Origin of the sequence: Bacteroides helcogenes P 36-108, from assembly GCF_000186225.1 — a bacterium.
In the GTDB taxonomy this organism is placed as follows: domain Bacteria; phylum Bacteroidota; class Bacteroidia; order Bacteroidales; family Bacteroidaceae; genus Bacteroides; species Bacteroides helcogenes.
Genome location: NC_014933.1, coordinates 2,998,913 through 3,114,255, shown reverse-complemented (window position 1 = coordinate 3,114,255; position 115,343 = coordinate 2,998,913). Strand labels below are relative to the sequence as shown.

The 115,343-nt window shown below is 43.7% G+C and carries 101 protein-coding genes, 7 tRNA genes and 4 pseudogenes (2 of these 112 running past the window's edge); 67 read left to right on the top strand and 45 right to left on the bottom strand.

Annotated elements, in window-relative coordinates:
• The 16 genes and pseudogenes from BACHE_RS12820 to nhaA form a co-directional block, all read left to right on the top strand.
• On the top strand, positions 1 to 935 hold the 3' portion of the coding sequence (locus BACHE_RS12820; RefSeq protein ID WP_013548131.1) for a B12-binding domain-containing radical SAM protein. 529 nt of this gene lie to the left of the window's left edge; only the last 935 of its 1,464 coding nucleotides appear in the window; the start codon falls outside the window, past its left edge; it ends in the stop codon at positions 933 to 935.
• Between the two features lie 12 nt (positions 936 to 947).
• Positions 948 to 1,700 carry a glycosyltransferase family 2 protein gene (locus BACHE_RS12815; protein ID WP_013548130.1) on the top strand — a complete coding sequence of 251 codons (753 nt, stop codon included), beginning with the start codon at positions 948 to 950 and terminating at the stop codon, positions 1,698 to 1,700.
• 6 nt (positions 1,701 to 1,706) lie between these two features.
• On the top strand, positions 1,707 to 1,931 hold the full coding sequence (locus BACHE_RS12810) for a hypothetical protein (RefSeq protein ID WP_013548129.1): 225 nt from the start codon (positions 1,707 to 1,709) through the stop codon (positions 1,929 to 1,931).
• A gap of 134 nt (positions 1,932 to 2,065) precedes the next feature.
• Positions 2,066 to 2,899, top strand: coding sequence for a putative polyvalent protein kinase domain-containing protein (locus tag BACHE_RS12805; RefSeq protein ID WP_013548128.1), 834 nt, complete (start codon positions 2,066 to 2,068; stop codon positions 2,897 to 2,899).
• A gap of 210 nt (positions 2,900 to 3,109) precedes the next feature.
• Positions 3,110 to 3,316 (top strand): hypothetical protein, encoded by a 207-nt coding sequence (locus tag BACHE_RS12800; RefSeq protein ID WP_013548127.1) that lies wholly within the window; start codon positions 3,110 to 3,112, stop codon positions 3,314 to 3,316.
• Positions 3,317 to 3,472: 156 nt separating this feature from the next.
• Positions 3,473 to 4,135, top strand: coding sequence for a lipoyl(octanoyl) transferase LipB (gene lipB / locus BACHE_RS12795; protein ID WP_013548126.1), 663 nt, complete (start codon positions 3,473 to 3,475; stop codon positions 4,133 to 4,135).
• A gap of 68 nt (positions 4,136 to 4,203) precedes the next feature.
• Entirely contained in the window at positions 4,204 to 6,666 is a 2,463-nt protein-coding gene (pheT, locus tag BACHE_RS12790; RefSeq protein WP_013548125.1) for a phenylalanine--tRNA ligase subunit beta, read from the top strand.
• Positions 6,667 to 6,710: 44 nt separating this feature from the next.
• A complete protein-coding gene (locus BACHE_RS12785; protein WP_013548124.1) occupies positions 6,711 to 7,448 on the top strand; it encodes a YebC/PmpR family DNA-binding transcriptional regulator in 738 nt (245 codons plus the stop codon).
• Positions 7,448 to 7,693, top strand: a complete 246-nt coding sequence (locus BACHE_RS12780) for a TIGR03905 family TSCPD domain-containing protein (RefSeq protein WP_013548123.1) — start codon at positions 7,448 to 7,450, stop codon at positions 7,691 to 7,693. Before BACHE_RS12785 ends, BACHE_RS12780 begins: the two co-directional genes overlap by 1 nt.
• 130 nt (positions 7,694 to 7,823) lie before the next feature.
• A complete protein-coding gene (locus BACHE_RS12775; protein ID WP_013548122.1) occupies positions 7,824 to 9,086 on the top strand; it encodes an Nramp family divalent metal transporter in 1,263 nt (420 codons plus the stop codon).
• A gap of 35 nt (positions 9,087 to 9,121) precedes the next feature.
• Positions 9,122 to 9,886 (top strand): exodeoxyribonuclease III, encoded by a 765-nt coding sequence (locus BACHE_RS12770; protein WP_041579837.1) that lies wholly within the window; start codon positions 9,122 to 9,124, stop codon positions 9,884 to 9,886.
• A 24-nt stretch (positions 9,887 to 9,910) separates the two neighbouring features.
• Positions 9,911 to 10,378 (top strand): C-GCAxxG-C-C family protein, encoded by a 468-nt coding sequence (locus BACHE_RS12765; protein WP_013548120.1) that lies wholly within the window; start codon positions 9,911 to 9,913, stop codon positions 10,376 to 10,378.
• A gap of 157 nt (positions 10,379 to 10,535) precedes the next feature.
• Positions 10,536 to 10,736 carry a winged helix-turn-helix domain-containing protein gene (locus BACHE_RS12760; protein WP_013548119.1) on the top strand — a complete coding sequence of 67 codons (201 nt, stop codon included), beginning with the start codon at positions 10,536 to 10,538 and terminating at the stop codon, positions 10,734 to 10,736.
• Between the two features lie 136 nt (positions 10,737 to 10,872).
• A pseudogene (locus BACHE_RS12755) lies at positions 10,873 to 11,084 on the top strand (glycoside hydrolase family 16 protein); the annotation flags it as partial.
• Between the two features lie 210 nt (positions 11,085 to 11,294).
• Entirely contained in the window at positions 11,295 to 13,076 is a 1,782-nt protein-coding gene (gene lepA / locus BACHE_RS12750; protein ID WP_013548118.1) for a translation elongation factor 4, read from the top strand.
• Between the two features lie 40 nt (positions 13,077 to 13,116).
• On the top strand, positions 13,117 to 14,433 hold the full coding sequence (gene nhaA / locus BACHE_RS12745) for a Na+/H+ antiporter NhaA (RefSeq protein WP_013548117.1): 1,317 nt from the start codon (positions 13,117 to 13,119) through the stop codon (positions 14,431 to 14,433).
• Between the two features lie 134 nt (positions 14,434 to 14,567).
• On the opposite strand, the gene BACHE_RS12740 is transcribed toward nhaA, so the two are convergent.
• The 18 genes from BACHE_RS12740 to BACHE_RS12660 form a co-directional block, all read right to left on the bottom strand.
• On the bottom strand, positions 14,568 to 15,902 hold the full coding sequence (locus tag BACHE_RS12740) for a nucleobase:cation symporter-2 family protein (RefSeq protein WP_013548116.1): 1,335 nt from the start codon (positions 15,900 to 15,902) through the stop codon (positions 14,568 to 14,570).
• Between the two features lie 10 nt (positions 15,903 to 15,912).
• The gene (gene xpt, locus BACHE_RS12735) at positions 15,913 to 16,479 is read right to left on the bottom strand and encodes a xanthine phosphoribosyltransferase (RefSeq protein WP_013548115.1); all 567 of its coding nucleotides are present in this window, start codon (positions 16,477 to 16,479) and stop codon (positions 15,913 to 15,915) included.
• Positions 16,480 to 16,513: 34 nt separating this feature from the next.
• Positions 16,514 to 17,725 (bottom strand): DNA recombination protein RmuC, encoded by a 1,212-nt coding sequence (locus tag BACHE_RS12730; protein ID WP_013548114.1) that lies wholly within the window; start codon positions 17,723 to 17,725, stop codon positions 16,514 to 16,516.
• A gap of 9 nt (positions 17,726 to 17,734) precedes the next feature.
• Positions 17,735 to 18,589 carry a type I methionyl aminopeptidase gene (gene map, locus BACHE_RS12725; RefSeq protein WP_013548113.1) on the bottom strand — a complete coding sequence of 285 codons (855 nt, stop codon included), beginning with the start codon at positions 18,587 to 18,589 and terminating at the stop codon, positions 17,735 to 17,737.
• A 45-nt stretch (positions 18,590 to 18,634) separates the two neighbouring features.
• Entirely contained in the window at positions 18,635 to 22,054 is a 3,420-nt protein-coding gene (locus tag BACHE_RS12720; protein ID WP_013548112.1) for an AAA family ATPase, read from the bottom strand.
• 16 nt (positions 22,055 to 22,070) lie between these two features.
• Complete coding sequence (locus BACHE_RS12715) at positions 22,071 to 23,288, bottom strand: exonuclease SbcCD subunit D (protein WP_013548111.1); 1,218 nt, start codon at positions 23,286 to 23,288, stop codon at positions 22,071 to 22,073.
• Positions 23,285 to 23,923: an HU family DNA-binding protein gene (locus BACHE_RS12710; protein ID WP_013548110.1), complete on the bottom strand. Its 639-nt coding sequence runs from the start codon at positions 23,921 to 23,923 to the stop codon at positions 23,285 to 23,287. Before BACHE_RS12710 ends, BACHE_RS12715 begins: the two co-directional genes overlap by 4 nt.
• A 310-nt stretch (positions 23,924 to 24,233) precedes the next feature.
• A complete protein-coding gene (locus tag BACHE_RS12705) occupies positions 24,234 to 24,776 on the bottom strand; it encodes an outer membrane beta-barrel protein (RefSeq protein ID WP_013548109.1) in 543 nt (180 codons plus the stop codon).
• Positions 24,777 to 24,889: 113 nt separating this feature from the next.
• Positions 24,890 to 25,738 (bottom strand): bifunctional transcriptional activator/DNA repair enzyme AdaA, encoded by an 849-nt coding sequence (locus BACHE_RS12700; protein ID WP_013548108.1) that lies wholly within the window; start codon positions 25,736 to 25,738, stop codon positions 24,890 to 24,892.
• Positions 25,735 to 26,283, bottom strand: a complete 549-nt coding sequence (locus tag BACHE_RS12695; RefSeq protein ID WP_013548107.1) for a methylated-DNA--[protein]-cysteine S-methyltransferase — start codon at positions 26,281 to 26,283, stop codon at positions 25,735 to 25,737. Before BACHE_RS12695 ends, BACHE_RS12700 begins: the two co-directional genes overlap by 4 nt.
• Positions 26,280 to 26,429 carry an Ada metal-binding domain-containing protein gene (locus tag BACHE_RS17820; protein ID WP_148229850.1) on the bottom strand — a complete coding sequence of 50 codons (150 nt, stop codon included), beginning with the start codon at positions 26,427 to 26,429 and terminating at the stop codon, positions 26,280 to 26,282. Before BACHE_RS17820 ends, BACHE_RS12695 begins: the two co-directional genes overlap by 4 nt.
• Positions 26,389 to 26,655, bottom strand: coding sequence for a hypothetical protein (locus BACHE_RS12690; protein ID WP_041579400.1), 267 nt, complete (start codon positions 26,653 to 26,655; stop codon positions 26,389 to 26,391). Before BACHE_RS12690 ends, BACHE_RS17820 begins: the two co-directional genes overlap by 41 nt.
• Positions 26,656 to 26,840: 185 nt before the next feature.
• Positions 26,841 to 29,948 (bottom strand): type I restriction endonuclease subunit R, encoded by a 3,108-nt coding sequence (locus BACHE_RS12685; RefSeq protein WP_041579399.1) that lies wholly within the window; start codon positions 29,946 to 29,948, stop codon positions 26,841 to 26,843.
• The gene (locus tag BACHE_RS12680; protein WP_013548105.1) at positions 29,945 to 31,048 is read right to left on the bottom strand and encodes an AAA family ATPase; all 1,104 of its coding nucleotides are present in this window, start codon (positions 31,046 to 31,048) and stop codon (positions 29,945 to 29,947) included. The genes BACHE_RS12685 and BACHE_RS12680 overlap by 4 nt, the downstream gene beginning before the upstream one ends.
• A gap of 1 nt (position 31,049) precedes the next feature.
• A complete protein-coding gene (locus BACHE_RS12675) occupies positions 31,050 to 31,790 on the bottom strand; it encodes a restriction endonuclease subunit S (protein ID WP_083808264.1) in 741 nt (246 codons plus the stop codon).
• A gap of 212 nt (positions 31,791 to 32,002) precedes the next feature.
• Positions 32,003 to 32,224 (bottom strand): restriction endonuclease subunit S, encoded by a 222-nt coding sequence (locus BACHE_RS17685; protein ID WP_222836625.1) that lies wholly within the window; start codon positions 32,222 to 32,224, stop codon positions 32,003 to 32,005.
• Complete coding sequence (locus BACHE_RS12665; protein WP_013548104.1) at positions 32,217 to 33,239, bottom strand: PDDEXK nuclease domain-containing protein; 1,023 nt, start codon at positions 33,237 to 33,239, stop codon at positions 32,217 to 32,219. Before BACHE_RS12665 ends, BACHE_RS17685 begins: the two co-directional genes overlap by 8 nt.
• A gap of 3 nt (positions 33,240 to 33,242) precedes the next feature.
• A complete protein-coding gene (locus tag BACHE_RS12660) occupies positions 33,243 to 34,790 on the bottom strand; it encodes a type I restriction-modification system subunit M (protein ID WP_013548103.1) in 1,548 nt (515 codons plus the stop codon).
• Positions 34,791 to 35,228: 438 nt separating this feature from the next.
• Here BACHE_RS12660 and BACHE_RS12655 point away from each other — a divergent pair, with 438 nt between their 5' ends.
• Positions 35,229 to 35,633: a hypothetical protein gene (locus BACHE_RS12655; RefSeq protein WP_013548102.1), complete on the top strand. Its 405-nt coding sequence runs from the start codon at positions 35,229 to 35,231 to the stop codon at positions 35,631 to 35,633.
• A 136-nt stretch (positions 35,634 to 35,769) separates the two neighbouring features.
• Here BACHE_RS12655 and BACHE_RS12650 read toward each other — a convergent pair whose 3' ends face one another.
• Together BACHE_RS12650 and rlmD are read right to left on the bottom strand one after the other, a co-directional pair.
• Entirely contained in the window at positions 35,770 to 36,699 is a 930-nt protein-coding gene (locus BACHE_RS12650) for an RluA family pseudouridine synthase (RefSeq protein WP_013548101.1), read from the bottom strand.
• Positions 36,700 to 36,724: 25 nt separating this feature from the next.
• On the bottom strand, positions 36,725 to 38,152 hold the full coding sequence (gene rlmD, locus BACHE_RS12645) for a 23S rRNA (uracil(1939)-C(5))-methyltransferase RlmD (protein WP_013548100.1): 1,428 nt from the start codon (positions 38,150 to 38,152) through the stop codon (positions 36,725 to 36,727).
• Positions 38,153 to 38,358: 206 nt separating this feature from the next.
• On the opposite strand from rlmD, the gene ppdK reads away from it, so the two are divergent.
• Positions 38,359 to 41,082 carry a pyruvate, phosphate dikinase gene (ppdK, locus tag BACHE_RS12640; RefSeq protein ID WP_013548099.1) on the top strand — a complete coding sequence of 908 codons (2,724 nt, stop codon included), beginning with the start codon at positions 38,359 to 38,361 and terminating at the stop codon, positions 41,080 to 41,082.
• Between the two features lie 271 nt (positions 41,083 to 41,353).
• Positions 41,354 to 42,238, top strand: a complete 885-nt coding sequence (locus tag BACHE_RS12635; RefSeq protein ID WP_013548098.1) for a sensor histidine kinase — start codon at positions 41,354 to 41,356, stop codon at positions 42,236 to 42,238.
• On the opposite strand, the gene BACHE_RS12630 is transcribed toward BACHE_RS12635, so the two are convergent.
• Entirely contained in the window at positions 42,235 to 42,843 is a 609-nt protein-coding gene (locus tag BACHE_RS12630) for a thiamine phosphate synthase (protein ID WP_013548097.1), read from the bottom strand. The genes BACHE_RS12635 and BACHE_RS12630 overlap by 4 nt on opposite strands.
• A 166-nt stretch (positions 42,844 to 43,009) precedes the next feature.
• Entirely contained in the window at positions 43,010 to 43,630 is a 621-nt protein-coding gene (locus BACHE_RS12625) for a superoxide dismutase (protein WP_013548096.1), read from the bottom strand.
• A gap of 238 nt (positions 43,631 to 43,868) precedes the next feature.
• On the opposite strand from BACHE_RS12625, the gene BACHE_RS12620 reads away from it, so the two are divergent.
• The 8 genes from BACHE_RS12620 (at position 43,869) to BACHE_RS12585 (ending at position 48,219) form a co-directional block, all read left to right on the top strand.
• On the top strand, positions 43,869 to 46,160 hold the full coding sequence (locus BACHE_RS12620) for an ATP-dependent helicase (RefSeq protein ID WP_013548095.1): 2,292 nt from the start codon (positions 43,869 to 43,871) through the stop codon (positions 46,158 to 46,160).
• A gap of 201 nt (positions 46,161 to 46,361) precedes the next feature.
• Positions 46,362 to 47,507: a carboxynorspermidine decarboxylase gene (gene nspC, locus BACHE_RS12615; RefSeq protein ID WP_013548094.1), complete on the top strand. Its 1,146-nt coding sequence runs from the start codon at positions 46,362 to 46,364 to the stop codon at positions 47,505 to 47,507.
• Between the two features lie 110 nt (positions 47,508 to 47,617).
• Positions 47,618 to 47,690, top strand: a tRNA-Gly gene (locus tag BACHE_RS12610).
• Between the two features lie 25 nt (positions 47,691 to 47,715).
• A tRNA-Leu gene (locus BACHE_RS12605) sits at positions 47,716 to 47,797 on the top strand.
• Between the two features lie 46 nt (positions 47,798 to 47,843).
• Positions 47,844 to 47,927, top strand: a tRNA-Leu gene (locus BACHE_RS12600).
• Between the two features lie 12 nt (positions 47,928 to 47,939).
• Positions 47,940 to 48,012 (top strand) — tRNA-Gly (locus tag BACHE_RS12595).
• Positions 48,013 to 48,033: 21 nt separating this feature from the next.
• Positions 48,034 to 48,115, top strand: a tRNA-Leu gene (locus BACHE_RS12590).
• Positions 48,116 to 48,146: 31 nt separating this feature from the next.
• Positions 48,147 to 48,219: transfer RNA gene (locus BACHE_RS12585), tRNA-Gly, on the top strand.
• Between the two features lie 72 nt (positions 48,220 to 48,291).
• On the opposite strand, the gene BACHE_RS12580 is transcribed toward BACHE_RS12585, so the two are convergent.
• Positions 48,292 to 48,891 carry a DUF4923 family protein gene (locus tag BACHE_RS12580; RefSeq protein WP_013548093.1) on the bottom strand — a complete coding sequence of 200 codons (600 nt, stop codon included), beginning with the start codon at positions 48,889 to 48,891 and terminating at the stop codon, positions 48,292 to 48,294.
• Positions 48,892 to 48,903: 12 nt separating this feature from the next.
• Entirely contained in the window at positions 48,904 to 49,509 is a 606-nt protein-coding gene (yihA, locus tag BACHE_RS12575) for a ribosome biogenesis GTP-binding protein YihA/YsxC (RefSeq protein WP_013548092.1), read from the bottom strand.
• A gap of 150 nt (positions 49,510 to 49,659) precedes the next feature.
• On the opposite strand from yihA, the gene recR reads away from it, so the two are divergent.
• The 3 genes from recR to BACHE_RS12560 are packed head-to-tail and all read left to right on the top strand — an operon-like array spanning position 49,660 to position 51,315.
• A complete protein-coding gene (gene recR, locus BACHE_RS12570; RefSeq protein ID WP_013548091.1) occupies positions 49,660 to 50,277 on the top strand; it encodes a recombination mediator RecR in 618 nt (205 codons plus the stop codon).
• Positions 50,278 to 50,298: 21 nt separating this feature from the next.
• The gene (locus BACHE_RS12565) at positions 50,299 to 50,754 is read left to right on the top strand and encodes a hypothetical protein (RefSeq protein ID WP_013548090.1); all 456 of its coding nucleotides are present in this window, start codon (positions 50,299 to 50,301) and stop codon (positions 50,752 to 50,754) included.
• A 30-nt stretch (positions 50,755 to 50,784) separates the two neighbouring features.
• On the top strand, positions 50,785 to 51,315 hold the full coding sequence (locus BACHE_RS12560) for a GNAT family N-acetyltransferase (protein WP_041579398.1): 531 nt from the start codon (positions 50,785 to 50,787) through the stop codon (positions 51,313 to 51,315).
• Between the two features lie 459 nt (positions 51,316 to 51,774).
• Here the strand turns inward: BACHE_RS12560 and BACHE_RS18000 are convergent.
• The 3 genes and pseudogenes from BACHE_RS18000 to BACHE_RS12540 all read right to left on the bottom strand — a co-directional run.
• Positions 51,775 to 51,960: pseudogene (locus BACHE_RS18000) on the bottom strand (hypothetical protein); the annotation flags it as partial.
• Positions 51,961 to 52,316: 356 nt separating this feature from the next.
• Positions 52,317 to 52,727, bottom strand: a complete 411-nt coding sequence (locus tag BACHE_RS12545; RefSeq protein WP_013548087.1) for a hypothetical protein — start codon at positions 52,725 to 52,727, stop codon at positions 52,317 to 52,319.
• A 7-nt stretch (positions 52,728 to 52,734) separates the two neighbouring features.
• Positions 52,735 to 53,130 carry a hypothetical protein gene (locus BACHE_RS12540; RefSeq protein ID WP_013548086.1) on the bottom strand — a complete coding sequence of 132 codons (396 nt, stop codon included), beginning with the start codon at positions 53,128 to 53,130 and terminating at the stop codon, positions 52,735 to 52,737.
• Positions 53,131 to 54,365: 1,235 nt separating this feature from the next.
• On the opposite strand from BACHE_RS12540, the gene BACHE_RS12535 reads away from it, so the two are divergent.
• Complete coding sequence (locus BACHE_RS12535; protein WP_013548084.1) at positions 54,366 to 55,568, top strand: site-specific integrase; 1,203 nt, start codon at positions 54,366 to 54,368, stop codon at positions 55,566 to 55,568.
• Between the two features lie 215 nt (positions 55,569 to 55,783).
• Here BACHE_RS12535 and BACHE_RS12530 read toward each other — a convergent pair whose 3' ends face one another.
• Complete coding sequence (locus tag BACHE_RS12530; RefSeq protein WP_013548083.1) at positions 55,784 to 56,662, bottom strand: helix-turn-helix domain-containing protein; 879 nt, start codon at positions 56,660 to 56,662, stop codon at positions 55,784 to 55,786.
• A 260-nt stretch (positions 56,663 to 56,922) separates the two neighbouring features.
• On the opposite strand from BACHE_RS12530, the gene BACHE_RS12525 reads away from it, so the two are divergent.
• The 4 genes and pseudogenes from BACHE_RS12525 to BACHE_RS12510 all read left to right on the top strand — a co-directional run.
• Positions 56,923 to 58,287 carry a DUF3575 domain-containing protein gene (locus BACHE_RS12525; protein ID WP_013547324.1) on the top strand — a complete coding sequence of 455 codons (1,365 nt, stop codon included), beginning with the start codon at positions 56,923 to 56,925 and terminating at the stop codon, positions 58,285 to 58,287.
• A gap of 23 nt (positions 58,288 to 58,310) precedes the next feature.
• Positions 58,311 to 59,243 carry a DUF5119 domain-containing protein gene (locus BACHE_RS12520; protein WP_013548082.1) on the top strand — a complete coding sequence of 311 codons (933 nt, stop codon included), beginning with the start codon at positions 58,311 to 58,313 and terminating at the stop codon, positions 59,241 to 59,243.
• 72 nt (positions 59,244 to 59,315) lie between these two features.
• The gene (locus BACHE_RS12515) at positions 59,316 to 60,503 is read left to right on the top strand and encodes a fimbrillin family protein (RefSeq protein WP_013548081.1); all 1,188 of its coding nucleotides are present in this window, start codon (positions 59,316 to 59,318) and stop codon (positions 60,501 to 60,503) included.
• A gap of 183 nt (positions 60,504 to 60,686) precedes the next feature.
• Positions 60,687 to 62,177: pseudogene (locus tag BACHE_RS12510) on the top strand (fimbrillin family protein); the annotation flags it as partial.
• 124 nt (positions 62,178 to 62,301) lie between these two features.
• On the opposite strand, the gene istB reads toward BACHE_RS12510, so the two are convergent.
• Together istB and istA are read right to left on the bottom strand one after the other, a co-directional pair.
• The gene (gene istB / locus BACHE_RS12505) at positions 62,302 to 63,081 is read right to left on the bottom strand and encodes an IS21-like element helper ATPase IstB (protein WP_013548079.1); all 780 of its coding nucleotides are present in this window, start codon (positions 63,079 to 63,081) and stop codon (positions 62,302 to 62,304) included.
• A 10-nt stretch (positions 63,082 to 63,091) separates the two neighbouring features.
• Positions 63,092 to 64,663, bottom strand: a complete 1,572-nt coding sequence (gene istA, locus BACHE_RS17605) for an IS21 family transposase (RefSeq protein WP_013548078.1) — start codon at positions 64,661 to 64,663, stop codon at positions 63,092 to 63,094.
• Between the two features lie 162 nt (positions 64,664 to 64,825).
• Between istA and BACHE_RS12495 the strand changes: the two are divergent.
• The 7 genes and pseudogenes from BACHE_RS12495 to BACHE_RS12465 all read left to right on the top strand — a co-directional run.
• Positions 64,826 to 65,290, top strand: a pseudogene (locus BACHE_RS12495) (helix-turn-helix domain-containing protein); the annotation flags it as partial.
• 198 nt (positions 65,291 to 65,488) lie between these two features.
• Positions 65,489 to 66,205 carry a fimbrillin family protein gene (locus BACHE_RS12490; protein WP_013548076.1) on the top strand — a complete coding sequence of 239 codons (717 nt, stop codon included), beginning with the start codon at positions 65,489 to 65,491 and terminating at the stop codon, positions 66,203 to 66,205.
• 147 nt (positions 66,206 to 66,352) lie between these two features.
• Complete coding sequence (locus tag BACHE_RS12485; RefSeq protein WP_013548075.1) at positions 66,353 to 69,019, top strand: fimbrillin family protein; 2,667 nt, start codon at positions 66,353 to 66,355, stop codon at positions 69,017 to 69,019.
• A 113-nt stretch (positions 69,020 to 69,132) separates the two neighbouring features.
• Positions 69,133 to 69,615 carry a hypothetical protein gene (locus tag BACHE_RS12480; RefSeq protein ID WP_013548074.1) on the top strand — a complete coding sequence of 161 codons (483 nt, stop codon included), beginning with the start codon at positions 69,133 to 69,135 and terminating at the stop codon, positions 69,613 to 69,615.
• A gap of 589 nt (positions 69,616 to 70,204) precedes the next feature.
• Positions 70,205 to 70,399 (top strand): hypothetical protein, encoded by a 195-nt coding sequence (locus tag BACHE_RS17815; RefSeq protein WP_245530880.1) that lies wholly within the window; start codon positions 70,205 to 70,207, stop codon positions 70,397 to 70,399.
• A 4-nt stretch (positions 70,400 to 70,403) separates the two neighbouring features.
• Positions 70,404 to 70,916 (top strand): IbrB-like domain-containing protein, encoded by a 513-nt coding sequence (locus BACHE_RS12470; protein WP_013548073.1) that lies wholly within the window; start codon positions 70,404 to 70,406, stop codon positions 70,914 to 70,916.
• A gap of 69 nt (positions 70,917 to 70,985) precedes the next feature.
• Positions 70,986 to 71,258 (top strand): hypothetical protein, encoded by a 273-nt coding sequence (locus tag BACHE_RS12465; RefSeq protein WP_013548072.1) that lies wholly within the window; start codon positions 70,986 to 70,988, stop codon positions 71,256 to 71,258.
• Positions 71,259 to 71,632: 374 nt separating this feature from the next.
• On the opposite strand, the gene BACHE_RS17375 is transcribed toward BACHE_RS12465, so the two are convergent.
• The 5 genes from BACHE_RS17375 to BACHE_RS12445 all read right to left on the bottom strand — a co-directional run bounded on the left by BACHE_RS17375 (position 71,633) and on the right by BACHE_RS12445 (position 75,772).
• Positions 71,633 to 72,082 (bottom strand): fimbrillin family protein, encoded by a 450-nt coding sequence (locus BACHE_RS17375; RefSeq protein WP_049778933.1) that lies wholly within the window; start codon positions 72,080 to 72,082, stop codon positions 71,633 to 71,635.
• The gene (locus BACHE_RS17810; RefSeq protein ID WP_245530879.1) at positions 72,057 to 72,536 is read right to left on the bottom strand and encodes a fimbrillin family protein; all 480 of its coding nucleotides are present in this window, start codon (positions 72,534 to 72,536) and stop codon (positions 72,057 to 72,059) included. The genes BACHE_RS17375 and BACHE_RS17810 overlap by 26 nt, the downstream gene beginning before the upstream one ends.
• A gap of 126 nt (positions 72,537 to 72,662) precedes the next feature.
• On the bottom strand, positions 72,663 to 73,121 hold the full coding sequence (locus tag BACHE_RS17805; RefSeq protein WP_245530878.1) for a hypothetical protein: 459 nt from the start codon (positions 73,119 to 73,121) through the stop codon (positions 72,663 to 72,665).
• Between the two features lie 259 nt (positions 73,122 to 73,380).
• Complete coding sequence (locus BACHE_RS12450; protein WP_013548071.1) at positions 73,381 to 74,271, bottom strand: hypothetical protein; 891 nt, start codon at positions 74,269 to 74,271, stop codon at positions 73,381 to 73,383.
• 184 nt (positions 74,272 to 74,455) lie between these two features.
• A complete protein-coding gene (locus BACHE_RS12445; RefSeq protein ID WP_013548070.1) occupies positions 74,456 to 75,772 on the bottom strand; it encodes an aminotransferase class I/II-fold pyridoxal phosphate-dependent enzyme in 1,317 nt (438 codons plus the stop codon).
• Positions 75,773 to 75,934: 162 nt separating this feature from the next.
• On the opposite strand from BACHE_RS12445, the gene BACHE_RS12440 reads away from it, so the two are divergent.
• The 7 genes from BACHE_RS12440 to BACHE_RS12410 all read left to right on the top strand — a co-directional run bounded on the left by BACHE_RS12440 (position 75,935) and on the right by BACHE_RS12410 (position 81,939).
• Positions 75,935 to 76,008, top strand: a tRNA-Asp gene (locus BACHE_RS12440).
• 86 nt (positions 76,009 to 76,094) lie between these two features.
• Entirely contained in the window at positions 76,095 to 77,300 is a 1,206-nt protein-coding gene (locus tag BACHE_RS12435) for a sugar MFS transporter (protein ID WP_041579826.1), read from the top strand.
• Positions 77,301 to 77,452: 152 nt separating this feature from the next.
• Positions 77,453 to 77,848 carry a hypothetical protein gene (locus BACHE_RS12430; RefSeq protein ID WP_013548068.1) on the top strand — a complete coding sequence of 132 codons (396 nt, stop codon included), beginning with the start codon at positions 77,453 to 77,455 and terminating at the stop codon, positions 77,846 to 77,848.
• 2 nt (positions 77,849 to 77,850) lie between these two features.
• A complete protein-coding gene (locus tag BACHE_RS12425; RefSeq protein ID WP_013548067.1) occupies positions 77,851 to 79,140 on the top strand; it encodes a DUF3440 domain-containing protein in 1,290 nt (429 codons plus the stop codon).
• Positions 79,137 to 79,673, top strand: coding sequence for an IbrB-like domain-containing protein (locus BACHE_RS12420; RefSeq protein ID WP_013548066.1), 537 nt, complete (start codon positions 79,137 to 79,139; stop codon positions 79,671 to 79,673). The genes BACHE_RS12425 and BACHE_RS12420 overlap by 4 nt, the downstream gene beginning before the upstream one ends.
• A gap of 164 nt (positions 79,674 to 79,837) precedes the next feature.
• Positions 79,838 to 80,773: a UDP-glucuronic acid decarboxylase family protein gene (locus BACHE_RS12415; RefSeq protein WP_013548065.1), complete on the top strand. Its 936-nt coding sequence runs from the start codon at positions 79,838 to 79,840 to the stop codon at positions 80,771 to 80,773.
• A gap of 38 nt (positions 80,774 to 80,811) precedes the next feature.
• A complete protein-coding gene (locus BACHE_RS12410; protein ID WP_013548064.1) occupies positions 80,812 to 81,939 on the top strand; it encodes a hybrid sensor histidine kinase/response regulator in 1,128 nt (375 codons plus the stop codon).
• Positions 81,940 to 82,086: 147 nt separating this feature from the next.
• Here BACHE_RS12410 and BACHE_RS12405 read toward each other — a convergent pair whose 3' ends face one another.
• The 7 genes from BACHE_RS12405 to BACHE_RS12375 form a co-directional block, all read right to left on the bottom strand.
• Entirely contained in the window at positions 82,087 to 85,056 is a 2,970-nt protein-coding gene (locus tag BACHE_RS12405; protein WP_013548063.1) for a PD-(D/E)XK nuclease family protein, read from the bottom strand.
• Positions 85,057 to 85,082: 26 nt separating this feature from the next.
• A complete protein-coding gene (locus tag BACHE_RS12400) occupies positions 85,083 to 85,337 on the bottom strand; it encodes a hypothetical protein (protein WP_013548062.1) in 255 nt (84 codons plus the stop codon).
• 149 nt (positions 85,338 to 85,486) lie between these two features.
• Positions 85,487 to 88,801 (bottom strand): UvrD-helicase domain-containing protein, encoded by a 3,315-nt coding sequence (locus tag BACHE_RS12395; protein ID WP_013548061.1) that lies wholly within the window; start codon positions 88,799 to 88,801, stop codon positions 85,487 to 85,489.
• Positions 88,802 to 89,029: 228 nt separating this feature from the next.
• The gene (gene dpp5 / locus BACHE_RS12390) at positions 89,030 to 91,180 is read right to left on the bottom strand and encodes a dipeptidyl-peptidase Dpp5 (protein ID WP_013548060.1); all 2,151 of its coding nucleotides are present in this window, start codon (positions 91,178 to 91,180) and stop codon (positions 89,030 to 89,032) included.
• 41 nt (positions 91,181 to 91,221) lie between these two features.
• Positions 91,222 to 92,553: an MATE family efflux transporter gene (locus BACHE_RS12385; RefSeq protein WP_013548059.1), complete on the bottom strand. Its 1,332-nt coding sequence runs from the start codon at positions 92,551 to 92,553 to the stop codon at positions 91,222 to 91,224.
• A gap of 150 nt (positions 92,554 to 92,703) precedes the next feature.
• Positions 92,704 to 94,551: a membrane protein insertase YidC gene (yidC, locus tag BACHE_RS12380; RefSeq protein WP_013548058.1), complete on the bottom strand. Its 1,848-nt coding sequence runs from the start codon at positions 94,549 to 94,551 to the stop codon at positions 92,704 to 92,706.
• Between the two features lie 30 nt (positions 94,552 to 94,581).
• Positions 94,582 to 96,195: a CTP synthase gene (locus tag BACHE_RS12375; RefSeq protein ID WP_013548057.1), complete on the bottom strand. Its 1,614-nt coding sequence runs from the start codon at positions 96,193 to 96,195 to the stop codon at positions 94,582 to 94,584.
• 320 nt (positions 96,196 to 96,515) lie between these two features.
• On the opposite strand from BACHE_RS12375, the gene BACHE_RS12370 reads away from it, so the two are divergent.
• From BACHE_RS12370 to galE, 9 genes are all read left to right on the top strand, one after another.
• On the top strand, positions 96,516 to 97,955 hold the full coding sequence (locus BACHE_RS12370; protein WP_013548056.1) for a DUF3078 domain-containing protein: 1,440 nt from the start codon (positions 96,516 to 96,518) through the stop codon (positions 97,953 to 97,955).
• Positions 97,956 to 98,158: 203 nt separating this feature from the next.
• Positions 98,159 to 98,578, top strand: a complete 420-nt coding sequence (locus BACHE_RS12365; protein WP_013548055.1) for a SoxR reducing system RseC family protein — start codon at positions 98,159 to 98,161, stop codon at positions 98,576 to 98,578.
• A 39-nt stretch (positions 98,579 to 98,617) separates the two neighbouring features.
• Positions 98,618 to 99,580, top strand: a complete 963-nt coding sequence (locus tag BACHE_RS12360) for a Fe-S cluster domain-containing protein (RefSeq protein WP_013548054.1) — start codon at positions 98,618 to 98,620, stop codon at positions 99,578 to 99,580.
• 37 nt (positions 99,581 to 99,617) lie between these two features.
• Positions 99,618 to 100,955, top strand: coding sequence for an electron transport complex subunit RsxC (rsxC, locus tag BACHE_RS12355; RefSeq protein WP_013548053.1), 1,338 nt, complete (start codon positions 99,618 to 99,620; stop codon positions 100,953 to 100,955).
• Between the two features lie 6 nt (positions 100,956 to 100,961).
• A complete protein-coding gene (locus BACHE_RS12350) occupies positions 100,962 to 101,954 on the top strand; it encodes an RnfABCDGE type electron transport complex subunit D (RefSeq protein ID WP_013548052.1) in 993 nt (330 codons plus the stop codon).
• A complete protein-coding gene (locus tag BACHE_RS12345; RefSeq protein WP_013548051.1) occupies positions 101,951 to 102,622 on the top strand; it encodes an RnfABCDGE type electron transport complex subunit G in 672 nt (223 codons plus the stop codon). The genes BACHE_RS12350 and BACHE_RS12345 overlap by 4 nt, the downstream gene beginning before the upstream one ends.
• Before the next feature lie 6 nt (positions 102,623 to 102,628).
• Complete coding sequence (gene rsxE / locus BACHE_RS12340) at positions 102,629 to 103,213, top strand: electron transport complex subunit RsxE (protein ID WP_013548050.1); 585 nt, start codon at positions 102,629 to 102,631, stop codon at positions 103,211 to 103,213.
• A gap of 76 nt (positions 103,214 to 103,289) precedes the next feature.
• The gene (rsxA, locus tag BACHE_RS12335; protein WP_013548049.1) at positions 103,290 to 103,868 is read left to right on the top strand and encodes an electron transport complex subunit RsxA; all 579 of its coding nucleotides are present in this window, start codon (positions 103,290 to 103,292) and stop codon (positions 103,866 to 103,868) included.
• 125 nt (positions 103,869 to 103,993) lie between these two features.
• Positions 103,994 to 105,028, top strand: coding sequence for a UDP-glucose 4-epimerase GalE (gene galE / locus BACHE_RS12330; protein ID WP_013548048.1), 1,035 nt, complete (start codon positions 103,994 to 103,996; stop codon positions 105,026 to 105,028).
• A 256-nt stretch (positions 105,029 to 105,284) separates the two neighbouring features.
• On the opposite strand, the gene BACHE_RS12325 is transcribed toward galE, so the two are convergent.
• On the bottom strand, positions 105,285 to 106,214 hold the full coding sequence (locus tag BACHE_RS12325; RefSeq protein ID WP_041579825.1) for a DUF5106 domain-containing protein: 930 nt from the start codon (positions 106,212 to 106,214) through the stop codon (positions 105,285 to 105,287).
• A 363-nt stretch (positions 106,215 to 106,577) separates the two neighbouring features.
• On the opposite strand from BACHE_RS12325, the gene atpD reads away from it, so the two are divergent.
• From atpD to BACHE_RS12280, 9 genes are all read left to right on the top strand, one after another.
• Entirely contained in the window at positions 106,578 to 108,098 is a 1,521-nt protein-coding gene (atpD, locus tag BACHE_RS12320) for a F0F1 ATP synthase subunit beta (RefSeq protein WP_013548046.1), read from the top strand.
• A 23-nt stretch (positions 108,099 to 108,121) separates the two neighbouring features.
• The gene (gene atpC / locus BACHE_RS12315) at positions 108,122 to 108,394 is read left to right on the top strand and encodes an ATP synthase F1 subunit epsilon (RefSeq protein WP_013548045.1); all 273 of its coding nucleotides are present in this window, start codon (positions 108,122 to 108,124) and stop codon (positions 108,392 to 108,394) included.
• Positions 108,395 to 108,405: 11 nt separating this feature from the next.
• Positions 108,406 to 108,825 carry a hypothetical protein gene (locus BACHE_RS12310; RefSeq protein ID WP_013548044.1) on the top strand — a complete coding sequence of 140 codons (420 nt, stop codon included), beginning with the start codon at positions 108,406 to 108,408 and terminating at the stop codon, positions 108,823 to 108,825.
• A complete protein-coding gene (gene atpB / locus BACHE_RS12305; protein ID WP_013548043.1) occupies positions 108,809 to 110,005 on the top strand; it encodes a F0F1 ATP synthase subunit A in 1,197 nt (398 codons plus the stop codon). The genes BACHE_RS12310 and atpB overlap by 17 nt, the downstream gene beginning before the upstream one ends.
• Positions 110,006 to 110,045: 40 nt before the next feature.
• Positions 110,046 to 110,303 carry an ATP synthase F0 subunit C gene (gene atpE, locus BACHE_RS12300; RefSeq protein ID WP_013548042.1) on the top strand — a complete coding sequence of 86 codons (258 nt, stop codon included), beginning with the start codon at positions 110,046 to 110,048 and terminating at the stop codon, positions 110,301 to 110,303.
• Positions 110,304 to 110,312: 9 nt separating this feature from the next.
• Positions 110,313 to 110,819, top strand: coding sequence for a F0F1 ATP synthase subunit B (atpF, locus tag BACHE_RS12295; protein WP_013548041.1), 507 nt, complete (start codon positions 110,313 to 110,315; stop codon positions 110,817 to 110,819).
• Between the two features lie 14 nt (positions 110,820 to 110,833).
• Positions 110,834 to 111,394 (top strand): F0F1 ATP synthase subunit delta, encoded by a 561-nt coding sequence (locus BACHE_RS12290; protein WP_013548040.1) that lies wholly within the window; start codon positions 110,834 to 110,836, stop codon positions 111,392 to 111,394.
• Between the two features lie 81 nt (positions 111,395 to 111,475).
• Positions 111,476 to 113,059: a F0F1 ATP synthase subunit alpha gene (atpA, locus tag BACHE_RS12285; RefSeq protein ID WP_148229904.1), complete on the top strand. Its 1,584-nt coding sequence runs from the start codon at positions 111,476 to 111,478 to the stop codon at positions 113,057 to 113,059.
• Positions 113,060 to 113,127: 68 nt separating this feature from the next.
• Positions 113,128 to 114,018 (top strand): F0F1 ATP synthase subunit gamma, encoded by an 891-nt coding sequence (locus BACHE_RS12280; protein WP_041579824.1) that lies wholly within the window; start codon positions 113,128 to 113,130, stop codon positions 114,016 to 114,018.
• A gap of 30 nt (positions 114,019 to 114,048) precedes the next feature.
• Here BACHE_RS12280 and BACHE_RS12275 read toward each other — a convergent pair whose 3' ends face one another.
• Both BACHE_RS12275 and BACHE_RS12270 read right to left on the bottom strand, forming a co-directional pair.
• Entirely contained in the window at positions 114,049 to 114,948 is a 900-nt protein-coding gene (locus BACHE_RS12275; RefSeq protein WP_041579823.1) for an SDR family oxidoreductase, read from the bottom strand.
• A 22-nt stretch (positions 114,949 to 114,970) separates the two neighbouring features.
• On the bottom strand, positions 114,971 to 115,343 hold the 3' portion of the coding sequence (locus BACHE_RS12270; RefSeq protein WP_013548036.1) for a hypothetical protein. 173 nt of this gene lie beyond the right edge of the window; the window shows 373 of its 546 coding nt (coding positions 174-546); its start codon lies beyond the right edge, outside the window — the gene reads right to left on this strand; the stop codon is at positions 114,971 to 114,973.

Here is a 115,343-nt window from a genome sequence, read left to right as displayed (position 1 = left end):
CTCTGAAGGATTTGGACGAGTTGCCATTTGCCTCACAATTCATTAAAGAACATTTGGATGAAAAAGATTATTTTTTTGCAGCGGCTACTTATCCGTCTATTCAGATATTCACAGGGCGTGGATGTCCGTTCCGTTGTAACTTTTGTGTGTACCCACAGACCATGCACGGACATGCTTTTCGTGCCCGCTCTGCCGAAAATGTGGTTGCCGAGTTTGAATATATTGCGGCAAACTTTCCCGATGTGAAGGAGGTGGTGATAGAAGACGATACCTTTACAGCCAACAAGAAGCGTGTGCTGGATATTTGTAGGCTATTGATGGAAAGAAAACTTCAAAAGCGATTAAAATGGTTATGTAATGCACGTGTGGATTTGGATTTGGAAACTATGTGCATCATGAAAAAGGCAGGATGTCGCTTGATTATTCCAGGTATAGAAAGTGGCAATCAGCAAATTCTTGATAATATAAAGAAAGGGACGAAAGTAGAACAGTTCTATGAATATGTGGCAAATGCCAAGAAGGCTGGTTTATTGATTCATGCCTGTTATATGATAGGCAATAATGGAGAAACAAAAGAGACGATGGCTGAAACTTTGAGGTTGGCATTGAAACTGAACACAGATACCGCTCAATTCTTTCCATTAATACCATATCCGGGTACGGAGGCGTATCAATGGGCTCGTACAAATGGTTATATTGTTACAGATTATGATAAATATTGCTTGCCTGATGGTACGCATAACACAGTACTTTCCACTCCTGAACTTACAGCCGAAGATATGGTAGCATTTTGTAACATGGCCCGTAAGAGATATTATCTACGCATCAGTTATATTTTTCATCGCCTGCGTGTAGGCTTGGCTAATCCTTCTGACTTGAAACGCTCTATCAAAGCTTTTGGAAAATTAAAGCATTATCTATTTAGCAGTAAATAATCCGTTTGTTTTATGAATGAAATGGTTTCTGTCATTATGCCTGTTTATAATGCAGAAAAGTATGTGGAATTTGCTATTGATTCTGTCTTGGCGCAAAGTTATTCAAATTGGGAACTGCTGATTGTGGATGATTGTTCTACGGATTTATCCGTTGGTCTTATTGCTGATTACGTAGAAAAGGATAGTAGAATTCGTCTATTTCACACAGATAAACCTTCCGGGTCTCCTTGTGAGCCTCGCAATGTCGGTATAAGAAATGCGCAAGGGCGTTATATTGCTTTTTTGGATAGCGATGATGTATGGTTGCCCGATAAATTGGAAGAACAGTTAAGACTGTTTGATGATGTGAGCACCGCCATCGTGTATTCCAATTATGAGAAAATCAGTGAAGAAGGAGAACGGGGACAAAGAATTGTGACAGCTCCATCGCAAGTTTCTTATAAAGAGCTGTTGAAAGGGAATGTGATAGGTAATCTCACGGGGATATACGATACGGAGAAAGTTGGCAAGATTTATTGTCGAAATATGCACCATGAAGACTATATATTATGGTTGTCTATATTGAAGAAAGGGTATGTAGCGAGGAATACAAATGCTGTTCATGCACTGTATAGAGTGAGAAAGCAGTCTGTGTCTGCCAATAAGCTATCTGTTATTTTATGGCAATGGAATATATACAGGAATATTGAAAAAATCGGATGTTTGAGGGCGTGCTATTATTTTATCCATTACGCTTATCGTGCCTTGTTGAAAAATAAAAAATAAAAGGATATGAATTACAAGATTATTGATACACAAAAAATCGTTGATTACATCAACTCATTCTCCGGTTCGACTATTCCGGTAGACGATATTCTGCAACACTCCGGTGCGGAGAAGCTCCGTGTATATCCCGCCCTCTTTGAACTGGAGCAAAGCGGTTGGCTGGAAGTGGTGGAGCGTGAAGAACTGGGTGCGCCTGCGGTGGTGCGTAGGAGCGAGGCAAACGACAGGTAACAGCGGTTACTATGTTTTTAGGCGGCAGCCGGGACAGTTCCTTAGGGAATGGTTCCGGCTGCTTTTTTATTAATAAATTGGGAAAGTTTGTGTATTTGGTTTTAATTTTCTACCTTTGTATAATTGATAGGAATATGAGAATGAATAATTCGGATTTTTGGGCATCAATAAAGGCAATCATAAATAAAGGCTTTACGCCTGAAAGTCTGACAAAATTAGACTGTTATGCGGAACAATTCATCAGTGGCCAACTTATATATAAACGATTTTCACCGGCTGAACAGCATGGCTGCGCAAAGGGAGGTTTGTGTCATGTCATTGCATCCATACTCGCGGGAGCAAAAACTGAAGCAGATTATGACACTGAAGGAATCACGGACTTCAAAAGAGAGCTCCAATGCGGAGCGGAGCAAGCTCTGATAATAGAAAAATGGGCAAGAATTGTAGGCGTTTGGACAGACGATGTAGAACGAAATCTGCAAAGTTCTTTGGGTGATGAAATCGCAGAAGGTGGTGAAGCAAAGGTTTACGATAATGGTTCTAAATTGGTTAAATCTATAGGTCTTGATTATTTTGTACAGCCCATACTTGCTCTTGATAGAATATCTCTTCATAACGCTTATTTTCCGGAAACAGCTATCACAGTCATTGGCTTTGGAAGAAATGAGGACGGTGACTTCAAAATTATTGTAGAACAGCCTTTTATTGCAGGAAAACGGGCTTCTGATGAAGAAATAGCTTGTTATATGAGGAATATGGGTTTTGAATTGCGCAATCCTCGAAACTGGACGTATAGTACTCCTGAGATATATTTGAGTGATATGCATGATGAAAATGTAATAAAGTCTGAGGCTGGTACATTTTTTGTGGTGGATTGTGATATCCGCATTAATACTCCACAACTTAATCAAGGTGGTATTCGGAGCTTGGTTACAGAAATGGTATTTGCTGACACTCAGGCAAAATAATGTCATGTCTGCTCCGTGAAGAACTGGGCGCACCTGCGGTGGTACTCAGGAACAAGGCAAACGATAGGTAACTGCGGTTATTATGCTTTTAGGCGGCGGCCGGGACGGTTCTTTAGGGAATGGTTCCGGCTGCTTTTTATTAATAAGTTGGGAAAGTTTGTGTATTTGGTTTTAGTTTTCTACCTTTGTATTCCAAAGGAGACTATGAATATGGATTCTACATTGTCAACAAAATATAAGACCATAACGGTTACTATACCGGAAGTTGATTTCAATATGCTGAAAACTTTAGCAAAAAAGCTGGGGTGGAGCATTGAAAAAAAGTCCGGCATAGAGCTTGCTATGGATGACATCAAGGCGGGACGGGTCTATAAATCCGCAAATACGGAGGAATTGTTTAAAGATATATTGGGCTGATGTATTCAATAGAATATACCGGCACACACTCTGACTTATTCTGAAACTTGTAATTTATACTTGTATCTGGTTTTAGCTTCCTATTCTCTGAAAATGCGTATCTTTGCATATATCTCTTAAAACAGACAAGATTGATGAATATATCTCCTTATAATTATGAAATTGGAAATATCAGATTGGGAAATAATGCCATACGCCGAAGCATGGAATCGGCAGACAGAGTGGTTTGACGTCCTTGTGTGTGCCAAACAGGCAGGAGAGGAGTATGTAAATCATATCGTGCTTTGTGAACACCCGCACGTATATACTTTGGGACGTAGCGGAAAGGAAGGAAATATGTTGCTGAGTGACGAACAGCTTGGCAGGATAGGAGCGACCCTGTACCACATTGACAGGGGAGGAGATATAACTTATCATGGACCGGGACAGTTGGTTTGTTATCCTATTCTCAATCTTGAAGAATTTTCTTTGGGATTGAAAGAATATGTGCATCTGCTGGAGGAAGCTGTGATTCGTGTCTGTGCTTCGTATGGCATTGCTGCGGGACGCTTGGAAAAGGCAACCGGGGTGTGGCTGGAAGGAGATACCGCCCGTGCCCGCAAGATTTGCGCGATCGGTGTGCGTAGCAGCCATTATGTCACGATGCACGGACTGGCCCTGAATGTGAATACGGATTTACGCTATTTCAGCTATATTCATCCTTGCGGATTTATAGACAAGGGTGTCACTTCCCTGCAGAAGGAGTTGGGACGTGAGGTTCCTATGGAAGAGGTGAAGGAAAGGCTTTGTAAAGAGCTTAGGGATTTTTTGTTGTCATAATTCCCCACCAACCGAAAAATCTTATTAACTTTGCGGGTCACTTTTGGAAACAATAAAAAAATAATGATATGAATATCTCTTATAATTGGTTGAAAGAGTATGTCGATTTCGATTTGACACCGGATGAAGTTGCTGCGGCACTAACGTCTATCGGACTGGAAACCGGAGGCGTAGAAGAAGTGCAAACCATTAAAGGCGGACTGGAAGGACTGGTTATCGGCGAAGTGCTGACATGCGAAGCTCATCCTAATTCAGACCACATGCACATCACGACCGTTAATTTGGGACAAGGTGAACCTGTGCAGATTGTGTGTGGAGCTCCGAATGTAGCTGCCGGACAAAAAGTGGTGGTCGCCACGTTAGGTGCAAAACTGTATGATGGTGATGAATGTTTTACTATCAAAAAATCAAAACTCCGTGGTGTGGAATCCAACGGTATGATTTGTGCCGAAGACGAAATTGGTATCGGTACGGATCATGCAGGAATCATTGTATTGCCTGAGACTGCTGTTCCGGGCATGCTTGCCAAGGATTATTATAACATCAAGAGCGATTACGTGCTGGAGGTGGATATCACTCCGAACCGCGCAGATGCCTGTTCACATTATGGTGTAGCCCGTGACCTGTATGCCTATTTGGTACAAAACGGAAAGCAGACTTCGCTGAAGAAACCGGCGGTGGATGCTTTTGCCGTAGAAAACCATGACTTGGATATCAAGGTGACGGTAGAGAATAACGAGGCTTGTCCCCGGTATGCAGGTGTTACCGTTAAGGGAGTAACGGTAAAGGAAAGCCCCGAATGGTTGCAGAATAAACTCCGTATCATCGGTCTGCGTCCTATTAACAATGTGGTAGATATCACGAACTATATTGTTCATGCATTTGGCCAGCCGTTGCACTGCTTTGATGCAGATAAGATTAAAGGCGGTGAGGTGATTGTGAAGACCATGCCTGAAGGTACTCCGTTTGTAACGTTGGATGGAGTGGAACGTAAGCTGAACGAACGCGACCTGATGATCTGCAACAAGGAAGAAGCCATGTGCATTGCGGGTGTATTCGGAGGGCTGGATTCGGGATCTACCGAAACAACCCGGGACGTGTTTCTTGAAAGTGCTTATTTTCATCCGACATGGGTACGTAAAACCGCCCGCCGTCACGGTCTGAATACGGATGCTTCTTTCCGCTTTGAAAGAGGTATTGATCCCAATATCACGATCTATTGTCTGAAATTGGCTGCATTGATGGTGAAAGAGCTTGCAGGAGGTACTGTGGCTTCTGAAATAAAAGATGTTTGTGCTGCTCCTGTCAAGAATTTCAGAGTGGAGCTTTCGTACCAAAAGGTGCGTTCGCTGATAGGCAAGGAAATTCCGGAAGATACAATCAAGAGCATTGTAACAAGCTTGGAAATGAAGATTGTAGATGAGACTGCCGAAGGTCTGACTTTGGACGTGCCTCCTTACCGTGTGGATGTACAGCGTGATTGTGACGTTATAGAAGACATCCTGCGTATCTATGGGTATAATAATGTGGAGATTCCAAATACGTTGAAGTCCAGTCTGACTATAAAAGGGGATTGCGATAGATCCAATAAATTGCAGAATCTGGTGGCGGAGCAGTTGGTAGGATGCGGCTTTAATGAGATACTGAACAACTCGTTGACCCGTGCCGCGTACTACGATGGATTGGAATCTTATCCTCCAAAGAATCTTGTAATGCTGATGAATCCGCTGAGTGCTGACTTGAATGCCATGCGCCAGACCTTGCTTTTCGGTGGATTGGAAAGCATCTCTCATAATGCCAACCGCAAGAATGCGGATCTGAAGTTCTTTGAGTTCGGCAACTGTTATCACTTCAGTGCAGAGAATAAAAATCCGGAGAAAGTGCTTGCTGCTTACTCTGAAGAATACCACCTCAGCTTGTGGGTGACCGGGAAAAGAGTTTCTAACTCATGGGCGCATCCCGATGAAAACAGCTCGGTGTATGAACTGAAGGCATACGTTGAAAATATCTTTGCCCGTCTGGGATTGTGTATGCATGACTTGGTTGTAGGTAATTTGACCGATGATATTTATGCTACCGCACTTTCTGTACAGACAAGAGGTGGTAAGCGACTGGCTACTTTCGGTGTAGTGACGAAGAAATTACTGAAAGCATTTGATGTTGACAATGAAGTATATTATGCTGACTTGAACTGGAAAGAGTTGATGAAAGCCATCAAGAGCGTGAAAGTAAGTTATTCGGAAATATCCAAGTTCCCGGCTGTAAAACGTGATTTGGCCTTGTTGCTTGACAAGAAGGTACAATTTTCTGAAATAGAAAAGATTGCATACGAAACGGAGAAGAAGCTGTTGAAGGAGGTATCATTGTTCGACGTTTATGAAGGCAAGAATCTTGAGGCGGGAAAAAAGAGTTATGCTGTAAGTTTCTTGTTGCAAGACGAAAATGCTACATTGAATGACAAGCAGATTGACAAGATCATGTCGAAACTGGTTGCCAACCTGGAAAACAAGCTGAATGCCAAGTTGCGCTGATACAAATTCAAGATTTATAATTCATAATTTAAAATATAGTTCCAATGGGAAGAGCATTTGAATATAGAAAAGCTGCCAAATTGAAAAGATGGGGTCACATGGCAAAGACCTTTACGAGACTGGGTAAACAAATAGCTATTGCTGTAAAGGCCGGTGGTCCGGAGCCGGAGAACAATCCGACCTTACGTTCGGTTATCGCTACATGTAAGCGTGAGAATATGCCGAAGGATAACATTGAACGCGCCATCAAGAATGCAATGGGTAAGGATCAGAGTGATTACAAGAGTATGACATACGAGGGATATGGACCTCATGGTGTGGCTGTTTTTGTAGATACTCTGACAGATAATACCACCCGCACGGTGGCTGATGTACGTTCCGTTTTCAATAAGTTTGGCGGAAACCTGGGTACTATGGGTTCATTGGCTTTCTTGTTCGATCATAAGTGTGTATTCACTTTCAAGAAGAAAGAAGGTATCGATATGGAAGAACTTATCCTTGACTTGATAGATTATGATGTAGAGGAAGATTTTGAGGAGGATGAGGAAGAAGGGACAATCACCATCTACGGTGATCCGAAGAGTTATGCCGCTATCCAGAAGCATTTGGAAGAATGTGGCTTTGAAGATGTGGGAGGTGAATTTACTTACATCCCGAATGATACGAAGGATGTAACTCGCGAACAACGTGAAACTATCGACAAGATGGTGGAACGTCTGGAAGAGTTTGATGATGTACAGACGGTTTATACGAATATGAAGCCGGAAGAAAGTGAAGACTAATGACATATACATATAAGACTAAAGGCACATGCAGTTCGAACATCGAGCTTGATGTAGAAAACGGTATCGTGAAAGAGGTCGCATTTTGGGGTGGATGTAACGGAAACCTGCAGGGGTTGTCCCGACTGGTGAAGGGAATGCCTGTAGAGGCGGTGATTACCCGTCTGGAAGGGATCTGTTGCGGAGGACGCCCGACTTCTTGTCCCGACCAGTTGTGCAAAGCACTGCATGAAATGGGATATTGAAACTCTCCTGCTTTACAAAGATGAGATTGAAGCCCCTGGTATCGGAAGATGCCGGGGGCTTTTTTTTGAACTTAAATGTAGTGTATTTGTTATTAATTGAGTATTTTTACGCTTTTAATTGACAAATATAATGAAGAATATTCTGAAAGATTTGAAACGGAGAGACCATAAACGTTATTTGGGTGGTCTGGATGTTTTTAAATATATAGGTCCCGGATTGTTGGTGACGGTGGGGTTTATAGATCCTGGAAACTGGGCATCTAATTTTGCGGCAGGTTCTGAGTTCGGCTATTCATTACTGTGGGTGGTCACTTTATCGACAATCATGCTGATCGTATTGCAACATAATGTGGCGCATCTGGGGATTGTGACCGGTTTGTGCTTGTCTGAAGCTGCCACGCAATATACTCCTAAGTGGGTATCTCGTCCTATTCTGGGTACTGCCGTGCTGGCCTCCATTTCTACCTCGCTGGCGGAAATATTGGGAGGAGCCATTGCCTTGCAGATGTTGTTTGACATTCCGATAATATGGGGATCTGTGTTGACGACAGCTTTTGTGCTTGTAATGCTTTTCACCAATTCATACAAGAAGATAGAGCGCTCCATCATTGCATTCGTATCTGTTATCGGCCTTTCCTTTATCTACGAATTGTTTCTGGTGAAAATTGACTGGCCGATGGCTGCGCAAGGATGGGTGACTCCATCGTTTCCTCAGGGAAGTATGCTGATTATTATGAGTGTGCTTGGAGCAGTGGTTATGCCGCATAATTTGTTCCTTCATTCGGAGGTGATACAGAGTCATGAATACAACAAGCAGGATGATGCTTCCATCCGTAAAGTGCTGAAATATGAACTTTTTGATACTCTGTTTTCCATGATTGTGGGGTGGGCCATCAACAGTGCGATGATTCTGCTGGCGGCAGCAACCTTTTTCAGCGGGGGAATTCAGGTGGAAGAATTGCAGCAAGCCAAGTCATTGCTGGAGCCTTTGCTGGGGAACAGCGCTGCCGTTGTCTTTGCATTGGCGTTGCTGATGGCAGGCATTTCTTCCACGATAACCAGCGGCATGGCGGCAGGCTCTATTTTTGCCGGTATTTTCAGTGAGGCTTATCATATTAAGGACAGCCATTCTCAGGTGGGGGTGGTAATCTCTTTGGGTGTCGCTTTATTATTGATATTCTTTATTGGGGATCCGTTTAAAGGACTGTTGATTTCGCAGATGGTATTGAGCATCCAGTTGCCCTTTACGGTCTTTTTGCAAGTCAGCCTGACTTCTTCCCGTAAAGTGATGGGGCAATACGTGAACAGTAAATGGAGTACATTTGTGCTTTATACGATTGCAGCTATTGTCACGGTTTTGAATATTATGTTGTTAATTTCGGAAATGATATGAAAATGAATAATAATGCTTCTAAGAAATATGCGAACATGAAAATTATTACATACAACGTCAACGGTCTGCGGGCTGCCGTGACAAAGGGCTTTCCCGAATGGCTCGCACAAGAACAGCCGGATGTGCTTTGTCTGCAAGAAACAAAGTTACAGCCGGAACAGTATCCGGCGGATGCGTTGGATTCTTTGGGATATAAACATTATTTATATTCTGCACGGAAAAAGGGATATAGCGGAGTGGCTATTCTGGCTAAGCGTGAGCCCGATCGTGTGGAATATGGCATGGGAATGGAGGAGTATGACAGCGAAGGGCGCTTTCTTCGTGCTGATTATGATGATTTGTCCATCGTTAGCGTATATCATCCTTCGGGAACCAGTGGTGATGAACGTCAGGCTTTCAAAATGGTCTGGTTGGAGAAATTCCAGGAATATGTATTGGAATTGCAACGTACACGTCCGAAATTGATTCTTTGCGGGGATTATAACATTTGTCATGAGCCGATAGATATTCACGATCCCATTCGCAATGCGACCAACAGTGGATTCTTACCTGAAGAACGGGAATGGATGACACGTTTTCTGGACGCCGGCTTTACGGACTCTTTCCGTTTTTTGCATCCCGACAAACAGGAATATACGTGGTGGAGCTATCGTTTCAATTCACGTGCAAGGAATAAGGGCTGGCGTATAGACTATTGTATGGTGAATGAGCCGGTGCGTCCGATGTTGAAGGACGCAAGGATATTGAATGATGCCGTTCATTCGGATCACTGTCCTATGTTGCTGGAAATAACTGAATGAGAATGGATAATAACCGAATGGGAAATGGAATTGGAAGATAGAATAGAAAGGTCTGTTGAACTTTTCAAAAGTGGCTATAATTGCTCGCAGTCTGTTGTGGCTGCTTTTGCCGATATGTATGGCTTTACGGAGGAACAGGCATTGCGTATGTCAGCTTCTTTCGGTGGAGGCATTGGACGTATGCGGCAGACATGCGGCGCCGCATGCGGTATGTTTCTGCTTGCAGGATTGGAGAAGGGGGCGACCGATGGCAAAGACCGTGAAGGCAAAGCAGCCAACTATGCACTGGTGCAGGAGTTGGCAGAGGAATTTAAGAAACGCAACGGTTCCATGATTTGTGCGGAACTTTTGGGATTGAAAAAACCGGAAGGTTCTTCAGATCCCGAAGTGCGTACAGAGCAGTATTATGCCAAACGTCCCTGTGTCAAGATGGTAGAAGAGGCTGCTAAAATATGGGCAGAATACTTGGAAAGGGCCGTAATTAGCTCTTGACAGACTTAAAGAGTGCTTTTTTCCTGACATAATATAGAAAAAAACAGATAATAAAGTGTTATATAACATAAAAATAACTATCTTTGTGACCGAAATAAAATCTGAACTATCTGACAGAACGGATTTTTGAGCATGTCTAACTAAAAACAAAGAGAAAATGTTAAGAGAAAAAGCTGGTGAAACTGCAGGAAAAATTTGGAATGCGCTGAATGAAACTGAAGGTTTAACTGCTAAACAAATCAAGAAAGCTACGAAATTGGTAGATAAAGATTTGTTCCTGGGCCTTGGATGGTTGTTGAGAGAAGATAAAATTTCTACTCAAGAAGTTGAAGGCGAACTGTTTGTGAAGCTGAACTAAGAGGGACTGACCGGAATGTTATAAAAAGATGCGTTGATATATGTTGTCAACGCATCTTTTTTGTATCTGTCTTTTATTGTCCGAAAGTTATGATCAGGCTTATGTGCAGGATGGAAAGCTGGTGTTGATTGCCGAGAAAGTGAACGGAATTACTACTTTGGTTTATCCCAATTTGCACTTGACCGATGAAAATGTCAAAAAGCAATGGCCGTTCGACACTTCTTTTTATTTGATTCTGAATTATGCTTTGGGTGGCGCGGGTACATGGCCCGGCGTTATTACCGACAGTGAGTTGCCGGCTAAAAGGAGATCGATTGGGTGAAAGTCAGTCGGCTTACAGATCAATGATATAATTATGAAGAAGCTTCCACATGACATGGGTATTTCCGATGGATATTAAATAAATTGCTTTTAAAACCTCATATTTTTCATTATATTTGCACCCGCAAAAATCAAGGCAGGATATTCGTTATACAGACTTTATCTTACGGATATTTCACAGTTTAAAGTTCTTGATTTTTGCGGTTTGCTTATTTATTAAGAAGATAATAATAAACGATGAAGAATATACGCAATTTTTGTATTATAGCTCATATCGACCACGGAAAATCAACTTTGGCTGACCGTCTTTTGGAGTTTACCAATACCATACAAGTGACTGCGGGGCAGATGCTGGATGACATGGACTTGGAGAAGGAGAGAGGTATCACCATTAAGAGCCATGCCATTCAGATGGAATATACATATAAAGATGAAAAGTATATTCTGAATTTGATTGATACTCCGGGACATGTGGACTTTTCGTATGAGGTTTCACGTTCCATTGCAGCATGTGAAGGTGCGTTGCTTATTGTGGACGCTTCGCAAGGTGTGCAGGCGCAGACCATTTCAAATCTCTACATGGCGATTGAGCATGATCTGGAAATTATTCCTGTCATAAACAAATGCGATATGGCAAGCGCCAACCCGGACGAGGTAGAAGACGAAATTATTGAGTTGCTGGGGTGCAAGAGCGAGGAAATTATCCGTGCTTCCGGCAAGACGGGGATGGGTGTGGAAGAAATCCTTGCAGCGGTGATTGAGCGCATCCCTTGCCCGGAGGGTGATGAAGAGGCTCCGCTGCAGGCTTTGATTTTTGACTCTGTGTTCAATTCTTTCCGGGGTATCATAGCTTATTTCAAGATTGTGAACGGCGTTATCCATAAAGGTGACAAAGTTAAATTCTTCAATACAGGCAAGGAATATGATGCTGATGAAATCGGGGTACTCAAGATGGATATGGTAGCTCGCCAGGAATTGCGTACAGGTGATGTAGGTTACATTATATCGGGTATAAAAACCTCTAAAGAGGTAAAGGTGGGAGATACGATCACTCATATAGCACGTCCATGCAGAGAGGCCATAGCAGGCTTTGAGGAGGTGAAACCGATGGTCTTTGCTGGGGTTTATCCCATAGAGGCGGAAGATTTTGAAGATTTGCGCTCTTCTTTGGAGAAACTTCAGTTGAACGATGCTTCATTGACTTTTCAGCCTGAGTCTTCTTTAGCTTTGGGATTCGGATTCCGTTGCGGTTTTTTAGGATTGCTTCACATGGAAATTGTGCAGGAACGTCTGGATCGGGAGTTTGATATGAATGTGATTACGACAGTGCCCAATGTCTCTTATAATATTTATGACAAGCAGGGCAATATGACTGAAGTGCATAATCCCGGAAGTATGCCTGATCCTACTATGATAGACCGTATTGAAGAGCCTTATATCCGTGCTTCCGTAATCACTGCCACCGATTATATCGGTCCTATAATGACCCTGTGTTTGGGCAAGCGTGGCGAACTGGTAAAACAAGAGTATATTTCCGGTAATCGTGTAGAAATATATTATGATATGCCTTTGGGAGAAATAGTGATTGACTTCTATGACAAATTGAAGAGTATCTCCAAGGGATATGCTTCTTTTGACTATCATCCCAATGGTTTCAGACCGTCCAAATTAGTGAAGTTGGATATATTGCTGAACGGTGAGCCGGTAGATGCCCTTTCCACCTTGACACATTTTGACAATGCTTATGATTTAGGCAAGCGCATGTGTGAGAAGCTGAAAGATCTGATACCGAGACAGCAGTTTGATATTGCCATTCAGGCGGCTATCGGTGCGAAAATCATTTCCCGTGAAACCATTAAGGCTGTGCGTAAAGATGTGACGGCAAAATGCTATGGTGGAGATGTGAGCCGTAAGCGGAAATTGCTTGAAAAACAGAAAAAAGGCAAGAAGCGAATGAAACAGATCGGTAATGTGGAAGTGCCTCAGAAAGCATTCCTTGCCGTACTGAAGTTAGATTAAAACAGTCCCTTTTCTTAATCTTAAATCCCTTATTTGTAAAATGAAGATTTTTTCAATAAAGAACCGTTTGTCGCTGAATGTCTGGGCAAGCATTTTATTGTTTATGGTAGCCATAGTGGCCGCTTGCATTGCCAATTCGCCATTAGCAGAGGTATATCAGGATTTTTTGTCGCAAGAGTTGCATCTCCGTATCGGAGGCTTCAATTTGTTTTCTCATGGCGGGCATCCCTTGAAGATGATTGAATTCATCAATGATTGTCTGATGGCTGTTTTCTTTCTGGCAGTGGGCCTTGAAATAAAACGCGAGTTATTGGTAGGTGAACTGTCTTCTTTCCGTAAAGCGGTTCTTCCTTTTATCGCCGCGTGTGGTGGTATGTTGTTGCCGGTTATAGTCTATTCTTTACTGGTGGTGCAAGGTACTCCCGATATGCGGGGAATGGCTATTCCGATGGCTACTGACATTGCTTTTTCGCTGGGAGTACTCAGTCTGCTGGGCAAACGTGTTCCATTGAGCCTGAAGATATTTCTGACTGCCTTTGCTGTGGTGGATGATATTGGAGGCATTTTGGTAATTGCCATTTTTTATAGTTCGGAAGTAGCCTATTGGTACTTGGTGGCGGCAGTTGTGCTTTATGGTCTTCTTTATTATCTGGGCAGAAGAGGAATGACTCAGAAAATTTTCTATTTGGGTGGTGGCATCATTATCTGGTACTTGTTCCTTCAGTCAGGCATACACAGCACTATTTCGGGTGTGCTTCTGGCATTTGTGATTCCTGCCCGTCCAAGGTTGGATGCCGGCAAATACATTAAACGCATACAGAATGTTATCAGCGAATTTCCTGTTTCCAAATCCGATGACATTGTACTGACCAATGAGCAGATTGCAACACTGAAGCAAGTGGAACGTGCTTCTGATTTTGTAATCAGTCCTTTGCAGTCATTGGAGGACAATCTCCATGGAGTGGTGAATTTTGTCATTCTGCCACTGTTTGCTTTCGCCAATGCAGGGGTGGTTCTTGGCAGTGGAGGAGGTGATGTCATAGGTGACGTAAGTATAGCTGTGGCTGCCGGACTGCTTGTCGGAAAGTTTGCTGGTATCTATATTTTTACATGGCTGGCCGTAAAGAGTGGTTTGGCTTCGATGCCTGCCGGAATGAATTGGAAAAATATAGGTGGTGTCGCTTTGTTGGGTGGTATCGGTTTTACGGTTTCTTTGTTCATTGCCAACCTTTCTTTTGCAGCGGATTATCCTGATCTGTTGAATCAAGCCAAGTTCGGGGTACTTCTCGGTACGTTTGTGGCAGGTGTTTTAGGTTACGTTGTGCTGAATGCTGTACTTCCGAAGTTCCGGAAATAGAATATCTGTCTTTCGCTTGTCAGAAGCTTGCTGCTCACAGAAGGTGAGGCAGGCGTGACGGGAGAATCTGAAGATCTGCCACAGGTGGAAGTTCCGCAGGACTCCTTTAGTTTTTTAAGTCGCAGGATATTGGTTTACTCCTTAATATAGATGAGCCCATTTGCCAGTATAGCCGCTACTCCTCCGGTAGTTATTCCCGACGAAAAGATATTACGGAGTGCTTCAGGAAGCTGGCACAATATTTCCGGTACAAGTTCCACGCTTAAACCGAGGGAGAAGCTGATAGCCATTACCAATGTGGCTTTCCGGCTGATCTCTTGTGCGGCAATGATGCGTATGCCTGCTGCCGCTACTGTTCCGAACATCAATAGTGTGGCTCCTCCCAATACGGGTTCGGGCATCAGTGAAAATACCAGTCCTACTGCCGGAAACAGTCCGAGAATTACCAAAAAACCGGCAATATAATAACCCACGTAGCGGCTGGCAACACCTGTCAACTGTATCATCCCGTTGTTTTGGGCAAACACGGAATTGGGAAAGGAATTAAGCATGCCTGCCAGCATGGAGTTGAATCCATCGGCAAGAATCCCACCCGAAGCACGTCTGACAAATGTTTCGCCCTCTACCGGTTCACCTGATATAAGGGAATTGGCCGTAATGTCACCGTATGCCTCGATGGCGGTAATCATGAAAATCAGTCCTAATGCAATGATGGTTGATATGCTGAAATCCAGTCCGTAGCGGAAAGGCATCGGTAGGTTGAAGCCTCCATAGCTCCGTATGGAAGAGAAATCGACAATGCCCATAAACCAGGCTGCAACATAGCCGATGGACAGGCCGATAACGATGGAACTCATGCGTAAGTAGCGGTTGGAACTCCGGTTGAAGGCGATAATGAGCAACAGTACCAAGGCTGCCAGTCCCACATGGTGCAGACTGCCGAAGCTGCCGTCTGCTTGTGCTGCCGCACCACCTCCGCAAGCTGTGATGCCGACCTTTATCAGACTCATTCCGATCAGTGTCACAACTATACCCGAAACGAGTGGTGTGATTATTCTTCTGGTATATTTCAGTATCCGGCTGATGAACATTTCCACCGTAGATGCTGCTATGCAAGAGCCGAAGATAAGAGGCAGTCCTCCTATGTTTCCGGCGGCAATGATAGGTCCGATAAACGAAAAACTGGTTCCCTGTATGCAAAGCAGACCTGTCCCAAGCCCTCCGAATCGGCGGCATTGCACAAATGTGGAAATGCCGGAAGCAAACAAGGCCATTGACACCAGATACCCGGTAGTTTCTGCGTCAAGATTCAATGCTCCGGCAATGATGAGGGGAGGAGTGATGATAGCCACGAATATAGCCAGCAGATGTTGCAAAGCCGCAAAAAAAGCTTCCTTGAAAGGTGGCCGGTCATTCAGTCCATATATCAGTCCGTTCTGAGATTGCTGTTCTCCTTTGTTGTCCTCCATTTGAAACGGGCTATTTGATTTTGATTTCACAATTATCCAGACTCTCGATGATGGCCAGTGATTCCACATGAATGCCTTGTTTGCGCAGTTCGTCTCCGCCATGCTGGAATGCCTTTTCAATAATGAATCCCATACCTGCAAGTTCGGCATCTGCCTGTTTTACAAGGTCTATTATGCCTTTGGCCGCATTTCCATTGGCAAGGAAATCATCTACAAACAGGACTTTGTCTCCCGGACAAAGGAAGTCTTTGCTGACACAGACCTCGTATGAACGGTTTTTGGTGAATGAAAAAACGGTGGTTGCCAGCATGTTTTCCATGGTGCTGGGCTTTTTCTTTTTGGCAAAAACCACAGGCAATTCCAATAGATAGCCTACCATGATCGCAGGAGCTATCCCGCTTGCCTCTACCGTAATTACTTTGTTGATGGATGTAGAGGCAAAGCGTCTGACAAATTCTACGCCAATGGATTTCATCAGGATAGGATCCATCTGATGATTGATAAAGTTATCTACTTTCAGGATTCCTCCGGGAAAACACTTTCCATCTTTGAGGATACGTTCTTTCAGAATTTTCATATTTTGTATGCTTTTAAACTGTTAGTATTCTGTTCTAATCTTCGTTTTCCGCTTCTTCTTTCGGAGGCAATAATTCTGTGGGGATATGCTTTTGCGGAGCAAGTCCCATGCTTTTCAGTCTTTCGGCACGCAGTGTGATGCTCTGCTCCCCGGTGGAGAGCTGGTTTAAAGCTTTGGCATAGTCGTCTTGCAATCCTTCTACACGTTTACCTATACTGCGGAAAGTTCTTGTAAAATCCACTATTCTTTCATATAACAATGTTCCTTGCTTAATGATGAGCTGTATATTCTTTACTTGGTTTTCCCTTTTCCATAGGTCGAGCGACAAGCGCAAGGCACTGATCAGGTTGGTGGGAGTCATCAGTACCACCTTTTTATTGTAGGCATACTCCCATAGATTGTTGTCTGCCCGGAGAGCCAGCAGATATGCGCCTTCGGTGGGGATGAACATCATTACAAAGTCCGGAGCCTTGGTGTCATAATGCGAATAGTCCTTGCGGCCGAGCTCGTCAATATGGGTACGTATCGACTGCAAATGTGCCTTGAGCAGCCGCGCCTGTTCTTCCTTATCGTCAGTAGATGTGTAGGCGGCATAGGCAGTGAGTGATACTTTGGAGTCGATGATCATTTCCCGTTCATTGGGATAGCGGATAATGATGTCCGGCTGCATTTTTTGTCCGTTTTCCTCGTTGGTCAGCACTTTGCCTTGTTCGTCTTTCAGAAATTCCTGACGGAAATAATGTTCTCCTTCAATCAGGCCGGAAGCTTGTAGCAGACGCTCTAAAATCATTTCCCCCCAGTTTCCCTGCATTTTGGAATCCCCTTTCAGCGCACGGGCCAGATTATTGGCTTCTTCACTGAGGCGGTTGTTCAGTTCAACCAGTTCTTTGATGCGCTCTCCCAGCGAGAAGCGTTCTTTGGCTTCGGTGTTATATGCTTGTTCCACCTTTTCCCTGAAAGCCTTGAGGTTGTCTCCCAATGGGCGGAGCAGGTTACCCAGGTGTTCCGAATTCAGTTTCGTAAAGTCCTCCGCCTTGCTTTGGAAGATACGGTTGGAGAGGTTTTCAAATTCGGTATTCATGCGCTTGTGCAAAGCTTCGGCTTCTTCTTTTTGCTGCCGTAGCAATGCTATTTCCGTTTCCTTCCCATTGATTCCCGCTTTTAGGGCAGACGTTTTGCGGTCTGCCGCCAGATAACCGATTGCAATGCCGATAGCTATTCCAATGATGAGCGTCAGTATGTTCATGAGGGGATATTATTGGGTCAATATCTCATTTCCGCCTTCAGTAATCAGAATCATGCTTTCCCATTGTGCCGAAGGCTGCCCGTCGTCCGTGCACACTGTCCATCCGTCGGCTTCGTCGATAAAGACTTCATAAGTACCCATATTGATCATCGGTTCTATGGTAAACGTCATGCCGGGCACGATCAACATTCCGGTGTTCCGTTTGCCAAAGTGCTCTACGTCCGGTTCTTCGTGAAATTTGATGCCTACACCATGTCCGCAAAGGTCGCGTACCACACTGTAACCGTTCTTTTCGGCATGCTCTTGGATAGCGGCGCCTACATCTCCGAGGCGCGCCCAGGGCTGTGCGGCTCGGATGCCCAGATCACGGCATTCCTTTGTAACCTGCACCAGACGTTGCATCTCAGGTTTCACTTCACCGATCATAAACATACGTGAGGCATCGGAAAAATATCCTTTGTAAATGGTAGAAACATCTACATTGACGATGTCTCCGCTACGCAGGAACTCTTTTGTGCTGGGAATGCCGTGGCACACCACATCGTTAATGCTGACACATACACTTTTTGGAAACCCTTCATACAAGAAAGGAGCAGGGATGGCATCATGATCTGTGGTGAAGCAATATACCAGATGGTCTATTTCGGCGGTGGACATGCCTTCGTGTATATTTTCCGAGATATAGTCCAGCAGGGCTGTATTTATTTTGGCACTTTCACGGATACCTGCCAATTGTTCTTCGGTGCGCAGCAGGTGACGTGACGGCAACTTGTATCCTTCTTTTTTATAATGTTGAATCTTGGCTTCTACCTCATCGGAATAATTTTTAGGAGTAAACCGGCCTCCTTTTATAAACTTTTTCATTGCGTTTTTAATTTAATCCTGCAAAAGTACCAATTTTATAGGAAATCAAATCATTTTCACCGTTCTGATTTCACTTCTCGAATTATCTATTCTTTTCACTTGTATCTGGGTCTTGATTCTTTCTTTCAAACCTTCTACATGGCTGATGATTCCCACCTTTTTGCCACCCATCCGATGCAGTTTCTCCAGTGTATCCATCACCGTGTTCAAATAATCTCCGCTTAGAGTGCCGAATCCCTCGTCAATGAACAGTGTGTCCACCGACAGGCTTTGCCTGTTTAGTGAAGAGAGGCCGAGGGCCAGTGAAAGGGAAACCAGAAAACTTTCTCCGCCGGACAGGGTGCAGGCGGGTCGGGCCACACCTCCCTGATAGAAGTCGCGCAGCAGGATAGTGAGCGAGCCTGCCTGACACTCCAGCTCATAACGGTCGGTGAGCCGTTGCAGGTAGAAGTTGGCTCCGTTCAGCAATTCTTTCAGTACGAAGCTTTGGGCGATGTTGCGGAAATTCTTTCCTTTTTCATCACCGAAGTGGCTGCAAAGGCGATCCCACTTTAAATAAATGTCACGAAGCTCGTCAGCGTGTTTTTTTTCGTTTTTTATCAAGGCGATGTTCTGCTCATGCTGCGTCAGCAAAGCTTGCAATTGACCGATGACCTGGTTTCGTTCCGTGATTTGTTGTTCACACTCAAGGATTTGTATGTCCAGCGATTCGGAAGTATCGTCTTCATCCATTTTAGGTTTTAATTTGAGATGTGCCTCTGCCTGTTCGCAAGTCAGCCGGTAGGCAGTCCGTCGGGATGCTATCTCCTCTTTAAGTTGTTGCAGTCTTGTGCGGAGTTGCTCTATCTGTTCGCGGGAATAGGCGGCGAGGGAAGCAAGGCGTGCTTCGTCAAAGTCCGGATGGATGTTGTAAAATTCCGATAGCTTGTTTTGCAATTCTTTAATGGCATTTCGGATGGATAGCATGCTTTGCTTGAGTCTGACGGCTTGCACGCTTAGAGAGTTCCATGCAATTTCCAGATTGCCGGCCTGTCCGGTTTCTTCGACAGCCGTATCTTTCCAGTCAGGAAAAGCGGAGCAGATGTTTTCTTTGGCGGTTGATATGCTTTCTTGTTCTTTGTTGTTCAGGGCTATGGCTGTTTTTAGTTCCGCTTGTTTGCTTTGGGCTTGTCTGTAACGGGCGGCGGCTTGCTTCAACCGTTCAATGAAGAAGGTGGGACGGGCATTCCATTCCGTTTGCCATTCTTGCCAGAGAATCAGCGGAGTGATATGCTGGATGGCGGCATGTATGGTATCTTTTTCGTTTTTTATCAGGGAATGTTTGTTGGCAATGTTGTTTTTGAGTTCTGACAGGTTTTTGTCGGCTGCGTTGAGCTCGTTTCGAGCTGTTTCCACTGACATTTGCAGTCCGTCTTTCTGGCGTTGCAATCCGGAGATTACGTCGGCAAGCGCTTGAGCCTCGTTCAACTTGGTGTTGAGGGCTTCGAGACTCCGGCTGTTATTCTGTATCAATGTATCCAATGCGCTTTCTGTGGAATCGGAGATGTCTTGGATGCCACACCGGGCACATTTGTCTTTGGCATCTTTCAGCGCGCGGTGATAGTTTTCACGTGCTTGCTCTGTAACCAGCCGGCATCTCAATGTCTCCTTCTCATAGGTTTTAAACTCGGTACGGTTGTTGCCCAATGTCTGCTCGGCTTCCTTGTATTCTTTCTCTTTGGTTTCTAATGAGATACGAATGGGAACAAGGATAGACTGAAAGTCTTCGTCGTGGCGGAGCGATTTTATCTCTTGTCCGCACACAGGACAAGTGTCGCCTATTGCCAGACGTGTGCGGGCTTCTTTGGCCCAATCTTCCACGGCTTCTTTTTGCTTGTCGTAGAGTTTGCGGATGTCGCCATAGACTTCTTTTTTATGGTTGAGGTCTGTCAGCAGACGGTTGTATTGCGCTTGGCAGGCCGTCATTCTGCTGTCAAACGATTGTTCCTGTTCTTCTGCCGTCTTCAGTGCCCACTGCTTTTCCTTGAGCAATGTCAGTGCTGTTTTGGTCTTCAGAAAAATTTCTTTGCCTGCTTCAAGTGAAGTACGTTTTTCCTGCAAGGCATAGAGTTGCATTGCATCGAGCTTTGCCTTGTGTCGGCTTATTTCTTCCTGTTTCTGTTGGTTTTCTTTGCTTTTCAACAAGAATATTTTTTCTTTTGCGGCTCGTTCTTCCTCACGCAAGGGTTGCATTTTATTCAGAACGGATATATCTTTTTCATATCCGTCGGCACGTTCCTGTGCGGAAAGCACAGACAGCAAACCGGCAATAATGGACTGGCTTTGCTCGAACATGGGGAGCAGCGGAGCATATTTTTGCAGATATTCTTCAACACGAAGCAATTCCTCATGCTGTTTTTCCGTATCTGCCTTCAGCCGGGCATACCCATTGCAAAGGCGGGTGAAGTCCGTTTTTAATTCAAATGACCTTTCTTCTTCCTTTTGCAGTTCCACACGGTTCTTGTTTAAGAGTACAAGCCAGTTGCGGGCATCCGTTGTGGTGTGCCAGTCGTTCACTAATTGTTCTTTTAGCCTGAAATCATCAGACTCCAACAAAACATTTTTCTCCTCCCACACTTTCTTCTGGTTTTCCGAAGCAATAGCCAGTTCCGCATTTTTCCTCAACCAGTCGCGTTTTTGGAGAGCCATACTTTTTTGAATGTTGAGACCCTTTATCTCGGTCTCTTGTGCGGCCATCGCACGTCCGGCTTCTGCTATTTCTTTCTCTGTGAGCAGGCGTATGCCCTCCAATTTGCGGTTTTGGTTTTCATAATCCGTACGTTTCTCTTTGGTAACGGCATAGATGCGCGCACCTGTTTGAGAATAAATCTCCGTTCCGGTCAGTTTTTCCAGAATGTCCGACTTTTCGCTTTCCTTGCTTTGCAGGAATTTGGTGAAATCTCCTTGTGCCAGCAGAGTGGTGCGGCAGAATTGTTCGAAAGTCAGTCCGATGGCTGCCTGTATTTCATTGGGTATTTCTGTCTTCTTGGTGAGTTGAAGATGGCTTTTTCTGTTTTCAAGAGTCCATTTCACGTCTTGGAGGGCGCCGTCTGCTTTTTTGCGAGCACGTGCCACATACCATCTGGCCGTATAAGGCGTGTCGTTTGTGCCGATAAAGTCCAGTTCAGCCCATGCTTCACAAGTGTTCCTCCGCATCAGTTGCCTGTTGTCGTTTATCAGTATGTCTTCTTTTTTGTTGGAGAAAGCCTGTGCGGTGTCCTTGTACCTTTCGCCTGCCGTGCGGTCCATGCGCGGCGTTTCATTATAAAGTGCCAGACAGATGGCATCGAGCAGTGTCGTTTTTCCTGCACCAGTCTCGCCGCATATCAGGAACAGGGATTCTTCTTTCAGAGGGCCGTTCTCAAAGTCGATGACAGCATCTTCTATGGATGCCAGATTCTTTATTGTCAGTTTTTGAAGTCTCATTTTCTTTCGCGGATAATCACTGTTTTTCCTTCTCTTTCACTTGCCGGAGTATGTCGTTCATCAGGCCGCAAAGTTCCTCGTCCATTTCTTCTCCTTCCGTTTCACGGTAATAGAGCTTGGCTATATCCAGCGGAGACTTTTCCTGAATCTCCTGAATGGATAGGTGTCCGGGAGAACTTCCTCCGGCTTGCCTTTCACGGTTGGACTTAATGCAGCAGAACTTGCAGGCTTTATCTTTTACGGCGTTGGCGGCACGCTCCATGCAGTCGGGCGCCTGATAGTTGTCCGCCAATACATTCAGCCGGATGTATGCTTGCTTGTCCGCAGGATATTCTTCTAACAGGCGTAATGCTTCTTCAAATGGCATCGGCTCATGGGGCAGCGTCACCAGAGGCATCGGATTCTCTATGCCGGCAGTTCTTGTCTGCGGTTCTTCGTTTCTGTTCAGTTCGACAATGGAGACAGAGTGCGGGTAAGTTTCGTCAAAGCTTACGGGCAGGGGAGTACCGCAATAGCGTGCACGGTGACCGCTTCCCTTGATGTCCTGCGGACAATGAATGTGCCCCAGTGCCAGATAGTCATAGCCTTTTCCCATATCGTGCAGGCTTACGGTTTCCATTCCTCCTATATTGCTTTCATCATGTCCCGTCCGGTCACTGCCTTCGACTGCCAAATGAGCCATCAGCACAATGGGCAGCCCTTCGGTGTTCAGCTTCTTCGCTTTATCCAGCAAGGCCTGGAAGAAACGGGCCTGGCGTTCTTCTCTCGGAGTGTCAGTGTCAAGCGTCGGAAAGTTTTGCGGATATACATGGGGCACAGCGATGATATATCCCTGTTTTTTCCCTTTCCCGTCTTTTATTTCGATGATATGCCTGTCCAGGTTTACTTCCTCCCGGTTCCGTTCGATGTTTCCGATGACTTTTACTCCGAAATGTTGCCACAGGCTGCTGTCTATTTCCAGTTTGGAACTGCTGTCGTGGTTGCCGGCGGTTACTACAATGGTCATTTCAGGACATGCTTCATGTATCTTCAGCATGCCTTCCGTGTACATCCTTTGCGTGGCGGCGGAAGGGACGGAGTAGTGGTAAACATCTCCGCATACCACCATGACATCGGGCTTCTCCTGTTGCACGATACGGGCGAGTTGTTTCAGAAAAGCCTGTTGTTCCGGGGTGCGGTCATAATTATATAAAGTATGTCCCAGATGCCAGTCGCTGGTATGCAATATCTTCATGACACATGTTCTCTGAGTACATATACCTTGTGTGTGCCCCGTCCTTTATATCCGATACCCGTTTCGGGTTGTGAAGCCCATTCTTTCAGTTCTTTGGCGGCTGCTGTTTTCAGCAGCCCTGTCAGCCGGCTGTATTCGGCTACACTGATGAGCAGGTTTTTGCAGAGATAATCCTTGGCCATGTCCAGCCGTTCTTGTGGGGCGAAAAGCTGTGAGGAGCGCCTGCACTTCTTGTATTGTGCCCGTTGCAGGTGGCAGCGCTGGCCGGCATTGCGCACAAAGTCCTTGTCCGCCTTAAAGTTGACGTCTTTCAGGCAGATGCTTGCCGCATTGCGTTTCGGGTCACCTTCTTCGCCGCTTTCTCTTTCCTTGCCTTGGCGCAGGCCCAATGCCGGGGTAAAGATTCCCAGCCCTTCTATCTTTACGGAATAGCCCCCGCCCAGGCTGCAGGCTATTTCTTCGGTGACGGCTTGCAACAGGCCTTTGATGTCTCCCCGTGTGAATGAAGTAGCATAAGCCACGGTTCGGGCTATGTCTTCCAAATCTTTCTGTCCGTACAGTTGCATTTTGGGATAGAAGATGCGCTTGCCTTCCTCATTGGGCAGGGTCAGTTCCTGCATGTCATATTCTGCCATAATCGGTTATGTTAGGTATTAGTATATAAGTTCTTCGACATTGCTTGTAAAGTTCTTATTTATAGGACAAAAAGATCCTATTTATAGGAACAAAACTCTGTTCGCAGTGCGCGAACGGACAAACGCAACGCGCGGACAAACATCCGCACAGCCCGGACAAGCGTTCGCAGTGCGAAGATAGAGAATGTTTTGAAGGCAGGCAAGTAATTGTAGAGAGAAAAGCAGATAATGCACTGCATGGGACGAAAGGAAAAAAGAAAGTGGCGGGAGATTTTTTCTCCCGCCACTTTGCTATATAAGGGTTGTTGTCTTAGAACTCGTAGTGGAAGCCGAAAGACAGATTCTCGCTTGTCAGAGCAAAGCCATATCCGTTTTCACCTACCATGTAGTCGTCTCTGTAACCCAAGAAACCACATTTGGCAACCAGACTGAAGTGGTTGTTCAGCTTGATGGCAAGTCCCGGTTTTACACCGATTTCAAAACCATTGGTTGCATCGGCGCCGTCAACGTCCACCTTGTAAGTAGAGAAACCCAAACCGCCGTCAATGAACAGACGTACTAACTTATTTTCATAGAAAGAATAACGTGCGTAAGGGGCGATGGCAAAAGCGTTTGTCTTTACAGATCCGCTGAAGTTTCCTAAAGTCACGTTGGTGTTGCTGTGCACATAGCCGAGCTCTGCACCGACAGCCCACTTCTTGTTGATGTTGTAACCAATTTCCGGAGCGATACTGAAATTCGTCATGTCTGCATCGTCATTGTGCCACAATCCCAATGTTCCGCCTACGTAAACCTGTGCGTTTACCGACACTACCGCCATAAGAGCGAATAAAACCAATACAATCTTTTTCATTTTCTTTTTTACCTTTTTGAATTAAACTTCTTGTTAGTTGTTTATGCAATACTTGTTTTGCATTTTCGGGGCGCAAAAGTATAGCTAATGTTTGGAACGAACAAATATTCGGCCTATTTTTTATCACATTTGGCCGCTTCCCAACTGATAATGGCTGTTTTGCGGATATCCCCCCAATGATAGTTGCCGAATTCTCCGGTTGCGCGGATTACACGATGGCAAGGAATTAAAAAAGCAACGGGATTATTGCCGATGGCCGTACCTACCGCCCTGCAAGCTTGTGGATTGCCCATCTGCAAAGCAATGTCACCATAGGTGGCAAGTCCTCCTTCCGGGATTTTCAGCAACGCTTCCCACACCTTTAATTGAAATTCAGAACCTTTCAGATGCAGTTTTATCTCGCCCGGGTTGCTCCAGTCACATGTGAAAATGCACAAGGCATTCTGCTGCATGTAGTCACTTCTTTGGCAGAACCTTGCGTGCGGAAATTTTCTTTGCAAAGAGCAGAGCGCCTCTGCATGATTATCTGCAAACTCCATGCTGCATATCCCTTTGTGGGTTGATGCTATCAATATATCTCCGAAAGGGGCTGTGGCAAAGCTGTAATTGATAGTCAGTTTTTCTCCTCCGTTCTTGTACTCGCCCGGTGTCATGCCTTCGATGGTAATGAACAAGTCGTGTAACCGTCCCGTTCCGGACAATCCGACTTCGTGCGCCGCCTCGAAAAGTGAAGCGTGCGTTTCCTGCAAGATGCGCTTGGCATACTCCACATTAAGATATTGCAGGAAATGTTTCGGGGTGACACCTGCCCACTCTTTGAACACCCGTTGGAAATGGAACGGACTCATATTCACCGCTTCGGCTATGGTTTCAAGCCGGGGCTGCTCCTTGCGGTTCTCCCGTATGAACCGGATGGCTTCGGCAATCCGTGCATAATTTACTTCGCCCTGCGTTTCTTTCATCTGAATAATGTATATTCGTTATTCTTTATCATAAGGCTGCCCTCCAATTCCAGCAAAAAGTGTTTGGCTGCAAGTCCGCCTCCGTATCCTGTCAGTGAACGGTCGCTGCCAATCACGCGGTGGCAGGGTGCAAATATCGACATGGAATTTGCTCCGTTGGCATTGGCTACCGCACGGATAGCTTTCGGCAGACCGATACATCGCGCCATTTCCCCGTATGAAATCGTCTCTCCGAAAGGAATTTTCAGCAAGAAGTTCCATACTGTTTTCTGAAAATCCGTACCCACAAAAAGAAGCGGTACATTGAATTCCTTGCGTTTTCCGGCAAAGAACTCGTCGAGTTGCTGTTCTGCCGTTTCGAGAATCTCCGATGTCCCTTCCTCGAACTCAGCTTTCAAGATCCTTTTCAGGCGTCTGTCCACATGGTCACGGTGTTGCTCCACCTGCCAGTCACACAAGCAGAGCTTGTTGCCAAACGAACCAAGCATCAATACTCCGCAAGGTGATTCGTAACGTTTTATCTTAATGATATTCTTCTCTTTCATACATATTTTACATGGTCTGTAACCGCTTTTTTGGCACTGCACGAAGGCTTGCATACAATCCCTGTCGATTTCACTCCATACCAGAAAACATCGTCATAACGGCTGTCACGGTTGAGAATTGCTTGTATTTTTTCTATTTCGTCCATCGTTTCTTTGTTTAGGTACATAATCTTTCAGCCCCTCCACCGCACCTGCCGACACCGCCCAAAGATAAATGCAGGCAACGCTGCCGTGGGGTGAATAGCGACGGCGGTACTTCTCGAATAAGGCACGGGTAATCTTGCGGTGATTCTCTATCACATCGGCAAGTCGTTTGTCCCTGCCTTTCAGATAGGCTGTTTCCTTTTCTCCATATTGGAAATATTGTTCCATACATTATTTTCGGTAAGATTCTCTTTTGATTGATGATGCAATATATGCTTTTTGTTTTGATGCTGCAAAGTTATGGCAAAGGATTCTTTTTGACGACCCGAAAATTGCTATTTTTATAATTGGAAGTATTTTAACCTTGACAAATATAATGTAAAGACTTTCTGTTCAAGCAGGTGTTAAGACCATTATATTTGCCATCCAATGTCCCTGAATTTTTCAACAAAAGCTACAATCCTTTGGAATACACTTTGTTTCTTCGTTAGATATTGTGGATTGAGTGGACTCATCTTCGGCAGAATAGCATTAAGGTCAGTTCCATTTTCACTGGCATACTTCCGCTTCAAAGAAGTTTGGATATATCGTTTTGCTGCTTCTTCATTCAGTCTTTCTTCTGCAATCAGAGTGGAAGCCTCTTCTTTTTGTTTCTCTTGGGCGTAGGCATAGAAAGTAGCGATGATACCAGTCTTATCTTGAATTAGCTCTAAGTCTGTTTCGTTGATGAAATCAATAATTAGGCTTTCTTTGGCTCTATTCCCGATGCTCGCTCTTATCACACGGCGCACATCGTCTATTAATGCAATCTTATCTTTTGCCTTTTTGTTGTGCTCAAAAATTAATTCAAGAATATAGTCAAGATCTATTTCCTGAGACTTGAGTAAATCAATTTCAAAGACTACATCATCCCAATCTATTTTAGAGTTTTCGGGAGCTTTGCCTGCTCTTTCATGCCTGAACCAGTCTCGGATATCATTGTATGTTGAACGATAATCCTGCACTGTCCGTTCTTTCAACACATCAATGTTCTGCATGGCTGTTATGTCTTTATCAGTCAGAAAGTAGGTATTCTTGAATGTTTCAAGGGCTGTGCTATCCTTCTGATTTATTTTTTGCAGGGCTTTCAGATACGTAAATTCATCGTAGTTTTGCAGGATATTTTCTATCTGCAAATACTCACCGAATACCTTAACGAAAGCTTTTTTATCTGCTTCTGTTATGATTTCATTTGGGGCAGGGAACTTTTCTGTTAATTCCTTAACCACTTCTACATATCCTCTTCTCGCCTTGCCGGTGGCAATATCTATGAATCCTTCGAGATACTCTTTATAGCTTTTCTCAAGTACCACATTCTTCGTGTTCTTATCGCCGAATAAAGTAATGGCATCTATCGTATCATGCTCAAGGTCTCTGAATGTGACGATATTACCGAAAGTCTTGGTCGCATCATATATGCGGTTTGTGCGTGAGAAAGCCTGCATCAGACCATGGTAGCGCAAGTTCTTATCTACAAACAGCGTATTCAACGTAGGAGCATCGAAACCAGTGAGAAACATGCCTACTACGATGAGCAGGTCAACCTCTTGGTTTTTTACCCTTTTTGCCAAATCGCGATAATAGTTTTGGAATTCCCTGCTGTCTACTCCGAAACTCGTCTTAAACAGGGTGTTATAGTCATTGATTGCTTTTGCCAAAAACTCCTTGGCACTACTGTCCATTGCCGATGGTTCAAAGTTCTCTTCAACAATATCGCCCGCTGCATTTTGTTCTTCATTAGGAGTAAAAGAAAATATGGTGGCTATCTTCAGCGGCTTTTCATTATCTTTCTGTAGATTTTTTAACTCTTGATAATACAGTTTGGCTGCCTCTACACTGTTCACTGCGAACATTGCATTGAATCCCTTATTGTTCCCTTGATTCCTATGGGTCTTTATCTTGAAATTCTGTAGGATGTATTGAGATATTTCTTTGATGCGGTCAGGATGAAGCAAGAGTTTTTTGTTTTCTGCCGCATTTAACTTAACCTCATCATGCTCCGCTTCCAATGTTTTAAATTGCGGACGCACATCGTTGTAGTCCACCTTGAACTTCAGGACTTTTTCATCCCGAATGGCATCTGTGATGACGTACGAATGCAACTCACGACCGAATACGCTGGCAGTAGTTTCCGTGCCCAAGGCGTTTTCCGGAAAGATTGGAGTACCCGTAAATCCAAATTGATAGTATTTCTTGAAATTCTTTCTCAAGTTCTTCTGTGCTTCACCGAATTGGGAACGGTGGCATTCATCAAAGATGAACACAACCTGCTTCTGATACACAGGCAGATTGCTTTCGCTTTTCATGAGATTATTCAGCTTTTGAATGGTAGTGACGATAATCTTGTTGTCATCTTTATCGATGTTTCGCTTCAAGCCTGCTGTACTTTCCGAGCCATTGACGCTGTCGGGCGAGAAGCGTTGGTATTCTTTCATCGTCTGATAATCCAAGTCCTTACGGTCCACAACAAAGAATACCTTATTGATGAAATCAAGTTCGGTGGCAAGGCGGGCAACTTTGAAGCTGGTCAGCGTTTTGCCCGAACCTGTGGTATGCCAAATGTAGCCATCGCCTTCTGTCGTCCCCCATTTCTTTGTTTGATAGGCACTTTTTATCTTCCATAGAATACGTTCTGTTGCAGCTATCTGGTAAGGACGCATAATGAGTAGCGTGTCGCCGGTGTCGAACACAGAATAGGTGAGCAAAATTTGCAGCAATGTATTTTTCTGGAAAAACGTTGCCGTAAAATCCTTTAGGTCTCTAATCAGTGTATTGTCCGCTTTTGCCCAATTCATCGTAAAGTCAAAACTGTTTTTATCTCGTTTTACCGTATTGGCAAAATAACGGGTGTCTGTGCCATTAGAGATAACAAAAATCTGCAGGTATTTATATAGGGAACTTTCGCTGTTGAAACTTTCCTTGCTATAGCGGTGCACTTGGTTGAAAGCCTCACGAATGGCTACTCCCCGTTTTTTCAGTTCTATCTGCACCATAGGCAGGCCGTTCACCAAAATCGTAACGTCATAACGGTTGGCTTGCGTCCCGGTCTGTTCAAATTGATTAATCACTTGCACTTTGTTACGGGTGATATTCGTCTTATCTACCAAATAAATATTTTGAATATGCCCATCGTCAAATACGAAGTCATAGATATAGTTCTCATGCACCTTTTTTGTTTTCTCTACAAGGCTGTCGCTGGACTTATCCAGATATTCTTCTACGAAACGTGCCCATTCCGCATCTGTAAATACAACCTGATTCAGAGTTTGCAGTTGCTTTCTTGCGTTGATTAACAGAGCATCAGGCGAAGTAATTTCCTGAACATATTCGTAACCTTGATTCTTCAAATCATCTATGAATTCATATTCCAAACCGGCTTCCGTCTGATAACCGGCAGGTGGATCGCATGCTATTGGACTCTTTACATAGTTGTCAAGAACTATGTAATTTTGCAATTCTGCTATGGTGTTATATTGTATCATTGTTCTTCCTCCTTCCAATACTTATTTTCAATAAGATGATTTAATAAGAATTTTACCGTTTGTTTTTCTGGCTCCGTAGGCTCTGGCACTGCTTCATTCGATAACGTCGAGTGGCTTGTGAACTGAATAATTCTGTTGTAATACGTCTTTTTATCATCCGGCAGTAAATCTGACCACTGAGGATACCCTAAGAAATTCGCTGTTTTCTCATAGAGATTTCGTAGTAGTATAAAGTGGTATTTCTGAATGCTATTCGTAGTGATAGCATCCTTAATTGTTTGTATTAAATGGAGATGATATGAAAAACTTTTGTTTGAATCACCTTTCTTCTCCACAAGTTCATAAGTGCCGTCATCGTATTTGTTCAGCATATAGCAATTTTTATTTCCAAGTTCATTGAACAGTACATTGTAGAATAACGGATTGTGTGTTGAAATAATAAACTGTAATCCATTTGCTTTTTTGATGAGTTCCGCCAAGTTAACAGCAAGTTCAATCAAGTGATTTTCATCTAATGAACTTACAGGGTCATCAACAAATACATATTTTAAATCATTAAATATGTCGGTTTCTCTATCTGTCGGCTCTGCTATATTCAAAACATCAACAACCTGTGCAAGCAAACTATAAAATACGCACCAAATTAAGCAACTCTCTTCACCTTTTGAAATCTTTATATTATCAATCGTGTTCTCATTACCCGCAGCAATAGAGAATGTTATTTCATTGAATTGCTCATTGAATTTCGGCGTTAGCTTATCACTGGTATAATGTTGAAAATGGGCTATTATGTTATTCTCTTGCCCTTGATCACGAAGCACCCAATCTGTAAAATCGTTTGGCTGTATTTTTAGTTTTCGGTTGGTGTCTGCATCTAAGTCATTATCCCAATAGAACAAATCTTCCGTGAAAGCATTGTAATAAAGTATCTTGGTTTTTGCATCTTCCTGCTCTTCTGTTTCAGTATCTTTGGGTGCTATCAGTCTTTTAAATTCTCTGGACAGACGCGTTTTTCCTGTGCCGTTAAAGGCATAGATTAGCTGCACTTTCTTATTCGCATCTTTGAGCGTTTGTGCTATTTCGGTTAGTATCTGTCCCATATTATACCTTCATATTATTCTTCGGAAATGAGAGTAACATATCACGGTAATATTCGTATTGCTTCTGACGTAATTCAATCTCTTTTGGAAGTCCTTCAGTGATTGAGGTCGTGAAGGTGTCGAATTTATCAAGAATAGAGGCTATACGTTCTTGCTCTTCGAGGGGGGGGATGGGGATAAGAAATTTTTTAAGCCCAATCATATCTACACCCGCAAAGTTACCAACTGTAATGTTGTTTTTGCACCATTCATCTAAAACAAAACCATAATAGAAAAGAAATTTGATTATAAATTTATTGGCATACTCTTTTTTAAGACTAAGATTTGTAAATCTTTGATTTGATAAAAAAGGAACAGTAATTAATGCGTGTTCTCCAATCGTGGCAGAAGTTGCAACGATGATTGAATTTGCAGGAAATAGTTTGCCTCCTTTAATAGCATATGAGTTTACATATTGAATTGATTTGTTTAAAACCCTACCATTTTCTCTAATATCCTCCATCCTGAACCACGGTATAGTACCATTTTCCCAGTATTTTTGATTTGATTTAGAAGGAGTATATCCATTTTTAATGTTAAATATTTCTCCTAACATTTTCCATTCCACCTTACCCCGCGGCTGTAAAACAGAATTGCCAGTGTGGGGATTCAATGCGGATAATGGTTGTGTTGAATTGTCGCTATTTTGAATGGAAGTGGCTGACCGGTTCGAACGTAGTGAGGACTGGTCGGACTCTTCCATAGGGTAGGCGAGTAGTTGATTACGATAATATTCATATTGGGATTTCCCATGCCAGAATATACATATTTTTTAGCTTCGATTGAGAGCCAATAAAATAAGAATTTGTAATTTAATTCTTCTGTATCCTTTATCCTTATTAATCCACAAACATTTGTTATAGAAAATCGTCCAGTTCTATGAAAAACTGTACCTGCATTTGCCCCATCAGTTGTCTAAGTTAAATATTCTCCATCGTAATCAAAAGTTCTTATTTTTCCTATTTCACCATTGTTAGCTGTTTGAGAACTGTATACAGGATATTCTCCTGCATTGTTGATTAAATATTCTTTTGACATTACACGACCTCGACTTAATTCAGCTACGTCGTATTCAGAATATGCTAATGGTTTCCATTCCACCTCTACACCTTCCAATAATTTCTTTATATTACTCATAGTCCATCAGTTTACGCAATTCTTCTTGCAATTGTTTCTTGTCAGGTAAATAGAGTTGATACCGACTTACAAACAGTTGGTTTGAAATGCCTTGTGTAGCATATTCAATCAACACTTTGTCTTTGTATGCGCCAAGAACAATTCCTATTGGTTCATTATCACCTTCCGTATTTTCTTCTTTCTTGAAATAGTTTAGATACAGATTCATTTGTCCAATATCATTGTGTTCAATTTCACCACGCTTCAGGTCTATGAGCACAAAACATTTCAGAATACGGTGATAGAACACCAAATCAACATAAAAATGTCGTGAACCGATATTGATTTTATATTGCCGCCCAATAAAGGCAAATCCTTTGCCAAGTTCCAAAAGAAAGTCCTGCAAATTGGCTATTAATCTATCTTCCAGTTCGCCTTCCAAGTAAACTTGCTTTTCGGGGATGCCTACAAACTCTAACACAAAAGGGTCTTTCACAATATCCTGCGGATTTTGTACCTCTTGTCCTTGTCTGCTCAATATCAAAACTTCCTCTTTATTTCTACTTAATGCCAACCGTTGAAAGAGTCCGCTTTTCATTTGTCGTTTCAACTCGCGCACACTCCAATTTTCAATTTCGCATTGCTTGGCATAGAAACTAATTTCGAGCTCGTCATTCGCTTTTAAGATCTCGAAATAATGACTCCAACTTAAAAGGTGAGACAGTGTTTCACTTTTTGGAAAACACAAATAAAACCTGCGAATATAGATAATGTTGCTTCGGCTGAATCCCTTGCCGTATGCAACTGTCAGGTCATGCGACAGGCGATTCAACAACTCGGCTCCATATTCAGCTCGTTCTTTTCCTTTCTGTTCATATTCTACGATATAATGTCCTATCTGCCAGTTAGTCTTCACCAATGCAGCATTTATCGTTTGAATGGCTTTGTTGCGTCCTTCGCTCAAAGCCTTTCCAATGGCTTCAACAAGTTCCTTATAGGAAGGTTGTTCTATAACTTGGCTCTTTTCGTTATTCATAGCTTACCCCTCTATCTCCTTTATAATAGCATCAATATCCGCACGCAATGTGTCAATGCGCTTCACCGTCTGGGCAATATCCGCATTCAGTTTTACAATATCAATCACCTCACGCTTGTCTTCCGATTCCACGTATGAACTTACGGAAAGGTTGTAACCGTTTTCTTCTATTTTGCTGTTATCTACCGATATAGCAACATATTCCACAGGTTCCTTTTTATTGAATAGGTCTATGATTTTTGCTATATGCCTATCGGTCAATACATTGTTATTGGTTTCTTTTTTAAAGAATTCTTCTCCACTGGCATCGATGAATTGTGTCTTTGTATCCGTTTTGTGTTTGGAGAGTACAAGAATATTTACGGCTATACTTGTGCCATAAAAGAGATTTGGAGGAAGAGAGATTACGGTTTCTACAAAGTTGTTATCTACAAGATACTTCCTTATCTTCTGTTCAGCCCCACCACGGTAGAAGATGCCTGGAAAACAGACAATGGCAGCCCGTCCTCTTGCAGAAAGGTAGCTGAGGGCATGCAGCACGAAAGCAAAGTCGGCCTTAGACTTGGGAGCCAGTACACCGGCAGGGGCGAAACGGTCGTCGTTGATGAGTGTAGGGTCATCGCTGCCTACCCAATTGACAGAGTAGGGCGGATTGGAAACAATAGCATCGAAAGGCTTTTCATCACCATATTGGGGATTAATCAATGTGTCGCCCAAAGCAATGTCGAATTTGTCATAATTGATGTTATGCAAAAACATGTTCATCCGTGCCAGATTGTAGGTGGTATGGTTTATTTCCTGGCCGAAGAAGCCTTCTTCAATAAGATGAGCGTCAAATTGTTTTTTTGCTTGGAGCAACAATGAGCCTGAACCGCATGCCGGGTCGTAGATTTTGTTGACCGAGGTTTGCCCCGACAGAGCTAATTGCGCTATCAGTTTTGATACGTTCTGAGGTGTAAAGAACTCACCTCCCGATTTACCCGCATTGGCAGCATAATTGGAAATCAAGAACTCGTAGGCATCACCAAAGAGGTCAATTTTATTGTCCTCGAAGTTTCCCAAATCCAGACATTCCACTCCCTTGATGACAGCAGCCAGACGTTTGTTCTTTTCCTCTACTGTGTTTCCCAACCGATTGCTCGTAGTATCAAAGTCTGCAAACAGCCCCTTAATATCATGCTCGGACGGATACCCATTAGCAGACCCCTCTATCGCATTGAAAATCGCAGCTAAATCTGTATTCAGATTGGGATTTGTATTGGCACTCTTTGCTATATTCACAAAAAGCTGGCTGGGATAAATAAAATATCCTTTTGTTTTGATTGCATCATCTTTTATCTCAATGGTGATAACATCATCCGACATATTTGCATAATTAATGCTATCGTCGCCACCTTCAATGTAATCGGTGAAATTCTCGCTGATAAATCGATAAAAAAGAGTTCCTAAGACAAATTGTTTAAAATCCCAACCATCGACAGCACCACGTACTTCGTTGGCAATTTTCCAAATTGTAGATTGCAACTCATCTCTTTGCTTGATACCAGTCATATTTATTCAAATTGATTCTTGATTTATAATGCAAAAATACAAAATTTATCAAGAATACTGTAACAGGTTTCTTCTATCTTATGATTTATAGTCATTTTGATAGCGGAATCCAACTATGATCTGAACCTCTAATTGATATGTAAGCCTAAAGAGGGCAGCATAATCGACAGAAGTATGTTAAATTTTACTTTCGGATAGGGAACGATTTGAAAGCCTAATGGCTTTAATATTTCGTTTTTCTTTGCGTTTTCCCTTTTTCATTCGTTTATTTCAAAGATTTTGAGTAGATTTGTCTGCAAGAATTGACTGAAATCAGTAAATAATGAGAACTTTGAATTATGTGAAGATACTGATGATATGCGCTTTTGTTACGGTTTCGGTTTCTTGTGACGATGAAAATTATACATTGATTGTTGGCTAATTATAATAGATAAGATAATGAGATTATTTACGAGAATTTTTTTGGTGATGATGCTTTGCATAGGTTTGGCATCATGTGAAGAAAGTCAGGAAAGTATTGAGTCGGCTATCGTGGGGCGTTCATGGACCGGTGATGTAGGTGTTAACGCAGATAATGGTGAGGCGCTGTTCAGTACATTTACTTTTGGAACAGATGGTTTTGGTACAGAGTCTCAATATTACTCATCGGATGGAGAGTTCTATAAATCGTATCGCTTTCAGTGGTATTGGGAAGACGGCTACAATACGAATCTGGTATTGAATTATGGAGCTTATGACATTTCCTACATGGAGAATGTCAGTATAGGAGGTGGTAAGTTGTGGGGTACTTTCTATCTGTCAAATAATGCTCCCGGCTTTAACTTTACTTTGCGCATGGAATGATGTTTCTGGCGTTTTAAAGAAAAAAAGAGACCGTCCCTGTTTATGAAGTGCACCCAAAAAGTTTTGTGTCTAACTTTTTGGGTGCACTTCATAAACAGGGTCGGCTTTTTTGTGTTATTGGATGCGGCACACTTTTTTATGAATTCTTTTCCGCATTAGTCCGTTTCAAAAACAGTTTCTTGAAATCCGCAGGATACGGAGTTTCAAAACTCATCTTCTCGCCCGTGACCGGATGATAGAAGCATAGCTTAAAGGCATGCAACGCCAGCCGTCCTATCGGATTTATATCTTCCAGCCCATAGCGGCCGTCGCCAATGATGGGATGTCCCAGGTCTTGCATGTGTACGCGTATCTGGTTTTTGCGGCCTGTTTCCAAATTCAGTTCCATCAAGGAATAGCCGTTGGCACGTTTTATGGTACGGTAATGGGTGATTGCTTCTTTTCCACCGTCGTTCGTGGGACTGGAATATACATATAGCGTACGGTCGGTGAGCCAGGAAGACACCACACCGGCATTCTTTTCCATTTCACCGGAAACCACTGCTACGTAGCGCCGGTCAAACACTATGTCATGCCAGTTGTCACGCAGGGTATTTTGGGTTTTCTCATCCTTGGCAAACATCATCAGGCCGGAAGTGTCACGGTCCAGACGATGTACGGTGTAAACGCGGTGCTGCCTGCCCGAACGCTGGACGTACTCATTCAGTATGGTATAGGCGGTGCGCTCCTTTTGCCTTTCTGTATTCACGGAAAGCAGTCCCTGCATCTTTTCAATGACAATGATGTAGGCGTCTTCATATACAATCTTGATCAGTTTGTGATTGAATTCCTTCCGTCCCTTTTCACGGCTGATCTGTACTTTCATTCCGGGTTTCAGAGGAAAATTGTACTGTGTAGTGATTACACTATCCACATAAACAATCCGCTTGCTCAGCAATGACTTTAGTTTGGTACGGCTGGCATCAGGCATTTTTGCGGTCAGGAACTCCATCAGTTCCATCGGTTCCTTTACTGTGTAGTCCGTATATTGTGTGCGGGCCTTTGCCACAACTTTTTCTTTAGCCATGTTTTTGGTGATTAATGTTAATGAATTAGTGATTGGCTTTCAGTTCGAGCAGTACCACATTCTCAACATGGTGAGTGTGAGGAAACATATCTACGGGCTGCACAGCCTTCACTTTGTATTTTACATCGAGCAGTTGCAAGTCACGTGCCTGTGTTGCGGGATTGCAGCTTACATAAACAATGCGTTTAGGTTCGGCAAAGAGAATGACATCCACTACGTCTTGGTGCATTCCGGCGCGTGGAGGATCGGTGATGATTACGTCTGGACGGCCATATTGGTTGATGAAATCCTGGGTCAGCATATCTTTCATATCACCGGCGAAGAACAACGTGTTCTTGATGCCGTTGATTTCGGCATTGACTTTGGCGTCTTCAATGGCTTCGGGCACGTATTCTATGCCAATGACCCGGCGTGCTTTCCCGGATACGAAATTCGCGATAGTTCCTGTGCCTGTGTACAGGTCGTAAACCAGCTCGTCGCCTGTCAGTCCTGCAAAGTTTCGGGCAATCTTGTAAAGATTATAGGCTTGCTCGGAATTGGTCTGATAGAAAGATTTCGGGCCAACTTTAAAACGTAAGCCTTCCATTTCCTCGAAGATATGGTCTTTGCCTTTGAAGGTATATACATCAAGATCTGTGATGGTGTCGTTGCATTTATTATTAATAATGTATAGAAGGGAAGTGATTTCCGGGAAAGTGTCTGCTACATATTGTAACAACTGTTTGAACAATTCCATTTCCTCATCCTTTTCTATCTTGCAAATGAGGATTACCATCAGCTCGCCGGTAGTGGAAGTGCGTACGATCATGTTGCGCAGCATACCTTCCTGAGTACGCAGATTGATGAAGGAATAGTCGTGCTCATAGGCATAGTCGCGCACTGCATTCCGGATCCGGTTGGATATATCATCCTGCAACCAGCATTTTTCTATGGCCAATACTTTATCAAAGGCATTGGGAATGTGAAAGCCCACTGCATTCATCTGCTCATATACTACATTTTGCTGGATTTCAGCATTGGTCAGCCAACGTTTGTTGGAGAACGTGTATTCCAGTTTGTTTCTGTAAAACTGTGTCTTTTCCGAACCCAATATAGGGGATATTTCAGGAAGCTCTATTTTTCCGATGCGGATAAGATTGTCCGTAACCTGCTTCTGCTTGTACTTTATTTGTTCGGAATAGGGGAGCACCTGCCATTTGCATCCCCCGCAAACGCCGTAATGTTGGCAGAAAGGAACGGCTCTTACTGATGAGTACTCATGAAACTTTACCGCTTCGGCCTCAGCATAATGATGTTTTTTCCTTTTGATCTGTAGATCCACTATGTCACCGGGAACAACATATGGTACGAAAATTACCAAATCATTGACCTTTGCGATGGCTTTTCCTTCGGCAGCCACATCCGTAATCGTTACCTTCTCCAACAGGGGAAGTTCTTTTCTCTTTCTTGCCACTTTTACACCAATATAATAAATTATTGTGCAAAAATAGATATTTTTTCCGAATATCTCTCTATGAATCGAGATATTAAAGATTGCAATGTCGAAATTGCATTTTCACATAAAGTTTTTTCTGAAAAAGTTTTGTAGTCTATGAAATATACTTAGATTTGCGAACAGAAAAAGAAGAAAATCACAATCAGAAACTTTAAATTTTTATTATGGACAAAAAAAGAGTTTATACCTTTGGAAATGGTCAGGCAGAGGGAAAGGCCGACATGAGAAACCTTTTGGGAGGCAAGGGCGCTAACCTTGCTGAGATGAATCTCATAGGGGTTCCGGTTCCTCCGGGCTTTACAATCACGACAGAAGTTTGCACAGAATATTATGAAATGGGGCAGGAAAAAGTGGTTGCCCTGTTGAAGAAAGAAGTTGAACAAGCCATTGCACATGTAGAAATGCTGATGCGTTCAAAATTTGGTGACGTTGAAAATCCTTTGCTGGTTTCCGTCCGTTCAGGTGCGCGTGCTTCTATGCCGGGCATGATGGATACGATCCTGAATCTGGGACTGAACGACGAAGTGGTGGAAGGGCTGATTCGCAAGACCGGCAATGCGCGCTTTGCATGGGATTCTTACCGGCGTTTCGTGCAGATGTATGGAGATGTGGTATTGGGCATGAAGCCGGTTAACAAGGAAGATGTCGATCCATTCGAAGCTATTATAGAAGAAGTGAAACACGCTAAAGGTGTGAAACTGGATAATGAATTGGAAGTTGAAGACCTCAAGGAATTGGTGAAGAAATTCAAGGCTGCCGTAAAAGAACAGACCGGAAAAGATTTTCCGTCTTGTGCTTATGAGCAGTTATGGGGAGCCGTTTGCGCCGTGTTTAACTCATGGATGAACGAACGTGCCATTCTTTATCGCAAAATGGAGGGGATTCCTGATGAATGGGGTACGGCTGTCAGCGTACAGGCTATGGTATTCGGCAATATGGGAGAAACTTCGGCAACGGGTGTTTGTTTCAGCCGCGATGCTGCTACGGGTGAAGACCTTTTCAATGGCGAATATCTGATTAACGCACAAGGTGAGGATGTTGTTGCAGGTATCCGTACTCCTCAACAGATTACCAAGATCGGTTCACGGCGTTGGGCAGAACTGGCAGGGGTAAGTGAAGAAGAACGTGCCGCAAAATACCCTTCTATGGAAGAGGCCATGCCGGAAATATATAAAGAGTTGGATGCTCTGCAAACCAAGCTTGAAAACCATTATCGTGATATGCAGGATATGGAATTCACCGTGCAGGAAGGTAAACTCTGGTTCCTCCAGACCCGTAATGGTAAGCGTACGGGAGCCGCTATGGTAAAGATTGCTGTGGATTTGCTCCATCAGGGTATGATTGACGAAAAGACAGCTTTGTTGCGTTGTGAGCCTAATAAGCTGGATGAGTTACTCCATCCGGTGTTTGACAAGGCTGCTTTGAAGCAGGCCAAAGTTCTGACTCGCGGCCTTCCCGCTTCTCCGGGTGCTGCCACAGGTCAAATTGTGTTTTTTGCCGATGATGCCGCTGATTGGCATGCTGCCGGCAAGCGCGTGATAATGGTTCGTATTGAAACATCTCCTGAAGATTTGGCAGGTATGGCAGTTGCTGAAGGTATCCTGACTGCTCGTGGAGGTATGACTTCTCATGCGGCTGTTGTTGCCCGTGGTATGGGTAAATGTTGTGTGTCCGGTGCAGGTGCTTTGAATATAGATTATAAGACCCGTACAGTGGAAATAGATGGCGTATTGCTGAAAGAAGGTGATTTTATTTCATTGAACGGAAGTACGGGTGAAGTATATAACGGCAAGGTTGAAACAAAAGCTGCCGAACTTTCCGGTGACTTTGCCGAATTGATGAGTTTGGCTGATAAATATACCAAATTGCAAGTTCGCACCAATGCGGACACTCCTCATGATGCACAGGTTGCACGCAACTTTGGTGCAGTTGGTATCGGTTTGTGCCGTACGGAGCACATGTTCTTTGAAGGAGAAAAGATTAAAGCCATGCGTGAGATGATTTTAGCAGAAAATGCGGAAGGTCGTCGTAAGGCTTTAGCCAAGATTCTTCCTTATCAACAGGCTGACTTCAAAGGGATATTCCGCGCTATGGAAGGCTGTCCGGTGACTGTTCGTCTGCTCGATCCTCCTTTGCATGAATTTGTTCCTCATGATTTGAAAGGACAGCAGGAAATGGCAGATACGATGGGGGTAAGCTTGCAACATATCCAACAACGTGTAGAGTCACTTTGCGAACATAATCCAATGTTGGGACATCGTGGCTGCCGTCTGGGAAACACATATCCGGAAATTACTCAAATGCAGACACGTGCTATTCTTGGTGCTGCGTTGGAATTGAAGAAGGAGGGCATTGAAACGCATCCTGAAATCATGGTTCCGCTGACAGGTATTCTTTATGAGTTCAAGCAACAAGAAGATGTCATTCGCACCGAAGCTGCTAATTTGTTTGAAGAAGTGGGGGACAGCATTGATTTTAAAGTAGGAACAATGATTGAAATACCTCGTGCCGCTTTGACAGCTGATCGCATTGCTTCTTCTGCGGAATTCTTCTCATTCGGGACAAATGATCTGACTCAGATGACTTTCGGCTATTCACGTGATGATATTGCTTCTTTCCTTCCGATTTATCTGGAAAAGAAGATTCTGAAAGTAGATCCTTTCCAAGTGCTGGATCAGAATGGAGTAGGGCAGTTGGTGCGCATGGCAACGGAAAAAGGCCGTGCTATCCGTCCGGATTTGAAGTGTGGCATCTGTGGCGAACATGGCGGCGAACCTTCTTCCGTGAAATTCTGCCATAGGGTAGGTCTGAACTACGTGAGTTGTTCTCCGTTCCGCGTTCCCATTGCACGATTGGCAGCGGCACAGGCAGCCATCGAAGGATTGTAGCATACGATTTATAATTAATAATCAATAAGTTAAAGGGATTTGCTCTGAGGAGTGAATCCCTTTTTTTCTGCTGTAAACTATTTTAAGGAATGTAGTGTGTGGGTTTTCATGGAAATCTTCTGATTGTTTTGTCAAATGCTTTCTTGTACGTTACTAAGTATTTTTTTTATTTGTTGGTTTATTAAAGTTGTATATTCCTTATATTATTTGTAATTTCTTTCTTATATTTGCAAATAAAAGTTTACTTGCATCAAGAAAAACAAAACAAACAATGAATGTACCACTTATAGCTCTGCTTTTAATAAAGATACTTGGTTTTATAGAAAGAAATGAAATATTGCTGATTGCTTTTATGATAATCATATTTTTATTGTTGATTATCATGATTATCATTTCTATCGGTAAGAGCAGACGGGTGAAAACTCTGCGTCAGATGAATGAGGTGGCGGAAGAAACTAATCAACTGAAGAATGCTTTTATCGCCAATATGACTCATGAGATACGGACACCGTTGAATGCCATTGTGGGTTTCACCACCATGCTTGCCGAAATGGATAACTTGGACAAAGCAACGCGCATGGCTTTTTTGAAAGAAATTAATGAAAACAAGGATTCCTTGCTGCAATTGGTGAATGATTTGCTGGACTATTCTAAAATAGAAGCAAATACCTTAGAGTATAATGATGAAGAAGTAGATGTGAACACTTTGATCGCTGAAGTTTGCATGGCAGAAAATACCGGCTCCCATCCCGGTGGAATTCAGGTTGAATTTGTAGAAAAGTTACCTCAGTGTCGTTTAGTGGTAGATCGGGTGCGATTTGCGCAGGTTGTCGGCAATCTGGTGAGAAATGCATTGAAATTTACCGAAAAGGGAAGCGTGAAAATAGGATGCAGGCAATTGAGTAACCGGAACTTTTATTTTTATGTAGCCGATACTGGTTGTGGTATTGATGAAGAAGGACGTCATGCTATTTTTGAGCGTTTTGTAAAGATGAACTATAATATAAAAGGTACGGGCTTGGGACTCTCCATTACAAAGTCCATCGTAGAGCATTACGGAGGAGGTATTGGGGTGGAGTCTAAGAAAGGAGAGGGCTCTACTTTCTATTTCACATTACCTGTTGGGGTGGAGTATAGAGAATATGGAAAGTTTTAATCGGACATTTCCTTCAGCTTCTTGAAATGACGGATTATTTCTAAATAGTCACGGTCTGTGCGGGTATTGAACTTATTCCAGAGGTCGCCCATTACCACTGCACCACCAAAGCCATAATCTTTAATTTCCAAGATATTGTCGGGAGTAATGCCACCCAACGCCATTACTCTGTTGTCCACAATCTTATTTTTTCCGGCCTGACGAAGTTCTTCTGCGGTAAATCCGGAAGTTACCCCATTCTTTGTGATACAGTTGTAGATGGGGCTCAAAAACAAATAATCATAAAAATGCTTTTTGCTTTGTATCTCTTCCATGGAATGACAGGTACAACTGATGTGTCCTGAGTAATCATGTGGCTCGTTCGGGTTGCGCGCATTCAGGTGTATGCCCATCAGATTAAATTCTTCTTGTAAATAGAAGTGTTCATGGGTGACGATGCGCCTGTGATATTTTTCGGGTATCAGAGTCAAAAGCCGTTCGGAATACATGGCGGGAGTTTCCGGTTTCCTCAGATGTAGAATATCAAGACCTTCTTCAAAGAGTGCCGTGATAATTTTGTCTTCTTCTACAAAGAATGTGGGTGCTGTGACTACTATGAGTTTCATTTCTTTTGTTAAATGTTTATGTTTAGCAAAGTTATGGAATACTTATCTTAGTAACCAATGATTTTCTTTAAAATATGTTAGATGCCGTATGAAACATAAGACGCACCCACGAGTTTGGTACTCATGGATGCGTCTTGAACTGGTTTTATGAGATTCTAACTACTGATTATTTTAATCTTTTGCTTACTACCTCCCAATCGATGATACTCCAAAGTGAGTTAATATGGTCTGCACGACGATTCTGATAATCAAGATAATAGGCATGTTCCCAGACATCAAATCCCAATAGGGGGGTCAGTCCGAAACGTACCGGATTGCTGCCGTTGGCTTCTTTGGTGATATGAAGTTTTCCGTCCTTGTCGGCAGAAAGCCATGCCCAGCCCGAACCGAACAGTCCGACAGCGGCTGCATTAAATTCCTTCTTGAAGTTCTCGAAACTGCCGAAGTCTCGTTTGATGGCCTCTGCCAATTTACCCGTCGGTTCACTATGGACAGGTTTGGGCGAAAACTGCAGGAAGTAGAGAGTGTGGTTCAATACTTGTCCGGCATTGTTGAATATAGGTCCATCCGGCGCGGAAGATACGATACTGATCAGATCTTTTCCTTCATATTCTGTACCCGGAGTGAGATTATTGAGATTGTTTACATAAGTTTGCAGATGTTTACCGTAATGGTAATCTATTGTTTGCTGACTGATTACAGGTTCCAGCGCATTGTTTGCGTAAGGAAGTTTAGGCATTTCGTAAGTCATAACTGTCATCATTAAAGTCATTAATAACGTATTCATAAGTTCAATTATTTATTTTGAAACTTTCTAATACTAAACACGGCAACATCAGGAATTGTTCATCTGTGCCCGCATCTTTTTTGTTTCAACTGTGCGAAGATAAGCTGTGTTCCGGCATAAAAAATAACTCGTTCGTTTTATTCTGCATTTGGTTTACATTATCTTTGTCCCCCGAAGCGGAGGCAGACTGCATTGTTTGTGTCTCCGGTACTACCTTATTTAAAAGATTATATGGAATATGCCCGATTACATACAAGAATTGAATGAAGGACAGCGTGAGGCGGTTCTTTATAATGATGGCCCGTTGTTGGTGATAGCCGGGGCCGGTTCCGGGAAGACGCGTGTGCTGACCTATAAGATAGCCTATTTGCTGGAGAACGGTTACCAGCCGTGGAATATCCTTGCGTTGACTTTTACCAACAAGGCGGCACGTGAGATGAAAGAACGTATTGCCCACCAGGTGGGAACGGAACGTGCCCGTCGGCTTTGGATGGGGACGTTTCACTCCATGTTCCTGCGCATTCTGCATGTTGAGGCCCCGCATCTGGGATTCACGCCGCAGTTCACTATTTATGATACGGCGGACAGCAAGAGCCTTTTGCGCTCCATTATCAAAGAAATGAAACTGGATGAGAAAGTATATAAGCCGGGGATAGTGCAGGCTCGTATTTCCAATGCCAAAAACCATTTGGTTTCTCCGGCAGGATATGCCAATAACAAAGAGGCTTATGAAGGAGATTGCGCCGCTAAGATGCCGTCTGTCCGTGATATCTACCAAAGGTATTGGGAACGTTGCAGGCAAGCAGACGCAATGGACTTTGATGATTTGCTGTTTTATACTTTTCTCTTATTCCGTGATCATCCGGATGTGCTTGCCCGCTATCAGGAACAGTTCCGATATATATTGGTGGATGAGTATCAGGATACCAATTTTGCCCAGCATAGCATCGTCCTGCAGTTGGCAAAAAATCATCGGCATGTATGCGTGGTGGGGGATGATGCTCAAAGTATCTATTCTTTCCGTGGTGCTGATATCGATAATATCTTGTATTTCACGGAAGTTTATCCCGGTACTAAAGTCTTCAAGCTGGAGCAGAATTATCGTTCCACGCAAACCATAGTCCGTGCGGCCAACAGTCTGATAGAGAAAAATCAGAGGCAGATACATAAGGAGGTTTTTTCCAAGAAAGAAGAAGGAGAGTCTATCGGGGTTTATCAGGCGTATAGCGATGTGGAAGAAGGGGAAATCGTAGTCAATAAGATTGCGGAATTGCACCATCGGGAACATTGCGTCTATTCTGATTTTGCCGTGCTTTACCGGACCAATGCGCAAAGTCGTATTTTTGAAGAGGCCATGCGCAAGCGGGGAATGCCTTATCGCATTTATGGTGGTCTGTCCTTTTACCAGCGCAAGGAAATTAAAGATGTGATAGCCTATTTCCGCTTGGCGGTGAACCCTAACGATGAGGAAGCTTTCAAACGTATCATCAATTATCCGGCACGTGGTATTGGTGACACCACGGTAGGAAAAATCATAGCTGCCGCTACCGGAAACAACGTCAGCCTGTGGGCTGTTCTTTGCGAACCGCTGACCTATGGGCTGGAACTGAATAAAGGAACTGCCGGAAAACTGCAAGGTTTCCGTGATCTTATATCCGGTTTTATCACCGATGTGGCAGAGAAAAACGCTTATGAAACCGGAACTGAAATCATCCGCCGGTCTGGAATTGTAAACGATGTTTGCCAGGATAATTCTCCTGAGAACCTTAGTCGGAAAGAGAACATAGAAGAATTGGTAAATGGCATGAGTGATTTCTGTGCCCGGAGGCAGGAAGAAGGAAATGCGAACATTCTGTTGGTGGATTTCCTGTCGGAAGTATCTCTGCTTACCGATCAGGATTCCGACAAGGATGGAGATGATGAGAAGATAACCCTGATGACTGTCCATTCGGCCAAAGGGCTGGAGTTTAAAAACGTGTTTGTGGTAGGAATGGAAGAAAATCTTTTTCCGAGTGGTATGGTAGGTGACTCGCCCCGTGCCTTGGAAGAAGAACGGCGCTTGTTCTATGTGGCTATTACCCGGGCGGAGAAGCATTGTTACCTTTCATTCGCAAAGACACGTTTCCGTTATGGCAAAATGGAATTTGGAAGTCCCAGCCGTTTCCTTAAAGATATAGACGCGCGTTTCCTACGTTTGCCGCAAGATGTTGTTGTCGGTCGTCGTATAGATGAAGGAGCAGAGAACTTCAGACGTGAGAAGCAAAAGATTTTTTCTCCGACGGTTCCCCGCAATCTGAAACGGGTGACGTCTTCTTCCGGTGCTTCTCCTGCATCTTCTGTGCATCCTTCGGGCGGTACAGTTCCAAATGGTGTCCGACCCGGGCAATTCATAGAGCACGAACGCTTTGGACTGGGCGAAGTATTGAAGGTGGAAGGAGAGGGTGACAGTGTTAAAGCAACCATTCACTTTAAGAATGCCGGAGACAAGCAACTTTTATTGCGTTTTGCCCGTTTTAAAGTTGTGGAGTGATAGAATATGTTTACAAATAAAGATATAGAAAAAAGAATGTTTCCTTTTTTACTAAAATGCCTCCATAAATTTACTAAAAACGGTAGAGATTTTTAGTAAAAATCCTCTGAACTTTTAGTAAATATTCGGCAGTATCTTGAAATTACCTTGTCGGACGTGTTTTTGAATTTTAAATGAATAGTAAAAAAAATATATATAAAGATGACAGATAAAGATTTTGATCTTTTCCCTTCTCCCTGTTACATTATGGAAGAAGAACTTTTGAGGAGAAACCTTACTTTGATAAAGAGTGTAGCCGACCGTGCGGGGGTAGAGATTATCCTTGCATTCAAATCTTTTGCCATGTGGCGCTCGTTTCCCGTCTTCAGGGAGTATATAGAACATTCTACGGCAAGTTCTGTATATGAGGCCCGTCTGGCATTGGAAGAATTCGGCAGTAAGGCGCATACCTATTCGCCTGCCTATACCGAGGCCGATTTTCCGGAGATAATGCGTTGCAGCGGCCATATAACTTTTAATTCGTTGATGCAGTTCCATCGTTTCTATCCGATGACCGTTGCGGAAGGAAGTGGAATCTCTTGCGGCATCCGTATCAATCCGGAGTATTCTGAGGTTGAAACCGAATTGTATAATCCTTGTGCTCCCGGAACCCGTTTCGGTCTGATGGCCGACCAATTACCAGAGATACTTCCGTATGGCATTGAAGGCTTCCATTGCCATTGCCATTGCGAGTCTTCTTCTTATGAACTGGAGCACACGCTGGAGCGTATGGAAGGGAAATTCTCCAAATGGTTCTCTCAAATCAAATGGTTGAATTTGGGCGGCGGACATCTGATGACGCGTAAAGATTATGATATAGAACATCTTATCCGCTTGTTGCAGGGGTTGAAAGAACGCTATCCTCATTTGCAGATTATTTTGGAACCGGGATCTGCCTTTACCTGGCAAACCGGTGTGTTGACTTCCGAAGTTGTGGATATTGTAGAAAACCGTGGCATTCGTACCGCAGTTTTAAATGTCAGTTTCACCTGTCACATGCCCGATTGTTTGGAGATGCCTTACCAGCCCTCGGTGCGTGGTGCACAGATAGGAAGTGAGGGGGCGCATGTCTATCGCTTAGGCGGCAATTCTTGTTTGAGTGGTGATTATATGGGATTTTGGAGTTTTGATCATGAACTGCAAATTGGTGAGAGAATCGTTTTTGAAGATATGATTCATTATACGATGGTAAAGACAAATATGTTCAACGGAATTCATCATCCGGCTATTGCCATGTGGACTGAAGAAGGAAATGCTGAAATCTTTAAGCAATTTTCCTATGAAGATTATCGTGACCGAATGAGTTGATAATCAAAAGTCTGCTTACACTTTGAATGAAAGCGTGCATTTTCTGTGTGAAAAAAAAGTTCGGAATGTTTGTTGGTTTAAGGAAAATATCTACCTTTGCAACCGCAAACGCGGAAATAGCTCAGTTGGTAGAGCACAACCTTGCCAAGGTTGGGGTCGCGAGTTCGAGTCTCGTTTTCCGCTCAATGCAGATGATTGCAGTACCGATGCCCAGGTGGCGGAATTGGTAGACGCGCACGTTTCAGGTGCGTGTGTCGAGAGGCATGCAGGTTCGAGTCCTGTTCTGGGCACATCAGGTAAGGCAATGAGTTCTTTGTTTAGTTTAGGAATATTGATGGAGAGGTGGCGGAATTGGTAGACGCGCTACTTTGAGGTGGTAGTGACAGAAATGTTGTGGGAGTTCGAGTCTCCTCCTCTTCACATCTGATAAATGCGGAAATAGCTCAGTTGGTAGAGCACAACCTTGCCAAGGTTGGGGTCGCGAGTTCGAGTCTCGTTTTCCGCTCTTTCGAATGTTGATGACAATGCCCAGGTGGCGGAATTGGTAGACGCGCACGTTTCAGGTGCGTGTGTCGAGAGGCATGCAGGTTCGAGTCCTGTTCTGGGCACATATTCTTTGCGAAAGGAATGTCATCAAATGCGGAAATAGCTCAGTTGGTAGAGCACAACCTTGCCAAGGTTGGGGTCGCGAGTTCGAGTCTCGTTTTCCGCTCTCTTTCTTACAAAGAAAAGCCCCGCAAATATTATTTGCGGGGCTTTTCTTCTTAATGCCGGTGATGTTTTTTTATTGTTTCTTCATAGTGAATCCTGTCATCATACCATCGTAGCTGTTTGCCAGTGTACTGACTGTTTTTAAAGTCGTACTACTACTTTTGCTACCCAGAAAAGTCAATAATTTCAGCAGTTTGTCCGAGTTGAATAATAAGTCCATGCTGGAGGACGTGCAGCTTACTTTTGCATTCATACCTATCAGTTTGGCAAATTTGAGGTTGACGCTCTGTGTTGTGCTGTTGTAGGAATAAGTTCCATTTAGTTTCTTGGCTCCTATATTGGCGTTGAACGTGCTGTCTGCATTGAATGTGAAACTCATTTGCCCTTCCTTGATGCCGATTTTGGCTAATTGCTCATTGAGTTTACTTTCTGCAGTAGATGCCGCAACTGCGCCTCCCGCTTTTTTCAGCAGATTGTCCGATTCAAATTCAACGGCAGAGCCTGTATATTTCCAGGTTCCTTCCATATTTACACTGGTGCTTTTTCCGGTTACGGTGCTGACCGCTTTTTCAAGATTCTCCTTGCTGAATAAATCTTTCAGAGATTGTGCCTGACCATTGTTGGCTACAAGCAATGCGGCAACAAAAAGATGCCAAAAAATAATTTTCTTCATTGTTTTATGATTTTATTTACTGTTCAGTTCTTTGTTGATTTTCTCAATATAGTCCAATAATTCTTCTCGACCCATACGGTTTTCGGAAGAAGTGATGAAGTAGGGTGGAAGTTCTTCCCATTGTTCTTCCAATTTTTTGAGGTATTGCCTGATATTGGCGTTCAACCTTCCGCCTTTCATTTTGTCTCCTTTGGTGAATACGATGGCAAAAGGAACACCGTTTTCGCCCAACCATTCTATGAAGTCGAGATCAATAGCCTGAGGTTCCAGTCTGCTGTCAACCAGTACAAACAAGTTGGTCATTTGCTCACGTTGCAGTATGTAGCTTCGTATGATGTTTTGAATTTGCTCTTGGCCTTTTTGTCCCCGTTTGGCATAGCCGTAGCCGGGAAGGTCAACGAGATACCAATTCTTGTTGATAAGGAAATGGTTGATGAGCATTGTCTTTCCGGGCGTAGCCGATGTCATGGCGAGCCCTTTGTGGTTTGTCAGCATATTGATAAGACTGGATTTCCCCACGTTGGAGCGCCCAATGAAGGCATATTCGGGAAATGTTCCTGGGGGGCATTTCTTCACGTCTGTGTTACTGATGACGAATTCGGCGTTCGATATTTCCATCTATTTTGTCAATTTAAAAGTTTGTTTTATACTGTCTTACGAGGAATATTACATTTCTTTGATGTTGCAAAGGTAATACTTATTTCAAAAAACTTCATTCATAATTCGGAATTCTATTTATCTTTGCGGACTGATAGGAGAATTTTGTGTATGAATGGACAGTATCCCTCGACATTATTGGAAAAGGCAGTCAGTGAGTTTGCCAAACTGCCGGGTGTGGGACGTAAAACAGCAATGAGACTGGTGCTTCATCTTCTGCGTCAGGATACGATGGCAGTGGAGGCTTTCGGTAATGCCATCATTACGTTGAAGCATGAAGTGAAGTATTGCAAAGTATGCCATAATATTTCAGATACGGAAATATGCCGTATCTGTTCCAACCCGCAGCGTGATTCTTCTGTCGTCTGTGTGGTGGAAAACATCCGTGACGTCATGGCAGTAGAGGCTACACAGCAGTTTCGCGGGCTGTACCATGTATTGGGAGGCGTTATCTCTCCAATGGATGGGATTGGTCCCGGTGATTTGCAGATCGAAAGCCTTGTGCAACGTGTTTCTTCGGGGGATATAAAAGAAGTGATACTTGCCCTGAGCACCACGATGGAAGGAGACACTACGAATTTCTATATATATCGCAAATTGGAAAAAATGGGCGTGAAGCTTTCAGTAATAGCCCGTGGTATTTCTGTCGGCGATGAATTGGAGTATGCCGATGAGGTAACACTCGGACGGAGTATAGTCAACCGTACTCCGTTTACGGGAACGGTATAAGGAAATATAATTTAGATGATAATGGAAGAACAAATAAAACGGACAGTAAGGCGGACAAGTATTTACTTTGTATGCTTCTGGATACTACCTGTCCTTCTGGTGATCTCCGGAGAGACGGGAGGCACGTGGGTGGGTATGTATGCAGATGATGTGCGTATCACTTATTTTGCCGAAACTTCGGTCATTTTGCTGGCAGCATCTTGTGTACCTGTTTCCTTGAAGCTTTTTTCATGGATACTTGCTAAGAAAATAGATATTGTGACGATTTCCGAGGCTCTCAGCCTTTATGCTTTTTGGAGTGGAGTGCGACTTGTATTATTGGCCATTCCTATGTTGGCAGGTTTCCTCACTTATTATATGATGCTGAGTGGTAAAGGTGTGCTCTGCGCATTGATTGCCATGACGGCTTCCTTGTTTTGCTTCCCCGGCGAAGAACGTCTGCGTAAAGAATTACACATCAATAAAGAAAAAGAATAAAAAGACTCCAAGCCAGAATTAATTATCAATATGAATATGTCTTACTTTGTAAGTGAACGTTTGCATCTTCGTGCGATGGAACCGGAGGATCTTGAGATAATGTATGCAATGGAAAATGATCCTCAAAATTGGGATGTGACAAATTTTAATGTTCCTTATTCCAAATTTATTCTCAGGCAATACATAGAGAACTCGCAATGTGACATGTTTGCCGACCGTCAACTCCGTATGATGATTGTGCGCCACGAAGATGATGCTGTGGTAGGAACGGTGGATATTACGGATTTTTCCCCCTTGCATTCTCGGGGGGAAATAGGTATTGTGGTCCAGAGAGAATATCAAAGCAAAGGTTATGCCAAAGAAGCATTGGATTTGTTGTGTGATTATGTATTCGGTTTCCTTTTTCTGAAGCAGCTCACCGCCCATATTTCTACAGATAATGAAGCAAGCATACAGTTGTTTAAATCATGTGGATTTGCAGAATGTGGACTGCTGAAAGAGTGGTGGTGCGTAGGAGGGCAATACAAAGATGTTGTATTGCTGCAACGCCTTCGCGGATAGTCAATTCAATGTAGAAATTTGAGGGACGAAATTGGTCGCCAGTACAACTATCCCATTGCTTTGATGAAGTCAGACAACAACGACCGGAAATCAAAGTGAAGTCTGTCCAACAAATGATTGATTTTCTTGAAGTAAGATTCTTAGAAAAGAAACGTATTAAAAACGGGCAGATTGTTGACAGTTCCACCAATGCCAAACAGTATCCCGCATTGAAAAGAGTAAAACACTGCTTTTCAAGAACCTACCTTAAAAAATTGAACTTAGACAAATATATGTTATTAATCCTTGAGTTGGTATATGTTCATTTGTCTCATGATCAAAGTATCTATTTCCAATGTTCCAACATTTTAGAGCTGTCCATTTCTTCCCCTCTATCATCCGAAAATGACATTTAAAACATAATTGGCTAAATCAACAAATATATACAGTTTTAATACAATAAGGTCAATACCGAAGATATTAGAAATCAAAAGTGCCATACTTATAAGATGCCTTGGGAGGGTTATAATAATCCTCGCCCGGGGTTGGAGGTTGTATGAAATCTTGTCTGAATATTTCTGTTGGTTTATCTGTCAACACATCTGCATCATGAATATATATGTTAAAATAGCATTCTGGTTCTGTCTTTTGGTTATATGGTTCTTCAGAATTCACCTGAACATGTTGATTTGCTGGCTACCCCTCTGGAGGAACTGAATATGAATTCCTGATCCTTGCATACATTCAGAAAATACAATATTTATTCTTTGGAGAACCTATTGCGCTTTATTAAAGTGAACGGCTTCGATTCTTTGTATAAAATCCCCGAAATGGGGATAAGGCGAGTCGCGGGCTGTTCCGATATTTATTTTCAATAGCAAAAAACAGATTCGTTCGTCTGCCATGAGCGTTAAAAAAAACGGCATTCCGCGTTTCACAACAAACTCAGGATTATGCGATCGCCACAGTCAGCTATGTAGTATTCCTGACTTTTACGGTTCTTTGGCTTTCTGGACGGGGAATTATTGGGTATATGAATCGTCTATATAAGAGAATGGATCCGTATATCTTTTGTCATCGAACGAATGAGGGGAGTAGAAAGTGATACATTTTCTGCAGACAGTGTCTCGTTCAGTAGGTTGATAGCCGCCATGTTTGCTATCGTTGTAAACCGTAAGAAGTCCCATTTCGCATACCACCCTGATCCGTATGCGTGAGAGCATATGCTTTAATGTTATTCCGAAATGGGACGGGCTTCCCGCTGTAATCGCTCCGGTGTTGCCCCATAACAGGTCCTTGGTATAATCTTCTTGTATATCTATAATCTCCCCCGATTTTACATCTATATCCTGTTTATCAAGCAGTTGTTTCCCCATTCCCGTACCCGATCCGATGACAAGAACAGTGACATTTATTCCCCCAAAGGATGCCACAAGCAGATCATTTTGGAGGGGTCACACGTTCATTATGCATGAAGCTGGCGGATAGGGAACTGTTCCACGTTCCCGTGTAGCAGAAGGCAGATATGCCGAAAGCGCCATTGCCGGTAAGATGACATGGAATGGAGGCGAGGGAACAGATATGAAGGAACAGGGAGTCTCCACCTTCTTTTCCCATAAGGGCAGATTCAAGATAATACGCCGAGAATGCTTCACCTCCCCTGCATTGTGGTGCTTCTATTTTGGAGAAAGAAGCATACTCCATCGTTTGCGGACTAAATCCTATACTTTCCGATCTTGCTTCATCCTGTTCCACCCTACAGGAAAGCAGAAACAGCGTACCCAAACCGCAAATGACAGCCGGATGTGTGCCTTGAATTTTCTGGAAAAATTTCATCCGATGGATATTTTATTATATACATTGGTCTTCATAAATATATATTAAAAACGACCGCAAAGGTAATGCTTTCAGCTTGATATTTTATTCTTTTAGGGCAGTAAAAGTCATTCACTGCAAGTGAAAATACATCTTGGCTCAATTGCAGGAGAATGGATAAAGATAACGACGGCGTGGATGAAGTATATCATACTGTTTTTGGAAAATTTCATACATAGTCTTACATGTTTTGAATTATTATATCTGCTATGCTTCTCAGAGTATTGTTTGGATAAACACCTGTCCGTTAGTGTTTCCTATCCAGTGTTTTGCATACCAGTCCAATAACACTTCGTTGGATGTAAAAGCCATGCGCCCTATGAATATGTACAGAAAACAAGCGTGTGTCCGTCCATACGCGGGATGAATTCTTTTTCCGTATAGCAGTTAGTGCATACTCTGTTATCATTTTCATAATGCCCATTCGAGTTGCTTCCGTTATTGAGGAGAGATACTTGGTGAACCGATATAGGTAGAATATTGTTGTTGTTCCCTGGACACATAAAAGACATCCAAAAAGTGAATTTTATTTGTATTATATTGGGAAATAGTTACTTTTGCAAAGGGAAGCAAAATCATGTTGATTATCCGAGTAAGGAAAAGTGGAGAGAAGGGGATACTTTGATTGGCCAAGAAAGGGAATGATCTTTACTGTCTCGGAAATACAAGAGAATTTTTTAAGGGCTATTCAGAAAAAAGCATTTGGGGCTGTATAGGACTCCATAGTACGGATCTTACCCGTGCTGACTTAGGAAACTCAATGAATACAGGATTATTTGGGAAATACCTATATTACGTTCCGAATAGTTGGGACGCCTTGCGGGAATGTAGGTTGGTATACGGAACTATGGTTATTGTACAATGAATGAATAAACAGAAAATATAAAAGATGTTTTTATTTTTTTCTTTTAATTTCCTTTGCCTTGACATTCTCCTTTTGTAGCACCAATGTTGGAAGCGCTTTTCCGTCATGACAGTTGCCCTTGCTCCGGGTGCACCAACAAGACCGAAAAGGGTCACTGTATCGTCCGCAACATGACTATGGAAAATCCCCTCAGGTAAGCGTTGAAAGGGCGTTAATGGGTATTGGGAAGCGGGTGTTTTGGGGAAGTACTGCGAGGGCGCTTGATGAATATTCTATCCCGGAAGTATGCCGTCCAGGACGCTGGTATTATGTTAATAACTAATTTTAGAAAATGGCAACAGTAAAGACAGTATTGGTAAAAGGTCGGTGTAACAGTCGTGGCGCTTTTCCGTTGGTCGTGCAAGTTCTTCACAGGAGGAAGAAAAAAGTCGTTTATACTGGATACAGCATTGAGCCGAGCTTGTTCGATTCCCTGAGCGGCCGGGTGCTTGCTGGCGGCGCATATACGCAGGAGACTGTCCGGCGGATGAACCGTGTATGCAGGAAAATCAGTAAGGCGTTGGACAAGGCCATAGATATATTAGAAAGAAGAGGAGTTGAATACGGGATGTGTGACATATATAGGATGTATGAAACCATGACTGGCGAGAAGGGATTCTACAGTTTCTTTAAGGAAAGAATCCTCGTGCTTTCCGAAACCGGACACGAAGGGACGGCAAAAGCCTACGAGGCGACTCTGAATTCGATGCAGAAGCATCTGTGCGGGTCCGATTTTCCGTTCGCCCGTCTTTCTCCCCTCCTTGTAATCAAGTATCGGGACAGTCTTTTGGAAGCCGGAATCAGCAAGAATACTGTTGGCTTTTATCTGCACAATATGAAGACTGTGTATAGAAGAGGATGTGTCGAGTTGAATCTGTCACTTCCTTCGCCGTTTCGCAATATCAGAATAAGGACGGAAAAAACTGCCAAGCGGGGCATACCGATCAAGCTGGTGAGAACTCTTGCCCGTCTGCCGCTTCCACTCGGAACCCCTGAATGCCTGGCCAGAGATGTCTTCATGTTCAGTATCTATACTCGGGGAATGTCGTTCGTGGATATTGCACTGCTGAAAAAGGAAAATGTTTTTCAACAGGAAATCCGTTACAAGCGGCATAAGACCAGGCAATTTCTGGAAATCGGGATAAACCGTCAGATACAGAGTCTGTTGGAAAGGTACGGGAATACTCCCGGAGAGTATCTGTTCCCCCTTCTTGAAGGGATGGAAGACCCTTATTCAAGCTATAAGAAAGCTTATGGTAAGATAAGGTACGCACTAAAAAAGGTTGCGAGGAGGGTTGGACTGGAGGGGGCTTTGCGCCTGCATGCCGCGCGTCATTGCTGGGCCACAATGGCGCTTGACAACGGTACACCGATCCATACCATCAGCGAGTGTTTGGGACATTCTTCCGAAAAGGTGACCAAAATTTACCTGAAAGAACTTGACCGGTCTGTACTTGATGAAGTGAATGACCATATAGCTGATAATATTTGCTAAACAAATTGTCCATAACGGTTGTTTTATTACAAACTTAAGACTGTTTTGAATATACTTTCTTTCATTCTCTATGACAGAGAGTGAAAAAGCCTTTTCCACCCTAAGTTTAACCATATGAAAAGACAATAAATTCACCCTCTTAATTCGGCTGCAAAAATACCAAAGAACAAATTAATTTTAATTATCAATTACTGCTTTTTTTTTATCTTTTTAAGTCAATCCACCTTCTCCTCCGGCTTTTTCATATCTTTATTCTTGTTTCTCAGAAGTTTCCTCCACTCTCCGGGAGTATATCCCAAATTCTTTTTGCAGTATCTACAGAATTGAGGCTGTGAAGAAAAATTCAGTTCCATAGCTATGATTCCTATGGGTATATTTTCGTCTGCCAATTTATATTTGATCATGCCGTTTATCTGTTTCTGCAGCCAGCTACCTGCAGGCTCCCTGAATTCTTTCAGGAATCTTCTTTGGAAGGAGGAAAGCGAGCTGCCACATAAACCTGCCAATTCTTTTATGGTTCTGGCTTTCTTATAATTGTTAAAAACCTTTTTTTTGAAGTCATTGTCTTTTCCTAATATGGATAGAAAAAGAAACTTAGCTCCATTTTGTATAATAAACCGTATGTTCCAGAATAATTCTCTAAGTTTTATTTCATGAAAATGGACACATCCGGCTCCATCTTCCAAATATCCGGTCAAAAGTTCAAGAAACAATTTCATGCTTTGTCTGATTTCCAGCGGACGCATCCCATCTCCAGCCTTGGAGGCCAGATCATACAACTGCGAGAATGAAATCTTCTCACACCCCTGTATCGTATTGTCAAACTGCGCAATGATTACGCTGCTTCTCACTAACGAATGTATCTTGCATACACTTCCCTTGCTGAAGCAGCCCATGTTGCCGGAAGTGAGACTAACAGCTTTCCCATTGCAAAAGATCTCCAGCTCGCCTTCCAGAATGAAGAAGATGCAGTCAGCTTCATTGGTTTCTTCATTTAATTCCCCGGCCTGGAATTGATGGTATAAAAATCCTTCCCGAACACAACTTATGTAATTATAACAGGTTGTGTGTTCTTTCAGATACAATATTCCCATAGTTTCTGTAATTATATAAAATATATTAAGGTTATATCACTGTATATCTGCAAATTCATGATCATAAATGTGTTTTTATAAAACAATTTCTGCAAGGATAGGCCGTATGAGAGCCTTTATATTCCTTTTAAGCCCTATTTCTTTATATTTTTCACTCTCTGTCATAGAGAGTGAAAAAAAACAAACCTTTCGAGGCGGTTGTATGTTTGCTTTTTTTCTTAAAAAAAAATGTATTCTAAAATCAGATTATAATAATTATAATGAAAATTAAAGCTTTGGTATTTTCCCTGTTTTTCATTTTGTTCCACTTGTTGGGCATTTCTGTCTTTGCAGGGGATGTCGTGTATAGAGTTTACTTCCCGGTTGGGCGTTCCACCGTTGATTTGTCTTACAAAGACAACAAGCCCTCTTTGGATTCGCTTTTGTCTTACATTAGGGGGATGCGTGAGAAAAAAAATATATTCCGTGTTGTCATAGAGGCCGGAGCATCACCGGAAGGCGGTACAAAGCTGAATAAGTCTCTTTCGGACCGGAGGTGTGAATCCTTGCGTTCCTATATTCAGCAACGGCTTTCGTTACCCGATTCGATTTTCAGTCTTGTTTCCTTGGGACAGGACTGGCATGGATTGGCTTCCCTGGTCGAGGACTCGGAAATGCCGTATCGGGAAGAGGCACTTCGTATAATTCGGGACACCCCTGAATGGGTTATCCGTGGAGGTGTCGTGGTTGATTCACGTAAACGGCGACTTATGAATCTCCATGGTGGTCGGGTATGGCATTATATGTCTGAACATTTCTTCCCATCTTTGCGTAATAGTACTGTGGTTCGGTGCGAATTGAAAACGGTTCCGGTAAAGTTATCGCAAGAAGAGAAAAATATTGTCTCAGCAGAGGTAAAGGAGATACAAAAAGAGGGAGCGCAAGCAGGAGAGTTGGCAGCAGATACGACTGTCTCAATGATTCCGTCTGCCGGTCCAGTCTTGCGTGATACTGTCGAAAGGACTGTCGCTATTTGCGACACGGTAATGTTGGGTGCTTTGGTCCCAAACCTCTCCAAACCTTTTTATATGGGGCTTAAGACGAACCTGCTCTATGATGCCCTTTTAGTCCCGAATATCGGTCTTGAGTTTTATCTGGGTGGCGGGTGGTCTGTCGGCGGCAACTGGATGTATGCATGGTGGGACAATGACAGCCGCCACCGTTATTGGCGTGTGTATGGCGGTGAGATTGACGTGCGCAGGTATTTTGGCCAACGCGCCGCAAAAAAGCCTTTGACAGGTCACCATGTAGGTGTTTACGGACAAATGATTACCTATGATTTTGAAGCGGGAGGACGCGGTTATATCGGAGGGCGTCCGGGTGGAACACTTTGGGAGAAGGCGCATTACGGTGCAGGTGTTGAGTATGGTTACTCCTTTCCTGTAGGAAAGCGGCTGAATCTTGACCTCTCCATTGGCTTGGGCTATTTGGGTGGTGTTTATTACGAGTACATCCCCTCTGGAGGACATTACGTGTGGGAACGCACCAGACACCGACATTGGTTCGGCCCTACAAAAGCGGAAGTTTCCCTCGTGTGGCTTTTGGGGCGTGGAAACTATAATAAAAAGAAAGGAGGTACACGATGAATAATATAAAGCCTTATATGAAGATGAACAATTATATACTGCAAGTTCTCATACTTTTTACATCCTGTATGCAGTTTGCTTCCTGTGAGCACAAGGATTTGTGTTATGAGCACTCGCATGCCGTCAAGGTTAAGGTGGTTTTTGACTGGAGCAAGGCTCCGGGTGTTACTCCGGAAACAATGCGCTTATATATGTTTACCCAGGATGGTAACAGGCCCGAGTTATACGAATTTACCGATTACCGTGGAGGATATATCAACATTCCTGCAGGCCGTTACAAGGCATTGTGCATTAACTCCGATACGGAGTCCATACTTTATCGAAATATAGAGAGGTTCGGCAGTTTCGAGGCTTATACACCTGACGCTATTCTTAGTGTGCGGTCATTTCGGATTTCGCGTGTCAAGGGAAGTTCGGAAGAGCACGTTGTCAACGCTCCCGACATTCTCTATAGCGACCGCCTTGATGACATCACGGTTGAATTGAAGGAAGACCAGACGATAACCATGTTTCCCGAACTGTCAGTATACCGTTACCATGTTAAAATAAAGAATGTGGCAAACCTTAAATATATCTCTCAGGATGGAATCTCAGGCGCAATTACGAGTATGTCCGGGAGTTTTCTGGTAGGGCTTAATGAACTTACGAACGTGCCTGTGACCATACCTTTTGAAGTGAATTCTGACGGGGTATCTGTCCTAAAAACAGATTTTCTTGTGTTTGGGTCCGTAGGCTCTTCCCAACAATTGGTGGTTTATGTAATCATGACCGATGGCAGCAAACTTTCCTACACCTTTGACGTAGGTGGAATAATCAAAAGTCAGCTCAATTCTGGTAATCGTGACATATATATTGAGTTGGACGGTCTTCGTCTGCCCAAGCCGATTGTGAATGGTGGAGGTTTTCATCCCGCAGTTGATGATTGGGAAAATATAGAGATAGATATTCCTATGTGACTTTTAAGATGATAATTTAATAGTCTATTCCTTAATATATGTTTTTTATTAATCATGTTTAAAATTAAATTTATGAAGAATTATTTATTGTTTGGAGCTTTGGCTTTATCAGTTTTAGGCTCTTGTTCTAACAATGATGTCGTTGATATCAACAAAGGTTCCGGTATTTCTTTCCGAGCATCCCTGGATAAGGCTATCAGATCCCGGGCTACTAATGTATTAACTTTAGACAATTTAGCTGCATTCAAAGTGACAGCTTTAGGAAATGGAAGCAACTACTTTACAGATGTGCTAGTTAACAGAGTCCCCGGTAAAATTGATACGGAAGCTTGGCAGCCATCTAAGATTTATTATTGGCCAACCTATGGTCTTGATTTCTACGCTTATGCTCCTTCCGATATTACAGGTGTATCTATTTCCAACACTGAAAAAACAATCAAAAGTTTTGTCCCGGAACAAGATGTTGCTAATCAAAAGGATCTTCTTATCGCAAGAAATATAGGAACTAAAGACAATAACGAGTTATTAGGAGTATCGCTCAATTTCAAGCATGCGCTCTCTCAAATTAATGTGCAAGCTAAATGCAGTAATCCGAATATCAAAATAGAGGTTTTAGCTGTTAAGTTAGCTAATATGGCAACCCAAGGAGATTTTGATTTTCCTACTGGAAAAACTAGCAGTGGTTCAGATAATGTTACATTACCCAATATTGATTTGAATAATCAATGGAAAAATTGGTCAGGTTCAAATGAGCATGCAAAATCTTATGTAGTCAAGGGAACAGTTCCTGTAACTTTAAATAATACACCTAAAAGTCTAATGTTTGGTGATGCAAAATTTATGCTCATTCCCCAGCAATTACAAGCATGGAATAATGATGAAAATACGACTGGTGCTTATTTGTCTGTATTATGCCGTATTTCTAATATAAATGGATCTGAAGAAACATTAATTTATCCTCAGCCTACAGCAACCGATAAGAAGGAGGGTAAATATGCATTCGCAGCTGTAGCTATCAATACGCAGTGGCTGCCAGGCAAAAGATACGTTTATACTCTGGATTTTTGCGCTCCAAATGGAGGTGCCGGGCGTATCGATCCCAATCCTACCAATCCAACGAATCCATCAGATACTAATGTAGATGATAAGCCTGTGAAAGATGGTAAAGGTGGTGATCCCATTTTAGGAGAGTCCATTATGTATAATGTTGGAGTAGATGATTGGACTGATGCTACCCCTGCTCCAAATATAAACATGTAACTCGGATTATCCATTTTTATTGTATTAATACTATACTCAGACAGGATTGGATAGCTTTACTCCTTACGAAGGAGTGTCTATACTAATCCTGTATTGTTTTTTTAGATACAGAAAGAGATAAAAACTATTTTTTGTTATTGTTTTCCCGCTTCATATTATTATACCTTCTATGTCAAAGCTTTTATTTTCAGAAAAAAACTATTCGGCTTTCAATTTTTACTATTTCTTTTGGTCGGGTTCTGTATCAACTCTTGCACAGATGAAATAGAACATCCTTTTGCTTCTGCGAACATCTCGTTCATACCAGAACCATGGACTTCAGTTACACGTTCAGAAAACGGAACAGATACTTTTCGAGACACTGTAATGACTTTGCAAAGTGGAGTTTTGCCTCTTTACCTGCATACTTTGTATAGCGACAGGATCGCTTCCCCTTTTTCGGACAACCGTGCGGACACGAGCGCCCTTACCCGTTCCACACCGATAACAGTTTTGAATATGTACGACAGCTTCGGCGTCTCCGCCTACTCCTACACCGATTTCTGGAGTGAAAGTAAAACTCCCAACTATTTCTACAACGCCACTGCCAGTAAGTCCGGCAGCGACTATAACCTTTCCTCTACCTATTATTGGCCCGGTGCTTCATACAAGATGAAGTTCTTCGCCTATGCTCCAAAGGACAACGGACAGTACGTACTTTCCGGCCGCAGCCAGGCAGGTTCTCTCACCATCAGCGTCACTATCCCGAGCAGTGTCGATGCCCAAAAAGACCTTCTCGTAGCAAAGACGGATGAGTTGGCCGGCAACACCAACACTGCCGTGTCGTTAACTTTCCATCATGCCCTTACCGCCATCAGATTCGAGTGCGGGGATGATATGCAGGGAGGCACAGTGAAAAGTGTCAGTTTGAAAAATGTATATTCCAAGGGAACTTACAACATGGGAACACAGTCATGGGGCAATGTAGATACACCTGTCACTTTCTCGCAGATATTGAACAAGTCCACTACAGGAACTGCAAACGAAGCGCTCACCTCTGATGCACAGACGTTCATGATGATTCCACAGACTCTTCCTGATGGTGCACAGCTTGAAATCATATTCACCGACAACTCCAATACGGACCATACTTTAACTGCTGACATCAAAGGCACAGCCTGGCCTATTGGCAAGACTGTCACTTATAAAATTTCCGGCAGTTCTATCAACTGGAGCTACACGCTTACCGTTTCCCAGCCGACCGATTTTACCTATAGCGGCGGTACAAAGCAATATAGTGTTACCAGTTACCGTCAGAATCCCAAGGGGAGTAAAGAAGCTGTCCAATGGAGCACACTGTATTCCACAGATAACGGAGCATCTTGGACAGATACCCGACCGGACTGGCTGACTGCGTTCACCGCATCCGGAGCTGGTGGAGTAACTCCACAATCATACAATGCAACTGTCAGCGTACAGATCGGTACAGATAATAATACCCATACGACTGCTTTACAGACCGCTGTAGTCAAAGGAAGTGAAAATTCTCCCTATAACCTCGCCAACCAGACTAACGGTGATTCAGATAATGAAAATACCGCCAACTGTTACGTTGTCAGTGCTTCGGGATACTATTCTTTCCCGCTGGTATATGGAAATGCCATCAAAGATGGTACAACCAACACTTTGGCCTATATGGAAAAGCCACTTTACTTTGACCCTTTTGGACAAATAGGATTTACCACCCTTGGCCGCGATATGATTGACCCTTTAAAGTCCTGGTGATGGGGGTTAATTTTATTTTACCCTTTTAAGTTTTTCAGTTTTTCTTAGACCTTAACTTACGCATGCTTTCACCATATAATTCTATGGTATGAGCCGTGTGAATGATGCGGTCAAGGATGGCATCTGCTATTGTCGGATCACCTACCATGTCATACCAATTGGACGATGGATACTGCGAAGTTATGATGATGGATTTTCGTTCATGCCTGTCTTCAATAATTTCGAGCAGTATGGGACGTTCCTTGGCATCAAGAGGTACAAGGAACAAGTCGTCAAGAATGAGCAACTGACAGCGCTCGATCTTCTTGAGTTCTGTTTCCAGTGTACCTTTGACCTTGGCCACTTTCAGTGCGCCAAGCAGTTTTGGGGCATTAGCATATAAAGTGCGGAATCCCCTCTTGGATGCCTCGTGACCAAGCGCACACGCCAGATAGCTTTTCCCCGTTCCTGAAGAACCTGTGATAAAAAGGTTCTGTTCTTTATGCACAAAATCAAGGGTGGCGAGGCGTTCCATCTGATTGCGCTCCAGCCCCCTGTTTGTGGCATAGTCAATCTGTTCAAGATAGGCCTTGTAGCGGAATGCCGCATTCTTGGTCAGCCGTGCTATGGTAGCCTGGGCTCGATAATCCCATTCGCGTGCAAGGAGCATGGAAAGGAAAGTGTCCGCGGTCATGGACTGTGGAGTGGTGCCGGCAAGGCTTTCCCTGAAGGCTTCTGCCATTCCGTGTAATTTCATGCGGTTCATCAAATCCAATGATATGGTATTCTGATCTTGTTGTCCCGTAACGGGAGCTGTCTTATTATTTGTTTCCATAATCTAAACCTTATTGTTCTTGTTTGTCTTTTCTATAATATTCACGTCCGCGTATGTTTTTGTGGGATGGCGGAACCGGGAAAGTCGCTGGAGGCTGCACCTTCCCGTCTTCATCGGGAAGGAAATCCGCATCCTCTCCCAATTCAAGCACCTCGCGCAAGGCTTGGTACCCGTATTGCAACTTTTGGTCTGCGCACGCGCAGGCCGCAACCAGACGGTCACGGCCATATTTCTTCTCCAGTGCCAGTATGCCCCGGCAGGATCTGAATGCCTTTGGAGGATATTGCATGACATGTTCCACTTCCCGAAGATAATTCAATACGATATTGTCCATCTCCGAAGCGTACCGGAAAAGTTCCTCCAGATCCTTGTCATAAGGGCCATAGTGTCCCGGCAGATTGTGCTCCTTTTTCCAGGAATAAGTATAGGGGATGTCACAGCGGTCGTGGGTGGCAACCAGGTTCATACCGCAGTAAATTTCTACCGTGTCGGCATCATAGAGAATTGTCACACGCCTCCCCACGTACTCCCTTGGAACACTGTAATGGTGTCTGAACAACGAGACGTAAGAGTTCTTGCCCACGGTCATGAACTTTCTCTCTTTCATTACGTAACGCTTCAGGGGAAGCGGGCGAAGATAGTCTTTCTCTCCTCTCAGGAACATTTCCTTGCGTGACATCTCCCGGTCGGCCATCACCTTCTCGTTGAAATCAAGCAGGGAAATATGGATGGCGGTATTGAGCTCGTCCAGACTGGCGAACGTCATCCCCTCTATGTCAAGGTAAACGGAACGGTAGAGAAGCTTCACGGCATTTTCAACCAGGGCCTTGTCCTTGGGATGGCGTACACGGGCAGGATAGACCGCGCAGCCGTAATGTTCGGCAAAAGTGGCGAAATCATCATTGATGACAGGCGCATTGCGGTCACTTCGAGTAACAGCCGCCTTCAGATTGTCGGGGACTATGGCTGCAGGAACGCCTTCAAAATAGTTCATGGCATTTTCATAACTCTTTATCAGGTCTTCCTTGCGCTGGGACCATACCGCCTCGCAGCAGGTATAATGGCTAAACGGCAGGATGGCGACAAACACCTCGGCTTTCTTAGTCTCGCCTGTCATCTCATCAACGACTTCAAGCCTGTCACCGGCAAAATCAATATACATCTGGTCTGCGGCATAGTGTTCGACATGGCCGACAACCTTGATGTGAAACTTATATTGGCGGACTGCCCGTTTGAAAGAAGACAGCTGATAACCGCCAGGATATTCAGCATGGTACTCCTTAAACAATTTTCTGACACTCGTCCCTTTTCGTGTCAGGCGGGACACATATCCGGGGAGCAAGGCCTCCAGTTCAATCTGTCTGGAAGAGGGTCCCCGATGCCAGGATTCCGTACAGCCGAACATTTCATGCAACTGCTCATTGGAGAGGGAAAGAAGCTGCTCAATACTTTTTCCGCTTGAAAGAAACAGGCGGACATACTTGCGGACTGTGTTACGGGCCATGTGAAACGTATCAGCCGTTTCCTTGATTCCCATCCCGGCTGCATAACATCTTAAAATGCTTTTGATTTTTTTATTCATTTGTATAGCTTTTATTATTACCCCGTTACACCAGGACTAGGGTACTCAAATCTACACAAAAAAAATCGCTAACAATACTTACTATTAAATGGTCAATATTATTTGGACCAAAAGGGGCAATCATATCGCGGCCAAAGGGGGCAAAGTAAAGTGGCTTTTCCAGATGGGGCCGGTTGCGTCCATTTTCATGAAACAAAGCTTAAAGAGCTGTTCTGGAACATACGGTTCTATTATACAAAAACGGAACAGGCGGCCTTTTTCCGTCCTATATTGGGGAATGATCGTGAATTCAGAAAGAAGGTGCTTGATAATTATAGAAATGCCAGGACAGTAAAGGAACTTGCCTATCTGTGCGGATATTCTCTTTCTACTTTTAAAAGGAATTTCTCTAAAGAGTTCAGAGAACCGGCAAGCGAGTGGTTACAGAAACAAATAAACAGTATAATTAAATATAAATTGGACAATGAGGATACGCCGATAGGAATTATAGCCGAAGAACTACATTTTTCTTCACAGCCCCAATTTTGCAGGTACTGTAAAAGAAACTTCGGGTACACTCCCGGAGAATGGAGGGAACTACTGAAAAATAAGAATAAAACTCCAAAGAGGCTCTCCGATAGAGTGTAATCGAATGAAAAAGATAAAAAAATGAATCGTTATGATAATTGCGGTTAATTGACACATTTCTATCTTTGCAAGCAATATAAAGCCAATGTTGTCATATTGTCTTTTTTATATGAAAAGGAATGACAAACAGACGCTTTTCCACTCTCTCTGTCATAGAGAGTGAAACTATTGCTTGGTCTTTAAACGGGTGATTTATTGATGCTTTTATTATTAGATAAGTCTACGGTTTATTTCTTTATGAAGAAAAATCTTTTATTTGCAGCTATGGTTGTAGCAGCCTTAGCTTCGTGTTCCAACGATGAAGTCGTTGATATGAACAAGGGTGAGGGCATCTCTTTCCGCACCTCTCTGGATAAGGCGCTAACCCGTGCCAACGTGACAAACCTGCAAAATCTGGGAGCGTTCAATGTGACGGCCATCGGCAACGGTGCCAATTATTTCACGAATCTGGCCGTCACGTCTGCCGATAACGGCGCAAACTGGACAACCGCTTCCACTTATCACTGGCCGGGTTACGAGCTTGCCTTCTTTGCTTATGCTCCTCAAGTTCCCGTCGGCACTGTGAGTATAGACAATACGGCAAAGAAAATAACCGACTTCTCTCCCGCGCAGACCGTTGCGGATCAAAAGGACCTTGTGGTCTCTTACAACAAGGGGACCAAGGCTGCCAATGAAGGTACCGGTGTCGCCATGAATTTCAAGCACGCCCTTTCCCAGATCGAGGTGAAGGCCAAATGCTCCAATGACAAGATGAAAATCGAGGTTCTCGGTGTCAAACTCGTAAACGCCGCTGCAAAGGCTGACTTTACCTTCCCGGAAGAGGCAACGGTTACCGGTTATACCTTATCGCAAGACAAATGGAATAATTGGCAGGATAAAGATGACCACCGGCGTCACCCCATGCCGGGGGTATAGTCCTACTTCTTACCCTGTCTGCTCCTTTCCGGGCACTTTACAGGGTACATTCCCGACATTTTCTATTGGGGTATCCATGCCGGGAATCCTTATTTTAACAGCTGTATGACTTTTATTCTTGGTGTAATTAATTCTTTAAAATAATATATGAAATTTTCTTGTTTTATATTACTTTCTGGTAGGGATGCCTTTTCACATCTTCTGCTTTTGACACTTGTTTCCGGCAGCATCTGTCTTTCTTCTTGTGAGGACGACATGGATCGTCCTTTGCCCTCCTCACATATGTCTTTCACCTCCGAGATCAGTTCTTCATGGACTCCATCTACCCGTTCCACTACCAATGCTGATGCTCCGCAGGGTACTGTCACCACCTTACAAGGCGGTAGCACTCCTCTTTACCTGCATACGCTTTACACAGACAGCATCGCTTCCCTTTCTTCGGATAGCCATTGGGACACGACCATACTTACCCGTGCCACTCCTATAAAGAATGACAACATGTACGACAGCTTCGGCGTCTCCGCCTACTCCTACACCGATTTCTGGAGTGAAAGCAAAACTCCTAACTATTTCTACAACGCCATTGCCAACAAGTCCGGCAGCGGCTATAACCTTTCCTCTACCTACTATTGGCCCGGTGCTTCATACAAGATGAAGTTCTTCGCCTATGCTCCAAAGGACAACGGACAGTACGTACTTTCCGGCCGCAGCCAGGCAGGTTCTCCCACCATCAGCGTCACTATCCCGAGCAGTGTCGATGCCCAAAAAGACCTTCTCGTAGCAAAGACGGATGAGTTGGCCGGCAACACCAACACTGCCGTGTCGTTAACTTTCCATCATGCCCTTACCGCCATCAGATTCGAGTGCGGTGATGACATGCAGGGAGGCACAGTGAAAAGTGTCAGTTTGAAAAATGTATATTCCAAGGGGACTTACAACATGGGAACAGAGTCATGGAGTTCAGTGAATACACCTGCCACTTTCTCCCAGACTTTGAATAAATCCACTGTAGGAACCGCAAATGATCTTCTCGTTACGGAAGATCAGACTTTTATGATGGTTCCGCAGACTCTTCCTGACGGTGCACAGCTTGAAGTCGTATTTACTGACAATGCCAACACCGATCACACTCTGAGTGCTGATATCAGAGGTCAAGCATGGCCTATGGGAAAGACTGTCACTTATAAAATTTCCAACAGCTCTATCAACTGGACCTACACGCTTACTGTTACCGGGCCGACCGATTTTACCTATACCGGCGGTACAAAGCAATATAGTGTTACCAGTTACCGTCAGAATCCCAAGGGGAGTAAAGAAGCTGTCCAATGGAGCACACTGTATTCCACAGATAACGGAGCATCTTGGACAGATACCCGACCGGACTGGCTGACTGCGTTCACCGCATCCGGAGCTGGTGGAGTAACTCCACAATCATACAATGCAACTGTCAGCGTACAGATCGGTACAGATAATAATACCCATACGACTGCTTTACAGACCGCTGTAGTCAAAGGAAGTGAAAATTCTCCCTATAACCTCGCCAACCAGACTAACGGTGATTCAGATAATGAAAATACCGCCAACTGTTACGTTGTCAGTGCTTCGGGATACTATTCTTTCCCGCTGGTATATGGAAATGCCATCAAAGATGGTACAACCAACACTTTGGCCTATACAACAGCCAACTCCGGTTCCAACATTTTGAGTACTTTCATCAATCACACCGGCAACGGAATCACAAGCCCTTACATTGCGAGCAACTCCGGCTGCACTCCTTCTTCCGCCGAACTTATTTGGCAGGACGCACCGAATCTTGTAAGCGATATAAAATACAATCCTGGCGATAATGGAGGTACTATATCTTTCCATGTTGACCAAGCCACAATATGTCAGGGAAATGCCGTCATAGCGGTAAAGGACAATTCAGGTACAGTCCTTTGGTCCTGGCATATCTGGGTTACCGATGAAAATATCAGCAATACGATTGAGGTAACCAACCACCAGGATCATAAATATAAATTTATGCCTGTTTATCTTGGCTGGTGCGATGCTAATACCATAGCTTATGCCGAACGCAGTTGCAAGGTAAAATTCACAGCTGGCAAAGCAAGTCAGATAATCACCCTCAAACAAGCCTCGAAATCAATCGAAACAGGTAGCAATCATCTTTATTATCAGTGGGGCCGTAAAGATCCGTTCTGGCCCCTGGATGTATTAAGCAAGGCCAATAAAACCTGTTACGACAAAGATGGCAATGCTTTCAAAGACAATCCTGTAATGGAGAATTTATCTACGGGTATTACTTGTATTAAGAATTATATTCTCAAACCCAATGTGATGCATAGTCAATATTCTGGCGATAATCTTTATCAGAACCTTTGGAGTGCCAATAACCAAGCTTATTCTGGCAATGACGAAAATGTCATAAAAACAATCTATGATCCCAGTCCTGTCGGCTTCAAACTTCCTGCCAGCAATGCTTTTACGGGATTCACAACAACTGGAAGCTCTGTAAGTACATCTTCTGGAATTAACGGAATCTGGGACGGCTCCTTGAAGGGCTGGAATTTCTACACTGATTCCTCAAAAAATAAAACTATCTTCTTCCCTGCGTCAGGGTATCGCTACTTTATCGGTGGCGGGAAGTACAACGTTGGCATCTCCGGCTGCTGTTGGTCGGCGGTTCCGCTCAACAACTACCTCGGTCGCAGCCTTCGCTTCTACTCGTCGTCCGTGAACCCGTTGGGCAGCATCTACGACTACAGCAGCTACTATCGGTCGCACGGTTTTGGGGTGCTTTCTTCCCAAGAATAGGGAGCGTAGCGACCGTATCCGTTTCATTGGATTATTTTCCCTACGGCTTTAAGGCCGTAGGGATAGTACCGGCGAAGCTGGTCGATTTTTATAGATATTAAAATCAAATAATTATGACCAGCAAGGATTTTATAGAAGCTGAAGCAGGTAATAACGGAAGTATCATTCTTTATCGTGAGGGGCTTTTCTGGAAAGCTTATGAAAAGTCTGCTTACGCTGTCTGTACGCAGATCAAGCCTTTGAAGGCTATAAAAAGAAGGTTAAAGTCACTCGGTGGCAGTGAGATAGTTTCAGTGGGCTTTCCATGTAAGCATGAACAAAAGTACATAGGTTTTTTGGAGCATATGGAGACTATGCCTGACCGTCTTGTATTGCGAACGTTAAAACCTATAGACGGACAGAGGTTTGAAGAATGGAAACAGGAACTTTCATCGGAACATTCGGTTGTAGGGAGAAGAGATGCGTGTGTGCAGAATCTGTCACGGAGTGATATTCCGCATGGAGAGTTAATCGTGCGAATCCGGATGTTCAATCTGGCGGAAAGTACTCCGATGGATTGTATATTATTTGTAAATGAGTTGAAAAAGATGCTCTAATATACACTAAATGAGAAGTGGCAGTTTATGATAATTTGCCTGTGTATAAGGCTGCATATGATTTGTTAAGGAGTGTGTATGAGAAGACGGGATTTGCTTACGGATCTTTTTCAGGCTTATTATCAGGCGAGGAAGAAGAAAAGAAATACTGCCAGTCAGCTTGCGTTTGAGATTGATCTGGAACATAATCTTATGGAGTTGTATGAACAGATAAGGGATAGGAACTACATTCCTTCACCTGGGGTCTGTTTTGTGGTTAACAGGCCAGTGAAGCGAGAAATTTTTGCTTCGGATTTCAGGGACAGGGTAGTGCATCATCTGTTGTATAATTATATTTCTCCTATGTTTGAGGGCAGAATGATTTTTGACAGTTATTCATGTCGCCGAGGGAAGGGGACAAGTCAGGGAATAGCACGCCTGGAACACCACATACGCAGTTGTACGCAAAATTATCGTTATAATTGCCTATATATTAAAACTGGGCTTAAGGGGGTATTTCATGAGTATCAGGAAGGATCGTCTGTACGATCTTATCTGCAAGGGACTGGAATGATATAGAAGAAGCCAGAAACAAAAAGAATGCCCGGATATGGAACTGATAGATTTCCTGCTAAGACAGATTATATTCAGAAATCCCCAGCGAGATTGCCGGATACGGGGTAGCGCGGAAGATTGGGAAGGACTTCCACTCACGAAAAGTTTGTTCAATTCTTCGGAAGGTGTGGAACTTCCCATAGGAGGGCGGAAGGTCATGGAAGAGTACGAGTCATATTTTAATGAATGAGGATATGGAAAATAGATTTATCAGTCCCGTGTATGGCGTCAAAGCCGTACTTGTGGAAAAGATCAGGGCGAATTCTTATAATCCCAATGTGACGCCCCCACCAGAGATGCGGCTTCTGGAGCTCTCCATTTGGGAGGATGGCTACACGATGCCGTGCGTATGCTATTACATTGAGCAGGAGGATGTGTATGAACTCGTGGATGGCTATCACAAGTATAAGGTCATGCTGACTTCACCCAGAATATACAGGCGGGAGAACGGGATGTTACCCGTTACTGTTATCCGTAAGGATCTGGCTGAGCGTATGGCTTCTGCCATCCGTCATAACCGTGCCCGTGGAATGCATAAGATCGAGCTTATGACACGGCTTGTAGGTGAACTTACGAGGTCGGGCATGTCGGATGCGTGGATATGCAGGAACTTGGGTATGAACAAGAATGAACTGCTGCGCCTGAAGCAGATATCGGGACTGGCGGAGCTTTTTGCGGACAGGGAATTTCGTGAAGCAAATGAATAGGTCTTGATAAATTATAACTTTAAATATATTAAGTAATAAATAATTGTAAACACATTAAACTGTATTGAGATGATAATTACGGATTTGATTAGGGCTAAGGAGAGTATAAATGTTTCGGATATTCATATTTTCCTTCAGGAAGGTACGCCTGTTGTTTTTGATTCTTCTGCCATTTATCTGCAGCTCCATTTTCCTGAAATGGAAATCAAAAGTGTTCTGTGTGGAGACAGGCGACATCACAAACTTATACAGGGATTCGATTTGGAACAGGTACTGAAGCGAATGGCACAATATTCGTGCCTGGTAGATGACGAGTGTATCAGCTTTATGAAGGTGGTGTAAGTGTATTGTTCACCGTTCTTTACTTTGTATATGGATATGTAGTGAGAACTATCTTACTGTTCTCCATATTAAAGGATGAAATAGTTTATACTGATATCTTACAGCTTTTTCTGTTATTCATCTATAGAATATCCTTTTTTTACATTTTTTTCTTTTCCTATCCCTAAATCCTAAGACAGGATTGGATAGATACTCCCTCGTAAGGAGTAAGCCTGTCCAATCCTGTCTGGACCTGGTATTAATACAATGAAAATGAAATAACCCGATTTACAGGTTTATATTTTGAGCAGGGGCATCAGTCCAATCATCTATTGTAACGTTAAATGTAATAGGCCCGAGGATAGGATCTCCACCTTTTCCATCAGATATAGGAGTTAAATCAACCTGTTGGTCATTTCCATCCTTAGGCTTAGATGGATTCGAGCTATAAAACCGGCTCCTCCATTTGGACCATCACAAAAGTTCAGAGTGTAAGTGTATTTCTTGCCCGCTTCCCAAACTGTATTAATTCCTACAGCAGCAAACGCATATTTACCATCTTTGTTATCATTTGTTGTAGGCTGAGGATAGAGTAATGTAGACGTGCTTCCATTGAGGCTTGAAATACGGCAAAGTACAGCCAGATAGGTTCCCGTTTTCTCTGTATAACTTTTCCATTTTGTCAAACTCTGAGGAATAAGCATGAAGTTTTTAGTACCAAACATAATCGATTGAGAATTAGCTGTTAGAGTTACAGCGGAATTTCCCTTAATCATGTAAGCTTTGCTATGATTGTTGGTATCTTGCAAATTAATCCATTTATCCTGTCCGATAACTATATCCAAAGTACCTAACAGTGGTTGGAAAAGTGAAATCTGCTTTTGTTGTTATATTTACCAATTTAACACCTAAAATCTCTATTCTAACTTTATCATTAGAACATTTGGCTTCTATGGCAATTTGGGAAAGTATATGGTTAAAATAGGGTACTGATATATGTTTCCGGTCACCCATAAGCAAAGTCCCGTCTGCAGTTCCCATGCGCAACCGTTTATGGATGATGATTCCTTCATCGGAGGTGTTAACCTTATAAGAAGAGAGCAGGTCGACACCGTAGTTATGCCGGACAACCAATGAACCCGGAAAGCACGCTTTCCCGTAAGGAGAAAGTATCAGACACTCACCGTCTATATCTGGGATACCGGAGAAAAGGCGTATCTTGGGTGTGTGATCACTGCCCAGTAAAAGGTCGCCTCCGGTACTGCCCAGTTGTATCTTGTCCTTATCGGTACGGAGCAATACCGGAGTGCCGTCTATACGGATACCGAAGCCGTCTAAAAATGAAAGGAAGCCGCCGAGTGTAACTTCTTCACCGGAAAGCGAGAGCAGGCTTTTCCCCTTGTCACCAAAACGGGCGTCGTACAGCTAATCCAGACTGCCATCCAGTACCGTATCTCCGTGGACGCTCAGGTTTTGTTGTACCATGCCGTTCTGCATCGTCCAGTCCACTGTTGCCAGATTGGAGTTATTCCGGTGATATACATCATATCCGCCCACAGCCAATCGCGTAGGTGAAATGGAAACACCAGTTTCTTTGTCTCCTATCATCCATTCTCCGCTTGAATGCACGGAAGCATCTTGAAATTCGATATGGGAAGCATAGATTATAGCCGTAGCCTGATCCGCATCATAACGCAAGAGCTGCCGGCCACCGATATAGATGTTGCTTCCGCCTACTTTCAGATTGCCGGTAACCTTAATGCTGTACTCGGTGGAAGTAAACATGTCTTCGGCATTGGAAATGTTTCGGGAATAGGTTTCCAAAATACGGGTATTGGCTATACCTGTCTCGAAACCGTAATTGGCCCGGAGTATCCCTGCCATATCCCCACCTGTCTTTTTCAAGTAGTCCAGCAACAGACCACCACTTCCGGAACTGCCTTCTCCGGCGATGGCGGAAGCGAAGCCCTAGGCGCTATTCTTCAGGCACGAACTGGTGTCATCCCCTTCTTCAACTCCATAAGGATGACCATCGTCTTTCTTCTGCTACGCATTGAAAAAGTTATGGTACAACTGTGCGTATATAGAATAGCACAAGCTGTTCTTGTCGAGGTTTTCTATATATCGGGATGCAGTTGTACGCTCATTTAGTATAACTGGTTTTGGACAGGAATTTCTGAATACGTGAGGTCAGGGAAGTAAAATTGGGTATATTGATGGGCGACATCGTTCCCATCAGTGTGGGAGTCATGATCTTTGAGCACTCCGTCAGGAAATCGAGCATAAGCCCGGCAAGTTCATTTCCTATAACCAATGGTTCCGAAGCGTTTTCATCGCCGAATGTTACCTTGCTGTCAGAAACGGCAATGGTCGTGAAATTGACTTTCTGCACCACTTTGTCAGCAGTCTGTCTGACCTCTGACTTGCCTACGGTATGCGTGATGCTCTCCGCTTCAAGAACAGAGACCGCTTCTTTGTTCTTATCGTTCTTAATGGTAGTAATGACCGTGGTTGGTGTATAACGGGTAGATGCACCGTTACCGGTAGTCTCCACTTCATCATAGTCCGGAGAGGAATCGCTGTCCGGATTCATTTCCTCCATTTCTGTCATGCCAATGACGGTTTCCTTGCGGGCATTCAGCCGCAGGATATCCACATGTGAGAAGTTCACCACATAGGCGTAACGGGTGGCGGCATCCATAAAGATGGTCACATCGGAAAAGAGAGTGGGCACAATCATAAAACCACCCTCGCTGTTGGTGGCGGCTGAAAGCAGTACACCTCTATGAATGACAGGTTCTGCGGAAGCCGTTTCGTCCGGATATTCGCCGACATCAATAGTACCGCCATAGTCGGAAAACTCCTCGTCCGACGGATCGTCATGTTTCTTGGCGACATAGCCATGTATCATACGCGCCGTACCAATACCCGACATACCGCCCGGTGTCAGATTGATACGTTCCATACTATGCCCGAGAGCTATTTTGCGTATAGCCTCACGGATAAGTAACTGATTGGATTTATCTGAGGACATGCGTTTTTGGGGAAAGAATAGATGCCATATAGCCCGTTGGTTGCAGATAACTATGTCATTCCCGGAAATAAATATAGAAAATGTATGTTTGAATGGAGCTGTATATAGTTGCGTTTGAATATGTCCGTATTGCTATGCATGCCCCTAATATACAAAATGTTTTATGAAAAATAAATGCATGGCTCTATTTTATCGGATTATTTTCGGCAAAAATGGCCATGCGTTCATCTAATTGGGCATACTGATGTTCTTGGATGAAAGAAGTGCAGGCACGCAGGCCTTCTTGATGGCTTCCGGTAGTCACCAATGAAATAGCGCTTACACCATAGTACATCAATTCTCTGGCAAGTTCACCACTGCTCATGCCGGGGTAGCCGATAGTAAAATAGAAGCCGTCTGCAATGGGCTCACCCAAATCATTGTCATATACCAAGTGGAATCCGTGGCGTATAAAAATATCTTTCAGGCGGCGGGCACGATCTCCATATACTTTCACTTCATTGAGGAAATTATATTTTCCGTCATTGGCAGCTTTCAGAATGGCCGTAAGCGCGTATTGTGCAGAATGGCTTGTTCCTGAAGAAAGTGCATATAGCACTCTGTGAATGAATACCGCACCAAATGCCCCTCTTTCGTATCGTCTTGTCAGTTCCGGATATACGCGGTGATAAAGTTTGTCAGAGATGCAACTTACACCAATGCGCTGGCCCGCATAACTGAAAGCTTTGGAACCGGAAATCAGAAGTACGTAATGATCGGTGTAGCGTGCCACGGATGGCTGGTAAGGGGGATGGAACGGTTTACTCAAGTCTTGGCGGAAGTCCATGGCAAAGTAAGCAAGGTCCTCCAAAACAATGGTATCATACAAAGTTGCAAGTTCACCAATGATGCGTAATTCTTCTTCTTTCAGGCAAATCCAACTGGGATTATTGGGATTTGAATAAACAATGGCAGAAATATTCCCTTTTTTAAGATAGCTTTCCAGTTTTTCCTTCAATTTGTCTCCGCGATAATCATAAACATCAAAAGTTTCATATTTTTGTCCCATTACAACCAACTGTTGTTTTTGCACCGGAAAACCCGGATCAATGAAAAGGATCGTATCTTTCTTCGTGTTGCATTGACAGCAAGTGAGGAATGAGGCAAACGTACCTTGCATAGAACCTGTGACGGGTACACATCCTTCGGGTGCTACGTCTATATCCATAAAGGCCTTGATGAAGCGGGAAGCTTCGGCTTTTAGAGAGGGTAGCCCATTAATATCAGGGTATAGACTGGCAATGCCGTTTTGTAATGCTTCGATCTCAGCTTTTACACCTACGGTGGAGGGAGGCAGACCGGGAACGCCCATTTCCATTTTGATAAATTCTACTCCTGATGATGTTTCTGCTTTAGCGGCAATCGCTTTTACTTCTCGGATAGTGGCTTTAGAAAAGTCTGCAATCTTGAATTCTTCGATGGTTTCATCTATCAATTTACGTTCAATAGGGGTATTTTTCATGGTTTCTGTTTTTTTACTCTCTGCAAAGGTAACATAAATCTCTTATAATCAATCTGTGTTAAAAAAAAGATGTTTTTTTTCTTATTTGCTATTGCAGTTTTAAAAAAAATATCTACCTTTGCAACCGCAATCGAGAGAGACAGCTACAGAAAATGAAATTATGGTGCGTTAGTTCAGTTGGTTAGAATACATGCCTGTCACGCATGGGGTCACGGGTTCGAGTCCCGTACGCACCGCAGAGGGAGTAACTTTTGTTATTCCCTTTTTTGTTATATATTCTCTCAATGTATTTTAATGAGATTTCAAAACTATTTAAAATATGATGAAACAGAAACAAATACCATTGGTTGGTAAACAATACATTGTCCCTTTTATATTGGTTACCTCTCTTTTTTTTCTTTGGGGATTTGCCCACGCTATTCTGAATGTGCTGAACAAGCATTTTCAGGAATTGCTTGATATATCAAAAACACATTCAGCATTTATTCAGGTGATGATGTATATGGGATATTTCGTCATGGCTATACCTGCAGGTTTATTTATCAGTCGTTTTGGCTATCGCAAAGGAGTAGTTTTCGGATTATCGCTTTATGGAGTTGGGGCATTGCTGTTTATTCCCGGACAAAATTGTTTGTCGTTCAACCTTTTTTTGTTTGCATTATTTGTAATCGGGTGTGGGCTGACATTTCTTGAAACAGCGGCAAATCCTTATGCCACGGAGTTGGGAGCAAAAGAAACTGCTGCCAGTCGTCTGAATTTTGCACAATCTTTCAATGGATTGGGCTGTATCTGTGCCCCGGTTCTTGCCGGGCTTCTTCTTTTCTCAAAAGACGGACAGATAGGGACGGGAAATGTAGCATTGCCCTATATCTGCATGGGGATTGTTGTTTTATCGGTTGCTGTGGTCTTTTATAAAATAAGATTGCCGGAGATAGTTCATCATGCGGAAGTGGATGAGCAAGGTAATAGAATAGGACTATGGTCGCACAAATTGTTTGTTTTTGGTTTGATCGCTTTGTTTGCTTATGAGGTAGGAGAGATTTCCATCAACAGTTTTTTTATCAATTATGTGGTGGAACAGAATTGGATGAATGCTCGCAGTGCTTCATTTGTACTTTCTTTTGGCGGATTGGGGCTGTTCATGTTGGGACGTTTTATCGGTAGCTGGATTATGAGACGCGTCCGTGCGGAGAAAATGTTGTTGATTTGTGCCACCGGAACCGTGATAACAACTTTATTGGTTATATTTGATATAGGAGTTGTTTCATTAGCAGCACTCTTGTGTGGCTATATTTTCGAGGCGATTATGTTTCCTACTATTTTTGCTCTTTCTTTGAGAGACTTGGGAGGTCATACGAAACGGGCATCTTCTTTTTTAATGATGTCTCCGGTAGGTGGCGTGGTGGGACCGCTGTTGATGGGGATCATTGCTGACCGTTCAACAATGGTAATGGCATTTATCGTTCCCCTAATAGCTTACTGTGTGGTATGGAGCTATGCTCGGAAAATGATGTCTGTGCAGATCTGACACAATGACTTTCTATATTTCAAATTGAAGGATTTCAATTATTTATTAATATTTTATATAATCTTGCTTTATTCTTAAATCTATTTAAAAGGTGAATATTTACATCTAATAAACCTTTATATTTAAGACCTAATTCTTAAAACGGACACAGAATGATACAAATTATTCAATTACATGGAACGGACAAGCGGCTATACCAGCTTGTAGCCCCGTTAGTGATGAATCCGGAGGTATTGAAGCAGAATTATAACTATCCTTTTCGTACATCGGAAGATTATGTCTGGTTTATAGCTCTGGATGCAAAAATGGTTGTGGGATTTATTCCTGTGGAATACAAGAAGCACGAATGTGTGATTAATAACTATTATATTAGAGATAAACAAAATGAAGTCCTGAAACAATTATTGGAAAAAATAGTTGCTGAAGTGGATGAGGAGAAGGAGTTTGTCGCCGTCAGTTTTCTTGAGGACAGAGACGTTTTTAGCGGGATGGGATTTGCGGAAGAAAAAGTTTGGACCCGTTATGTGAAAATGAAAAAGGCCAGATGAGTATGAGTACACCTAAAAATGTATATGAGCTTGCATTGGAGCGTTTGGAGATTATTTTTAAGGAATTTGATACGATATGTGTCTCTTTTTCTGGTGGTAAAGATAGCGGTGTACTTCTGAATTTATGTATTGACTATATCCGGTGCAATCGTTTGGACAGGAAACTATGTGTATTTCATATGGATTATGAGATACAGTACAGCGTGACTATCGACTACGTGGACCGCATTTTGGAGGCTAACAAAGACATTTTGGAAGTATATCGTGTCTGTGTGCCTTTTCGCGTGACGACCTGTACTTCGATGTACCAGAGTTACTGGCGTCCGTGGCAAGATGATTTGAAAGATATCTGGGTGAGACAGATGCCCAAGAATTGTCTGACTAAAGAAGCTTTTTCATTCTATACTCCTGAGATGTGGGACTATGAGTTCCAGATGCATTTTGCCAAGTGGCTGCATCTGAAGAAGGACAGTGTCCGTTCCTGTTTCTTGATAGGAATACGTACACAGGAGAGTTTCAACCGATGGCGCAGTATCCATTTGAATCGTAAATATCAGATGTATCATAATTATCGGTGGACTTCTAAAATAGGAAACGATATTTTCAATGCTTATCCTATTTTTGACTGGAAAACTACGGATGTCTGGACAGCTAATGGCAAATTTGGATTCGATTATAATCATCTGTATGATTTGTATTACAAGGCGGGGGTCAATATTGAACGTCAACGCGTGGCGAGTCCTTTCCTTTGTGAAGCCCAGGAGAGTCTTCGCCTTTATCGTGCCATCGATCCGAATACGTGGGGAAAGATGATAGGGCGTGTAAACGGGGTGAATTTTACTGGGATTTATGGAGGTACGCGTGCCATGGGATGGCAAAGTGTACGTCTGCCTGCAGGATATACATGGAAAGGTTTCATGCAATTTCTGCTTTCCACTCTGCCAGTAGAGGCCCGAAGAAACTACCTTAATAAGCTGACAGTAAGTATTGAGTTTTGGCGTACAAAAGGAGGATGTCTCAGCGACGAGACTATTCAGAAGTTGATAAATGCAGGTGTTTCTCTTGAAGTGATGAACTCGACCAACTACAAAACCCATAAAAAACCGGTTCGCATGGATTATTTGGATGATATCGATATTGCAGAGTTTCGGGAAATTCCTACTTACAAACGGATGTGCATTTGTATCCTCAAGAATGACCATGCTTGCAAGTATATGGGCTTTGCCTTGAATAAGGAAGAAGCGTATAAACGGGATAAAATAATGGAACAATTCAAAAATATGATGCTATGAGTGTAGATAAAAGTCCGGTATATAGCGTGAAAGCAATTCCTGTAGATAAAATACAGGCTAATGATTACAACCCTAATGTAGTGGCTCCGCCTGAAATGAAGTTACTGGAGCTTTCTATCTGGGAAGATGGTTTCACGATGCCATGTGTGTGCTATTATGACAGAGAAACGGATGGATATATCCTGGTGGACGGATTTCATCGCTATCAAGTATTGAAAACTTCTAAAAGAATCTATCAGAGGGAGAATGGTTTGCTTCCCGTAGTTGTGATTGACAAAGAACTATCCAACCGTATGGCATCCACTATCAGGCATAACCGTGCACGTGGAACACATAATATAGAATTAATGTGTAATATTGTTGCGGAACTGGATCGTGCCGGCATGTCTGATGAATGGATTATGAAAAATATTGGTATGGATAGGGATGAGGTGCTCCGCTTAAAACAAGTTTCTGGACTTGCGGATTTGTTTGCGAACCAGGCTTTCAGTGTTCCTGATAAAGCGGAAGAATATATTCCTGATGATAAATAAACACGTTTAAGGATGGTTGATTCCATCCTTTTCTTTTTATACTCATTAACGCGGGAAATATTTCTTCACAAACTTGCATAATTTATTCAAATCGCCTACATTTGTCAGCATAAAAATGTAGCAAACAAGTTGTACATGTCTTTAGACACTATAAAATAGATTGCATGAAGAAAATTCTGGTTAGCGGAGGTGCCGGCTTTATAGGCTCTCATCTTTGTACACGGTTAATGAAAGATGGACATCAGGTAATTTGTCTGGATAATCTATTCACCGGTTCTGAAGAAAATATTGCCCATTTAAAAGGTAATCCTCTTTTTGAATTTGTGCATCATGATGTAGAATATCCTTATAGTGCGGATGTTGACGAAATTTACAATTTGGCTTGTCCTGCTTCTCCCATCCATTATCAATACGATGCCATAAAAACGATAAAGACTTCTGTGCTGGGAGCCATCAATATGTTGGAACTGGCCAAAAAGGTAAAAGCCAAGATATTGCAGGCATCGACAAGTGAGGTCTATGGTGATCCGGTTGTTCATCCTCAGGTGGAAAACTATTGGGGAAATGTGAATCCGGTAGGCATCCGTTCTTGTTATGATGAAGGGAAACGTTGTGCGGAGACTTTGTTTATGGATTATCATCGACAGAACGGAGTACGGATTAAGATTATACGTATATTCAATACTTACGGTCCTCGGATGTTGCCTAATGATGGAAGAGTGGTGTCAAACTTTGTTGTTCAGGCATTGCAGAATCAAGGCATTACAATCTATGGTTCGGGTAACCAGACTCGTAGTTTTCAGTATGTGGACGATTTGATAGAAGGCATGATTCGAATGATGGATACGGAAGATGATTTTATCGGTCCCGTAAATTTGGGAAATCCTCATGAATTCTCTATCCTGGAGTTGGCGGAAAAAGTGGTGAAACTTACGAATTCGAAGTCGGAACTTGTATTCAAACCTTTGCCGCACGATGATCCTCGGCAACGTAAGCCCGACATCACGCTGGCAAGGGAAAAGTTAAATTGGAAGCCTACCACTGAATTGGAAGATGGTTTGCGCCGTATTATAGAGTATTTCAAGGAACGTGGTTCCTAATTAATTATATTTGATAACGGGAAAAACAGTATAGAAAGATGAACATGGAAATAAATCCTTCCGAGTACAAGATTCTCATCGTGGACGATGTGATGTCAAATGTTTTATTGTTGAAGGTACTCTTGACGAACGAGAAGTTTGCAATCGCTACTGCAAGTAACGGACGGCAAGCGATGGAACAGGTGGATAAGGAAAATCCGGATTTGATATTGCTTGATGTGATGATGCCGGACTTAAGTGGTTTCGAGGTGGCCCAACATCTGAAGGCGAATCCTAAAACGGCAGATATTCCAATCATCTTTCTGACTGCACTGAACAGTACAGCCGATATTGTGAAGGGATTTCAGGTCGGTGGCAATGATTTTATCTCCAAGCCTTTTAATAAAGAAGAGCTGATTATCCGTGTTACCCATCAGATTTCTTTGGTTGCCGCCAAACGTCTCATCCTGAGTAAAACGGAAGAGTTGCAACGCACAATTGCTGGGCGTGACAAGTTGTATTCCGTCATCGCTCACGATTTACGCTCTCCGATGGGCTCTATCAAAATGGTACTGAATATGTTGATATTGAATCTGCCGGTTGAAAAGATTGGTGATGAAATGTACGAGTTGCTCACTATGGCCAACCAGACGACGGAAGATGTTTTCTCTTTGCTGGATAATTTGCTGAAGTGGACAAAAAGTCAGATAGGTAAGTTGAATGTTGTCTTTCAGGATGTCAATCTTGTGGAGGTAGTGGATGGTGTGACTGAGATATATGATATGGTGGCAGGTCTGAAGAAAATTACTATCCGTACGGACAAGCCTGCAAAGATGTATGTCAAAGGAGACATCGATATGCTGAAGACGGTAATCCGTAACTTGTTGAGCAATGCTATCAAATTCAGCAGGGAAGATTCGGAGGTATTGCTGAGTATGGAGGAGTCGGACGGAATGGCGGTTATCAGTGTGCATGATCATGGCTGTGGTATCAGTGAAGAAGGGCAGAAGAAGCTGTTGCATACCGACACTCATTTCAGTACATTCGGTACGAACAACGAAGAAGGTTCAGGATTGGGTTTACTCTTGTGCCAGGATTTTGTAAAGAAGAATGGTGGAAAATTGTGGTTCACTTCCAGAGAAGGAGAAGGTTCCGTATTCAGTTTTTCTGTTCCGTTGAAGAAGTGACCGTTGTTTTTCTCAGGAGGTAGAAGAAATAGTTTAAACGATAAAAAGAGAGGCAGGTTACATATCTGTCGAGGTCGGGAGGCACAAAATGCCTCCTGATTTTTTTTGTAATCCGCACCTGCCTAAAATCAGGAAGGATGCTTCTCATCATCGTTTGCACAGGCTGCGAAAGTCGCAAAACTCACATTGTTTTGTATCTTCCGTTTGGTCAAAGGGTGTTTCCCGACTATATATTTCCCGCAGGAGTGTCTGCAGCCTTTCGCGGAACTCGTCTTCATGGAGAGCGAAGTTGCTGATAGGAATTTTGGGCTGGCGGGGCGCTCCCATCTCAATGACGGGGGAGTAACTTTCGGATGCTGCCTTGTGGATGTAGAGCAGGGCGGGTGCTACTTTCAACGGTTGCTTACGGCACATGATGGCAGCGTACAGAAATGTCTGGAAAATATAGTTCGGACGGCTGGTGGAGGGGGTGAAAAGTTGCTCTATATTTTCGGGAATCTTGGGGACGCCTCCGGTTTTGTAATCCACAATGCGCAAGGTATCTCCTTTGCTGTCCATGCGGTCTATGGTTCCTCCTATTTTGAGGAGTAGCTTTCCCAAGGGGGTGTCTGTTTCTATGGTCTCATCCACCGGCTTCTCCATCGCCTCCATGTTGAAGGGAGCATATTGCAGGTCGTTGCGCAGGAGTTGGCGTAGATAGGAGGCTATGACTTTGGAGTGGATGAGTTGAGTGCCGTTGTATTCCGGTTGCTCGGTGGAAGGAACGTGGAAAAACTCTTTCTTGAAGGCATTGTCCACATAGGACTGAAGCCGCGTGTCATTCTTCAACAGGGCTTCCAGGGCTTCCTTCCGTATTTCCTTGCCATGGGTCGTGAGGGCTTCATACGCCAACTGGGCCGAGTAATGGAAGATGGTTCCGAAAAGGGCGGAATCGATCTCGGCGCTGACTTCATTGGGAGCCTTGAGCTGGGCTATGTAGCGGTAGTAGAACTTTAGGCGGCAGTCCAGATAGGCGTTGAGGGCAGAGGGAGAGAACAGTGCTTTGGAGTTACGGCGGATGTCGTAGGTGCGGTACATCCGTTCCAGTATTTCCGGGGTTTTGTCTATACGGATTTCGCGGGTGGATTGGGGTGATTGTCCGGCTTCGAGGTATCGCAGTGAGATGTCGTGCGGGGATTCTATGAGGAATTGTAGCATGAAGCGTGACATCTCGCCGCGGTTCATCCCATCGGAGGCGGTGCTATACAGCAGGGTGATGTTTTCTGCCCGCTGCACAAGGCGGTAGAAGTAGTAGGCATAGACCGCATTCTTGTGTTCGATGGTGGTCATGCCGAAGGCTCGGCGCAGGTTGTAGGGGATGAATGAGGCTTCGCCACCGGCTTTGGGCAATTGTCCTTCGTTGAGCGAGAGTATGATGAGGTTGCGGAAGTCGAGGTTGCGGGTTTCGAGCACACCCATTACCTGCATTCCGATGGCGGGTTCGCCATGGAAGGGGATGTTTGCGGAGGTGAGCAACCGTCCGAGCAGCCGCTTCAGAGTGTCTGTCCGCAGACCGTTCAGTTCTTCGGTTTCGATGAGGTTGAGGAGGCGGTTGGCAATGGTGTAGCTTTTGAACAGGGATTCGCGGTACAGTTGGTTGAAGATGTCATCCGAGTCGTCTTTGCGACGGTAAATCACGGTTACTTCACGAAGGAGGTCGGTGAGGTAGAGGCAGAGGGCGGATATACTGCTTTGTGGAGTGAAGACCCGGGTGAGAAAAGTGTCTTGCCGGAGTTCTGAGGGGAGAGGGTAGAAGCGGTTGTTTTGTGTCAGTTGTCTTTCCAGAGTCTCGGCAAGTGGAGAGAGTAGGCGAGTGTAGGGATGCTTCAATACGGCGAGCACGGCTTCGTAGGTGTAGCGTCCTGTGTCGCTTCGATAGCCGGTGGTTTGCAATTCCATCAGGGAGTTGATGAAGCTGTACACGGGAGTCTGCACTAAGGGGAAGCCCATGGTGATGTTGACGTTCTTCACCGTGGGGGGGATGGAATGGAGTACGGGCAGCAGCAGGGATTCGTTGCAGAGTACAACGGCGTTTTCCTTTTCTTTTGTAATCCCGTCGTTTGCGGCTGCTTTGGTTCTTAGTGTGTCGTCGGTTCCGTCTTTCCGTTCTCTGCTCGTGGCCTCTTCGGCTCTTTGTGTGCCTGTTGTTTCCCTTATCCACTGCGGGAGGTGGCGTGCCTGCGCGTTTTCGGTGGGTGCGGAGATGAAGGTCACTTGCTTGGGGAGGCGTAAGGTATCGAAGGCTGTTTCGGGCAGTTGGTTGGGGAAGAGTTTGAGGTTGCGGAGTATGAATTCGCCTGCTTCGTGGTTGTAGGGTGGTGTTTGTTGGTGGGGCATACGGGTATAGAAAGTGTCGTAATCCCAGTAGAACATGGCTTTTCCGGCATCTTGCAGGCGGAGGAAGAAGTGGGTTTCCACTTTGTTCAGCACATTGAAGCCTACAAAGACGTAGCGGTCGTAGCGTAGCTGGTCGGTGTCGAGTTGCTCGATGACGTTGCGGTAGAGCATGCCTTCGTAGGCTATGCCCAGACGTGTGAGGTTTTCGCGGTATCGGTGGTAGATGTCTCCCAGTTTGTCCCATAGGGAGATGAAGCGGGCTTTCAGTTCCGTGCGTTTTTCTATGGAGAAGTTAAGGAAGAACTGTCGGATGGCTTCTTCTTGTTCGGGGTCCAGAAAGTCTTGGTCGTCCATGATGTCCTTCAGGTCGCGGAGGTTGGCAAAGAGGCGTGCGGCATCGACGAGATTCTTGTCGGCATCGTCGAAGTCGCTTATCAGCAGTTCGCCCCAAAAGTAGAAGTCGTCAAGGGTTTCTTCGCTGCGGGTTTCTTGGCGGAATACTTTGTAGAGTTCGCACGTCAGGCGTATGGGGTCTCCCTGCTTCAAGGGCGAAAGGCGGCGGAAGAGTTCGCTGATACTGACATAGGCGGGTGACCACAGGGGGCGGGTGGATTCTGCTGCCAGATATTCGTTGAAGAAGAGACTGGCGCGTTTGTTGGGGAATACGATGGCGGTGCGCGAGAGGTCGTCTCCTATTTTGGAGTGGAGGTCGTGGGCTACAAGTTGCAGGAATGGGGTCATGGTGGTTGGGGTATGTGTTTTTAAATTTATTGGGCTTCCACAGCGAGTGGCGTATTGGTGGTGTATTCTGCCGCTTGCTTCATGGGATTGGGGTTCGTGGTGTATTGGCTGACGATACGTACGAGGTATTGCCTCGGTTTGAGATCGCGTGGGGCAAGGTCTATGAGGTCGTTTAGGTCGCGGGTTTCGGGCGACAGAAGCCGGGGATAGACCGCTTCTTTCTGTCCGTTGTAGTTGGAGTGTGTCAGGTGCACTTTCCATTTTGCTCTTTTCTTGCTCATCGTTCTATGCTGTTATTAGTTTATATCTTTACAAAGATAAACAATTATCCTGATAAAGATATAAAATTATCTTATGAGGGATATTTCTTTATCCTGTGAAAGATATTTTCTTATCCTGTACAGGATATGTGCTACGTGCGGGGGGGCTGTCACACCGCTGCACGCACTTCTTCCACGCTTCCTTCTTCCACGTACCACAGATAGCCCCTGATCTTTTGGGGGGCGTAGCCCATGCATGCCAGCAGTTGCATATATCCTTGCACCTGCTTGTTGTACTTCTTGTCGGGTTTGCCGAACTTGAAGTCCACCACCACGGTTTCTCCGTCCTTCATCATCACGCGGTCGGGGCGTCGGGTGCGCAGTTCTCCTTCTTCCTGCCAGATGATGTCGCATTCGTTGAAGAGCTGCCATGAGCCTGAGTACCAGTCTTTGACCATGGGCTGCGTGAAGGCTCGGCGGGTAAGTTCTCTTATCTGCTGTTCGGTTTCGGTGTGCCCGATGATGCCTTCGAATACGAGCCGGCTGATGGCGTCGTCGATGTCGGCCTCCGTTTCGATGTCGGAGAAGAGGGTGTGCAGCAGGCGTCCGCGGTTGATGAAGCGTTGGTCGGACTGTTCCTCGTCCACTCCCGCTATGAAGTCCGCCGAACGGTTGGACTGGCGGAACTCGATGTCGTGCAGCATGCTTTCCATGTGTACGGGCAGCTTCGCCGGCTTTTGTGTCAGCTTGTTGATGAAGGTGGGGGAGGCGGTGGCTGGAGCTTTTGTGGCCGAAGGGCAGGGCTGTCCATCTTCATAGACGGACTGTTCTTCGTTCCAGCCACCGGTTCCCGTGTGGGCCATTTGTGGCAAGGTGTGGGCCAGCAGTTCCGCCATTGTGCCTTTTTGGTCTTTCTTGCTCCAGAGAATGAGGTTTTTTCCGGCGCGGGTAAGGGCCACGTAAAGCAGGTTGAGGTTGTCCACCCAGAGTTGCAGCCGTTCGCGCAAGTAGTCTTCTTGATAAACGGACTCTGCCATGGTGGCCGAATAGCTGACGGGAATCAGGTTGATGGCATTGTAGGGTGCTTCGGGGGCGGTGCACCACACGAGTTGGTTGTTCGTTTCGTTTTCCAGCTTCCAGTCGCAGAAGGGCACGAGTACCGTGTGGAACTCCAGTCCTTTGGACTTGTGAATGGACAGAATGCGGATTCCGTCCGTCTCGCCGCCGGGTATGGTTTTGGCGCAGAGGGTTTCTTCCCAGAAGCGTATGAAGCTGTCCGGTTCGGAAGAGTTGTTCTGGAGGTATTCCGTCACGGCATCGAAGAAGGAGAACAGGTAGGCGTCTTGCTTTTCGACGCGGCTCATTCCGAATATGCCGAACAGTTCTTCTAAGAGCTCATATAGGGGCATCAGGCGTAGTGTCTCCATGCGTGAAGTGAATGCTGGTGGCAACATCTCGTCGGATAGGATGGCTTGGGGCTGCATTGCTTCGGCCGGCGTGGCCTGGGGGGAGAATATCGTCTGATAGCCGACGATGAGCGAGGCTTTGGCTATTATGTTCTCTGGATTGGACAGGTAGCGGAGGGCGTCCATCAGCATGCATACGGCTTGCGAGGCGTCCAATCGGAATGCTTCGTCGGAAACTACCGCCAACCGCAGTTCTTTGTCGAAGTAGTCGGCAATTGGGGGGATGTTCTTGTTTTTACGCACCAGGATTGTGATGTCGTCAGGCCGCACGCCTGCGTCCAGCAGCTCTCGCACTTGCTTGCCCATGGCCGCGAGTGTTTGCTCGGTATAGTTGTGTTCTTCATCCGGACTGAGGAAGGAGGCTTTGATGTAGCCGCGCTCTTTGGTTTTGGGCGATTCTTGCGCCACGTCGGCATAAGCGCGTTTCAGGGGATAGCATTCCTTTTTCAGCTCATCAAGGTACAGCGTGTTGAGGTAATTGGCGGCCAAGGTGAATAGCGCGTTGTTAAAGCGGATGATGCGGGTTTCGCTTCGCCTGTTTGTCTTCAGGGTTTCTACGCGGACGGGGAAGTGGCTCGGCAGTCCGCCGTTCTTCATTGCCTGCCCGTAGCCCGGCGTTGTCTCGTCGTCATTTCCCAGACTGTTCAGTATGCCCCAGTCACCGTTGCGCCATCGGTAGATGGATTGCTTCACGTCACCCACAATCAGGCTGTCGGCCCCCTGCGATAGCCCTTCGAGCAGCAGCAGGCGGAAGTTGTCCCATTGCATGCGGCTGGTGTCCTGAAACTCGTCGATCATCACATTGCGTATGTTGGCTCCTATCTTCTCGAACACGAAAGAAGAGTCCCCTTCACGCACCAGTTTATGTAGCAAGGCGCTGGTGTCTGAAAGGAGGAAGCGGTTGTGCTCTCTGTTCAGCGTGCGCACTTCCTCGTCTATGTGATTGAGAAGTCGCAGCTTGTTCAGGTGCTGCAAGGAAAGGCGGCAACTGTTCAGGGTGCGGCTCTTCTGCGGACGCAGTCTTTCTGCGTCTTGCAGGAGGGGGAGAAGGCTGGTCTCGGCCAGACGGACGATATCATCCCGGCGTCGGGATGTCTTTGTGGCCCAGTTTTTGGCATCCGCCAGACTGTTTTGCAGGGTGACGGTGATGACATCTTTGTCCGTCAGTTTGCCGTCGCGCAGCTTGCGGAAATAGCTGCCTATGCCTCGTGTACCTCCTTTCAAGTCTTCGGGGGTGAGGTTATGTCCTTCAAGCTCTCCTTCAAACTGGTCATAGAAGGCTTTCATCTGCTCCAGCGCTTCGGTTTCCATGTCGCGCAACACTTCCCGGTAAAGCTTCAGAGCGTCGGGATCACGAAGGCATTGGCGCAGTTTCTCGCCCCGTTCCATATAACTTTCATCAAAGATATTACGTCCGAATCCTTTTACTTCGTTGGAGACATTCCAGCGTTTATCATCGGCAATACGCTCGTTGATATACTCCAGCAGCCACGCTAATACGGGCGAGGTGGCAGTCAGCTTTTCGATGAGGCTGTCTACCGCATCACTTAAAACCTCCGTATTATTGAGTTCGATATTCAGGTTCGGACTAAGCTCCAGTTCTCTGGCCAAATTGCGCATGACAGACTGAAAAAAAGAGTCGATGGTTTCTACGCGGAAGCGGCTGTAATCATGCAGCATATATTGCAAAGCCATTCCGGCGCGCTTCCTCAGTTCCTCGTCTTCGCTTCCTGCCGTGAAGGGCGAGATGACTTCAGTCTCCGACAGGTTGTCTTTTCTTTTTCCCAGATCTTCCTTGATGCGCGACAGATAGGCATCGGAAGCCGGATCGCCTTTCCAGATGCCGTAAAGTTGTTGGAGAATACGTTCTTTCATTTCGGCCGTGGCCTTGTTGGTGAAGGTCACGGCAAGAATCTGTCGGTAAGCATGCGGGTTCTGTATCAAATGTTTGATGTACTCCACAGCCAGTGTAAAGGTCTTGCCGGAGCCGGCGGAAGCTTTATATACTAATAGTTCCATAAAGAAAGGGGTTCATGTTCAAGGTACAAAGATAGTGAAAACCAAGAGTATAATAAAATGAACTTGTTCCTTTTTTTATGTTGGAGCGCAGCCTTTCTTCGCTTTTCGGACGAAGAGGGTGCAAGCCGGAAGGAGTATAGAATAAGTCTGCTTGTTTTATTGCTTGAGGTGCTGATCTGAAAAAAATCGAGGGGATGTACCGAAACTCCCCTCGATGCAAGATGATAACTATTGTTCTCTATCTCCGGCTGTCTTTGCTTGAGTTGGCTTCAGCCATTTGTCCAACCATTCGAAGAAAGTACGTTGCCACAGAATGCCGTTCTGAGGTTTCAGCACCCAATGGTTTTCATCAGGATAGATGAGGAGTTCGGCCGGGACACCGCGCATCACGGCAGCATCGAAAGCAGCCATTGCTTGATTGGCAAGAATCCGGAAGTCTTTCTCTCCGTGAATGCAGAGGATGGGAGTGTCCCATTTGTCAACGAACTTGTGGGGAGAGTTGGTAAATGTGCGTTGTGCCGTGATATTGTTCTTCTCCCAATATGCACCACCCATATCCCAGTTGGCAAACCATTTCTCTTCTGTTTCCAGATATTGCATTTCCATATTGAAGATGCCGTCGTGGGCTATGAAAGCTTTGAAACGCTTGTTGTGGTGTCCGGCAAGCCAATATACGGAGAAGCCTCCGAAGCTGGCCCCTACGCATCCCAGACGCTCTTTGTCAACATACGGTTCCTTGGAAATTTCATCAATGGCGGTGAAATAGTCTTTCATGCACTGGCCACCGTAATCACCACTGATGGCTTCGTTCCATTCCACGCCGAATCCCGGAAGACCGCGACGGTTGGGGGCCACGATGATGTAATCGTTTGCTGCCATGATCTGGAAATTCCAGCGATAGCTCCAAAACTGACTGACTGGGCTCTGAGGACCGCCTTCGCAGAAGAGCAGGGTGGGGTATTTCTTATTCGGATCGAACTTTGGCGGATAAATGACCCAAGTCAGCATTTGTTTGCCGTCAGTGGTCTTCATCCAGTGAGCTTCTACCTTCCCCATCTCCAGTTGATCGTAGATATGTTTGTTCTCGAAAGTCAATTGTTTGGCTTCGGCAAAAGTATCGCCACTTCGTGCGTTGTTTACGGCATAGATTTCATCACCCATGCTCATGGAATGGCGTTTGGCTATCACCTTGTCTCCGCAAAGGGCGAGAGAGGCGTAGTCATACATACCGTCGGTGAGTTGTGTCAGTCTGTCGCTGTCGGCAAGGTTGATATTGTAAATCTGTGTTTCACCATGCCATACACCGATGAAGTAGATACTCCCGGAGTCTTTATTCCACAGGAAAGCATCTACGTTTGATTCGAATGCCTTACTGACAAAACGTTTCTCTCCGGTTTCAAGGTTCATGATGAACAGGCGGTTCAAATCGGCTTCGTAGCCGTCACGTTCCATGCTCTGCCAAGCGATGTACTTGCCGTCCGGAGAATATTGCGGATTGATATCGTAACCTTTGTTTTCCTCGGTGATGTTTTTTGTCTGTTTGGTGGCGAGGTCATAGATATAAATGTCAGAGTTGGTGGATACAGCGTATGCCAGTCCGGTCTTCTTGCGGCAAGTATAGGCTACCTTGTCTGAAGAAGGGCTCCATGCCAACTGCTCTATGCCTCCCCAGGGCTTCATTGGACTTTCGTAGGGTTCATCATCCAGAATGTCCTGCACATTACTGATGGCATTGCCGTCGAAATCGGCGATGAACGGATGCGGAGCAGTGGTTACCCATTCGTCCCAATGCTTGTACATAAGATCGGTGACAAGGATGCCAGTTGCTTTGGGTAGGTCGGGATACTTGTCGGCTGTACTTTTTACAGTCTTCACCTGTGTAATGAAGAGAATTTTTTTCCCATCGGGAGAGAAGGAGAAGCCTTCGATGTCATTGTCGTATTGAGTCAACTGCCTACGTTCAGTTCCGTCGGAATTCATTTCCCATATCTGGCTGCTACCACTTTCGTTGCAAAGAAAGGCAATCTTCTTGCCATCCTTGATCCAGACTGGTTGGCTTTCCTGCCAGACATTACGGGTAATCTGACGATTACTGCCGCCATCTGCGTTCATAACGAATATTTCGTTATTACTTTTGTTCTCCGGTACACTGTAATAAGCCACCGAATAGGCTATTTGTTTTTCGTCGGGAGATACGGTCACATTACCGATGCGTCCCATAGCCCACAATGCTTCAGGCGTCATGCGCTTGCCTTCGATCTTAATGTCCGAACGATTAATAAGAGCTGCCGTATCTTGCTGTTCGGCATCTTTTGTTCCTCCGCCGCAGGAGGCTAATGTCATAGCTGCTGACATAAGCAATAGGTTTACTTGTTTCATATAATGTTGTTCGTTACGGTTATATGATGCAAAGATAATGATTATATCTTTTTTCCCTGCCAGTTTCCGTGCTTAATATACAGTTGGCAAAAAAACAGAATAAAGGTGGAATATACCATCTCTGAGGTCCAGCAGAGAGCTACATCAAGCTGCAGGAATAGGATGATGTATGTGATGTATGCCACATAGATAACCAATGTCAGCATTTCCAGTCCTAATGCTGTACGTGTATTGCCGGTTCCTGAAACAGCCTGAAAATATACATTGGCGGGGACCAGGAACAAATAGGTTGTACACATCACCCAAAGGGAGTGGACCGCCGCTTGTTGCAAGTCGGTCATGTCCGTATAAATTCCCAGTATTGCTTTAGGGAACAGGGCAAAAAGGAGTGCAAGAGGAATGACAAACATATATGAGATACGTATATGCTGACGTATCGTACCCGGTACGCAATCGGTACAGCCTGCACCGATAAGGTTACTGACCAATGAACCGCAAGTGGAAGCAAAAGCCATCAGTACCATAAACAATATACCGGAAACATTGCGGATGATGTTGGTTATTGCCAAAGCTCGTTCACCCAAATGTTCCACATATAGGAAGAACAGGAACCAGGTGGACAATGAGAAAAAATTTTGTATCATGGTCCAGAAGGAGACATTGAGCATCCTTTTCAGAACGTTGGAATTGAATTTGGGAATACGGTCCAGACCGTATTTGCGACAGTCGACTCGATGCCGTGTGTAGAGAATGAAAAAGGTCAATGAAACGAACTCTGCCATGGATGAACCTATGGCTGCTCCTGCAATGCTCAGTTCCGGAAAACCGAATTTACCAAAAATCAATATGTAATTGAATACGACATTGCTTAATACCATAACGATGGAATTCAGCGTAAGTGTTTTGGTCTGTGTCGTTCCTAAGAAAAATGCACGGAATATGACGGCACTGAACGAGAAGAATGCACCGAACACTCGCCAGTGCAGATAGCTGGTAGCGGCTTCATAGATATGTTCCGAAGTGACTATTTTCTTCAATATGATCGGTGAGAAACAATAGGAGAGAAGAAACATGATGGCTGCCAATCCTATTTGGAAATAAATGCCCTGATAGAAAAGAGTTCCTATCTCCTTGTACTGTTTTTCACCATTGCGCCGTGCAATAAGTATTTGTGTACCAATACTGAAACCGAATGCCACCATGAAAATGACCATATAAAATACGCCGGCGATGGCGGATGCCCCTAATTCAACTTCACCAACACGTCCCAAGAAGGCGGTGTCCGTCATGCCTATCATCTGTTCCATCAGCAGACTAACAAGAATAGGGTAGGCGATAAGCCAGATCTGTTTATAAGTATATTTGGTTTTCATAATTCTGAATCTATTTTTGTTAGAAGGTAAAAACACATCACTTGCTTGTTCTAAAAGGGGAATAATGAGGGGCGAAAAAGAAGAAGGCTACACTGTTTTTCTTTAGCACAGTGCAGCCCCTTTTCTTGTAGATAACGGATAAATATTTTGTTACCTGTTTTCTCTGTTTCCTTTCATCTGTTCCTGCTGCTTCTGCATTGCTTCCAAACGGGCGGCAAAACCTGTTTTCTTCATCTTCTTCGGATCTTTTTTGTTACTTTCTAACTGAGCGAGAAGCTTTTCCTCGTTAGTGGTCTTACGCATGATGATGGTAGTTACCACACTGATCAAGGTAGAGATGAAGTAATAATAATTCAGCCCCGAAGGATAGTCATTCAATATGAATAAGAACATGACGGGCATCAGATACGACATCCACTTCATGGCAGCCATTTGAGGATTGGCGCCCGTATCTTGCTGCTGCATCATGTACTTTGTGTTCAATATATTGGTTACCGTCATCAGCAGGCAGAACAGACTGAGGTGGCTGCCGAGGAATGGGATATGGAACGGAAAGTTGATGAACGCATCGTAGGTGGAGAGGTCGTCTGCCCATAAGAAACTTTGCTGGCGGAGTTCGATAGCACTTGGAACGAACATAAACAGTGCCATCAGGATGGGAAATTGTATCAACATCGGCAAACATCCGCCCATTGGACTGACACCATACTGGCTGTAAAGCCCCATCACTTCCTGCTGTTTCTTCATGGCATCTTCCTGCTTGGGATATTTTTTGTTGATTTCATCGATTTTGGGCTTCAGTACACGCATCTTGGCAGATGACATATAGGTTTTCCATGTAGCAGGGAACACTACAACTTTTACAATTAATGTCATTAACAACAATACGATTCCCATGCCCAATCCCCAGCCGGAAAGCCAGTCGAAGATGTTGATGGTAAACCATTGATTAATTTGGCGGACGATAGGCCATCCTAAATAAACTAAACGGTTCAATTCCCATTTTTCCTCACGTCCTTTATCAAGGGCTGTCAGAGTTTTATAATGGTTGGGACCGAAGTAGAAATATAACTGCGTTGCTTCTTTTCCGGTTGGGTCGAACTTTGTGCTCATTTCTGCTGAATAGTCCTTGATATATCCGCTCCCTTGTGGTTCCATCTTGGAGACAAGCTTTGTTTTCTCAAAATCTGCATCGGCCAGAAATACACTGGAGAAGAATTGGTTTTTGAAAGCTATCCAGTCCAAATGTTCCGGGATTTCTTTTTCATCGTTCTTGTTGGCTGACAGATAGTCAGTGCCTTCTCCCATTTTTTTATACGTCAGTTCGGACAAACGGTTTTCGTAAGTATAACCTTTTTCTATTTGGTGGGCTCGCTGTGCCCATTCTATATCTACATAATTATTTGTAGCAGCCAACTTCCCTTCCATGTTGACTGCGTGGATTGTAAAATCTATCAGGTACGTGTCATTGTGCATGGCATAAGTGAAGTCAATATAACTGGCACTGTCTGCTGACAAACGCATGGCGACTGTACTGTCTGTACGGTCAACTTCATTGAAGTAATAATCGCCAGTTTGTATGGTTTCCTTTTTATTATAGAAAAGGAAGTTCATGGATACATCGTCACCGTTGAACAATGTAACAGGTGTCTTTTTGTCCTGCCCCATATATTCTTTCAAAGTAGCCGAAAATATACTCCCTCCTTTGGTGCAAATAGAAAGTGCTACCAGATTATTCTGAATAGTAATCAAAGAGTCGGCTCCCTGACGTGCATTAAAAAAGAGAGAGGTAGAGTCCACTGTTTTCTTTTCTCCTTCATTGGCAAGGGCGACTTCTGATTTAGCTTTCAGATCGGCTTCACGTTGTTGTACTTGGGCTATGGAGTCATAATAACGTTGTTGGGCATCCAGTTGCTCTTTGCTCGGACGGCTTAGAAAACTGAAACCAACTAATAAAATCGCTATCAGGACAAGCCCTGTAATGGTGTTTTTATCCATTCTATGTCAATTACAAATTACTAATTATAATTATTTCTTTTCGTTTTCGATCGCTGCTTTCACAAATGCTATGAACAACGGGTGTGGCTTCAGGACCGTGCTGCTGTATTCAGGATGGAACTGTGTGCCGACAAACCATCTCAACTTCGGTATTTCTACAATTTCTACTAAGTCTGACTCTGGATTAATGCCTACACATTTCATACCAGCTGCTTCGTATTCATTCTTGTATGCGTTGTTGAATTCATAACGGTGACGGTGACGTTCTTGAATATGCTCCGTTCCGTATGCTTTGTATGCCTTGCTGCCTTCTTGCAGAACGCATTCGTAAGCACCGAGGCGCATAGTGCCTCCCATGTTTGTAATGGATTTCTGTTCTTCCATGATGTCAATGACATTATGTGGTGTCTTTTCATCCATTTCACGTGAGTTAGCGTCGGTATATCCTAATACGTTGCGGGCAAATTCAATGGCAATGCATTGCATACCCAAACAGATGCCGAAGGTCGGAATATCATGTGTGCGTGCATATTTGATAGCTACGAACTTGCCGGGAATTCCTCGTTCGCCAAAGCCGGGACCAATCAGTACACCAGCCATACCTTTCAATGCTTCGCCCACATTGTCATCCGTCAACTTTTCACTGTTCACGAAATCTACCGATACTTTACGATCATTGTAGGTTCCGGCTTGAGAAAGAGCTTCTCGGATTGACTTGTAAGCATCTTGTAAATCGTATTTGCCAACCAGCGCAATATGCAAAGGTTCTGTGGTTTCTGCTCTATGACGACGCTCGAGGAAAGTGCGCCACGGACCCAGTCCCGGAGTATCACCGACGGGAAGCCCCATTTTTTTCAGAATAGTTACATCCAGTCCCTGCACTTGCATTAAAATAGGTACTTCGTAGATAGTTGGCGCATCAATGCTTTGGACAACAGCGTTTTCATCTACATTACAAAAAAGAGCGACCTTCTTGCGTAAAGTTGTACTCAATTCATGCTCAGTACGCAGTACAAGGACATCGGGTTGAACGCCGGCACTTTGTAATTCCTTGACGGAGTGCTGGGTAGGTTTGGTCTTCAATTCACCAGCAGCTGCAAGATAGGGTACATAGGTGAGGTGTACACACAAGGCATCCTTACCCAATTCCCACTTTAACTGACGGATGCTTTCCAAATACGGAAGCGATTCGATATCGCCTACTGTACCACCTATTTCGGTAATTACAAAGTCGAATTTATATTTGTTTCCCAACAGCTTTACATTACGCTTGATTTCGTCCGTAATATGCGGAATTACTTGAATGGTCTTTCCCAAATAGTCACCTCGGCGTTCTTTATCTATTACGCTTTTGTAGATACGCCCGGTAGTAATGTTGTTGGCTTTGGTTGTCTGGATGCCCAGGAAACGCTCGTAATGTCCCAAGTCAAGGTCAGCTTCATGACCATCTACCGTTACATAACACTCTCCGTGTTCATAAGGGTTTAGTGTACCCGGATCAATGTTGATATACGGGTCAAACTTTTGGATGGTTACTTTGTAACCTCTTGCTTGCAGCAATTTACCGATGGAAGATGAGATAATGCCCTTGCCTAATGAAGAGGCAACGCCACCGGTGACGAAAATATACTTTGTTTCTCCCACAACTATATTGTTTTTTAATTTATTGTATAATTCATATATGGACGTACCCGTTGGCACGCATTGGACTTAAAAAGCGCAAAATTATAAAAAAAAGAAGAAGTATGGAAGGTTTCGGTGAAACAATTATTAAAAAAGTACGAATTCAATGGCTCTTCTTTTTACTTTAGCTTTATAATTAGGAACCGCTTCTTTTTCTGTCAAAGGATTCTTGAAACGAAGAGAATGCGGACCGGATGAATCCGGAATATAATTTTTAGGCAGATTGTGTTTTCTAAAAATTTTAGATTAAATTTGCACTCGAATCATAGATATTGGGAAATATGAAGACTAAAAAGATTACAATTTGGGTATTTGCCGTGATGTTTTCTTCATCAATGATGGCACAAAATGCAGTGAAGTCCGTTTTGAAAAAGAACAAACAGGAAACAACAGTCAGAAAGGATACTTTGTCGGATGCTATGAAAGAGTATCTCATTCTGAAATTGAAACCGGAGGGGGATCAGTATAAGATGGATACGGTCTCCATATTGCATGAAAAATATTTTGGTGTATTGGATTATCTGAATGATCCTACTACCCCTGAAAGATATATTCTTACGAACCCTAATTATTATCGGTTATTTCTTCCTCTTACTTATTATTATGCACCGATAAAACGCATTTCAAAAGTAAATTGGGCTTTTCAGATGCCTGATACTGTTCCTACGCTGGCGCATCGGTTGTTGCCGTTTGATTCGTTGAGTTTTACTTCAAAGAGACGCGCTAATCAGATTGTAGATTGTGCTCTGCTGAATACTTACGTAAATCATCCTGATTTGGTTGTAAAAACAGAAAAGGAAGTGATGAAAGGAAGGGTATTCAGAGATGATATTGAAAAGGAGGTATCTTCTAAACCATCTGTCGTGAAGCTATTCGGACGTGAAGATATGGTGGGGGTAAAAGAGGATGCTGAAGTAATCATTCATAAGCCCAATTGGTGGGTGACTGGTGGAAACGGTTCTTTACAGATTACTCAAAACTATATTTCGGACAATTGGTATAAGGGGGGGGAGAGTACGAATGCCGTGCTTGCCAATTTACAGTTGTTTGCTAATTATAATGACCGCGAGAAAGTTCAATGGGAGAACTTGATGGATGCTAAGTTGGGGTTCAGTTCTGCACCTTCCGATGAATTCCATAACTATTTGGTAACCACCGATCAGCTTCGATTGTATAGCAAGTTGGGTATTCAAGCGGCACAAAAGTGGTATTATACAGTTTCTACAGAATTGAAAACTCAGTTTTGTAGAAATTACAAGAAGAACAGTGAAGATTTGGTTTCAGCATTTTTGGCGCCATTGGATTGGACAACCAGTGTCGGTATGGATTATAAGCTGAAAAAAAATAAATTTACTCTTTCTGTTTTTATGGCTCCAGTGACGTATATGCTGCGTTATGTGGGAAATAAAGATGTGGACGAAATAAAATTTGGTTTGGCCGAGGGAAAAAGTGTAAAGCATAACTTCGGTTCTCAGGTACAGCCTACACTTGTATGGGCTATTATTCCATCTATTACTTTGGATTCTCGTTTGGATTTTCAGACTAGTTATGAATGGACCCGTATTGAGTGGGAGAATACAGTGAATTTTGTTCTGAATCGTTATCTTTCTACTAAGCTTTATGTGCATGCCCGTTTCGATGATAGTGCAAAGCCTACTGGGGGAAGCAGCTATTTTCAGGTGAAGGAGCTTCTGAGTTTTGGTATCAATTACAAATGGTAACCATATATATCATTATTAATTAAAAATAGCGCTCCATTGGATGACAATGGAGCCTTTTTTTATACTTTTCTGAAGAAAAAATAAAGAAAAACCACAAAAAAGGGAAAAAAAATATTTGAGTACACAGAAAATGTATTCGAAAGGCTTGCAGTTAATAAATAATGAGTAAATTTGCCGCGATTTGTAATGCACACTTTGCAAAAATGGCGAATACAATAAGACATCAAGGTATTGTGGAAAACATAAACGGCTCTCATCTCAAGGTGAGGATTGTTCAAACTTCAGCATGCGCTTCATGTAGCGTCAAGGGACACTGCACTTCTGCTGATATAAAAGAAAAACTCATTGATGTAACAGATATCAATGCTGCTTCTTATCAAGTCGGCGACTGTGTATGGATAGTCGGAGAACATTCGATGGGAGTAATGGCAGTCTTGTTCGCATTTATATTTCCCTTCTTTGTTTTGGTTGTCTTCTTATTCATTTTTATGGCTGTTTGGGATAACGAACTGAGTTCGGCACTTTGTTCGTTGGCACTTCTCATACCCTATTATTATATATTGTGGCTGAATAAGTCACGGTTGGGAAAGAAATTTTCGTTCTCAATACAACCGATGAACTAACTAATACATAATAACAAATAATTAAAAAATAACTAATTTATGAATGTAATTCTGATTGCAGTGATTTCGTTGGGAGCCATAGCGCTGATATCTGCCGCTATTCTCTACATTGCTTCCAAGAAATTCGCTGTGTATGAAGATCCGCGAATCGCTCAGGTAGGGGAGGTTCTGCCTCAGGCGAACTGTGGCGGATGTGGTTACCCCGGTTGTAGCGGATTTGCCGATGCTTGCGTGAAGGCTGGCTCACTGGAAGGTAAACTTTGTCCGGTGGGTGGACAGCTTGTCATGGCAAAGATTGCTGGAATTCTGGGCTTGGATGCAGCCGCTTCTGAACCTATGGTTGCGGTGGTGAGATGTAATGGAACGTGCGCTAATCGTCCTCGTATAAACCAATATGATGGGGCCAAGAGTTGTGCTATTGCCGCTTCTCTTTATGGAGGTGAGACAGGATGTAGCTATGGCTGTTTGGGCTGTGGTGACTGTGTGGCTGCCTGCCAGTTTGGTGCTATTCACATGAATCCGGAAACAGGGCTTCCTGAAGTAGATGAAGCTAAGTGTACGGCCTGTGGTGCTTGTGCCAAGGCTTGTCCCAAAAATATCATTGAGATTCGACCGCAAGGCAAGAAGTCACGTCGCATTTATGTGCAATGTGTGAATAAGGATAAGGGAGCCGTAGCACGCAAGGCTTGTACCGTTGCTTGCATTGGTTGTGGCAAATGCGTGAAAGTTTGTCCTTTCGAAGCTATTACGCTTGAGAACAATTTGGCTTACATTGATCCCAATAAATGCAAATCTTGTCGTAAATGTGAGGAGGCTTGTCCGCAGGATACAATCATTGCTCTCAATTTTCCTCCACGTAAACCGAAATCGGAGGGAGACACTCTGACTGCTGCTCCTGAAAAAAAAGTTGTGGCTGTCCCTAAGGTCATTGAAGTTTCGGTAAAAACGGCTGAGAATTCTGAGGTTCCAAAGGTTTCTCAAACTCCGAAAGCAGAGGTGTAATTAATAAGTAAATAAACGACTAAAAATACAGAATTGTATGTTGAAGACATTTTCAATCGGTGGAATTCATCCACGCGAAAATAAACTTTCAGCACATCAGCCTATCATTAAGGCGGAGATTCCGGCCAAAGCCGTTATCTTATTGGGACAGCACATCGGTGCTCCTGCAAAGCCTATTGTAGCTAAAGGTGATGTAGTGAAGGTAGGTACAAAGATTGCCGAATCCGGTGGTTTCGTATCGGCAGCCATTCATTCGTCTGTCAGTGGAAAGGTTGCTAAAATTGACTCAATTATCGATGCCAGTGGATATGCTAAAACGGCTGTTTTTATTGATGTGGAAGGTGACGAATGGGAAGAATCCATCGATCGTAGCGAAACTTTGGTAAAAGAGTGTAATCTCACTTCTGAAGAAATTGTGAAGAAGATTGCCGATGCTGGTATTGTAGGTTTGGGTGGAGCTTGTTTTCCAACTCAAGTTAAGTTGTGTCCTCCTCCTGCGTTCAAGGCTGAATGTGTTATTATCAATGCCGTAGAATGTGAACCTTATTTGACAGCCGACCATCAGTTGATGCTGGAACATGCTGATGAGGTGATGGTAGGTGTATCCATCTTGATGAAAGCTGTAAAGGTAAACAAAGCATTTATCGGCATTGAAAATAATAAGCCTGATGCTATCCAGTTGATGACAAAGGTAGCTTCCAGTTATGCAGGCATTGAGGTTGTTTCTTTAAAAGTGCAATATCCGCAAGGTGGTGAGAAGCAGTTGATTGATGCGGTTATCAACCGTCAGGTAGCCGCAGGTGCGTTGCCTATCTCTACTGGAGCTGTGGTTCAAAATGTAGGTACGGCATTTGCTGTTTATCAGGCAGTTCAGAAGAACAAACCATTGTTTGAGCGTGTCATTACCGTAACAGGTAAATCACTAATAAAACCGTCCAACTTTTTGGCACGTATCGGCACACCGATGCAGCAACTGATTGACGCTTGCGGTGGCCTTCCTGAAGATACGGGTAAGATTATCGGAGGTGGACCGATGATGGGTAAAGCATTGGTGAATACAGATGTACCGACCGCTAAGGGAAGTTCGGGTATTCTGATTATGAATAAAAAGGAAGCTAAACGTGGTGAAATACAACCCTGTATCCGTTGTGCCAAGTGTGTAGGTGCTTGTCCAATGGGACTGGAACCTTATTTGCTTGCCACAGTTTCGGCTCATGGAGATTTTGAAAGAGTAGAGAAAGAAGATATTATGTCGTGTATCGAATGCGGCTCATGTCAGTTCACTTGTCCTTCTAACCGCCCTATGTTGGATTACATTCGTTTGGGTAAAGGTAAGGTAGGAGCAATGATCCGTACACGTCAAGCTAAAAAATAACAGAATATGAATAAATTAATCGTATCCCTTTCGCCCCACGTTCACGGTGGTGACAGCGTAAAGAATAATATGTACGGTGTGCTTATTGCATTGATTCCGGCATTCCTTGTATCGCTTTACTTTTTCGGACTTGGTGCGCTGATTGTTACGGCTACCTCCGTAGCAGCCTGTTTGTTTTTTGAATGGGCTATCGGCAGATTTCTCATGAAGAAAGAAACCACAACTATCTGTGATGGCTCTGCTATTATTACCGGTGTGTTGCTGGCATTCAATTTACCTTCTAATCTGCCTGTCTGGATCATTGTTCTGGGCGCCTTGTTTGCTATCGGCGTAGGCAAGATGTCTTTCGGTGGTTTGGGATGTAATCCTTTTAATCCTGCATTGGCAGGACGTGTGTTTTTGTTGCTTTCTTTTCCTGTACAGATGACTACCTGGCCTGCTGTCGGTCAATTGACTGCTTACACAGATGCTACTACGGCGGCCACACCATTGGCTATCATGAAAGGTGTTATCAATGGTGCTCCTGGCATGTCATTGAGTGATCTTCCGGGAGCTTTCGATTTGCTGATTGGTAATAACGGCGGATGTCTTGGCGAGGTAAGTGCATTAGCACTGCTGTTGGGACTGGCTTATATGCTATGGAAGAAGATCATTACTTGGCATATTCCTATATCTATTCTGGCTACGGTACTTGTTTTTTCTGGTATCATGTATCTGGTTAATCCCGAACTGTATGTTTCTCCGGTGGTACAGTTGCTTTCCGGAGGTTTGATGCTCGGTGCTGTTTTTATGGCTACGGACTATGTAACATCTCCTATGAACCATAAGGGCATGTTGATTTACGGTGTATGTATCGGTCTGTTGACGGTTGTTATCCGTCTGTTCGGTGCATATCCTGAAGGTATGTCGTTCGCTATCCTTATCATGAATGCGTTCACTCCGTTGATTAATACCTATGTTAAACCTAAACGCTTTGGGGAGGTAGCAAAGAAGAAATGAAAAAATTAGAATCATCTTTGAAAAATATGTTGCTGGTGCTTACAGGTGTTACTGCTATTTCCGTAGCATTGCTGGCTTATGTGAATGAACTGACGAAGGAGCCTATTGCACAGGCTAATGCCAAGACATTGAGCGATGCTGTAAGTGCGGTAGTGCCGGGCTTTGATAATGATCCGATTGCCGAAAAGAAAGTGCAGGATGTAAATGGTGTTGAGTATTCCGTATATCCTGCTACCAAGGGCGGTGAATATATCGGTGCTGCTGTAGAGGCTACGGCAATGGGATTTGGTGGTGAACTGAAAGTATTGGTAGGTTTCGATGCTGAAGGTAAGATTATTGATTACTCATTACTGGCACATGCCGAAACTCCAGGGCTGGGCTCCAAGGCTGCCGATTGGTTTAAGAAAGGGAGTAAAGGAGATATCACCGGCATGAATCCGGAGAAATCCCCGCTGACGGTAAGCAAGGACGGTGGCAAAATAGATGCCATTACAGCTTCCACTATTACTTCACGTGCTTTTTTGAATGCAGTGAATACGGCTTATGCTGCTTATGCCGGTCAGAATGTGACGGATGGTACTACAAGCGCTACGAAAAAGAATATTGAATCAACTGATTGTGAATCTGTTACTGCGGATTCTATCAGTGCTAAACTAAGAAAGGAGTAGAAGATTATGAATAATTTCAAAGTTATGATGAACGGGATTATCAAAGAAAATCCCACGTTTGTACTCCTGCTTGGTATGTGCCCTACGTTGGGTACTACCTCTTCTGCCATTAACGGTATGGGGATGGGATTGGCTACGATGTTTGTGCTTATCTGTTCCAATGTGGTAATTTCTGCTATTAAGAACCTAATTCCCGATATGGTACGTATTCCTTCCTTTATTGTGGTTATAGCATCTTTTGTGACATTGTTGCAGATGATTATGCAAGCATACGTACCTGCATTATACGCAACGTTAGGTTTATTCATTCCATTAATTGTTGTAAACTGTATTGTATTGGGGCGTGCCGAAGCATTTGCTGCCAAAAACAATCCGGTTGCTTCTTTCTTCGACGGATTGGGCATGGGATTGGGCTTTACCATTGCGTTGACTCTGCTTGGTGCTGTCCGTGAGTTTTTGGGGACCGGCAAAGTTTTTAATCTGACTATGCTTCCCGAAGAGTACGGAATGTTGGTATTTGTTCTTGCTCCGGGTGCATTTATTGCATTGGGATACCTCATTGCTTTAATCAACAGTTTGAAGAAGAATTAATAATGGAAAATTAAGAATTGAAATGAGAGTATGTTGTGTTTCTATTTTTTAATTCTTAATTCTTAATTTAAAGATTATGGAATATATATTGATATTTATCTCGGCAATCTTTGTTAACAACATCGTGTTGTCGCAATTTTTGGGAATTTGTCCGTTCTTGGGTGTTTCCAAGAAGGTGGAAACGGCGTTGGGTATGTCGGCAGCGGTGGCGTTTGTACTCACTATTGCTACTATTGTGACATTCCTTATTCAGAAGTATGTACTCGATGCTTTCGGACTGGGATATTTGCAGACTATTACTTTCATTCTGGTGATTGCCGCATTGGTGCAGATGGTAGAAATCATTCTGAAAAAAGTATCTCCTTCTTTGTATCAGGCCTTGGGAGTGTTTTTACCGTTGATTACAACTAACTGTTGTATTCTTGGGGTGGCTATCCTTGTTATTCAGAAAGACTACGACTTGCTTACAGGAGTTGTTTATGCTTTCTCTACGGCAATAGGCTTTGGCTTGGCATTGACATTATTTGCAGGTCTGCGTGAACAGATGAGCCTTGTTAATGTGCCGAAGGGTATGCAGGGCACTCCAATAGCCTTAATTACTGCGGGTTTACTGGCAATGGCATTTATGGGCTTTTCCGGAGTTGTAAAGATTTGAAATAAAAAACTAAAACAGGAAAAGGGTATAAATTAATTTTTATACCCTTTTCCTGTTTTTCTTAAATTAATTTCCTTACATTTGTGGCGTAAAGATAACCTAAAAGCTAAATTATTTATAGTTATATGAAAGAAAGGATATTAGTTACAGGAGGAACCGGATATATTGGTTCTCATACCGTTGTGGAACTTCAGAACGCAGGTTATGACGTTGTTATTATTGATAATTTGTCAAATTCCAGCGCAGACGTTGTAGATAACATTGAAAAAGTATCTGGCGTTCGTCCGGCATTCGAGGAATTGGATTGTTTGGATTATGCTGGTCTTGATGCCGTATTTACTAAATACAAAGGTATCAAAGCTATTATCCACTTTGCTGCCAGTAAAGCTGTCGGAGAATCTGTCCAGAAGCCATTGCTTTACTATCGTAACAATTTGGTTTCATTAATCAATTTGCTTGAGTTAATGCCTAAACATGAAGTAAAGGGGATTGTATTCTCATCTTCTTGTACTGTTTACGGTCAGCCAGACGAGCTTCCTGTGACGGAACAGGCGCCTATCAAGAAGGCTGAATCTCCTTATGGAAATACGAAGCAGATTAATGAGGAAATTGTCCGTGATACGGTGGCTTCGGGTGCTCCTATAGATGCTATTTTGTTGCGTTACTTCAATCCGATTGGTGCACATCCTACCGCTTTGCTTGGTGAGCTACCCAATGGCGTACCTCAAAATCTTATACCATACCTTACTCAGACAGCTATTGGTATTCGAGAGAAGTTAAGTGTATTCGGTGATGATTATGATACACCTGACGGTTCTTGTATCCGTGACTTCATAAATGTGGTGGATTTAGCTAAAGCGCATGTAGTAGCCATTAACCGTATTTTGGAGAAGAAGCAGAAAGAGAAAGTAGAAGTTTTTAATATTGGTACTGGTCGCGGACTTACAGTTCTTGAGTTGATTAATGCTTTTGAGAAAGCTACCGGTGTGAAGTTGAACTATCAGATTGTAGGTCGCCGTGCTGGTGATATTGAGAAAGTATGGGCTAATCCTGAATTGGCAAATAATGAATTGGGATGGAAAGCAGAAACCAGCATAGAAGACACTTTACTTTCTGCATGGAATTGGCAATTGAAGCTTCGTGAGAAAGGTATTCAATAATAGGGAAATGTATATTTTGTGTTTTTTAACAAATAAGAGATAAACAAATGCTTCCCCGCATTTGTTTATAGAATGCAAATCGGCCTGAAGCTATTTATGTGTATGTGAATATCCATAATTAGTACATATGCCTCCCTGGCATAGACAGGTAAGATTGCATAGTAGTTTTGTCGTGTTTTATTTTGTGTTTGTGTTGTGAATAAGCCTTGTCGAGAGACAAGGCTTATTTTTTGCTCGAATATAATAATGTTTAAGATTATTTCGATAGGTATTGATTTATTTCTGTTACTGTAGCGTCTTTCAATAAAACTTTTTTATCTTTATCAAGAAGATAGAGGGTGGGGATGGCTTTTAGGTCGTATAGATTATTTTCTTTGATGACTTGATTGGCATCATGTCCATTGATCCATTCAAGAGGAAAATCAGAGAGGTGTCTTTTCCATTCATCAAGTTCTTCATCAGGATAGAGAGATAGGATTTGCAATTGTTTACGAGATGCAGAATGGTTGATGGCAGGTGCATGCTTTAGCGCTTCGATGGTTTCTGTGCAGGCATGACAGCCGGGATTGTTGATAAACAATAGTGTGTAATGGCTGTTCAGAGCATATAAAGTGCCTTTCTTTCCTGATGCTAAAGTATAGGTAAAATCTATGGCTTTTGTGCCTATACGGTTTTTTTGTGCCAGTTCACGACGAGCTTGTGGTCGTATTTTTTCGACACTATCCAGAATAGGAGTGGAGATGAGGGCATCTAATACCGATATATATAGTTCTTCATTGCGCATAGGCGAGTTGGGATCATATAGATATTTATCTGCAAGTTCTGCAAGGTACAGATAACTTGCTTTTGCTTTTTCAGCTTGCAAGAACATTCTTTTCAAAGCAGCATCGGCTTTTGGGGCAGGAACAAGTTTTAAAATGTCTATGTAGTCCACCCAAGCCTGTTCAGTAATTTCCGGATGATGTATGTAGTTTGTGTCTGCAAAGTTTGTGTTTTCCCAATAATGTCCTACTAAATAATTAGCACGCAGTTCAGGGGTATTCAACATTGGAGGGATGGAAGGTAGAATAAATGCCGTGATTGTATCCACCGGAGTTTCAGTTTTAGGAATGTTATTTGCTTTGTTGCTGCTGCATGCAATGCAGAGACATAAAGGCAATATAAAAGGAAATAAATTATTCTTCATGAACATATTATTATTAGTTTTACTTTTCAGCGATTATAGCAAAGGTATGTTTTCTTAGTTTATGTGGCAAATAAGTGAATGAATATTTTTTTCCATGAAACTGAAAAAGGCAAAAATGGCAGAATAATAATGTTAACCAACGTTATTGCTTTCGTAACGAATTGTTCTTTTTGTAGCATTAATCATTCAAAATAGTATAATTTGTGGAAAAAAAGTTTGGTAGGAGAACAACGAGAACTGATTTGTTTATACATTTGCAAACGTTGTTTATATAACTATTTTGATGAACAAACCACTGTTGGCGAACGTTTATAACTTTATCGGATAGAACAAATTAAGGAAATAGAATAAAAAAGATTGCTTATGTCACAGATTGTCGGACATATATCACAGGTAATAGGTCCTGTTGTGGATGTTTATTTCGAAGGTACGGAAACAGAACTTATGTTGCCGAGTATTCATGATGCATTGGAAATAAAAAGGTCGAGTGGTAAAAGACTTATTGTGGAAGTGCAGCAGCATATTGGTGAAAATACAGTGCGTACCGTGGCTATGGATAGTACAGATGGGTTGCAAAGAGGTATGAAAGTACATCCGCTTGGAGGTCCGATTGCCATGCCGGTGGGCGAACAGATTAAAGGTCGTCTTATGAATGTGGTGGGTGACTCTATTGATGGGATGAAAGAACTGGATCGTGAAGGAGCATATCCTATTCATCGTGAACCGCCTAAGTTTGAGGATTTGACTACCGTACAAGAGGTGCTCTACACAGGAATTAAAGTAATTGATTTATTGGAACCTTACAGTAAAGGAGGCAAGATTGGTTTATTTGGTGGTGCTGGTGTAGGTAAGACAGTCCTTATTCAGGAACTTATCAATAATATTGCCAAGAAACAGCATGGTTTTTCTGTGTTTGCCGGCGTAGGAGAACGTACCCGTGAAGGCAACGATTTGCTGAGAGAGATGATTGAATCGGGTGTTATCCGTTATGGTGAAGAATTCAAGAAGAGTATGGAAGAAGGTAACTGGGATTTGTCTAAGGTAGATTATAATGAAGTTGCCAAGTCTCAGGTAGCGTTGATTTTCGGTCAGATGAACGAGCCTCCCGGTGCACGTCAGTCAGTGGCTTTGTCCGGTCTGACGGTTGCTGAATCTTTCCGTGATATGGGAGCCGAGACAGATGGGCCACGTGATATCCTGTTTTTTATAGATAATATATTCCGTTTCACTCAGGCTGGTTCTGAAGTATCTGCTTTATTGGGACGTCTGCCGTCTGCTGTGGGTTACCAACCGACATTGGCTACCGAAATGGGGGCCATGCAGGAACGCATCACTTCCACACGGAGTGGATCCATTACTTCCGTACAAGCTGTATATGTACCCGCCGATGACTTGACGGACCCTGCGCCCGCAACGACTTTTACACATCTGGATGCCACAACGGTCTTGAGTCGTAAGATTACTGAACTTGGCATTTATCCTGCTGTAGATCCGTTGGAATCGACTTCACGAATTCTTGATCCACACATTGTAGGACGTGAACATTATGAAGTGGCACAGCGCGTCAAACAGATTCTTCAGCGTAATAAAGAGTTGCAGGATATCATCTCTATTCTCGGTATGGAAGAACTATCTGATGCCGACCGTACATTGGTGAACCGTGCACGCCGTGTGCAGCGCTTCCTTTCGCAGCCGTTTGCTGTTGCCGAACAGTTTACAGGCATTCCCGGAACAATGGTTTCCATTGAAGATACAATCAGAGGATTTAAGATGATTCTTGACGGTGAAGTGGACTATTTGCCCGAACCTGCTTTCTTGAATGTAGGAACTATTGAAGAAGCTATTGAGAAGGGTAAGAAATTACTGGAACAAGCAAAAAAATAATTTTAGTTATTAATTAAAGGGAGATGAAAAAGTTGCATTTGAATATTGTATCGCCGGAGAAAGAACTTTTTAACGGAGAAGTGGAAAGTGTCACACTGCCTGGTGCAATGGGATCATTTTCCATTTTGCCACAACATGCGCCGATTGTATCTTCACTCAGGATGGGGACATTGATTTACGTGACAGATGGCGAAGAACATAAACTTGATATTCAAAGCGGATTTGTGGAAATGAGTAATGGTAAAGTTGATGCTTGTATAGAAAATTGTCCTATTTCTTCCACCACCAATAATTAATATTTGTAGCCGTGACTATTACGAAGCGAAATTATCTACTTCAGACAACGCTCTTGACTGTATTGATAGGAGGTATAGGCGGATGGGTGTATTTTTCGATTAATCCCCACCATTATTTTGGCGGCTATCCGTTGATTCCGCTTTTCTTCTATATCTTCGGCATATTCATGATAAATATGACCGAAACCAGCCGACATCGTATGCCGGGACGTATGTTACAGATTTATCTGTTGATGCGTGTCATGAGGATGCTTGCCTCTATGGTTGTGATGTTGATATACTGTATTATAGTACGCGAGGAGTCAAGAGGATTTCTGTTGACGTTTATAGCAAACTACCTGATATATTTGATATATGATTCCTGGTTCTTCTTTACTTTTGAAGCGAACCGGAAGCTGAAAAATAGAAGAAAAAATGAGACAATTGCGTAACATACTGACTGGAATATCCTTTACCTTGGGATTGCTAATGCCGCTTTCTGGTTATGCGGACAGTATTTCGAACCCTATGAGAGGACTTGAAACTGAGCTTGAGAGTGGGAGCCGACATGATGATGTGCCTGTTGCCGGTCAAAAGGAGAGTACTGTGGATGTAAAAGAAATAGTTTTCGGACATATCGGTGATTCTTATGAATGGCATATTACAACCTGGGGTAAGACGCATATTACCATTCCGTTGCCTGTAATTCTGTATAGTACAACTACGGGATGGCATACGTTCCTGTCATCGCATCTTGAAGAAAACAGAGGGACTTATGAAGGATTTTCCATTGCTCCCACAGGTAGCAAATATGAAGGCAAGTTGGTGGAATACGACGCTGCAGGCAATGAAATTCGTCCGTTGGATATTTCCATTACAAAAGTGACACTGGCATTGCTTCTCAACAGTTTGTTGTTACTTGTCATTATTCTTGGGGTTGCCCAATGGTATCGCAGGCATCCTCAGGACAGTGCTGCTCCGGGAGGATTCATCGGATTTGTGGAAATGTTCATCATGATGGTGAATGACGATATTATCAAGAGTTGTGTGGGACCGAAGTATCGCAAATTCGCTCCTTACCTGCTGACGGCATTTTTCTTTATCTTTATTAACAACATGATGGGATTGATTCCGTTCTTTCCGGGCGGTGCTAATGTGACAGGGAATATTGCTATTACTATGGTGCTTGCTCTTTGTACATTTATTGCAGTGAATTTTTTCGGAACGAAGGCTTATTGGAAGGACATTTTTTGGCCGGATGTACCTTGGTGGTTGAAGGTTCCTATACCTATGATGCCGTTTATCGAATTCTTCGGTATTTTGACGAAACCATTTGCTTTGATGATTCGTCTTTTCGCTAATATGCTGGCAGGTCACATGGCAATGTTGGTATTGACTTGTCTTATTTTCATTTCTGCCAGTATGGGGCCTGTTTTAAATGGTACGTTGACTGTAGCTTCGGTGTTATTCAATGTTTTTATGAATGCATTGGAAGTGTTGGTTGCTTTTATACAGGCTTATGTGTTCACAATGCTATCTGCCGTATTTATAGGATTGGCGCAGGAAGAGCATAAGGAGCCGAAGACCGAGGAGCGTAAAGTTGGAGAAACAAAAGCTTTGGCTGAGAAATAAAAATATATTAGTAAAATAAATCATTAAAAAACAAAAAGTTATGTTACTATCTGTATTATTGCAAGCTGCTGTGGCAGGTGTGGGAGTTAGTAAATTAGGTGCGACAATCGGTGCAGGTTTGGCTGTTGTCGGTGCTGGTGTAGGTATCGGTAAAATAGGTGGTTCGGCAATGGAAGCCATTGCCCGTCAGCCCGAAGCATCGGGAGATATCCGTATGAGTATGATTATTGCGGCCGCCTTGATTGAAGGTGTTGCTCTGTTGGCAGTGGTTGTATGTCTGTTGGTGTTCTTCTTATAAATAGAAATTATGTCATTGTTATTACCCGATAGTGGTTTGCTGTTTTGGATGCTTCTTTCGTTCGGTGTAGTGTTTGTAGTGTTGGCCAAATATGGTTTCCCTGTAATCACCAACATGGTGGAAGGACGCAAAAACTATATTGACCAATCATTGGAGGTGGCACGTGAAGCAAATGCCCAGCTTGCCCGACTGAAAGAGGAAGGCGATGCTTTGGTGGCTGCGGCCAATAAGGAGCAAGGACGCATCTTGCGGGAAGCTATGCATGAACGTGACAAGATTATTGTCGAAGCACGCAAGCAGGCGGATATTGTCGCTCAGAAAGAGTTGGATGAGGTTAGAAAGCAGATACAGCAGGAGAAAGAAGAAGCTATCCGTGATATTCGTCGCCAGGTCGCTGTTCTCTCTGTTGATATTGCCGAGAAGGTACTTCGCAAGAATCTGGATGAGAAGCATGAGCAGATGGATATGATTGACCGTATGCTGGATGAAGTGCTGGTGGCTGATAGAAATAATTAATAGAGATAAATAAGATGGATATAGGAATTGTTTCGATGCGATATGCAAAGGCGTTGATGGAATATGCCAAAAGCACGGGTGAGGAGCAGACACTCTACAAGGAGTTGAGTATGCTGTCCCGGAGTTTTGAGAAGCATCCGGATTTGCGTCTGGCACTGGATAATCCTATCTTGACGGTACGTGAGAAGTTTTCGCTGATTTGTGCTGCCGCTGTCGGTGATACTACCGCCGGACGTGAGTTTACGCGCTTCATCACTCTTGTCTTAAGGAATCGGAGGGAAGCCTTTTTGCAATATATTTGCTTGAGCTTTCTCGAATTATACCGGAAAGACAATCGTATCGGTGTTGCCAAATTGATAACCGCAGTACCGGTAAGTAGGGAGGTAGAAGAACGTATCAGGAACAGTGCCTCTTCCTTGTTGCATGCACACATGGAGTTACAGACAGAAGTTGATTCTACAATTGAAGGTGGTTTTATCTTTGATATCAACGATTTCCGTTTGGATGCCAGCATTGCCACCCAACTCAAAAAGGTGAAACAACAGTTCATTGACAAGAACAGAAGAATCGTTTGATTTATAGGTCAACGTCATTTTTGGATTGGTTTCTCTCAAAATAGTAAAACAGTAAATAGTAAAACAGTAAATAGAAAAATGGTGTCTGAAAATATAAAAGTAAGCGAAGTTTCCGATATCCTCCGTAAACAGTTAGAGGGTATTGATACCCGCGTGCAACTGGACGAGATAGGCACGGTTCTTCAGGTCAGTGACGGTGTGGCGCGTATCTATGGATTGCGCAATGCCGAGGCAAACGAACTGCTGGAATTTGACAATGGTATTAAGGCCATTGTGATGAATCTCGAAGAAGACAACGTAGGGGCCGTTCTGTTGGGACCTACTGATAAGATCAAGGAAGGTTATACCGTAAAACGTACTAAGCGTATTGCTTCCATCATGGTGGGTGAAAGTATGCTTGGACGTGTTATTGACCCATTGGGAGAGCCGTTGGATGGCAAAGGATTGATAGGAGGAGAATTGTGTGAAATGCCGCTGGAACGTAAGGCTCCGGGAGTAATTTTCCGTCAGCCTGTGAACCAGCCATTGCAGACTGGATTGAAAGCCGTTGATGCCATGATACCCATAGGCCGCGGGCAACGTGAATTGATTATCGGTGACCGTCAGACCGGCAAGACTGCAATAGCCATTGATACCATTATTAACCAACGTAAGAATTACGAAGCGGGAGATCCGGTGTATTGCATTTATGTAGCCATCGGACAAAAAGGTTCTACGGTTGCTTCCATTGTAAATACTCTGCGTCAGTACGGCGCTATGGATTACACCATTGTGGTAGCTGCTACGGCGGGCGATCCTGCTGCATTGCAGTATTATGCGCCATTTGCGGGTGCTGCTATCGGTGAGTATTTCCGTGATACCGGCCGTCATGCGCTGGTGATTTACGATGACTTGTCCAAACAGGCGGTTGCTTACCGTGAAGTATCATTGATTCTGCGCCGTCCGTCGGGTCGTGAGGCATATCCCGGTGATATATTCTATTTGCATTCCCGTTTGTTGGAGCGTGCGGCAAAGATTATCAGCCAGGAAGAGGTGGCTCGTGAGATGAACGATTTGCCCGATAGCTTGAAAAGTAAAGTGAAAGGCGGCGGCTCGTTGACTGCATTGCCTATTATCGAAACACAGGCGGGTGATGTGTCTGCTTATATTCCTACGAATGTGATTTCTATTACTGACGGGCAAATATTCCTTGATACGAACCTTTTCAATCAAGGTAATCGTCCGGCTATCGATGTAGGTATTTCTGTGAGCCGTGTAGGTGGCAATGCCCAGATTAAAGCCATGAAGAAAGTGGCGGGTACATTGAAGATCGATCAGGCGCAGTATCGTGAGTTGGAAGCGTTTACTAAATTTAGCGGTGATATGGATCCTGTGACGGCATTGACCATTGACAAGGGACAAAAGAATACTCGCTTGCTTGTGCAGCCTCAGTATAGTCCTATGTCGGTAGAGAGGCAAGTGGCCATACTCTATTGTGGTACGCATGGATTGCTGAAGAATGTTCCTTTGGACAAAGTTGGTGAGTTTGAAAACAGTTTCCTTGAATACCTTGAAATGAATCATCGTGAAGATGTGCTCGACTTTCTGAAAAAGGGGGTTATAGATGATGAAGTCAACAAGAAAATAGAGGAGACTGCAGAGATGATTGCGAAACAATTTATGTAATAATCAGAAAGAGGATGTGCCTAAAAAACTATAATGACACATTCTCTTCAAAGTTTAAAATAAATGGAATGGCTTCACTGAAAGAGGTAAAAAATAGAATTAGCTCCGTCAAGAGTACGCGTCAGATTACATCGGCGATGAAGATGGTGGCATCTGCCAAGCTGCATAAAGCGCAGGGGCGGATTGAAAGTATGCTGCCTTACCAACGGAAGCTGAATGAGATCTTGACAAATTTTTTGCGTACGGATACATCATTCGAGTCACCATATACCGAGATAAGGCCTGTGATTAAAGTGGCAATTGTGGCATTCTCCTCCAACAGTTCATTGTGTGGAGCTTACAATTCAAATGTAGCCAAGATGTTAGAACGTACATTGGCTGATTATCGGTCATTGGGAAAGGAAAATATTCTGATTTATCCGGTAGGCAAGAAGGTGGAAGAAGCTGTAAAGAAGTTAGGATATGTGCCGCAAGGCAGTTATCAGGTGATGGCCGATAAGCCTTCGTATGTGGAGGCGTATGAGTTGGCCGGCAGACTGATGAAGGAATTTGTAGGGAGGCGCATTGACCGTGTGGAATTGATTTATCATCATTTCAAGTCTATGGGTACTCAAGTGCTGCTCCGTGAGAATTATCTGCCCATTGACTTGACACAGGTTGCTGAGGAAGCTGCGGAAACAGTTCCGGAGAATTCTCGAAGTTTTAATAATGACTATATTGTAGAACCTTCTATAGGGCAGTTGATTGCCGAACTTCTGCCCAAGGTGTTGAGCCAGAAAATATTTACGGTATTGCTGGATTCCGGAGCCTCCGAGCATGCGGCCCGTACACTTGCTATGCAGACAGCAACGGACAATGCGAATGAGTTGATACAGGATTTGACGAAGCAGTATAACAAGAGTCGTCAACAGGCTATTACCAATGAGTTACTGGATATTATTGGTGGTAGCTTGAAGTAAGGAAAATAGGCTGGCAGTTTCTAATTCCATTTAATCTCTGAACATCAGTCTTATTCCTTCATCCAGTGTATGCGGTTGATATTTCAATTCTTTTCGTGCTTTCTCTATGCTCAATCCGCTGAAGCAGGGGCGGGGCGTTTTTTCTTTCATTTCCTCTGTGCTGATTGGACAGATCAGAGAACGGTCCAATCCGAGTATATCTGCTACCCGGTAAGCGATACCTGCAATTGTAAGACAATCGCCTCCGCAGATATGATAGATTCCGTTGTGTGGATGATTAATTAATTTTTCTACACCTTGTGACACATCTCCCACAAAGGTCGGAGTACGCCATTGGTCGGACACGACAAAGATTTCTTCGTTATTTCTCAGTCTGTTGGCCACAAGTTGGAATATGTTACCATGTTGTCCCGGAAGGGCATTACCATATACCACTACAACACGTGCGATGGCATAGTCATTGCAGATGGTGGCTATCTGCCTTTCACCTTCCAATTTTGTCTTACCGTAATAGTTGACAGGAGCAGGAGTATCTTCCTCTGTATAAAGGCGCTTGGTATTTCCATCGAACACAAAATCTGTGGAAAGATGGATCAGGCGACTGTTGTGTGTCCGGCAATGCTGCGCCAAATGCATTACGGCTGTGATGTTTATCGCTTCCGCTTCTTCATGGTGTATTTCGCAATAATCCGGTACGGAAAGGGCGGAAGTATTGATTACTGCATAGGGTTGTACTTCCTCAAACAGTTTGTTTAAAGCTTTGCAGTCTCGAATGTCTATACGGACGAAATGATAATCTCCCGAGTTGGGGCAGATGTCATCGTGCAGGGAGCAACCTGTGACTTCATAAGCCGCATTGTGTGACAAATCATTAAGAATCCTTCGTCCAGTGAAGCCATTGGCTCCTATAATCAACACTTTCTTTTTCATGTTTTTCTGTCTGTTAGTCTCCTCAATACGGAGCATTTCTTCCTTGTTGCACTTCAATGCGTATTCCGAATGCTCCGTTGGCGGATTTCATTTCGAATGCACCTTTAAAATTGTTCTTTTCCCATGGCAGGGCAGAGGGATTATGCACCTTCCATCCGTCTTTGTCATATTCCCCGTAAGTATTGATACGCATGCCGTTCTTTAGTTTGAAGCTTCCCGTCTGAAGATTGTCCGTGATACCCCAGAAGCCTGTCAGTCCGAAAGGATTTGAACTGAAGTAGCGAGAGTTTCCGGGTGAAAAAAAAGTTGAAAGTTCCCGTGAGTAGGTGATGTTGGAGGGTAGCCGGAAGATACTGCCGTAGTCTTTGCTGGCGTCTGGTATCTTTAAGGTGAAC

What these genes read in the sequence shown, in the direction of transcription:
- BACHE_RS12815 (WP_013548130.1), top strand. Translation starts at nt 948, where the DNA reads ATGAATGAAATGGTTTCTGTCATTATGCCTGTTTATAATGCAGAAAAG.
- BACHE_RS12810 (WP_013548129.1), top strand. Translation starts at nt 1,707, where the DNA reads ATGAATTACAAGATTATTGATACACAAAAAATCGTTGATTACATCAAC.
- BACHE_RS12805 (WP_013548128.1), top strand. Translation starts at nt 2,066, where the DNA reads ATGAGAATGAATAATTCGGATTTTTGGGCATCAATAAAGGCAATCATA.
- BACHE_RS12800 (WP_013548127.1), top strand. Translation starts at nt 3,110, where the DNA reads ATGGATTCTACATTGTCAACAAAATATAAGACCATAACGGTTACTATA.
- lipB (WP_013548126.1), top strand. Translation starts at nt 3,473, where the DNA reads ATGAAATTGGAAATATCAGATTGGGAAATAATGCCATACGCCGAAGCA.
- pheT (WP_013548125.1), top strand. Translation starts at nt 4,204, where the DNA reads ATGAATATCTCTTATAATTGGTTGAAAGAGTATGTCGATTTCGATTTG.
- BACHE_RS12785 (WP_013548124.1), top strand. Translation starts at nt 6,711, where the DNA reads ATGGGAAGAGCATTTGAATATAGAAAAGCTGCCAAATTGAAAAGATGG.
- BACHE_RS12780 (WP_013548123.1), top strand. Translation starts at nt 7,448, where the DNA reads ATGACATATACATATAAGACTAAAGGCACATGCAGTTCGAACATCGAG.
- BACHE_RS12775 (WP_013548122.1), top strand. Translation starts at nt 7,824, where the DNA reads ATGAAGAATATTCTGAAAGATTTGAAACGGAGAGACCATAAACGTTAT.
- BACHE_RS12770 (WP_041579837.1), top strand. Translation starts at nt 9,122, where the DNA reads ATGAAAATTATTACATACAACGTCAACGGTCTGCGGGCTGCCGTGACA.
- BACHE_RS12765 (WP_013548120.1), top strand. Translation starts at nt 9,911, where the DNA reads ATGGAATTGGAAGATAGAATAGAAAGGTCTGTTGAACTTTTCAAAAGT.
- BACHE_RS12760 (WP_013548119.1), top strand. Translation starts at nt 10,536, where the DNA reads ATGTTAAGAGAAAAAGCTGGTGAAACTGCAGGAAAAATTTGGAATGCG.
- lepA (WP_013548118.1), top strand. Translation starts at nt 11,295, where the DNA reads ATGAAGAATATACGCAATTTTTGTATTATAGCTCATATCGACCACGGA.
- nhaA (WP_013548117.1), top strand. Translation starts at nt 13,117, where the DNA reads ATGAAGATTTTTTCAATAAAGAACCGTTTGTCGCTGAATGTCTGGGCA.
- BACHE_RS12740 (WP_013548116.1), bottom strand. Translation starts at nt 15,902, where the DNA reads ATGGAGGACAACAAAGGAGAACAGCAATCTCAGAACGGACTGATATAT.
- xpt (WP_013548115.1), bottom strand. Translation starts at nt 16,479, where the DNA reads ATGAAAATTCTGAAAGAACGTATCCTCAAAGATGGAAAGTGTTTTCCC.
- BACHE_RS12730 (WP_013548114.1), bottom strand. Translation starts at nt 17,725, where the DNA reads ATGAACATACTGACGCTCATCATTGGAATAGCTATCGGCATTGCAATC.
- map (WP_013548113.1), bottom strand. Translation starts at nt 18,589, where the DNA reads ATGAAAAAGTTTATAAAAGGAGGCCGGTTTACTCCTAAAAATTATTCC.
- BACHE_RS12720 (WP_013548112.1), bottom strand. Translation starts at nt 22,054, where the DNA reads ATGAGACTTCAAAAACTGACAATAAAGAATCTGGCATCCATAGAAGAT.
- BACHE_RS12715 (WP_013548111.1), bottom strand. Translation starts at nt 23,288, where the DNA reads ATGAAGATATTGCATACCAGCGACTGGCATCTGGGACATACTTTATAT.
- BACHE_RS12710 (WP_013548110.1), bottom strand. Translation starts at nt 23,923, where the DNA reads ATGGCAGAATATGACATGCAGGAACTGACCCTGCCCAATGAGGAAGGC.
- BACHE_RS12705 (WP_013548109.1), bottom strand. Translation starts at nt 24,776, where the DNA reads ATGAAAAAGATTGTATTGGTTTTATTCGCTCTTATGGCGGTAGTGTCG.
- BACHE_RS12700 (WP_013548108.1), bottom strand. Translation starts at nt 25,738, where the DNA reads ATGAAAGAAACGCAGGGCGAAGTAAATTATGCACGGATTGCCGAAGCC.
- BACHE_RS12695 (WP_013548107.1), bottom strand. Translation starts at nt 26,283, where the DNA reads ATGAAAGAGAAGAATATCATTAAGATAAAACGTTACGAATCACCTTGC.
- BACHE_RS17820 (WP_148229850.1), bottom strand. Translation starts at nt 26,429, where the DNA reads ATGGACGAAATAGAAAAAATACAAGCAATTCTCAACCGTGACAGCCGT.
- BACHE_RS12690 (WP_041579400.1), bottom strand. Translation starts at nt 26,655, where the DNA reads ATGGAACAATATTTCCAATATGGAGAAAAGGAAACAGCCTATCTGAAA.
- BACHE_RS12685 (WP_041579399.1), bottom strand. Translation starts at nt 29,948, where the DNA reads ATGATACAATATAACACCATAGCAGAATTGCAAAATTACATAGTTCTT.
- BACHE_RS12680 (WP_013548105.1), bottom strand. Translation starts at nt 31,048, where the DNA reads ATGGGACAGATACTAACCGAAATAGCACAAACGCTCAAAGATGCGAAT.
- BACHE_RS12675 (WP_083808264.1), bottom strand. Translation starts at nt 31,790, where the DNA reads ATGGAAGAGTCCGACCAGTCCTCACTACGTTCGAACCGGTCAGCCACT.
- BACHE_RS17685 (WP_222836625.1), bottom strand. Translation starts at nt 32,224, where the DNA reads ATGAGTAATATAAAGAAATTATTGGAAGGTGTAGAGGTGGAATGGAAA.
- BACHE_RS12665 (WP_013548104.1), bottom strand. Translation starts at nt 33,239, where the DNA reads ATGAATAACGAAAAGAGCCAAGTTATAGAACAACCTTCCTATAAGGAA.
- BACHE_RS12660 (WP_013548103.1), bottom strand. Translation starts at nt 34,790, where the DNA reads ATGACTGGTATCAAGCAAAGAGATGAGTTGCAATCTACAATTTGGAAA.
- BACHE_RS12655 (WP_013548102.1), top strand. Translation starts at nt 35,229, where the DNA reads ATGAGATTATTTACGAGAATTTTTTTGGTGATGATGCTTTGCATAGGT.
- BACHE_RS12650 (WP_013548101.1), bottom strand. Translation starts at nt 36,699, where the DNA reads ATGGCTAAAGAAAAAGTTGTGGCAAAGGCCCGCACACAATATACGGAC.
- ppdK (WP_013548099.1), top strand. Translation starts at nt 38,359, where the DNA reads ATGGACAAAAAAAGAGTTTATACCTTTGGAAATGGTCAGGCAGAGGGA.
- BACHE_RS12635 (WP_013548098.1), top strand. Translation starts at nt 41,354, where the DNA reads ATGAATGTACCACTTATAGCTCTGCTTTTAATAAAGATACTTGGTTTT.
- BACHE_RS12630 (WP_013548097.1), bottom strand. Translation starts at nt 42,843, where the DNA reads ATGAAACTCATAGTAGTCACAGCACCCACATTCTTTGTAGAAGAAGAC.
- BACHE_RS12625 (WP_013548096.1), bottom strand. Translation starts at nt 43,630, where the DNA reads ATGAATACGTTATTAATGACTTTAATGATGACAGTTATGACTTACGAA.
- BACHE_RS12620 (WP_013548095.1), top strand. Translation starts at nt 43,869, where the DNA reads ATGCCCGATTACATACAAGAATTGAATGAAGGACAGCGTGAGGCGGTT.
- nspC (WP_013548094.1), top strand. Translation starts at nt 46,362, where the DNA reads ATGACAGATAAAGATTTTGATCTTTTCCCTTCTCCCTGTTACATTATG.
- BACHE_RS12580 (WP_013548093.1), bottom strand. Translation starts at nt 48,891, where the DNA reads ATGAAGAAAATTATTTTTTGGCATCTTTTTGTTGCCGCATTGCTTGTA.
- yihA (WP_013548092.1), bottom strand. Translation starts at nt 49,509, where the DNA reads ATGGAAATATCGAACGCCGAATTCGTCATCAGTAACACAGACGTGAAG.
- recR (WP_013548091.1), top strand. Translation starts at nt 49,660, where the DNA reads ATGAATGGACAGTATCCCTCGACATTATTGGAAAAGGCAGTCAGTGAG.
- BACHE_RS12565 (WP_013548090.1), top strand. Translation starts at nt 50,299, where the DNA reads ATGGAAGAACAAATAAAACGGACAGTAAGGCGGACAAGTATTTACTTT.
- BACHE_RS12560 (WP_041579398.1), top strand. Translation starts at nt 50,785, where the DNA reads ATGAATATGTCTTACTTTGTAAGTGAACGTTTGCATCTTCGTGCGATG.
- BACHE_RS12540 (WP_013548086.1), bottom strand. Translation starts at nt 53,130, where the DNA reads ATGAAATTTTTCCAGAAAATTCAAGGCACACATCCGGCTGTCATTTGC.
- BACHE_RS12535 (WP_013548084.1), top strand. Translation starts at nt 54,366, where the DNA reads ATGGCAACAGTAAAGACAGTATTGGTAAAAGGTCGGTGTAACAGTCGT.
- BACHE_RS12530 (WP_013548083.1), bottom strand. Translation starts at nt 56,662, where the DNA reads ATGGGAATATTGTATCTGAAAGAACACACAACCTGTTATAATTACATA.
- BACHE_RS12525 (WP_013547324.1), top strand. Translation starts at nt 56,923, where the DNA reads ATGAAAATTAAAGCTTTGGTATTTTCCCTGTTTTTCATTTTGTTCCAC.
- BACHE_RS12520 (WP_013548082.1), top strand. Translation starts at nt 58,311, where the DNA reads ATGAACAATTATATACTGCAAGTTCTCATACTTTTTACATCCTGTATG.
- BACHE_RS12515 (WP_013548081.1), top strand. Translation starts at nt 59,316, where the DNA reads ATGAAGAATTATTTATTGTTTGGAGCTTTGGCTTTATCAGTTTTAGGC.
- istB (WP_013548079.1), bottom strand. Translation starts at nt 63,081, where the DNA reads ATGGAAACAAATAATAAGACAGCTCCCGTTACGGGACAACAAGATCAG.
- istA (WP_013548078.1), bottom strand. Translation starts at nt 64,663, where the DNA reads ATGAATAAAAAAATCAAAAGCATTTTAAGATGTTATGCAGCCGGGATG.
- BACHE_RS12490 (WP_013548076.1), top strand. Translation starts at nt 65,489, where the DNA reads ATGCTTTTATTATTAGATAAGTCTACGGTTTATTTCTTTATGAAGAAA.
- BACHE_RS12485 (WP_013548075.1), top strand. Translation starts at nt 66,353, where the DNA reads ATGAAATTTTCTTGTTTTATATTACTTTCTGGTAGGGATGCCTTTTCA.
- BACHE_RS12480 (WP_013548074.1), top strand. Translation starts at nt 69,133, where the DNA reads ATGACCAGCAAGGATTTTATAGAAGCTGAAGCAGGTAATAACGGAAGT.
- BACHE_RS17815 (WP_245530880.1), top strand. Translation starts at nt 70,205, where the DNA reads ATGGAACTGATAGATTTCCTGCTAAGACAGATTATATTCAGAAATCCC.
- BACHE_RS12470 (WP_013548073.1), top strand. Translation starts at nt 70,404, where the DNA reads ATGGAAAATAGATTTATCAGTCCCGTGTATGGCGTCAAAGCCGTACTT.
- BACHE_RS12465 (WP_013548072.1), top strand. Translation starts at nt 70,986, where the DNA reads ATGATAATTACGGATTTGATTAGGGCTAAGGAGAGTATAAATGTTTCG.
- BACHE_RS17805 (WP_245530878.1), bottom strand. Translation starts at nt 73,121, where the DNA reads ATGGCAGGGATACTCCGGGCCAATTACGGTTTCGAGACAGGTATAGCC.
- BACHE_RS12450 (WP_013548071.1), bottom strand. Translation starts at nt 74,271, where the DNA reads ATGTCCTCAGATAAATCCAATCAGTTACTTATCCGTGAGGCTATACGC.
- BACHE_RS12445 (WP_013548070.1), bottom strand. Translation starts at nt 75,772, where the DNA reads ATGAAAAATACCCCTATTGAACGTAAATTGATAGATGAAACCATCGAA.
- BACHE_RS12435 (WP_041579826.1), top strand. Translation starts at nt 76,095, where the DNA reads ATGAAACAGAAACAAATACCATTGGTTGGTAAACAATACATTGTCCCT.
- BACHE_RS12430 (WP_013548068.1), top strand. Translation starts at nt 77,453, where the DNA reads ATGATACAAATTATTCAATTACATGGAACGGACAAGCGGCTATACCAG.
- BACHE_RS12425 (WP_013548067.1), top strand. Translation starts at nt 77,851, where the DNA reads ATGAGTACACCTAAAAATGTATATGAGCTTGCATTGGAGCGTTTGGAG.
- BACHE_RS12420 (WP_013548066.1), top strand. Translation starts at nt 79,137, where the DNA reads ATGAGTGTAGATAAAAGTCCGGTATATAGCGTGAAAGCAATTCCTGTA.
- BACHE_RS12415 (WP_013548065.1), top strand. Translation starts at nt 79,838, where the DNA reads ATGAAGAAAATTCTGGTTAGCGGAGGTGCCGGCTTTATAGGCTCTCAT.
- BACHE_RS12410 (WP_013548064.1), top strand. Translation starts at nt 80,812, where the DNA reads ATGAACATGGAAATAAATCCTTCCGAGTACAAGATTCTCATCGTGGAC.
- BACHE_RS12405 (WP_013548063.1), bottom strand. Translation starts at nt 85,056, where the DNA reads ATGACCCCATTCCTGCAACTTGTAGCCCACGACCTCCACTCCAAAATA.
- BACHE_RS12400 (WP_013548062.1), bottom strand. Translation starts at nt 85,337, where the DNA reads ATGAGCAAGAAAAGAGCAAAATGGAAAGTGCACCTGACACACTCCAAC.
- BACHE_RS12395 (WP_013548061.1), bottom strand. Translation starts at nt 88,801, where the DNA reads ATGGAACTATTAGTATATAAAGCTTCCGCCGGCTCCGGCAAGACCTTT.
- dpp5 (WP_013548060.1), bottom strand. Translation starts at nt 91,180, where the DNA reads ATGAAACAAGTAAACCTATTGCTTATGTCAGCAGCTATGACATTAGCC.
- BACHE_RS12385 (WP_013548059.1), bottom strand. Translation starts at nt 92,553, where the DNA reads ATGAAAACCAAATATACTTATAAACAGATCTGGCTTATCGCCTACCCT.
- yidC (WP_013548058.1), bottom strand. Translation starts at nt 94,551, where the DNA reads ATGGATAAAAACACCATTACAGGGCTTGTCCTGATAGCGATTTTATTA.
- BACHE_RS12370 (WP_013548056.1), top strand. Translation starts at nt 96,516, where the DNA reads ATGAAGACTAAAAAGATTACAATTTGGGTATTTGCCGTGATGTTTTCT.
- BACHE_RS12365 (WP_013548055.1), top strand. Translation starts at nt 98,159, where the DNA reads ATGGCGAATACAATAAGACATCAAGGTATTGTGGAAAACATAAACGGC.
- BACHE_RS12360 (WP_013548054.1), top strand. Translation starts at nt 98,618, where the DNA reads ATGAATGTAATTCTGATTGCAGTGATTTCGTTGGGAGCCATAGCGCTG.
- rsxC (WP_013548053.1), top strand. Translation starts at nt 99,618, where the DNA reads ATGTTGAAGACATTTTCAATCGGTGGAATTCATCCACGCGAAAATAAA.
- BACHE_RS12350 (WP_013548052.1), top strand. Translation starts at nt 100,962, where the DNA reads ATGAATAAATTAATCGTATCCCTTTCGCCCCACGTTCACGGTGGTGAC.
- BACHE_RS12345 (WP_013548051.1), top strand. Translation starts at nt 101,951, where the DNA reads ATGAAAAAATTAGAATCATCTTTGAAAAATATGTTGCTGGTGCTTACA.
- rsxE (WP_013548050.1), top strand. Translation starts at nt 102,629, where the DNA reads ATGAATAATTTCAAAGTTATGATGAACGGGATTATCAAAGAAAATCCC.
- rsxA (WP_013548049.1), top strand. Translation starts at nt 103,290, where the DNA reads ATGGAATATATATTGATATTTATCTCGGCAATCTTTGTTAACAACATC.
- galE (WP_013548048.1), top strand. Translation starts at nt 103,994, where the DNA reads ATGAAAGAAAGGATATTAGTTACAGGAGGAACCGGATATATTGGTTCT.
- BACHE_RS12325 (WP_041579825.1), bottom strand. Translation starts at nt 106,214, where the DNA reads ATGAAGAATAATTTATTTCCTTTTATATTGCCTTTATGTCTCTGCATT.
- atpD (WP_013548046.1), top strand. Translation starts at nt 106,578, where the DNA reads ATGTCACAGATTGTCGGACATATATCACAGGTAATAGGTCCTGTTGTG.
- atpC (WP_013548045.1), top strand. Translation starts at nt 108,122, where the DNA reads ATGAAAAAGTTGCATTTGAATATTGTATCGCCGGAGAAAGAACTTTTT.
- atpB (WP_013548043.1), top strand. Translation starts at nt 108,809, where the DNA reads ATGAGACAATTGCGTAACATACTGACTGGAATATCCTTTACCTTGGGA.
- atpE (WP_013548042.1), top strand. Translation starts at nt 110,046, where the DNA reads ATGTTACTATCTGTATTATTGCAAGCTGCTGTGGCAGGTGTGGGAGTT.
- atpF (WP_013548041.1), top strand. Translation starts at nt 110,313, where the DNA reads ATGTCATTGTTATTACCCGATAGTGGTTTGCTGTTTTGGATGCTTCTT.
- BACHE_RS12290 (WP_013548040.1), top strand. Translation starts at nt 110,834, where the DNA reads ATGGATATAGGAATTGTTTCGATGCGATATGCAAAGGCGTTGATGGAA.
- BACHE_RS12280 (WP_041579824.1), top strand. Translation starts at nt 113,128, where the DNA reads ATGGCTTCACTGAAAGAGGTAAAAAATAGAATTAGCTCCGTCAAGAGT.
- BACHE_RS12275 (WP_041579823.1), bottom strand. Translation starts at nt 114,948, where the DNA reads ATGAAAAAGAAAGTGTTGATTATAGGAGCCAATGGCTTCACTGGACGA.